The organism is Streptomyces sp. NPDC107559, assembly GCF_055657365.1.
The window spans coordinates 190,284-303,230 of the sequence record NZ_JBVKBD010000010.1; the positions used below are offsets into that span (position 1 = coordinate 190,284).

96 protein-coding genes (2 of these 96 running past the window's edge) are annotated in these 112,947 nt (G+C 72.8%); 45 read left to right on the plus strand and 51 right to left on the minus strand.

Annotation, left to right across the window (positions count from 1 at the left end; translation table 11 throughout):
- Positions 1 to 1,434, minus strand: the 5' portion of a protein-coding gene (locus ACZ7OY_RS27880; protein WP_471913903.1) for an MFS transporter. It extends 177 nt beyond the left edge of the window; the window shows 1,434 of its 1,611 coding nt (coding positions 1-1,434); it begins with the start codon at positions 1,432 to 1,434; the stop codon falls past the left edge of the window.
- Positions 1,435 to 1,516: 82 nt separating this feature from the next.
- Positions 1,517 to 4,570, minus strand: a complete 3,054-nt coding sequence (locus tag ACZ7OY_RS27885; protein ID WP_471913904.1) for a winged helix-turn-helix domain-containing protein — start codon at positions 4,568 to 4,570, stop codon at positions 1,517 to 1,519.
- Between the two features lie 538 nt (positions 4,571 to 5,108).
- On the opposite strand from ACZ7OY_RS27885, the gene ACZ7OY_RS27890 reads away from it, so the two are divergent.
- The 6 genes from ACZ7OY_RS27890 (at position 5,109) to ACZ7OY_RS27915 (ending at position 12,302) form a co-directional block, all read left to right on the plus strand.
- Entirely contained in the window at positions 5,109 to 6,161 is a 1,053-nt protein-coding gene (locus tag ACZ7OY_RS27890) for a beta-keto acid cleavage family enzyme (protein ID WP_471913905.1), read from the plus strand.
- A 129-nt stretch (positions 6,162 to 6,290) separates the two neighbouring features.
- The gene (locus tag ACZ7OY_RS27895) at positions 6,291 to 7,265 is read left to right on the plus strand and encodes a quinone oxidoreductase family protein (RefSeq protein ID WP_471913906.1); all 975 of its coding nucleotides are present in this window, start codon (positions 6,291 to 6,293) and stop codon (positions 7,263 to 7,265) included.
- A 44-nt stretch (positions 7,266 to 7,309) separates the two neighbouring features.
- Positions 7,310 to 8,224, plus strand: a complete 915-nt coding sequence (locus tag ACZ7OY_RS27900) for a TauD/TfdA dioxygenase family protein (RefSeq protein ID WP_471913907.1) — start codon at positions 7,310 to 7,312, stop codon at positions 8,222 to 8,224.
- 38 nt (positions 8,225 to 8,262) lie between these two features.
- A complete protein-coding gene (locus tag ACZ7OY_RS27905; RefSeq protein WP_471913908.1) occupies positions 8,263 to 9,654 on the plus strand; it encodes an MFS transporter in 1,392 nt (463 codons plus the stop codon).
- Positions 9,651 to 10,277, plus strand: a complete 627-nt coding sequence (locus tag ACZ7OY_RS27910) for an RBBP9/YdeN family alpha/beta hydrolase (protein WP_471913909.1) — start codon at positions 9,651 to 9,653, stop codon at positions 10,275 to 10,277. The genes ACZ7OY_RS27905 and ACZ7OY_RS27910 overlap by 4 nt, the downstream gene beginning before the upstream one ends.
- Before the next feature lie 36 nt (positions 10,278 to 10,313).
- The gene (locus ACZ7OY_RS27915) at positions 10,314 to 12,302 is read left to right on the plus strand and encodes an acetoacetate--CoA ligase (protein WP_471913910.1); all 1,989 of its coding nucleotides are present in this window, start codon (positions 10,314 to 10,316) and stop codon (positions 12,300 to 12,302) included.
- Positions 12,303 to 12,388: 86 nt separating this feature from the next.
- On the opposite strand, the gene ACZ7OY_RS27920 is transcribed toward ACZ7OY_RS27915, so the two are convergent.
- The 3 genes from ACZ7OY_RS27920 to ACZ7OY_RS27930 form a co-directional block, all read right to left on the minus strand.
- The gene (locus ACZ7OY_RS27920) at positions 12,389 to 13,375 is read right to left on the minus strand and encodes a YeiH family protein (protein WP_471913911.1); all 987 of its coding nucleotides are present in this window, start codon (positions 13,373 to 13,375) and stop codon (positions 12,389 to 12,391) included.
- Between the two features lie 349 nt (positions 13,376 to 13,724).
- On the minus strand, positions 13,725 to 14,663 hold the full coding sequence (locus tag ACZ7OY_RS27925; RefSeq protein WP_471913912.1) for a LysR family transcriptional regulator: 939 nt from the start codon (positions 14,661 to 14,663) through the stop codon (positions 13,725 to 13,727).
- A gap of 26 nt (positions 14,664 to 14,689) precedes the next feature.
- Positions 14,690 to 16,195, minus strand: a complete 1,506-nt coding sequence (locus tag ACZ7OY_RS27930) for a long-chain-fatty-acid--CoA ligase (protein WP_471913913.1) — start codon at positions 16,193 to 16,195, stop codon at positions 14,690 to 14,692.
- A gap of 154 nt (positions 16,196 to 16,349) precedes the next feature.
- On the opposite strand from ACZ7OY_RS27930, the gene ACZ7OY_RS27935 reads away from it, so the two are divergent.
- Positions 16,350 to 17,558, plus strand: a complete 1,209-nt coding sequence (locus ACZ7OY_RS27935; RefSeq protein ID WP_471913914.1) for an RNA-guided endonuclease InsQ/TnpB family protein — start codon at positions 16,350 to 16,352, stop codon at positions 17,556 to 17,558.
- Between the two features lie 13 nt (positions 17,559 to 17,571).
- Here ACZ7OY_RS27935 and ACZ7OY_RS27940 read toward each other — a convergent pair whose 3' ends face one another.
- Positions 17,572 to 18,717: a TauD/TfdA family dioxygenase gene (locus ACZ7OY_RS27940; RefSeq protein WP_471913915.1), complete on the minus strand. Its 1,146-nt coding sequence runs from the start codon at positions 18,715 to 18,717 to the stop codon at positions 17,572 to 17,574.
- A 391-nt stretch (positions 18,718 to 19,108) separates the two neighbouring features.
- Here ACZ7OY_RS27940 and ACZ7OY_RS27945 point away from each other — a divergent pair, with 391 nt between their 5' ends.
- A complete protein-coding gene (locus tag ACZ7OY_RS27945) occupies positions 19,109 to 20,167 on the plus strand; it encodes an AraC family transcriptional regulator (protein WP_471913916.1) in 1,059 nt (352 codons plus the stop codon).
- A 127-nt stretch (positions 20,168 to 20,294) separates the two neighbouring features.
- On the opposite strand, the gene ACZ7OY_RS27950 is transcribed toward ACZ7OY_RS27945, so the two are convergent.
- The gene (locus ACZ7OY_RS27950) at positions 20,295 to 21,278 is read right to left on the minus strand and encodes a pirin family protein (protein ID WP_471913917.1); all 984 of its coding nucleotides are present in this window, start codon (positions 21,276 to 21,278) and stop codon (positions 20,295 to 20,297) included.
- A 195-nt stretch (positions 21,279 to 21,473) separates the two neighbouring features.
- Here ACZ7OY_RS27950 and ACZ7OY_RS27955 point away from each other — a divergent pair, with 195 nt between their 5' ends.
- Positions 21,474 to 21,944, plus strand: coding sequence for a carboxymuconolactone decarboxylase family protein (locus ACZ7OY_RS27955; protein WP_471914004.1), 471 nt, complete (start codon positions 21,474 to 21,476; stop codon positions 21,942 to 21,944).
- A gap of 198 nt (positions 21,945 to 22,142) precedes the next feature.
- Positions 22,143 to 24,233 carry a SpoIIE family protein phosphatase gene (locus ACZ7OY_RS27960; protein WP_471913918.1) on the plus strand — a complete coding sequence of 697 codons (2,091 nt, stop codon included), beginning with the start codon at positions 22,143 to 22,145 and terminating at the stop codon, positions 24,231 to 24,233.
- A 21-nt stretch (positions 24,234 to 24,254) separates the two neighbouring features.
- Here the strand turns inward: ACZ7OY_RS27960 and ACZ7OY_RS27965 are convergent, their stop codons facing one another.
- Both ACZ7OY_RS27965 and ACZ7OY_RS27970 read right to left on the minus strand, forming a co-directional pair.
- Positions 24,255 to 26,228, minus strand: coding sequence for an N-acetylmuramoyl-L-alanine amidase (locus ACZ7OY_RS27965; RefSeq protein ID WP_471914005.1), 1,974 nt, complete (start codon positions 26,226 to 26,228; stop codon positions 24,255 to 24,257).
- Positions 26,229 to 26,399: 171 nt separating this feature from the next.
- Entirely contained in the window at positions 26,400 to 27,977 is a 1,578-nt protein-coding gene (locus ACZ7OY_RS27970; RefSeq protein WP_471913919.1) for a M1 family metallopeptidase, read from the minus strand.
- 257 nt (positions 27,978 to 28,234) lie between these two features.
- Here ACZ7OY_RS27970 and ACZ7OY_RS27975 point away from each other — a divergent pair, with 257 nt between their 5' ends.
- Positions 28,235 to 28,591: a cytochrome P450 gene (locus tag ACZ7OY_RS27975; RefSeq protein WP_471914006.1), complete on the plus strand. Its 357-nt coding sequence runs from the start codon at positions 28,235 to 28,237 to the stop codon at positions 28,589 to 28,591.
- On the opposite strand, the gene ACZ7OY_RS27980 is transcribed toward ACZ7OY_RS27975, so the two are convergent.
- Positions 28,524 to 29,657, minus strand: coding sequence for a hypothetical protein (locus ACZ7OY_RS27980; protein ID WP_471913920.1), 1,134 nt, complete (start codon positions 29,655 to 29,657; stop codon positions 28,524 to 28,526). The genes ACZ7OY_RS27975 and ACZ7OY_RS27980 overlap by 68 nt on opposite strands.
- 192 nt (positions 29,658 to 29,849) lie before the next feature.
- Entirely contained in the window at positions 29,850 to 30,323 is a 474-nt protein-coding gene (locus ACZ7OY_RS27985; protein ID WP_471913921.1) for a winged helix-turn-helix transcriptional regulator, read from the minus strand.
- A gap of 114 nt (positions 30,324 to 30,437) precedes the next feature.
- Here ACZ7OY_RS27985 and ACZ7OY_RS27990 point away from each other — a divergent pair, with 114 nt between their 5' ends.
- The gene (locus tag ACZ7OY_RS27990) at positions 30,438 to 31,607 is read left to right on the plus strand and encodes a thiolase family protein (RefSeq protein ID WP_471913922.1); all 1,170 of its coding nucleotides are present in this window, start codon (positions 30,438 to 30,440) and stop codon (positions 31,605 to 31,607) included.
- Positions 31,608 to 31,813: 206 nt separating this feature from the next.
- On the opposite strand, the gene ACZ7OY_RS27995 is transcribed toward ACZ7OY_RS27990, so the two are convergent.
- Positions 31,814 to 32,779 carry a pirin family protein gene (locus ACZ7OY_RS27995; RefSeq protein WP_471913923.1) on the minus strand — a complete coding sequence of 322 codons (966 nt, stop codon included), beginning with the start codon at positions 32,777 to 32,779 and terminating at the stop codon, positions 31,814 to 31,816.
- A 201-nt stretch (positions 32,780 to 32,980) separates the two neighbouring features.
- Here ACZ7OY_RS27995 and ACZ7OY_RS28000 point away from each other — a divergent pair, with 201 nt between their 5' ends.
- Positions 32,981 to 33,328: a tetratricopeptide repeat protein gene (locus tag ACZ7OY_RS28000; protein WP_471913924.1), complete on the plus strand. Its 348-nt coding sequence runs from the start codon at positions 32,981 to 32,983 to the stop codon at positions 33,326 to 33,328.
- Between the two features lie 102 nt (positions 33,329 to 33,430).
- Here the strand turns inward: ACZ7OY_RS28000 and ACZ7OY_RS28005 are convergent, their stop codons facing one another.
- Complete coding sequence (locus tag ACZ7OY_RS28005) at positions 33,431 to 34,840, minus strand: PepSY-associated TM helix domain-containing protein (protein WP_471913925.1); 1,410 nt, start codon at positions 34,838 to 34,840, stop codon at positions 33,431 to 33,433.
- 157 nt (positions 34,841 to 34,997) lie between these two features.
- Between ACZ7OY_RS28005 and ACZ7OY_RS28010 the strand changes: the two genes are divergently transcribed.
- The gene (locus tag ACZ7OY_RS28010) at positions 34,998 to 35,645 is read left to right on the plus strand and encodes a peptide deformylase (RefSeq protein WP_471913926.1); all 648 of its coding nucleotides are present in this window, start codon (positions 34,998 to 35,000) and stop codon (positions 35,643 to 35,645) included.
- A gap of 61 nt (positions 35,646 to 35,706) precedes the next feature.
- Here ACZ7OY_RS28010 and ACZ7OY_RS28015 read toward each other — a convergent pair whose 3' ends face one another.
- Complete coding sequence (locus ACZ7OY_RS28015; RefSeq protein ID WP_471913927.1) at positions 35,707 to 37,134, minus strand: dihydrolipoyl dehydrogenase family protein; 1,428 nt, start codon at positions 37,132 to 37,134, stop codon at positions 35,707 to 35,709.
- A gap of 131 nt (positions 37,135 to 37,265) precedes the next feature.
- Between ACZ7OY_RS28015 and trxA the strand changes: the two genes are divergently transcribed.
- Positions 37,266 to 37,670 (plus strand): thioredoxin, encoded by a 405-nt coding sequence (trxA, locus tag ACZ7OY_RS28020; RefSeq protein ID WP_471913928.1) that lies wholly within the window; start codon positions 37,266 to 37,268, stop codon positions 37,668 to 37,670.
- Between the two features lie 86 nt (positions 37,671 to 37,756).
- Here trxA and ACZ7OY_RS28025 read toward each other — a convergent pair whose 3' ends face one another.
- The 3 genes from ACZ7OY_RS28025 to ACZ7OY_RS28035 all read right to left on the minus strand — a co-directional run bounded on the left by ACZ7OY_RS28025 (position 37,757) and on the right by ACZ7OY_RS28035 (position 41,295).
- On the minus strand, positions 37,757 to 39,193 hold the full coding sequence (locus tag ACZ7OY_RS28025; protein ID WP_471913929.1) for an aldehyde dehydrogenase family protein: 1,437 nt from the start codon (positions 39,191 to 39,193) through the stop codon (positions 37,757 to 37,759).
- Positions 39,194 to 39,494: 301 nt separating this feature from the next.
- Positions 39,495 to 40,541 carry a LacI family DNA-binding transcriptional regulator gene (locus ACZ7OY_RS28030; protein ID WP_471914007.1) on the minus strand — a complete coding sequence of 349 codons (1,047 nt, stop codon included), beginning with the start codon at positions 40,539 to 40,541 and terminating at the stop codon, positions 39,495 to 39,497.
- A gap of 91 nt (positions 40,542 to 40,632) precedes the next feature.
- Positions 40,633 to 41,295 (minus strand): TetR/AcrR family transcriptional regulator, encoded by a 663-nt coding sequence (locus ACZ7OY_RS28035; RefSeq protein WP_471913930.1) that lies wholly within the window; start codon positions 41,293 to 41,295, stop codon positions 40,633 to 40,635.
- Between the two features lie 115 nt (positions 41,296 to 41,410).
- On the opposite strand from ACZ7OY_RS28035, the gene ACZ7OY_RS28040 reads away from it, so the two are divergent.
- Together ACZ7OY_RS28040 and ACZ7OY_RS28045 are read left to right on the plus strand one after the other, a co-directional pair.
- Positions 41,411 to 41,974, plus strand: coding sequence for an NAD(P)H-dependent oxidoreductase (locus ACZ7OY_RS28040; RefSeq protein WP_471913931.1), 564 nt, complete (start codon positions 41,411 to 41,413; stop codon positions 41,972 to 41,974).
- Between the two features lie 305 nt (positions 41,975 to 42,279).
- The gene (locus ACZ7OY_RS28045; protein ID WP_471913932.1) at positions 42,280 to 43,290 is read left to right on the plus strand and encodes an FkbM family methyltransferase; all 1,011 of its coding nucleotides are present in this window, start codon (positions 42,280 to 42,282) and stop codon (positions 43,288 to 43,290) included.
- 72 nt (positions 43,291 to 43,362) lie between these two features.
- Here ACZ7OY_RS28045 and ACZ7OY_RS28050 read toward each other — a convergent pair whose 3' ends face one another.
- Both ACZ7OY_RS28050 and ACZ7OY_RS28055 read right to left on the minus strand, forming a co-directional pair.
- A complete protein-coding gene (locus tag ACZ7OY_RS28050; RefSeq protein ID WP_471913933.1) occupies positions 43,363 to 43,953 on the minus strand; it encodes a PadR family transcriptional regulator in 591 nt (196 codons plus the stop codon).
- A 106-nt stretch (positions 43,954 to 44,059) separates the two neighbouring features.
- Positions 44,060 to 44,713 (minus strand): FMN-dependent NADH-azoreductase, encoded by a 654-nt coding sequence (locus ACZ7OY_RS28055; RefSeq protein ID WP_471913934.1) that lies wholly within the window; start codon positions 44,711 to 44,713, stop codon positions 44,060 to 44,062.
- 122 nt (positions 44,714 to 44,835) lie between these two features.
- Between ACZ7OY_RS28055 and ACZ7OY_RS28060 the strand changes: the two genes are divergently transcribed.
- The 5 genes from ACZ7OY_RS28060 to ACZ7OY_RS28080 all read left to right on the plus strand — a co-directional run bounded on the left by ACZ7OY_RS28060 (position 44,836) and on the right by ACZ7OY_RS28080 (position 49,483).
- Positions 44,836 to 45,234 (plus strand): winged helix-turn-helix transcriptional regulator, encoded by a 399-nt coding sequence (locus ACZ7OY_RS28060; RefSeq protein WP_471913935.1) that lies wholly within the window; start codon positions 44,836 to 44,838, stop codon positions 45,232 to 45,234.
- A gap of 401 nt (positions 45,235 to 45,635) precedes the next feature.
- Entirely contained in the window at positions 45,636 to 47,057 is a 1,422-nt protein-coding gene (locus tag ACZ7OY_RS28065; RefSeq protein ID WP_471913936.1) for an amidase, read from the plus strand.
- A gap of 88 nt (positions 47,058 to 47,145) precedes the next feature.
- Positions 47,146 to 47,364 carry a hypothetical protein gene (locus ACZ7OY_RS28070; protein WP_471913937.1) on the plus strand — a complete coding sequence of 73 codons (219 nt, stop codon included), beginning with the start codon at positions 47,146 to 47,148 and terminating at the stop codon, positions 47,362 to 47,364.
- A gap of 133 nt (positions 47,365 to 47,497) precedes the next feature.
- A complete protein-coding gene (locus ACZ7OY_RS28075; protein ID WP_471913938.1) occupies positions 47,498 to 48,979 on the plus strand; it encodes an SPFH domain-containing protein in 1,482 nt (493 codons plus the stop codon).
- Between the two features lie 57 nt (positions 48,980 to 49,036).
- Positions 49,037 to 49,483, plus strand: coding sequence for a type II toxin-antitoxin system PemK/MazF family toxin (locus ACZ7OY_RS28080; RefSeq protein ID WP_471913939.1), 447 nt, complete (start codon positions 49,037 to 49,039; stop codon positions 49,481 to 49,483).
- Between the two features lie 14 nt (positions 49,484 to 49,497).
- Here ACZ7OY_RS28080 and ACZ7OY_RS28085 read toward each other — a convergent pair whose 3' ends face one another.
- Complete coding sequence (locus ACZ7OY_RS28085; RefSeq protein WP_471913940.1) at positions 49,498 to 50,322, minus strand: TIGR02452 family protein; 825 nt, start codon at positions 50,320 to 50,322, stop codon at positions 49,498 to 49,500.
- A gap of 278 nt (positions 50,323 to 50,600) precedes the next feature.
- Here ACZ7OY_RS28085 and egtA point away from each other — a divergent pair, with 278 nt between their 5' ends.
- The 5 genes from egtA (at position 50,601) to ACZ7OY_RS28110 (ending at position 55,378) form a co-directional block, all read left to right on the plus strand.
- Positions 50,601 to 51,920, plus strand: coding sequence for an ergothioneine biosynthesis glutamate--cysteine ligase EgtA (gene egtA, locus ACZ7OY_RS28090; RefSeq protein WP_471913941.1), 1,320 nt, complete (start codon positions 50,601 to 50,603; stop codon positions 51,918 to 51,920).
- Positions 51,917 to 53,263: an ergothioneine biosynthesis protein EgtB gene (egtB, locus tag ACZ7OY_RS28095; protein WP_471913942.1), complete on the plus strand. Its 1,347-nt coding sequence runs from the start codon at positions 51,917 to 51,919 to the stop codon at positions 53,261 to 53,263. The genes egtA and egtB overlap by 4 nt, the downstream gene beginning before the upstream one ends.
- Complete coding sequence (egtC, locus tag ACZ7OY_RS28100; RefSeq protein WP_471913943.1) at positions 53,263 to 54,051, plus strand: ergothioneine biosynthesis protein EgtC; 789 nt, start codon at positions 53,263 to 53,265, stop codon at positions 54,049 to 54,051. The genes egtB and egtC overlap by 1 nt, the downstream gene beginning before the upstream one ends.
- The gene (egtD, locus tag ACZ7OY_RS28105) at positions 54,048 to 55,010 is read left to right on the plus strand and encodes an L-histidine N(alpha)-methyltransferase (protein ID WP_471913944.1); all 963 of its coding nucleotides are present in this window, start codon (positions 54,048 to 54,050) and stop codon (positions 55,008 to 55,010) included. Before egtC ends, egtD begins: the two co-directional genes overlap by 4 nt.
- A gap of 152 nt (positions 55,011 to 55,162) precedes the next feature.
- Entirely contained in the window at positions 55,163 to 55,378 is a 216-nt protein-coding gene (locus ACZ7OY_RS28110; RefSeq protein WP_351610388.1) for a dodecin, read from the plus strand.
- A 48-nt stretch (positions 55,379 to 55,426) separates the two neighbouring features.
- On the opposite strand, the gene ACZ7OY_RS28115 is transcribed toward ACZ7OY_RS28110, so the two are convergent.
- Positions 55,427 to 55,918, minus strand: a complete 492-nt coding sequence (locus tag ACZ7OY_RS28115) for a phosphatase domain-containing protein (RefSeq protein ID WP_471913945.1) — start codon at positions 55,916 to 55,918, stop codon at positions 55,427 to 55,429.
- A gap of 85 nt (positions 55,919 to 56,003) precedes the next feature.
- On the opposite strand from ACZ7OY_RS28115, the gene ACZ7OY_RS28120 reads away from it, so the two are divergent.
- Positions 56,004 to 57,005 (plus strand): LLM class flavin-dependent oxidoreductase, encoded by a 1,002-nt coding sequence (locus ACZ7OY_RS28120; RefSeq protein WP_471913946.1) that lies wholly within the window; start codon positions 56,004 to 56,006, stop codon positions 57,003 to 57,005.
- Between the two features lie 37 nt (positions 57,006 to 57,042).
- Here ACZ7OY_RS28120 and ACZ7OY_RS28125 read toward each other — a convergent pair whose 3' ends face one another.
- The 7 genes from ACZ7OY_RS28125 to ACZ7OY_RS28155 form a co-directional block, all read right to left on the minus strand.
- Positions 57,043 to 59,517: an ATP-dependent Clp protease ATP-binding subunit gene (locus ACZ7OY_RS28125; protein WP_471913947.1), complete on the minus strand. Its 2,475-nt coding sequence runs from the start codon at positions 59,515 to 59,517 to the stop codon at positions 57,043 to 57,045.
- 340 nt (positions 59,518 to 59,857) lie between these two features.
- A complete protein-coding gene (locus tag ACZ7OY_RS28130) occupies positions 59,858 to 60,652 on the minus strand; it encodes a lysophospholipid acyltransferase family protein (RefSeq protein ID WP_471913948.1) in 795 nt (264 codons plus the stop codon).
- Entirely contained in the window at positions 60,652 to 61,428 is a 777-nt protein-coding gene (locus ACZ7OY_RS28135; protein WP_471913949.1) for a GNAT family N-acetyltransferase, read from the minus strand. The genes ACZ7OY_RS28130 and ACZ7OY_RS28135 overlap by 1 nt, the downstream gene beginning before the upstream one ends.
- Positions 61,429 to 61,572: 144 nt before the next feature.
- A complete protein-coding gene (locus ACZ7OY_RS28140) occupies positions 61,573 to 63,072 on the minus strand; it encodes a glycosyltransferase family 39 protein (protein WP_471913950.1) in 1,500 nt (499 codons plus the stop codon).
- Between the two features lie 195 nt (positions 63,073 to 63,267).
- Positions 63,268 to 64,017 carry a succinate dehydrogenase/fumarate reductase iron-sulfur subunit gene (locus tag ACZ7OY_RS28145; RefSeq protein WP_471913951.1) on the minus strand — a complete coding sequence of 250 codons (750 nt, stop codon included), beginning with the start codon at positions 64,015 to 64,017 and terminating at the stop codon, positions 63,268 to 63,270.
- Entirely contained in the window at positions 64,014 to 65,963 is a 1,950-nt protein-coding gene (locus ACZ7OY_RS28150; protein ID WP_471913952.1) for a fumarate reductase/succinate dehydrogenase flavoprotein subunit, read from the minus strand. The genes ACZ7OY_RS28145 and ACZ7OY_RS28150 overlap by 4 nt, the downstream gene beginning before the upstream one ends.
- A 3-nt stretch (positions 65,964 to 65,966) precedes the next feature.
- Complete coding sequence (locus tag ACZ7OY_RS28155; protein WP_471914008.1) at positions 65,967 to 66,638, minus strand: succinate dehydrogenase; 672 nt, start codon at positions 66,636 to 66,638, stop codon at positions 65,967 to 65,969.
- 131 nt (positions 66,639 to 66,769) lie between these two features.
- Between ACZ7OY_RS28155 and ACZ7OY_RS28160 the strand changes: the two genes are divergently transcribed.
- Positions 66,770 to 67,654, plus strand: a complete 885-nt coding sequence (locus tag ACZ7OY_RS28160) for a LysR family transcriptional regulator (protein ID WP_471913953.1) — start codon at positions 66,770 to 66,772, stop codon at positions 67,652 to 67,654.
- A 30-nt stretch (positions 67,655 to 67,684) separates the two neighbouring features.
- Here ACZ7OY_RS28160 and ACZ7OY_RS28165 read toward each other — a convergent pair whose 3' ends face one another.
- The 4 genes from ACZ7OY_RS28165 to ACZ7OY_RS28180 form a co-directional block, all read right to left on the minus strand.
- Positions 67,685 to 68,101, minus strand: a complete 417-nt coding sequence (locus ACZ7OY_RS28165) for a nuclear transport factor 2 family protein (protein ID WP_471913954.1) — start codon at positions 68,099 to 68,101, stop codon at positions 67,685 to 67,687.
- 51 nt (positions 68,102 to 68,152) lie between these two features.
- Complete coding sequence (locus tag ACZ7OY_RS28170; RefSeq protein ID WP_471913955.1) at positions 68,153 to 70,288, minus strand: putative bifunctional diguanylate cyclase/phosphodiesterase; 2,136 nt, start codon at positions 70,286 to 70,288, stop codon at positions 68,153 to 68,155.
- Positions 70,285 to 71,097 carry an SAM-dependent methyltransferase gene (locus ACZ7OY_RS28175; RefSeq protein WP_471913956.1) on the minus strand — a complete coding sequence of 271 codons (813 nt, stop codon included), beginning with the start codon at positions 71,095 to 71,097 and terminating at the stop codon, positions 70,285 to 70,287. The genes ACZ7OY_RS28170 and ACZ7OY_RS28175 overlap by 4 nt, the downstream gene beginning before the upstream one ends.
- 345 nt (positions 71,098 to 71,442) lie before the next feature.
- Positions 71,443 to 72,375, minus strand: coding sequence for an SCO0930 family lipoprotein (locus tag ACZ7OY_RS28180; protein WP_471913957.1), 933 nt, complete (start codon positions 72,373 to 72,375; stop codon positions 71,443 to 71,445).
- Between the two features lie 757 nt (positions 72,376 to 73,132).
- Between ACZ7OY_RS28180 and ACZ7OY_RS28185 the strand changes: the two genes are divergently transcribed.
- From ACZ7OY_RS28185 to ACZ7OY_RS28195, 3 genes are all read left to right on the plus strand, one after another.
- Positions 73,133 to 73,261: a hypothetical protein gene (locus tag ACZ7OY_RS28185; RefSeq protein ID WP_375976498.1), complete on the plus strand. Its 129-nt coding sequence runs from the start codon at positions 73,133 to 73,135 to the stop codon at positions 73,259 to 73,261.
- Positions 73,262 to 73,278: 17 nt separating this feature from the next.
- Positions 73,279 to 74,043 (plus strand): bestrophin-like domain, encoded by a 765-nt coding sequence (locus ACZ7OY_RS28190; protein WP_471913958.1) that lies wholly within the window; start codon positions 73,279 to 73,281, stop codon positions 74,041 to 74,043.
- A gap of 250 nt (positions 74,044 to 74,293) precedes the next feature.
- A complete protein-coding gene (locus ACZ7OY_RS28195; protein ID WP_471913959.1) occupies positions 74,294 to 74,851 on the plus strand; it encodes a hypothetical protein in 558 nt (185 codons plus the stop codon).
- 3 nt (positions 74,852 to 74,854) lie between these two features.
- Here the strand turns inward: ACZ7OY_RS28195 and ACZ7OY_RS28200 are convergent, their stop codons facing one another.
- Positions 74,855 to 75,280 carry a hypothetical protein gene (locus tag ACZ7OY_RS28200; protein ID WP_471914009.1) on the minus strand — a complete coding sequence of 142 codons (426 nt, stop codon included), beginning with the start codon at positions 75,278 to 75,280 and terminating at the stop codon, positions 74,855 to 74,857.
- A gap of 1,002 nt (positions 75,281 to 76,282) precedes the next feature.
- Between ACZ7OY_RS28200 and ACZ7OY_RS28205 the strand changes: the two genes are divergently transcribed.
- Positions 76,283 to 76,957 (plus strand): class F sortase, encoded by a 675-nt coding sequence (locus ACZ7OY_RS28205; protein WP_471913960.1) that lies wholly within the window; start codon positions 76,283 to 76,285, stop codon positions 76,955 to 76,957.
- A 30-nt stretch (positions 76,958 to 76,987) separates the two neighbouring features.
- On the opposite strand, the gene ACZ7OY_RS28210 is transcribed toward ACZ7OY_RS28205, so the two are convergent.
- Positions 76,988 to 77,461 carry a hypothetical protein gene (locus ACZ7OY_RS28210; RefSeq protein ID WP_471913961.1) on the minus strand — a complete coding sequence of 158 codons (474 nt, stop codon included), beginning with the start codon at positions 77,459 to 77,461 and terminating at the stop codon, positions 76,988 to 76,990.
- Between the two features lie 89 nt (positions 77,462 to 77,550).
- Positions 77,551 to 80,829, minus strand: coding sequence for a bifunctional lysylphosphatidylglycerol synthetase/lysine--tRNA ligase LysX (gene lysX / locus ACZ7OY_RS28215; protein ID WP_471913962.1), 3,279 nt, complete (start codon positions 80,827 to 80,829; stop codon positions 77,551 to 77,553).
- 550 nt (positions 80,830 to 81,379) lie between these two features.
- Between lysX and ACZ7OY_RS28220 the strand changes: the two genes are divergently transcribed.
- Positions 81,380 to 81,841 (plus strand): universal stress protein, encoded by a 462-nt coding sequence (locus ACZ7OY_RS28220; RefSeq protein WP_162469938.1) that lies wholly within the window; start codon positions 81,380 to 81,382, stop codon positions 81,839 to 81,841.
- 539 nt (positions 81,842 to 82,380) lie between these two features.
- Here ACZ7OY_RS28220 and ACZ7OY_RS28225 read toward each other — a convergent pair.
- Entirely contained in the window at positions 82,381 to 83,577 is a 1,197-nt protein-coding gene (locus tag ACZ7OY_RS28225) for a CapA family protein (protein ID WP_471913963.1), read from the minus strand.
- 211 nt (positions 83,578 to 83,788) lie between these two features.
- On the opposite strand from ACZ7OY_RS28225, the gene ACZ7OY_RS28230 reads away from it, so the two are divergent.
- The 3 genes from ACZ7OY_RS28230 to ACZ7OY_RS28240 all read left to right on the plus strand — a co-directional run bounded on the left by ACZ7OY_RS28230 (position 83,789) and on the right by ACZ7OY_RS28240 (position 85,781).
- Complete coding sequence (locus ACZ7OY_RS28230; protein ID WP_471913964.1) at positions 83,789 to 84,334, plus strand: sigma-70 family RNA polymerase sigma factor; 546 nt, start codon at positions 83,789 to 83,791, stop codon at positions 84,332 to 84,334.
- Positions 84,335 to 84,470: 136 nt separating this feature from the next.
- Positions 84,471 to 84,986, plus strand: coding sequence for a hypothetical protein (locus ACZ7OY_RS28235; protein ID WP_471913965.1), 516 nt, complete (start codon positions 84,471 to 84,473; stop codon positions 84,984 to 84,986).
- A 141-nt stretch (positions 84,987 to 85,127) separates the two neighbouring features.
- The gene (locus ACZ7OY_RS28240) at positions 85,128 to 85,781 is read left to right on the plus strand and encodes a zf-HC2 domain-containing protein (protein WP_471913966.1); all 654 of its coding nucleotides are present in this window, start codon (positions 85,128 to 85,130) and stop codon (positions 85,779 to 85,781) included.
- Between the two features lie 60 nt (positions 85,782 to 85,841).
- On the opposite strand, the gene ACZ7OY_RS28245 is transcribed toward ACZ7OY_RS28240, so the two are convergent.
- The 3 genes from ACZ7OY_RS28245 to ACZ7OY_RS28255 all read right to left on the minus strand — a co-directional run bounded on the left by ACZ7OY_RS28245 (position 85,842) and on the right by ACZ7OY_RS28255 (position 89,421).
- Entirely contained in the window at positions 85,842 to 86,705 is an 864-nt protein-coding gene (locus ACZ7OY_RS28245; protein WP_471913967.1) for an Fpg/Nei family DNA glycosylase, read from the minus strand.
- Positions 86,706 to 86,808: 103 nt separating this feature from the next.
- The gene (locus tag ACZ7OY_RS28250; RefSeq protein WP_471913968.1) at positions 86,809 to 88,911 is read right to left on the minus strand and encodes a SpoIIE family protein phosphatase; all 2,103 of its coding nucleotides are present in this window, start codon (positions 88,909 to 88,911) and stop codon (positions 86,809 to 86,811) included.
- Positions 88,912 to 88,992: 81 nt separating this feature from the next.
- Entirely contained in the window at positions 88,993 to 89,421 is a 429-nt protein-coding gene (locus ACZ7OY_RS28255; protein WP_471913969.1) for a hypothetical protein, read from the minus strand.
- Positions 89,422 to 89,563: 142 nt separating this feature from the next.
- Between ACZ7OY_RS28255 and ACZ7OY_RS28260 the strand changes: the two genes are divergently transcribed.
- Positions 89,564 to 90,988 (plus strand): lipase maturation factor family protein, encoded by a 1,425-nt coding sequence (locus ACZ7OY_RS28260; RefSeq protein WP_471913970.1) that lies wholly within the window; start codon positions 89,564 to 89,566, stop codon positions 90,986 to 90,988.
- Between the two features lie 38 nt (positions 90,989 to 91,026).
- On the opposite strand, the gene ACZ7OY_RS28265 is transcribed toward ACZ7OY_RS28260, so the two are convergent.
- From ACZ7OY_RS28265 to ACZ7OY_RS28280, 4 genes are read right to left on the minus strand one after another with little or no spacing between them, the layout of a single operon-like run.
- Positions 91,027 to 91,893, minus strand: coding sequence for an amidohydrolase family protein (locus ACZ7OY_RS28265; RefSeq protein ID WP_471913971.1), 867 nt, complete (start codon positions 91,891 to 91,893; stop codon positions 91,027 to 91,029).
- Between the two features lie 34 nt (positions 91,894 to 91,927).
- Complete coding sequence (locus ACZ7OY_RS28270) at positions 91,928 to 92,914, minus strand: aldo/keto reductase (protein WP_471914010.1); 987 nt, start codon at positions 92,912 to 92,914, stop codon at positions 91,928 to 91,930.
- 20 nt (positions 92,915 to 92,934) lie between these two features.
- Positions 92,935 to 93,693 (minus strand): SDR family NAD(P)-dependent oxidoreductase, encoded by a 759-nt coding sequence (locus tag ACZ7OY_RS28275; protein ID WP_471913972.1) that lies wholly within the window; start codon positions 93,691 to 93,693, stop codon positions 92,935 to 92,937.
- Positions 93,690 to 95,078 carry an enolase C-terminal domain-like protein gene (locus ACZ7OY_RS28280; RefSeq protein ID WP_471913973.1) on the minus strand — a complete coding sequence of 463 codons (1,389 nt, stop codon included), beginning with the start codon at positions 95,076 to 95,078 and terminating at the stop codon, positions 93,690 to 93,692. The genes ACZ7OY_RS28275 and ACZ7OY_RS28280 overlap by 4 nt, the downstream gene beginning before the upstream one ends.
- 318 nt (positions 95,079 to 95,396) lie before the next feature.
- Here ACZ7OY_RS28280 and ACZ7OY_RS28285 point away from each other — a divergent pair, with 318 nt between their 5' ends.
- Both ACZ7OY_RS28285 and ACZ7OY_RS28290 read left to right on the plus strand, forming a co-directional pair.
- Positions 95,397 to 96,110 carry a FadR/GntR family transcriptional regulator gene (locus ACZ7OY_RS28285; protein ID WP_471914011.1) on the plus strand — a complete coding sequence of 238 codons (714 nt, stop codon included), beginning with the start codon at positions 95,397 to 95,399 and terminating at the stop codon, positions 96,108 to 96,110.
- Positions 96,111 to 96,267: 157 nt separating this feature from the next.
- Positions 96,268 to 97,611: an amidase gene (locus ACZ7OY_RS28290; RefSeq protein ID WP_471913974.1), complete on the plus strand. Its 1,344-nt coding sequence runs from the start codon at positions 96,268 to 96,270 to the stop codon at positions 97,609 to 97,611.
- Positions 97,612 to 97,745: 134 nt separating this feature from the next.
- On the opposite strand, the gene ACZ7OY_RS28295 is transcribed toward ACZ7OY_RS28290, so the two are convergent.
- Positions 97,746 to 97,919, minus strand: coding sequence for a hypothetical protein (locus ACZ7OY_RS28295; protein ID WP_338017790.1), 174 nt, complete (start codon positions 97,917 to 97,919; stop codon positions 97,746 to 97,748).
- 461 nt (positions 97,920 to 98,380) lie between these two features.
- On the opposite strand from ACZ7OY_RS28295, the gene ACZ7OY_RS28300 reads away from it, so the two are divergent.
- Together ACZ7OY_RS28300 and ACZ7OY_RS28305 are read left to right on the plus strand one after the other, a co-directional pair.
- Positions 98,381 to 98,830 carry a hypothetical protein gene (locus tag ACZ7OY_RS28300; protein ID WP_385526620.1) on the plus strand — a complete coding sequence of 150 codons (450 nt, stop codon included), beginning with the start codon at positions 98,381 to 98,383 and terminating at the stop codon, positions 98,828 to 98,830.
- A gap of 72 nt (positions 98,831 to 98,902) precedes the next feature.
- Complete coding sequence (locus tag ACZ7OY_RS28305; protein ID WP_471913975.1) at positions 98,903 to 99,712, plus strand: SDR family oxidoreductase; 810 nt, start codon at positions 98,903 to 98,905, stop codon at positions 99,710 to 99,712.
- Here the strand turns inward: ACZ7OY_RS28305 and ACZ7OY_RS28310 are convergent.
- The 5 genes from ACZ7OY_RS28310 to ACZ7OY_RS28330 all read right to left on the minus strand — a co-directional run bounded on the left by ACZ7OY_RS28310 (position 99,691) and on the right by ACZ7OY_RS28330 (position 106,245).
- Positions 99,691 to 101,184, minus strand: a complete 1,494-nt coding sequence (locus tag ACZ7OY_RS28310) for an SDR family NAD(P)-dependent oxidoreductase (RefSeq protein WP_471913976.1) — start codon at positions 101,182 to 101,184, stop codon at positions 99,691 to 99,693. The genes ACZ7OY_RS28305 and ACZ7OY_RS28310 overlap by 22 nt on opposite strands.
- 104 nt (positions 101,185 to 101,288) lie before the next feature.
- Positions 101,289 to 102,629 carry a wax ester/triacylglycerol synthase family O-acyltransferase gene (locus ACZ7OY_RS28315; RefSeq protein ID WP_471913977.1) on the minus strand — a complete coding sequence of 447 codons (1,341 nt, stop codon included), beginning with the start codon at positions 102,627 to 102,629 and terminating at the stop codon, positions 101,289 to 101,291.
- A gap of 215 nt (positions 102,630 to 102,844) precedes the next feature.
- Complete coding sequence (gene glgC, locus ACZ7OY_RS28320) at positions 102,845 to 104,065, minus strand: glucose-1-phosphate adenylyltransferase (protein ID WP_471913978.1); 1,221 nt, start codon at positions 104,063 to 104,065, stop codon at positions 102,845 to 102,847.
- A gap of 109 nt (positions 104,066 to 104,174) precedes the next feature.
- A complete protein-coding gene (gene glgA / locus ACZ7OY_RS28325) occupies positions 104,175 to 105,335 on the minus strand; it encodes a glycogen synthase (protein ID WP_471913979.1) in 1,161 nt (386 codons plus the stop codon).
- Positions 105,336 to 105,375: 40 nt separating this feature from the next.
- Positions 105,376 to 106,245 (minus strand): (2Fe-2S)-binding protein, encoded by an 870-nt coding sequence (locus ACZ7OY_RS28330; protein ID WP_471914012.1) that lies wholly within the window; start codon positions 106,243 to 106,245, stop codon positions 105,376 to 105,378.
- Positions 106,246 to 106,491: 246 nt separating this feature from the next.
- Between ACZ7OY_RS28330 and ACZ7OY_RS28335 the strand changes: the two genes are divergently transcribed.
- A complete protein-coding gene (locus ACZ7OY_RS28335) occupies positions 106,492 to 107,865 on the plus strand; it encodes a DMT family transporter (protein WP_471913980.1) in 1,374 nt (457 codons plus the stop codon).
- On the opposite strand, the gene ACZ7OY_RS28340 is transcribed toward ACZ7OY_RS28335, so the two are convergent.
- The gene (locus ACZ7OY_RS28340) at positions 107,855 to 109,123 is read right to left on the minus strand and encodes a transglycosylase family protein (RefSeq protein WP_471913981.1); all 1,269 of its coding nucleotides are present in this window, start codon (positions 109,121 to 109,123) and stop codon (positions 107,855 to 107,857) included. The two genes, ACZ7OY_RS28335 and ACZ7OY_RS28340, sit on opposite strands and share 11 nt — an antisense overlap.
- 299 nt (positions 109,124 to 109,422) lie before the next feature.
- Here ACZ7OY_RS28340 and gndA point away from each other — a divergent pair, with 299 nt between their 5' ends.
- Positions 109,423 to 110,862 carry an NADP-dependent phosphogluconate dehydrogenase gene (gene gndA / locus ACZ7OY_RS28345; RefSeq protein WP_351602193.1) on the plus strand — a complete coding sequence of 480 codons (1,440 nt, stop codon included), beginning with the start codon at positions 109,423 to 109,425 and terminating at the stop codon, positions 110,860 to 110,862.
- A 151-nt stretch (positions 110,863 to 111,013) separates the two neighbouring features.
- Here gndA and ACZ7OY_RS28350 read toward each other — a convergent pair whose 3' ends face one another.
- Positions 111,014 to 111,490, minus strand: a complete 477-nt coding sequence (locus ACZ7OY_RS28350; protein ID WP_471913982.1) for a LysE family translocator — start codon at positions 111,488 to 111,490, stop codon at positions 111,014 to 111,016.
- Between ACZ7OY_RS28350 and ACZ7OY_RS28355 the strand changes: the two genes are divergently transcribed.
- Positions 111,411 to 112,947 carry the 5' portion of an IS200/IS605 family accessory protein TnpB-related protein gene (locus ACZ7OY_RS28355; RefSeq protein ID WP_471913983.1) on the plus strand. Its footprint extends 131 nt past the window's final position, so only the first 1,537 of its 1,668 coding nucleotides appear in the window; the start codon lies at positions 111,411 to 111,413; its stop codon lies off the right edge, out of view. The genes ACZ7OY_RS28350 and ACZ7OY_RS28355 overlap by 80 nt on opposite strands.

Genomic DNA, 112,947 nt, shown 5'->3' on the forward strand with positions numbered 1-112,947 from the left:
GGTCAGTCCGGCCTGCTCCGCGGCCGTGTGCACCTGCTGCGAACTGACGAATGCGATACCCGACTCCAGGGCGATACCGGTCTGCTTCCGGGCCTCGTCCGAGATCCGCGGGTCGTCGGCGACATGCACGGTGAACGCCTGGGCCAGAGCGCCTACGAGCAGGGAGCCGATGAGGGCGGTGCCGAGCGCGGAACCGAGGTTCTGGGCGGTGTACTGGAGGCCGCCGACCTCGCTGCGGCCCTCCTCGCCGACGCTGGACTGCACGACGTTGCCCAGCTGCGAGGCGAGCAGGCCCATCCCGATCCCGAGGACGGCCATCGCGGCCGCGAACTGGGTGTCGTCGATGACGGGCTCGATGGTGGCGAGCAGCCAGACGACGGCCAGCAGCAGGATCGTCAGCGCCAGCCGGACGACGGCCCGCGCGCCGATGCGCTGCCCGAGCCGGGAGGCGAGCACGGAGGCCACGAGCATGGTGACGGAGACCGGCAGCAGGCGCAGACCGGTCTGGAAGGCGTCGAAGCCCTGTACGACCTGGAGGTACAGGGGAATGGTGAAGAACAGTCCGAGCAGGATGAGGTTCTGGCTCAGCAGGACCATCAGCCCGGAACGCAGCACCGGTAGCCGCAGCAGGGCGGAGTGCACCAGGGGTTCCCCGCCCCGGGCCGCCAGGCGTCTCTCCCAGTGCTGGAACCCCACCAGGACGGCGCCCCCGACCGCGATGACGAAGAAGGTCGGCGCGAAGCCCAGGACGGTGAAGGGAGCGTCGCGCGGCTGGACCCAGCCCCAGGAGCCGCTCTGGAGGACACCGAGCACCACCAGCGCGAGTCCGCACGCGGAGAGCGCGGCGCCCACGCCGTCCAGCCCGTACCGGGGGGCGGTGCGGGGGGTCTTCGGGATCACCCGGTTGCAGCACAGGACGACCAGCACGATCACGACCTCACCGGCGAAGACCAGTCGCCAGGTCAGATAGGTGGTCACCCAGCCGCCCAGCAACGGTCCGACCGCGATGCCGGCCCCCGCGAGGCCGCCGATGACCCCGTAGGCGACCGCCCGCTCCGGTCCGCGGTAGTTCTCCGCGACGAGCGCGGCCATCGCGGGCAGCACCAGCGCGGCGCCGAGCCCCTCGATCACCGACCACCCCAGGGCGAGCAACCAGAGGCTGGGGGCCACGGCCGTCAGGGCCGAGCCGACGGCGTAGACGGTGAGACCGACGAAGAACAGCCGGCGACGTCCCAGGATGTCCCCGAGCCGGCCACCGACGATCATGAAAGCCGCCATGACCAGGGCGTAGAGCGTGATGACCGCCTGAATGGCGGTCACCTCGGTGTCGAAGTCCTCGACCAGCTGACTGATGGACACGTTCATGACGGACGTGTCCATCACCATCAGGAACTGGGCCGTGCCCAGAGCAGCCAGAGCGCGCCAGTTTGTCACGGTGTGCACCTCGCCGGATCAGCCGCGAAAAGGGCGGGTAACAGGGACGGAAGCAGGGTCAGGGGCGACGAAAGGGATGGGATCACAGCATCCCCAGCTCTCGCGCCCGGCGCAGGGCGTCGCCGCGCCGGTTCACCGAGAGTTTCCGGTAGACGTTCTTGAGATGGGTCTTGACGGTGTTGACCGACAGATACAGGTCGGCGGCGATCTCCTCGGTGGACATCACCTGCGCCAGCCGTTGCAGGACGTCGCGTTCACGGGCGCTCAGCCGCTCCACGACGGGCGCCCCCTGCTCGGCACCGGCGTGGACCCGGGCCGCGTGCCGGGCCGGCGCCGCGTGCGGGCCCTGCCGGACGGTGAGCCAGCCGCGGCCCAGCTCCCGGTTCGCGGGGGTGCCGAGCAGGGGGCGGATCCAGGGCCCGGCCTCGATGAACGGCCGGCGCAGGCATTCCCGCCTGGCCTCCCGCAGCGCCTCGCCGACCAGGCGCTGCGCGGCGGCGGCGTCCCCGGCCCGGTCGGCGGCCTGCGCCCGGACCAGGGTGGCCCGTACGGTCAGCGCGGGGCCGCCCGTACGCGTGGGCAGCCGGTCCAGGAAGTCCGGTGCCGGAGCATCACCCCCGGCGTCCTGCGCAGCCTCAGCGGCCGCCGAGTCCTCCGCAGCCCGCAGGTCTTCCGCGGCCCGCAGGTCTTCCGCGGCCCGCAGGTCTTCCGCGGCCGGCGAAGCCTCCGTGGTCCCCGCTGCTGCCGTGGCCCCGGTGGCTTCCGCGGTCCTGGTGGCCATGGTGGTCCTGGTAGACCCGGTAGACACGGTGGTCCCGGTGGTCCTGGGGACCACGGTGGTCCTGGTGGCCGCGGTGGCCGCAGAGGCCGCAGAGGTTCCCGTGGCCGCAGCCGCCCCCGCGTCCGCGGCGAGTTCGGCGCGGGCGGCCGCCACCGCGCAGGCCGGCCGGTGCTCCGCGGTGGGACTCAGCAGCTTGGCGGCCTCTTCGGCGCGCCCCACGGCGATCAGCGCCGCCGCCGTGACCAGAGCCGCCTCGGTCTCGGCCCACGGGGAGGAGACCTCTGCGGTGACGGCCGGTTCCCCGGCTTCCACGACCGTACGAGCCTGCCCGCGGGCCAGCCGCAGCCGCGCCCCGGTGATCGCCCCGAGCGCGGCCAGCACCGGGTCCTGCGGTCCGCCGTGGGCGTCGGCCACCTGGCCGAGCAACGCCTGGGCCTCGTCCAGTTCGTCGCGTTCGACGGCCACGGCCGCCAGCACCAGTCGTCCGATCCCGGACCGCGACGACGGCGGCAGGCCGTAGCGGTCCGCCTCCTGCGTCGCCGCCTGGGCCCGCTTCTCCGCCCCGCCGAACCGGCCCTCCAGGTAGTCGATCAGCGCGAGGTGCGCGAGGGACTCCTGCCGGGCCGACGCCGTGGCGACCCCGCCCGTGCAGGCAGCCGCCTCGGACAGCGCGGCCCGCGCCTCGTCGAAGCGTCCGGCCCACAGCCGGGTCACCCCGAGGTGGGTCAGCAGCTGCGCGGTCAGCTCGGGGTGCCGTTCCAGCAGGTCGGCAGGCAGCGCCCGGCGCAGTTCGCGGGCGGCCTCGGCGGCCCGTTCGGCCCTGGCCGGGGACCCCGTCAGGCGCCCGACGAGCGCCTCCAGCAGCGCCACGCTCATCCGTGCGGGGGCCAGCGCGGACCAGTCCTCGTCGGTGTCGGCCGCAGCCCGCGTGAGCGACATGCCCGGCGGCTCCGGCGGGTCGGCCGGGACCGGGCACAGGTCCCGCTCGGCGTGGCGCAGGTGGGTCAGTCCGCGGTCGAGGTCATGGCCGGCCAGGGCGCGGGCGGCGAGGACCAGGTGGACCGCCGGGCCGCCGGCACCGGTGCCGGCGGTCATCCGGGAGAACAGGTCGGCGAGATCATCGGCGTACAGACCGCTGAAGAGCTGTCCGACGGCCAGGTCGTCGACCAGGGCCCGGGAGGTGAACTCCCAGTCCCCCGCCGCGCTGCCATGGGCGAGGGTCTCGCCGAGCGAACCCCACCGGCTCAGCCAGCGCGCGGCCCGCCGGTGCAGCCGGGTCTCCAGACCGGGCTGGCGCTCACGCAGATGCGCGCGCAGGATCTCGGCGAACAGCGGGTGCAGCCGGTACCAGTCGTGGCCGAGGGGCTCCACGAAGGCGTTCTCCCGGCGCAGCCGGGCCAGCACGCTCTCGGCGTCGGTACGACCGGTGAGTGTGTCGGCCAGTCCGGCGCGGAAGCGTTCCACCACGCTGATCTTCAGCAGGAGGTCCTGGGTCGCGGGCGGCTGCCGCTTCAGCACCTCCGCCAGCAGGAAGTCGGCCACCGTGCTGCGGCCCGCCTCGAACTCCTTCAGATAGCGCTCGGGGTCGGGGCTCTGCTGTGCCGCCAGGGCGCACAACCGCAGCCCGGCGGCCCATCCCCCGGTGCGCCGGACCAGTCCGCGCACGGCGTCCTCGGTCAGCCGCAGTCCGTGGGTGTCCAGCACGGCGGCCGCTTCCTCGGGGGTGAACGCCAGCTCGGCACCGCGGATCTCGGTGATGCTGCCGGCGACCCGGTAGCGGTGCAGCGGGAGCAGCGGTTCACTGCGGGTGACCAGGACGAGGCGCAGTCCCGGGCCCGCGTGGTGCAGCACGAACTCCAGCTGCTCGGCTATCTCCAGCGAGGGCACGTGGTCGAACTCGTCGAGGACGAGGAGCGCGGGCGCCGTACGGTCGCTCAGGCCGGCCGCGAGCCGTGCCAGCAGGGCGCGGTCCACGCGGCTCGCGTGCGCCGGGCACCCGACGTCGGGCGGGAGCGGGACGCCGCCGGCCCGCAGTGCCTGCACCAGGTAGGCCCAGAAGACGCCGGGCGCCTGGTCGGCGGAGTCCGCGGTGAGCCAGGCCACCGGCCGTCCCAGCTGCGCGGCCCAGTCGGCGACCAGCAGGGTCTTGCCCGCTCCGGCCGGTCCGTCGACGAGGGTCAGCGGGGTGTCCGGCGCCCGGTCCAGCCGTGCCACCAGCCGGGCCCGGCGCAGGAACGTGGTGGGCCGCTCGGGCGGGACGAACCGGGTGCCGAGGAACGGGGCGCCCCGCGGATCGAACCGCGCGGCCTCCGCCCCGGCCTCTGCCCCGGCCTGCGCCCGGTGCCGATCGGCCACGACGCTCACCACCGTCCATCAGGTCGTGGGCGACCTCACCCTCACCCTCACCCCCAGTTTCGCAGTGCTTGCGCTCCCGCGCGCGGCGTCGGGCGCCCGCGCGCGCACCGCCGCGCGGACCGGGTCGGCGATCCGACCGGGTCCGATGCCCGTGCCGGTGTCCGCCGACGGCAACTGCCCTGCCGGTCACAGAAGCAGCACGGCCGGAACGGGGCGGGGACGGGTCGGCGCGGGCCCGCTCCGCACGGCCCGGAGGGTGTCCCCAAATGACAAGTCACCTGTCTCCGTGGGTCAAGCGTTCACCTTCCGTCGGCCCTACCTTTGCAGCACCGCAGCGACGCGGCCGACCTCCGGAAGGTCCCGTACCACTCCCCCGTGGCGCGTGTTCCCTCCGGCCCGGACGGCCGTCCGTCCAGGCAGCGATGTCCGCCGCACGCGGTGACTCAGTACCGATCCGCACGCCCTGTGCGTTGCCGCGCTCACTCCGCGCGGCTTCGCACAGGGCGTGCGATCCCAGATCCGACGAAGGAGACGGACCGTGCACTTCCACGACGACTCACTGCTCCCTGAGAACCAGGAGAAGCTGGTGATCCAGGTCGCCCCCTACGGGCCGGAGTGGCTGCCCGGTGACGCGGACGATCTTCCGCTCACGATGGACGAGCACGTACAGGCGGCCGTCGACTGCTACAACGCCGGTGCCACGGTGCTGCACATCCACGTGCGGGAACTCGACGGCAAGGGCTCCAAGCGCCTGTCCATGTTCAACGAGCTGATCGGCCGGCTGCGCGAGGCGGTGCCGGACATGGTGCTGCAGATCGGCGGCTCCATCTCCTTCGCCCCCGAGGGCGAGGGGTCGGACGCCAACTGGCTGTCCTACGACACCCGCCACATGCTGGCCGAGCTGGACCCGAAGCCGGACCAGGTCACCATCGCGATCAACACCAGCCAGATGAACATCGTCGAGATCATGACCGACGACGACCTGGACGGCACCTCGATCGCGAAGCCCGAGTACTACCGCGCCTACCGCGACATGTACCTGGAGGCCGGTCCCGAGTTCTACCTGGAGCACCTCGAGCGCCTGCAGGAGAAGGGCATCCAGGCCCACTTCCAGCTCGCCACCCTGGCCCAGCTGGAGACCGTCGAGCGTCTGATCCGCAAGGGCATCTACACCGGCCCGCTGACCCTCAACTACGTGGCCATCGGCGGCGGCTTCGCCGGCCGTCACCCCGCGGACCTGATCGAGTTCATCCGCCGCGTGCCGGACGGCGCCACCCTCACCATCGAGTCCTCGATGCGCGCGGTCGCCCCCATGAACGCCGTCGGTATCGCGCTCGGCGCGCACGTCCGCGTCGGCAACGAGGACAACCTGTGGGGCAGGAAGGGCGAGCGGATGTCGTCCGTCGCCCAGGTGGAGCAGATGGTGAAGATCTCCGAGGCGCTGGGCCGCGACATCGCCACCGGCGCCGAGGCGAAGAAGATCTACCACATCGGCGAGTACTACTCCAGCGCCGACGAGACCCTGGCCCGGCTGGGCATGGTGCCGAACCGTCGCCCCGGCCAGCGCGGCTTCATGCTCCGCGACGTCTGACCGTTCCGCCCGTCACACACCAGACGTGGCACCGCGCCGCTCCGTGTGCCACGTCCCTCGGGCCGCCGGGGCATACCCCCCGCTCCGGCGGCCCTTCCCCCCAACTCCCTTCATTTACGGAGCTCGACCGTGGCACATGCCGTTCGCTTCAAGGAGACCGGAGGTCCCGACGTCCTGCGCTGGGAGGAGGTCGTCGTCGGCGACCCCGGCCCGGGCGAGGTACGGATCCGGCACGAGGCCGTCGGTCTCAACTTCGCCGACACCTACTTCCGCACCGGCCTCTACCCGGCGCCGCTGCCCGCCGGAATGGGCGTCGAGGGCGCGGGGGTGATCGAGGCCGTGGGCGAAGGCGTCACGGACTTCGCCGAGGGCGACCGGGTCACCTACACCGGCAGCCCGCTGGGCGCGTACAGCACCGAGCGCGTGATGCCGGTGGGCTCCCTCATCAAGCTGCCCGACGCCATCCCGTTCGCGACCGCCGCGGCGATGACCATGCGCGGTCTCACCGCCTCCTACCTGCTGCGTCGCATCCACCCGCTGAAGTCCGGCGACACGGTGCTGCTGACCGCGGCGGCGGGCGGCGTCGGCCTGATCGTGTGCCAGTGGGCCAGGCTGCTGGGCATCGACGTGATCGGCACCGTCTCCACCGAGGAGAAGGCCGAACTCGCCCTCGCCCACGGTGCCGCGCACGTCGTCAACTACAGGACGGAGGACGTCGCGAAGCGGGTCCGTGAGATCACCGGCGGCGCCGGCGTGCCGCTCGTCCTCGACAGCATCGGCAGGACCACCTTCGAGTCGTCGATCGACTCCCTGGCCCGCCGCGGCCTGCTGGTCTGCTTCGGCACCGCCTCCGGCCCCACCCCGCCGATCCACGCCATGCAGCTGGCCGTCAAGGGCTCCCTCTTCGTGACCCGACCGGCCCTCGCCGACTACATCGCCGACCCCGCCGAGCGGGCGGAACTCTCGGGCGAGCTGTTCGGTCACGTCGCCGCCGGCGACATCGAGATCGAGATCAACCAGCGCTACTCCCTCGAGGACGCCGCCCAGGCGCACCGCGACCTCGAGTCCGGCACGACCACCGGATCGTCCGTCTTCGTCCTCTGATCCCGCGCATCCCGCGGATCAACCCCCCTCCAGGAGGAAGCACCATGGAGCAGACCCTCAGCCCGAAGACGGGCACCCCGGCGCTGGTGCGCTCCGAGGTCCGGGGCTCGATCACCGTCGAGCCGCTGACCTGCAACATCGGCGCGCAGCTCGCCGGCGTCAACCTCGGTGACGCCTCGCGTGACGACGACCTGTTCGCGGAGATCAAGGCCCTGCTGCTGAAGTACAAGGTCCTCTTCCTGCGCGACCAGGACATCACCCGCGCCGAGCACGTCGCCTTCGCCTCGCGCTTCGGCGCGTTGGAGGACCACCCGGTCGCGGGCAGCGACCCCGACCACCCCGGCCTGGTCCGCATCTACAAGGACCTGGACAGCAAGCCGGAGCACTACGAGAACGCGCTCCACACCGACGGCACCTGGCGGGAGAACCCCGCCATGGGTGCGGTGCTGCGCTGCATCGAGTCGCCGCCGGTCGGCGGCGACACCGTCTGGATCAACATGGCCGAGGCCTACCGCCGGCTGCCGGAGCACATCAAGACGCAGATCAAGGGTCTGCGGGCCCGGCACAGCATCGAGGCCAGCTTCGGCGCCGTCATGCCCGAGGAGCAGCGGCACGCGCTCAAGGCCCGCTTCCCCGACGCGGAGCACCCGGTGGTGCGCACCCACCCCGAGACCGGTGAGCAGATCCTCTTCGTCAACAGCTTCACCACCCACTTCGTCAACTTCCACACGCCCGAGAACGTGCGCTTCGGGCAGGACTACGCCCCGGGGGCGAGCCACCTGCTGAACTACCTGCTCAGCCAGGCGGCGGTCCCCGAGTTCCAGGTGCGCTGGCGCTGGCAGCCGAACAGCGTGGCGATCTGGGACAACCGCTCCACCCAGCACTACGCCGTCCAGGACTACTGGCCCGCCGTCCGCAAGATGGAGCGCGCCGGAATCGTGGGCGACAGACCGTTCTGATCCGACTCCCCTTCAAAGAAGTGCGTGAGGTGATGACAATGGGGCTCCAGACCACTGCGGTCGCCGTTCCCGGAACGAGTTCGTCCTCGTCCGGGTGGCCGGTCTCCCGAGGCTATGCCTGGATCGTTTTCGCCCTGAGTTTCGGGCTGTTGCTGTCCGACTACATGTCGCGGCAGGTACTGAACGCCGTCTTCCCGATGCTGAAGGACGAATGGCTGCTCACCGACGCCAAGCTGGGCTCGCTCAGCGGCGTCGTGGCACTCATGGTCGGCGTGCTCGCGTTCCCCCTGTCGCTCGTGGCGGACCGCTGGGGCCGGGTGAAGAGCCTGCTGTTCGCCGCCGTGACGTGGAGCCTGGCGACCCTGGGCTGCGCGCTGGCGGCGAACTACGACCAGATGTTCCTCGCCCGGCTCCTCGTCGGCGTCGGTGAGGCGGCGTACGGGAGTGTCGGCATCGCCGTGGTCCTGAGCGTCTTCCCGATCGTGCTGCGGGCCACCCTGTCCGGGGCCTTCATCGCGGGCGGCGCGTTCGGCTCGGTGCTCGGTGTGTCGATCGGCGGCGCCGTGGCCCAGCAGTTCGGCTGGCGCTGGGCGTTCGGCGCGATGGGTCTGTTCGGGCTGGTGCTGGCCGCCGTCTACGGGGTCGTCGTCACGGAGAAGCGACTGCGCCCCCGGGCGGAGGCGGACCCGGACGGAGACCCGGACGGGGACCCGGACGACGCCGGGACGCCGGCCGCCGCCGAGGCGAAGGCCCCGCGTGCGGCGCTGCGCGCCCTGCTGCCCCGGCTGTTCTCCTCGGTCTCCGTGATCAGCGCGTACGTCGGCAGCGGACTGCAACTGTTCATCGCCGGCTCCCTGATCTCCTGGCTGCCCAGCTTCTTCGACCGCTACTACGACCTGCCCACCGCGAAGGCCGGTTCCGCCGCGGGCGTCTTCATCCTCGTCATCGGCGTGGGGATGGTGCTCGGCGGGATGGCCTCGGACCGGATCAGCAAGCTGGTCCCGATCCGCAAGTGGGACGTCGCGCTGACGTGCAGCCTCGGCTCGCTCCTGCTGCTGATGACCGCCTTCCGGCTGCCCACCGGCCCGCTCCAGCTGATCACGCTGGCCGCGGGAGCGCTGCTGACGGCGGGCTCGGCGGGTCCGGCCGCCGCCATGGTCGCGAACCTGACCCCGGTGGCGATCTCCGCGACCGCGTTCGCCACCCTCACCCTGGCCAACAGCCTGCTCGGGCTGGCCCCCGGGCCCGCGATCACGGGTGCGATAGCGGACCGGACGGGTCTGCTGGGCGCCCTGCGGATCGTCCCGCTCGTCGCACTCGCCGCCGCCGTCGCCTTCCTGATCGGCCGCCGCTGGTACGACCGCGACCTGCTGCGCATCACCGGACTCGCCGAGGCCGCCGCGGCGAAGGAAGCGGAGACGTCCTCGTGAGCACCGACGCCCAGCCCTCCGCCGGCACCGACGCCCAGCCGTTCGCCGGCGCCGGCACCCAGCCCTCCGTCGTGATCGTCCCCGGTCTGCGGGACCACGTGGAGGAGCACTGGCAGACCCTGCTCACCGCCCGGCTCGCCGAAGCCGGCCGGACCGTGGTCACCGTGCCGCCGCTGACCGAGGACCGGCTCAGCCGCGAGGCCCAGGTCGCCTCCCTGGACAAGGTGGTGGCACAGCTCGCCGGGCCCGTCGTCCTGGTCGCCCACAGCGCCGGTGTGATCACCACCGTGCACTGGTCCCGGCGGCACGAGGCCGACGTACGGGGTGCGCTCCTGGTCACCCCGCCCGACTTCGAGACCCCGCTGCCGGAGGGCTATCCCACCCCGGAGGTACTGGCCGAGAACGGCTGGACGCCGGTTCCCCGTTCGGCACTGCCCTTCCCCAGCGTCGTCGCGGCCAGCTCCGACGACCCGCTGGGCTCCCTGGAGCGCGTGCGCGAACTGGCCGGGGACTGGGGCGCCCGGCTCGTGGAACTCGGCGCGGTCGGCCATCTCAACCCCGCCTCCGGCCACGGGCCCTGGCCCCGGTCGGAGGAACTCCTGCGCGAACTCGAACGCGGCTGACACCCAGCCCGACGTACAGCCCCCGGAAAGGCGACGATGAAGTCCGACACCGATCTGCTGTGGTCCCCCGGCCGCCGCGAGACACAGGAATCCAACGTCGCCCGCTTCATGCGGTGGCTCGGCACCGCCCGGGGGCTGCACTTCGCGGACTACGCCGAGCTGTGGCGCTGGAGCTCCACGGACCTGCCCGGCTTCTGGTCCGCCGTGTGGGAGTACTACGGCCTGGACGCCGTCAGCGGCTACGACGCCGTACTCGCGGACGCGTCCATGCCGGGCGCCGACTGGTTCCCCGGGGCCCGGCTGAACTTCGCCGAACGGTGCTTCGCCCACGCCTGCGACACCCGTCCGGCGCTGGTCGCCGTCACCGAGGGCGCCGAACCCGTGGACATCTCCTGGGAGGAGCTGCGCGGACAGGTCGCGGACGTCGCCGCGGCGCTGCGCCGGATGGGCGTGGCGCCCGGCGACCGCGTGGCCGGATATCTGCCCAATGTTCCGCAGAGCGTGGTCGCCCTGCTGGCCACGGCCGCCGTCGGCGCGGTCTGGACGGCGTGCTCCCCGGACTTCGGCACCCCCAGCGTGCTCGCCCGGCTGAGCCAGGCGCGGCCCGTCGTCCTGGTGGCGGCGGACGGCTACCGGCACGGCGGCAAGGAGTACGACAAGCGGGCGGCGGTCGCCGAACTCGTGGAGGGACTGCCCACCGTCCGGCACGTCCTCGCCGTCGACCTGCTCGCCGCCGCGCCGGACGAGCCGTGGTCGCGGCGTCCCGACGTCGAGGTGCACGCCTGGAACGGGCTGCCCGCCGCCGAAGGCCCCCTGGAATTCGCCGACGTGCCCTTCGACCACCCGCTGTGGATCCTGTGGTCGTCCGGGACCACCGGGGTGCCCAAGGGAATCGTGCAGGGGCACGGCGGCATCGTCGTGGAACTGCTCAAGGCCCTCGGTCTCGGCGCCGACCTGCGGGCCGAGGACCGCTATCTGTTCGTCACGTCCACGAGCTGGATGGTCTGGAACTTCCTGGTCGGCGGGCTGCTGCACGGCAGCACGATCGTCCTGTACGACGGCAGCCCCACCTTCCCCGACGTCGCCGGCGTCTGGCGGGTGGCCGAGCGGACCGGCGCGACGATGGTCGGCGTGGGCGCGGCCTATCTCGCCGCCGTGGAGAAGTCGGGCACCGACCCCGCGGCCGGGCTCGATCTCGGTGCGCTGCGCTCCATCATGCAGACCGGTTCCTCGCTGCCGGCCAGTACCTGGCGCTGGGTCCACGAGCGGCTCGCGCCGGACGTCTGGCTCCAGTCCATCTGCGGCGGGACCGACATCTGCTCGGTCCTCGCGGGCGGGTCCCCGCTGCTGCCCGTACGCGTGGGCCGTATCCAGTGCCCCTCCCTCGGGGTCGCGCTCGACGCCTGGGACCCCTCCGGGCGGCCCCTCACCGGCGAGCAGGGCGAACTCGTGGTGACCGCGCCGCTGCCGTCGATGCCCCTGTACTTCGTCGACGACCCCGACGGGGCCCGCTACCGGGCCAGTTACTTCGACACCTACCCGGGTGTCTGGCGGCACGGCGACTGGGTGACCGTCCACCCCGACCTGTCCGTCGTGGTGTCCGGGCGTTCGGACTCCACGCTCAACCGCATGGGCGTGCGCATGGGCTCCGCCGACATCTACGACGTCGTCGAGCAGCTTCCCGAGGTCGCCGACAGCCTGGTCGTCGGTGTGGAGCGCCCGGACGGCGGCTACTTCATGCCGCTGTTCGTGGTGGCCGCCGAGGGCGCCGCCGTCGACGAGGGGCTGCGCGAGCGGATCGCCGGGGCCATCCGGCGCCGGCTGTCGCCCCGTCATGTGCCCGACGTCATCGTGCCGATCACCGCGGTGCCGCGCACCCTGACCGGGAAGAAGCTGGAGGTGCCGGTCAAGCGCATCCTCCAGGGCGCCTCCGTCGGCGACGTCAGCAGCGCAGGCGCCGTCACCCATCCCGAGACCCTGGCCTGGTTCGCGCGGTACGCGCGGCAGTCGATGCCGGTCGAGTGAACGCACCACCGCCCGAGGGGCCCTTCCGGACATACCGGAGGGGCCCCTCGCCTGTGGGTCTGTGGGTCTGTCGGCTGCCAGGAAGGTCAGAGGGCTCCGACGGCGTACTGGAGCGAGAGGCTGGTGACGGACACGACCACCCACAGGCAGGCGCCCAGCAGCAGAGGGCGCGGGCCCGTCCGGCGCAGGGCGGCCACGTCGGTGGACAGGCCCACCGCGCAGAGCGCGACGGTGATGAGGAGGACGGAGAGCTCCTTGAGGCCGGGCTGGACACCGGCCGGGATGAGTCCGGCGCTGTTGGCCGCGGCGGCCAGCAGGAAGACCACGAGGAACCATGGCACCAGCCGGAGCGCGCTCACCTTGGGCGATGCGACGGCCGGGTCGGCGGCGCGGGCGCGCCGCCGGGCCAGGAGCGCCAGGCCCAGACAGATCGGAATGATCATCAGAGTGCGGGTGAGCTTGACGACGACCGCGTCGTCGATGGCCGAGGGCCCGTAGGCGGTGGCGACGGCGACCACGGACGACATGTCGTTGACCGCCGTGCCGGCGAAGAGGCCGAAGGCATGCGGGTCCATCCCGAGCAGATGGCCGACCACGGGGAAGACGAGCACCGCGGCGATGTTGAACAAGAAGATCGTCGAGACGGCGTAGGCGACTTCCGCGCTCGCGGCGCCGATGACCGGCGTGACCGCGGCGATCGCCGACGCCCCGCAGATCCCGGTGCCCGCGCCGACGAGCGTGCGCAGGTTGCCGTCGACACCGAGCCGGCGGCCCAGGAAGTGGGCGGCGGTCAGACAGGCGCCCAGCGAACCCACCATGATCGGCAGTGAGCTCCCGCCCACGTGGAAGACCTGGGTGAGCGACAGCTGGGCGCCGAGGAGGGCGACTCCGGCCTGGAGCGGGGGTTTGTTGGCGCCGGTGATGCCCCGGCGCAGACGCGGGCCCGGCTTGCGCACGGCGGCGACGAGCACGCCGAGGACCACGGCCGTCACCGGTCCGCCGAGCACGGGGAGCAGTCTGCCGACCACCGTGGCCAGTGCGGCGAGGGCCAGGGTGAGGGCGAGTCCGGGCAACCGGGATCCGGTGGAGCCAGTAGACCCGGTAGACCCGGTGGACCCGGTGGGCCCGGTAGACCCGGTGGACCCGGTGGACCCGGTGGGGCTCCGGTCGGTGGACGGGAGTTCCGTGGCGGACGGGGTCGCCGTGGTGGACGGGGGCTCCTGAACAGGTGCTTTCTTCACGGTGTCGACTCTCGTCCGTCTCCCGGGCCCCTTGTAGGCCCCGGATCGGGAGAAGGCCATAGGGCTGCCCTATGGCCGGTGACACCGTGCTGCCCCGGCCGCCGTCGGGCGGACCGGGGCAGTCAGGAGCCGGAAGGCCAGAGCCCAGAGGCCAGGAGCCGAGAGGTCAGGAGCCGCGAGGTCAGGAGCCCGAAGGGAGACGCCCCGAAGGCCGGCGGCCGGGTCGGCGGCAGGCGAGGGCGAGCAGTTGCGACGCCGCCGCCGGCAGTGACCGCCCGCGCGGCCAGACCGCCTGGAGCACCCTGTCCAAACGCAGTCCGGCCTCGGTAGGCACCGACACGAGCCGGCCCTCCGCCAGGTCGTCCTGCACGGCCATGGCCGACAGCACCGCGGGCCCCACCCCACTCACCGCGGCGCTGCGCAGCGGGGCGATGGCCCCGAGTTCCAGCAGCGGGGCGGCGAGACCGCCGTACGGCTCCAGCGCCGTCTCCAGCGTCTCCCGCGTCCCGGAGCCGGGTTCGCGCAACACCAGTGCGGTGGCCGCCAGTTCGCCGCCCGCGACGGGGTCGTGGCGGCGCGCCCACGGGTGGTCCGGGGTCACCACCACCAGCAGCCGGTCGCGTCCGACCACGGTGGACCGCAGGTCCCGCGGGATGCACGGGCCCTCGACGAAGCCGACGTCCAGCGCGTCGTGCCGCAGTCCCTCGATCACCTTGCGGCTGTTCGACACCTCCAGCCCCACATGGAGGTGCGGCGCCGACTCCCGCAGGGCCAGCAGCCAGCCGGGCACGAGGTGTTCGGCCACGGTCAGACTGGCCCCCACCCGCAGCCGGCCCTCCTGACGCGACCTCAGCGCCGCCGTGCCCTCGACGAAGGCGGCCGCGCTCTCCAGCACGCCCCGGGCCCAGTCCGTGACCACCAGGCCGGCCGGGGTCAGCCGGGATCCCCTGGTGGTCCGCAGCAGCAACTCGACTCCCAGGCGCCGCTCCAGCGTCATCATCCGCGCGCTGGCGGACGGCTGGCTGATCGCGAACCGGGCCGCCGCCTGGCTGAGGCTGCCGGTCTCCGCCACGGCGACGAGCAGTTCCAGGGCATGCAGATCCGGCAGGTCACTCGGCACCGGGGACAGCTCCTTCGGGGGTGGTCTCAGTCCGTGGCGGACTGTTCGACGACGATCTCGCGCTTGAGGATCTTGCCGGTCGCGCCCTTGGGAAGAGCGTCCGTGAAGGTCACGATCCGCGGGTACTTGTAGGCGGCCACCCGCTCCTTGACGAAGTCGCGCAGGTCCTCCGCGGAGGTGTCCGCGCGGTCCTGGCGCAGGGTCACGACGGCCGCGATCTCCTCCCCGTGGACCTGGTGCGGCACGCCGACCACGGCGGCCTCGGCGACGGCCGGGTGCTCGTAGAGGACCTCCTCGATCTCGCGCGGGTAGACGTTGTAGCCGCCGCGGATGATGAGGTCCTTCTTGCGGTCGACGATGAAGTAGTAGCCGTCCTCGTCGACGCGGGCGAGGTCGCCGCTGTGGAACCATCCGCCGCGGACGGCCTCGTCGGTCGCCTCGGGGCGGTTCCAGTAGCCCTTCATCACGTTCTCGCCGCGGATGGCGATCTCACCGACCTCGCCGGGACCGACCGTGCCGCCGCCGTCGGCGACGAGCCTGACCTCGACCCCGCGGATGGGCACGCCGATCGAGCCGGCCTTGCGCGGCCGGTCCGGGGGGTTGAACACGGCGACCGGGGAGGTCTCGGAGAGCCCGTAGCCCTCCAGCACCGTCACGTCGAAGTCCCGTTCGAAGCCGTGCAGGACCTCGACGGGCAGCGAGGCGCCGCCGGAGATCGCCAGACGCAGCGGCGAGAGGTCGTGGCCCTCGGGGATGCCCGTCTGCAACAGGGCCGTGTACATGGTGGGCACGCCGAGGAACACGGTGACCCGGTCCCGGTGCATGATCTCCAGCGCCCTGGCCGGCTCGAAGCGCGGCAGCAGGGTCAGGGTGGCACCCGCGGCGACGGCGGCGTTGAGGGCGCAGGTCTGCCCGAACGCGTGGAACAGCGGGAGCCCTCCGAACAGGACGTCGTCCGGCCGGAGCATGCTCAGCGTGTCCCTGGTGGTGACCGCGTTGGTGAGCAGGTTGCGGTGGGTCAGCTCGGCGCCCTTCGGGGTGCCCGTGGTGCCCGAGGTGTACAGGATCACGGCGGTGTCGTCCGCCGCCCGCGACACCACCTCGGCCATCGGCTCGGCCGCCCGCAGCAGGCCGTCGAACACCTCCGCGTCCGTCACCAGGAACTCCGCCCCCACCTCGGTGGCGGCCTTCGCCACCTCCTCGGCGAACAGGGGGTGGACGAGCACCGCGCGGGCCCCGGAGTCGCGCAGGGTGAAGGCCGCCTCGCGTGCCTTCAGCAGCGGGTTCATCGGTACGACGGCGGCCCCGGTCCGCAGGATGCCGTAGTAGACGACCGGGAAGAGACTCACGTTGGGCATGACCATGGCGACGCGATCGCCCGGTCGGACCCCGCCGTCCCGCAGCAGCGAGGCGAGCCGGGCACTGGCGTCGTCCAGTTGGGCGTAGGTGAGGGTGGTGTAGTCCTGACGGACGGCGATCCGGTCACCGCCGGTCCGGGCGGACTCCACCAGGACTGCAGCGAGGTTGTTCATCGGGATACCTCCGGGGATACCCCGGCCTTCAGGCCGGGAGGAATCGGACTCCTGCGGAGCAGGGCAGGGAAGGCCGAATCGCCTCCAGGGCGGTTCGGCGTGCACCCCGGCGAGCGCCCGGGAGTTCACGGGCTGTTGTGCTAATTTGTGAGGTATGGCCACTCGTGTGAAGCGGGCGTTCAAGTACCGCTTCTACCCGGACGATGCGCAGGCGGCCGAGCTGTCGCGCACGTTCGGGTGTGTGCGGAAGGTCTACAACATGGCGCTCGAAGCTCGTACGCGGGCGTGGGCGCGGCAGGAGCGGGTCAGCTACAACCAGACGTCGGCGATGCTGACCGTCTGGAAGAAGACGGAGGAACTGGCTTACCTCAACGAGGTGTCCAGTGTTCCGCTCCAGCAGGCTTTGCGGCACTTGCAGGTGGCGTTCACGAATTTCTTCGGTAAGCGGGCGAAGTATCCCCGCTTCGAGTCGCGCAAGAAGTCCCGCAGGTGCGCGGAGTACACGACCAGCGCGTTCCGCTTCCGGCACGGGCAGCTGACCCTGGCCAAGATGTCCGGGCCGCTGGACATCGTGTGGTCGCGTCCCCTGCCCGAGGGGGCGCAGCCGTCGACGGTGACCGTGTCTCAGGATGCGGCCGGCCGCTGGTTTGTGTCCCTCCTCGTGGAGGACCCGACCGTGAAGCCGCTGACCTCCCTCGGCGCTGCGGTTGGCATCGACGTCGGCCTGGCCCACCTGCTGACCCTGTTCACCGGTGAGAAGATCGCCAACCCGCGGCACGAGCGTCGTGACCGTGCCCGCCTCGCGCTCGCCCAGCGGCGCTTGGCGAGGAAGGCGAAGGGGGATGGTGTCAACCGGGCCAAGGCCCGGCGCACGGTCGCCAAGGTGTATGCCCGGATCACCGACCGGCGCCGTGACCACCTGCACAAGCTGACGACTCGACTCGTGCGTGAGAACCAAACGCTCGTGATCGAGGACCTGAGTGTCCGCAACATGGTCAAAAACCGGAGCCTCGCCCGCGCCGTCAGTGACTCGGCATGGGCCGATTTCCGGATGATGCTGGAGTACAAGGCCGCCTGGTACGGGCGGGAAGTGATCGCCGTGGACCGGTGGTTCCCCTCCTCCAGGCTGTGTTCGGCCTGCGGCACCCTCCAGGGGAGGATGCCGCTCGACGTCCGTACGTGGACGTGCGACTGCGGCACGGTCCATGACCGTGATGTGAACGCCGCGAAGAATCTGCTGGCCGCCGGACTGGCGGTGTCTGTCTGTGGAGCTGGTGTAAGACCTCAACGGAGTTCTCCGGGCGGGCAGTCGGCGATGAATCAGAAAACCCAGCGGGCGACCGCTAGAATCCCCTGCCTTTAGGCGGGGGAGGATGTCAAGCGTCTTCCGTTCGGTCGGCGGGTCGGACGGCCGTCGGTGACGGCCGTGGGCGCCGGGCGGCGGCCACGGGGCCGGCACCGGTCCGGCAGGCCCCGGGGGTCAGAATTTCGTCGCGGGGGCTGATCCCGCCACGGCCGAAGCCGCCCTCGGCACCACGGGTTTCGCCCCAGAAACCCGGCGGGAGGTCCCGGCCCCGGTGCGCGGTCAGCCACAGCCGCAGCACATGGCGCTCCGTCCCGGGCTCGGCGAAGTCCTCGTACGCCGTGCGGGAATGCAGCACCGCGTGGTTGTTGACCAGCAGCAGGTCGCCCGCCCCGAAGCCGACGTCCAGCCGGAACTCCGGTGCCGCGGTCACCTCGTCGACCAGGTCGAACAGTTCCAGGTCGGCCGGTTCCAGGCGGGGGACGTCGGGGAAGCGCTGCGCCGATTCGAGGTAGCAGCGGTTGTACCGGGTGCTGAGCTTCCCGTCGTGCCAGGCGACGAGCGGCACGGCGTCGTACGGGAGTTCGCCGGGGGCCTGCTCCTCCCTGCGGTCCAGGAAGTGCGTGCGGTACAGGCGCTCGACCAGGTCGGGACGGCGGGCCAGGACGGCGTTGTGGACGGCCGCGGAACTGACCAGACGGGTGTGCCCGCCGGAGCGGCCCGCCCGCAGGCACAGCAGGGCGAGGAGATCGGACCCGTCGGTGTGGAAGGGCAGTTCCGCCCGCGTCTGGTAGCCGCGCGTCGCGGGGTCGGCGAGGGTACGGCCGGTGTCCCGGGCGTGCCCGAGCATATGACCGGCGGCGTTCTGCGACACCGGGATCCCCAGGTGCTGCCCCAGCCCCCAGAACACCGTGCTCGCCACCGGCAGGCTGTACCGCTCGACCGGGAGCCCTCGGACCAGGACGAATCCACGGCCGTTCTCCAGCACGTCGGCGACCTGCTCCAGCGGGCCGGCCAGGGTGGGCAGCGGGCAGTCCCCGGCCGCGACCTTCAGCAGCGGAACGCCCCGCTCGTGGACCGCCCGCGCGGCCCTCTCCAGCTCGTCGGTCTGCGCCGTGGACAGCCGCAGGACCCACTCCTCGGAACCCGCGAGGTCCGCGGCCCGCCACACGGCCGCTCCGGTGCAGGGCCGTCGCAGCACGTCGCTCACGTTCTTCATCGGGGGCTCCCACCGGGTGTGTCCGCCGGACCGGAGCCGGGGTGGCTGCCGGTCGGCCGGAGAGCGTGGACCGCGGGCACGTTTCTCCTCGTCTCTGCGCGGGGAATCCCATGAATTTCAGCGCGACCAGGCCGCGGAAGGCGCTCGGCCTTCATTCTCCAGGAATTCTCTGTCACATTTTCAGGGCTGCTCGAACCTTGTTTTCAGGGCTGGTCAACGGCCGAACAATTTGCCATGGTGTTCTCCGTCGGATTTCCGATCGACGGGGTACCGAATTGCGGACGGCGAACCCCCTCGCGGGTGGTGCAACGTTAGGTCACGGTGTGACGGCACGCTTGACTTGACGGGACATCTGACTTATCAGTTAGGGACAGAGCCCTGGAGTGCGCCCATGAAGCCCCTCGTCCGCAACGCGACCCTGAGCGGCTACGTCGAGCTCAGTCAGTCGCTCGGCATCGACCCGCGGGGACTGATGCGGCAGGCGGGTCTCGACCCGGCCGGACTGGCGGTCCAGGACCGGTGGATCTCCGGCACGGCCGTCATCCAGCTGCTCGAACTCTCCTCGGCGGCCGCCCGCCGCGAGGACTTCGGCCTGTTGCTCGCCGAGCGGCGCCGCTTCTCCAACCTCGGCCCGATCAGCCTCGTCATCCGCGAGGAGCCCGACGTCCGCAGCGCCGTGGAGCTCCTGGTCCGGCACGAGTACATGTACAACGAGATGCTCCACAACCGGCTGTCCGAGTCGAGCGGCCTGGCCACCCTCAAGGTGGGCCTGGAGGTCGGCGAGGCGATGGCGACCCGGCAGGCGACCGAACTGGCCGTGGGCGCCTTCCACCAGGTGCTGCGCAACTTCCTCGGCACCCGCTGGCAGGCGCTGTCCGTGTGTTTCACCCACGCCGCCCCGGCGGACCTCGGGACACACCGGCGCATTTTCGGCACCGCGGTGGAATTCAACCGTGAATTCAACGGAATCATCTTCTACGGCAACGACCTGAACGTCCCCAACCCCATGTCGGACCCGTTGCTGCGGACCTATGCCCGGCAGTATTTCGAGTCGATCGCGGTGTCGCGGGACACGACCGTGCTGGACCGCGTGCGCGATCTGATCGAGGTCCTGCTGCCGACCGGACGCTGCTCCATCGAGCAGGTCGCGTGCAGTCTCGGGGTCGACCGGCGTACGGTGCACCGGCATCTGGCGGCGTCGGGCGAGACGTTCTCCTCCCTGCTCAACACCACGCGCGCGCAGCTCGCGGAGCATCTGGTGGCGAACCCGCGCCGCTCGCTGACGGAGATCTCCGGACTGCTCGGGTTCTCCGCGCCCAGCGCCTTCTCCCGCTGGTTCCGCGAGCGGTTCGGGTGCAGCGCGCGGGACTGGCGCGCCCAGCGGACCCGGCAGCGCCCGCCGGGCGAGGAGCAGCCGCTGTCCACCGCCCGTCGCAGCCCCCACCGCTGACCGGCGCGCACCGCCGGACCGGGGTGCGCCACCGGCGCGCACCGCAGGACCCGGGGTGCGCCACCGGCGCCCCACGCCTCCACGCCCCGCACCCCGCACCCGGCACCCGGCACCCGGTGCGATCAGTTCACCGCGCCCTCGCGCGCGGCTTCAGCGGCACCGACGGCAGTTCAGGGGCGGGCAGGGGCGCGCCGTCGTAGCCCGCCACCTCGCCGAAGCGGCGGCCGTCCGTCGGCTGCCCCGGCACCAGCTCCTTCATCCAGTCCTCGCGCGCCCGCGCGATGTCCTCGTGACTGCGGCCGACGAAGTTCCACCACATGACGATCTCCTCCTCGAACGGGGTTCCGCCGAGCAGGACCGTCCGGGCCGGTTCGTCCGAGTCGTTGCCGAGGGTCAGCGTGCCGGTCCCGGTGGGCACATAGCCCAGTTCCGCGGGCCGCAGCGAGGCGCCCGCCACCTGGACGTGCCCGTGGTCGACGAGGACGCCGTGCTCGAAGCCCGGGTCCACGGCGAGGGTGAGCGTGGCCCGGGGGCCGAGGACGATCTCGGCGCCGAGCAGGGGCGTGAAGGTCCGTACCGGCGAGGCGGCCCCGGCGAGGGTGCCCAGGAAGACGCTGATGCGCGCCCCGTCGACCACCACCGGCTCGGGCGCGAAGTGCTGGAAGTCCCGCCGGGTGTCGCGGTGCTCGTCGGGCAGGGCCACCCACAGCTGGACGCCGTGCAGGATCTCGGTGTCCGGGGTGGAGACCTCGGTGTGGCTGATGCCGTGCCCGCCGGTCATGAGGTTCAGCTCGCCGGGCCGCACGAGCGCGTGGCTGCCGAGGCTGTCGCGGTGTTCGATCTCGCCGCCGAACAGCCAGCTGACCGTCTGGAGGCCGGTGTGCGGGTGCGGGGCGACGTCCATGCCGCCCGTGCGGGCGACGTCGTCGGGGCCGTAGTGGTCGGCGAAGCACCAGGCCCCGATCAGGGACCGGCCGCGCTGCGGCAGGGTGCGCCGTACGGTCATCGACCGCGGGCCGCCCAGCGGTACGTCGCGGGGAGTGAGCACCTCGACGCGCCCCGTCCCGTCCGTCCCGTCCGTTGCGTCCAGGCGGTTCATGCCGTCGTTCATGCCGTCCTCCGCTTGCACCCGTTCACACCCCGCAGCGCCTGCCCCGGTCGTGATAGTTTCATATTCAACCATAATTGTCCCGATCATAGGACGATGACGGCACCACGTACGTACACGAGGGAGCGCGGGCGCCGGCAGCGGCCCCTGAAGGAGTGCAGGTTGAACAGCCCCGTACCGAGCGCCGTACCGAGCCCCATGCCGGAGTCCCCGGCCCAGCGGATCTATCTCGACAAGCAGAGCCCCAAGGCCTACCACGCGCTGGTGCAGACCTCGGACGCGGTGCGCGCGACGGCCGCCGACGCGGGTCTCGACCGCATCCTGGTGGAGCTGGTCAACCTGCGGGTGTCGCAGATCAACGGCTGCGCGTTCTGCCTCGACGTGCACACCAGGGCCGCCCTGCGCGCGGGCGAGACGACACGGCGGCTCGGCGTGCTGGCCGCCTGGCGGGAGACCGGGCTGTTCACCCCCGCCGAGCGGGCGGCCCTCGCGCTGGCGGAGGCGACGACGAACCCCGCCGACACCGCCGCCCAGGACTCCGCCTACGCCGCCGCCCGGAACGAACTCACCGACGACCAGATCTCCGCCGTGCTCTGGGTCGCGATCACCATCAACGCGTTCAACCGGGTCTCGATCCTGAGCCGGCACCCCGTACGGGCCGACCGCTGAGCCCGGCGGTCCGACGGATGTCCGGGAAGCGGGCGGCGAGCCGCGGAGCTGCGCACTGTCACGGACGGTGACCGGTCGCGCGGTGAGCCGTCGCGGGTCCGTCGCCGGTGTCCGCGCTCCCGAATGCGCCGCCTTCGATCGCCCTGCACGCTGGTAACACGGACGGCCCAGGGACACGGCAGACCGCAGGAGGTTCCGGTGGCGCACGGCGATGAGGACCCGCAGGCGGACGAGCGGGCTGTTTCGATGCTGGACGCGCTCTTCACCCGGTCACCCGTCGGGCTCCACCTGCTCGACACCGACCTGCGGGTGGTGCGGATCAACACCGCCACACCCAACATGCGGGGCGTCCCGATGGAGACCATGGTCGGTCAGCCGTTCCGGACCGCGTACGACATCGTCGTGGACGACGACATGGAACTGGCCGTCCAGGAGGTGCTGGACACCGGGGTCCCCGTGCGCCAGCGGATCGTGCGGTCCCGGTTCAAGCTGGACCCGTCCCGGGAGGGGCACTTCGAGGTGTCCGTGCTGCGCCTGGAGAATCCGGAGGGGAAGGTGCTCGGCGTGGCCGTCACCTCCGTGGACGTCACCGAACGGGAGCGGGCGCGTGGCCGGGCCCGGGTGCTGGACGCCGTCCGCAGGAGCGTGGGACGGACCCTGGACGCGGCCGTGTCCTGCGAGGAGCTCGTCAATACCGTGGTTCCCGTGTTCGCCGACGTGGCGATCGTGGAGGTGGTGGACGCGGTGATCCGCGGCGACGAGCCGCCGCTGGCCCCGCTGCCCGCGGGCACCCCACTGCTGCGGGCCGCCTTCCGCAGCACGGCGGAGGGGCCGCCCATCGCCCACCCGGTGGGCGATGTGCACCGGCTGCCGGGGTCCACCCCGTTCACCCGGTGCCTGGCCGATCTTCGCGCCCGGGTGGTCTCGCTGCGCAGCGACGCCCCCTGGCTGGCCTTCGACCCTCCGCGCGCCGAGGCCATCCTCTCCTCGAAGGCCCACACCCTTCTCGCGGCCCCCCTGACCCTGCGCGACACCGTCCTCGGACTCGTCAGTCTGTACCGCGCCGGGAACTCGCCACCCTTCGACGAGGGCGACCGCAGACTCGCGGTGGAGCTGGCCGCCCACACGACGCTGTGCATCGACAACGCGCGCCGTTACGCACGGGAGCACACCGTGGCCGCCACGGTCCAGCGCCATCTGCTGCCCCGCAGCCCGGAGAGCCAGGCCTCGCTGGAGACCGCGTACCTGTCCGTCACCGGTGCCGATCCCGGCGCCTGGTACGACACCATCGCGCTGTCCAGCGCCCGCACCGCACTCGTCGTCGGCAGCGTCTCCGGGCGGGGTCTCAACGCGGCGGCCACCATGGGCCAGCTGCGCACGGTCGTGCGTTCGCTGTCCACGTTCGACCTCTCCCCCGACGAGCTGCTGGCCCGGCTGTACGACACGGCCGCGCACCTGGCGTCCGAACGGGCGGCCCTGCCGCTGGGCGACCCCATGCGCCGCGAGGCGCTCACCGCCGACTGCGTCTACGCGGTCCACGACCCGCTCACCGGCACCTGCACGATGGCGGGCGCGGGCCGGCTGGCGCCGGTCCTGGTCGAACCCGACGGCACCGTCAGCATCCCCGACACACCGGCCGGCCCGGCCCTGGGCTCCGAGGAGGACTCGCCGTTCGCCGCCGGGGAGTTCGAGGTCCCGGACGGCAGCGTCCTGGTGTTCACCAGCGATCCCCTGCTGACCTCGTACCTCGCGGAGTCCTCACGTCCGCTGCGGCAGTCGCCGGACTACCGCAGCCGGCCGATCCAGGACCTCTGTGACGACATCGTGTACGGCCTGCCGGCCGGGATGGGGGCGGGGGACGCCGCGGTGATCGTCGCGCGCGTCCGCTCCTTCCCCCCCGAACAGGTCGCCATCTGGGAGTTCGAGTCGGATCCGGCCGCGGTGGCGCTGGCCCGGCGGAACATACGCTCGCAGCTCGCCCGGTGGCAGATCGACCAGGAGACGGCGTTCAACACCGAGCTCATCGTCAGCGAACTGGTCACCAATGCGATCCGGTACGGCAACCCGCCGATCGAGGTCCGCCTGGTCAGCGACCGCAGTCTGACGTGCGAGGTGCGCGACTCCGGCTCGGCCGCGCCCCATCTGCGCCACGCCCGTACGGTCGACGAGGGCGGCCGGGGTCTGTTCATCGCCTCGCAGCTGGCCCAGACCTGGGGCACCCGTTACACGGCCGAGGGCAAGACGATCTGGACCGAGCAGCCGTTCCCCACGCTCGGACGCCGGAACTGACCGGCAGGACCTGCGGCACCCTCACCTGCGCCGGGCCTGGCCGTCCTGTCCCGATTCCGGCTCCGGCCCCGCCGCGACCGGTACTTCCACCACGTCCACGTCGGAGGCCCGGACGTAGGCGAGCCGGTGGCCGAGCTGGATCTCGTAGTACTCCTCGCTGCCCTTCACCACGGGACTCGGCGTCTCGACGAAGTTCGACCGGTCGACGTAGGAGCCGTCCAGGCTGGACCCGGTCACATACCGCTGGCCGGCGAGGATCTCGTAGGGCAGCGGCGACTGGGTCGGCTCCTTCATCCCCTGCGGGTAGGCGCCCGACTCCGGCAGGGCGCGTCCGAACGCCTGGATCACGTCCAGGCCCTCCCTCGGTGTCACCATCCGGCCGCCCGCGCCGACGGCCGTCGGGTGGTCCTCCGGGTTCCTGAACCACGCCTCGCGGCCCTGGAACCAGATCGCCGTCCAGTCACCGCGGCGCGCGGCGACCGCGAAGGTCTGTCCGGCGGAGACCCGCGACCCCAGGTCGTTGACGTCCTCCGTGGAGTCCGCGCCGTCCGGGTGCCGGCCCGGGTCCTGGATCAGCGGTGCGCTCTCGGACGGCTCGGTGTACAGCCGGACGGCACTGGAGCCGTGCGGCGCGCACGGCAGGTGGGCGCCGGGGCAGCCGGTGAACGACGGCTTGTGGGTGGCGAAGTCGGGCAGGATCGTCACCATGGCGCCGAGCCGGGGGCCGGTGGCCCGCAGAGGTGCGCCGAGCAGGTCGAAGTAGTGCCGCCAGTCCCAGAACGGGCCGGGGTCGTCGTGCATGCTCGGGATGCTGCCGCCGGTCGGGGCGGGCACGTTGTCGTGGCCGAAGATGTGCTGCCGGTCGAGCGGGATGCCGTACTTCTTCGCCAGATAGCGCACCAGGCGGGCCGACGACCGGTACATCTGCTCCGTGTACCAGGTGTTGGGCTGGGTGAGGAAACCCTCGTGCTCGATACCGATCGAGCGGGCGTTGACCAGCTGGTTGCCGGAGTGCCAGGCCGTGTCCTTGGTCCTGATGTGCTGGGTGACGTGACCGTCCTTGGAGCGGATCGAGTAGTGCCAGGACGGCTCCGTCGGATTCTGCACGGTCTGGAACATGCTCGGCAGGTTCGCCTCGGTGTCGTGGATGACGATGTACTCGATCTTCTCGTCGCGGGGCCGGTCGGCCAGGTCGTGGTTGCCGTACCCGCCGTCGACCTGGACGTACGGTGCGGCCAGCCAGGAGCAGTCCAGCTCCGCCGGGCACTCGACCTCCTTCGGCCGCGGGGGCTTCACCACCGGCCGGTGGGGGCGCACGCCGGGCGAGGCGGGAAGGGTGACGCGCTGGCCGGTGTCGGTGGTGCGGTGCGCGCCCTTGCGGATCACCGCGAACACGTCGTCGGCGTACGTCGCCGCGGAGGTCTTGTCGCCGGTGCCCGGGAAGCGGGCCACCGCCTCCCACCAGTCGTCGGTGCCGGCGCTGAGCGATTTGCCGAGTCTTCGTTGTGTCTCCGCCAGGAGCGCCGCCCCGGCCCTTACATTGGCAGCGGTGTCGGTACGCAGCTTCTCCACCGGGACACCGGTCAGCCGGGCGGCCCGGTGCAGGTCCGCGGGCGGCGCGGCGCGGTCCTGCGCGGGGGTCGACGCCGCCGTGCCCGGTGGCCCGGCCGCGGCGGTGCCGGGCGCCGTGCCGGTCCGGCGCGCCGCCTCGGGGTCCGTCAGGTGCATCGGTCCGTAGCCGCCGACGACGCTCGGCGCGCCGGGATGGGAATCCCAGCGTGACTGGAGATAGGCCACGCCCATGAGCACGTTGCGCGGCACATGGAACTCGTGGGCGGCGTCGGTGAATTCGCCCTGGAGGCGGTGGTCGTCCGGGCCGCCCGACAGCCGGCCGGTCAGCAGGGGCACCACGAGCGCCGCCGACGCGGTCACGCAGATCAGCAGGCGATGCCTGCGCAGCGCACCGGGGACACGGGGGGCGGCAGGTCTTCTCATCATGCAAGGACTCCAACCATGCTCGTCGCAACCAGGACAAAGGAGTTGTCCTCCACGCCACCCCTTGTACGCTTCCGTGTCCGGCGTGCCACGTCGCGCCAACCGTCACCGACGTGGACCAGCGCTCCGGCACAGGCCACCCGGTCGGCGGCAGAGCGGACGGCGTGGCACTCACTCCTTGACCGGGTCCACGTGCCAGTCGGGGTGCCCCGGCATGGGCGGGGTGTGCGCCCCGTACAGCCACGGCGTCAGAAAGGGCTTCAGGTCCCGGCCCGCGACCGCGCCGGCCAGTGCGACGAAGTCCCCTGTCCCGGCGGCCCTGCCGCGGTACGTCTTCACCCAGGCCCGTTCGATCCGGCCGAAGGTGTCCTCGCCGACCTCCTGCCGCAGGGCGTAGAGCACCAGCGCCGAACCGTCGTAGCGGATCTGCCGGAACAGGGACGGTTCGGTGGGTTCGGCGGGTGCGCCGTCGTCGTGGCGCCACTGGTCGTGCCGCTCGTACGCCGTCCGCATCACGTCCTCCAGGTCGGCGCCGCCGTGCGTGTCGGCGTAGAGCCGTTCGTAGTAGCGGGCGTGTCCCTCGCTCAGCCACAGGTCGGACCAGCGCCGGATGGCGACGCTGTCGCCGGTCCAGTGGTGGGTCAGTTCGTGCACGAGGTTGCGTTCGGCGTCGACCTGTCCGCCCGTCAGGTCGGCCCGCGGCAGCACGGCCAGCGACTGCGACTCCAGCGCCACCGGAAGGTCGGTGTCGCCGACGAGTACGCCGTAGCGGCCGAACGGGTAGGGGCCGAGCCGCTCCTCCAGCCAGGCCAGGTGCTCGGGGGTGAGTGAGCGGTAGGCCTCCGTGCCGGCGACCAGGTCCCGGGGGACCGCGTCCCGCAGGGGCAGACCGCGCGGGCCGGTGCGGTCGACGAAGGTGAACTTCCCGATCGCCATCTGGACCAGCTGGGCGGCGACCGGCTGCTCGGAGTCGTACGTCCACCGGATCCGTCCGTCGGGCCGGCGGACGCGCTCGACGAGCCGGCCGTTGGCCACCGCGGTCAGCTCCGGCGGGGTGGTGATGTGGAAGGTGATGGGCGCCCGCAGGCTCGGGTGGTCGTCCGCCGGAAAGATCATCTTGGCGCCGTCGGGCTGCGCGTAGAGAACGGTGCCGTCGGGGGTGGGCACCCAGCCGTAGCGCGCGATGGCGTCGGAGCGGCGGCGCTGGAGGGTGGGATCGGCGGTGTAGGCGACCCGGACGGTGAACGCACGGCCCCGGGGGATCGGCCGCGCCGGGGTGACGACGAGTTCGTCGCCGTCGCGTACCGCGGCGGCGGGTGCGCCGTCGACGGTGACGGCGTGCAGCGTGTTGCCGGCGAAGTCCAGGTCGAAGCGGGACAGGGCCTGCGTGGCGGTGGCGCTGACGGTGGCGGCGGCCTCGAACGGGGTCAGCGGTGCCCGCCAGTCGAAGTCGAGCGTGTAACGGCGCACCGTGTAGCCGCCGTTGCCGTCGAGCGGCATGAGCGGGTCGCCGATGCCCGCGGCACCGGGGGACGGAGTCTCGCCCTTCGGAGCGTCCGGGGACGGCGCCACGGAGGGGCCGGGGCTGCCGGGGTGGCGGTGGGCTCCGGACGGGGCGGGGCCGGCCACGAGGACGACGACCCCGGCGATCCCCGCGGCACCGACGACCGTCAGGCCCCAGGCCGTACGACGACGGCGCCCACCCGGGCGTGGCGGACGATTGCGGGCGCTGGGGGCAGTGGTCTCCATGAGCGCACTATGCCAGCAAGAGGGTTTTTTGTATGAATATATGACTCTATATCACCCATGTGAGCGGAGTCGGCACAGCTCCTCGGTCGGCACGCGAGGGGTTCGGAAGGCCCCCGGTGTGGGTGGCACCGGGGGCCTTCCGGGGCGACGGCGAGGCCGCCGCCCCGACCGGACGACGCTACGCGGACAGTTCCACGGACGGTGCGGCGAGTGGTGACGTCCCGTCGTCGGCGGGCCGGCTCCCGCCGGCCGAGGCCGTGCTGCGGGAGACGCTCCGGCTCCCGCCGGCCGAGGCCGTGGCGCGGGAGACGCTCCGGCTGCATCCGCCCGCCTGGCCGATGACCCGCGCCGCGAGCACGGTCACCGCCCTGGGCGGCTGGTCGCTGGACCCCGGTGACGACGTGCTGCTCAATACCTACCTGATCCACCGGGATCCCCGGTGGTGGGAGCGGCCGGACGAGTTCGACCCCGCCCGCCGGCCGGACGGGCAGTCGGCACCCGGTCCGGCTTCGTGCCGGTCCGGCGCTGACCTCCGCCCCGCCCGGATCAGCCCGCCAGGTACGGGTTCCAGGCGTAGGCGGTGTCCGGAGTGGCGGGCTCTCCGGGCCAGTTGAAGTAGTCGGCGACCAACTCGGCCGGGTGCGTGGCCAGATAGCCGCCGCCGGGCAGATCGTCGTGGTCGTCCCAGGCCCACGGCGGGTTGGCGGCGTCGGTGTCGCAGGCGCCGTAGGCGGGGCCGAGCACTCCGCCCGCGCCGCAGGCCGCTCCGTACGGGTTGGAGCTGTCGTCGCCGGCGAAGCGGCCCGGGTCGGCGAAGAGGCTTGTGGTGTTGCGCCGGTCCCACATCCCGCCCGGGGTGAACACGTCGGTCAGGGTGTACTGGACGTCGCGGTCGTTGGCGCCGGAGGGAACCTCGGAGGTGTCGCCCGGGTAGTAGAGCACGCCGTCACCGCTGTTGTACTGGCTCGCCACCTGCGAGATCGCGGTCTCGGCCCACGCGGCGTGGGTGTTGGCCTGCTGGGCGGTGAACGGGCGGGCGTGGCCGTCGGTGTGCGGGTCGCTCTTCAGCGGCAGAGTGCCGTCGACGCTCTCCGCGCCGCTGGTGAAGTCGCCGCCGGAGGGGACGTACGAGTAGAAGTCGCTGTGGGCCACGGTGAGGGCCGCCTTCAGAGTCCCGTACGCGGTCCCGTCGTTGGCGACGACGAGCAGCACTCCCTCGGAGTCGTTCTCGTGCTCGGTGAGGTCCTCCTGGTAGTTGTCGAGGATGCCGTCGGACCAGTCCCGCGGGTGGAAGTAGACGTAGAGCAGGTAGGAGAAGGACTGCGTCTGCGTCACCGAGTAGTAGACATGCGCGGCGAGCGGTGAACGGCCGGTGTCCTCCCAGTTGTTGCGGCCGTTGAGGTCGCCGTCGAAGTCGTAGGCGGCCAGGTAGTCGGACTGGCCGGCGAGGGCGGTCTCACCCGTGGTGTCGACGTCCTGGAAGTGGACCGGGGCCCACCAGGCGGCGAGCGTGGGACGGTCGGTGGCGAGAGTGCCGGTGGCCGCGGCAGCGGGCCGGGCGAGGGCGGCGCACCAGGCCAGGGCCAGCACGACCAGAACGGAAAGCAGACGTAACGCGCCGCCGCGGCCGGCGGTGAACGGCGGGCGCGGAGCGGGCAGCGGGGGGTGGACGATCGGCAACGAGGCCTCCGGATCGTGGAGTCGGGCCGGTCCGGACATCGACCGGCTGCATGACATGCGCACGATAGGGGAGGGAGGGTTGCCGGTTCGGGGCGAGCTCGCGATGAGCAGAAGAACGCCGGGCGTCGCCCCGCCGGGCCACGTCCGCCACCGCCCGCCGCCACCAGCCCGACCCCGAGAGCCGGAGGGGCCCTACTGGGCTGCGGCCGGTCCTGACACCGTCCAGCCCGGCGCCTGGGGGTGCGGCGTCCGATCGCCGGGGCGGAGCTCGTCGCCGCAGGCGGAGCAGGTGACAACCGCGGCCAGCTCGTGACCGCAGTGGTGCTTGATCACCATGGGGCGATCACCTTCCGCCCGGAGATGACGGTCGCCCCATGCCATGAGAGCCATCAGGACCGGGTCCAGCTCCAGGCCGGCCGCCGTGGCCCGGTACTCGAAGCGCTGCGGGCGCTCGCTGTACTTGCTCTTCGTCAGGATCCCGCCCTCCACCAGTCGCTTCAGCCGCGCCGCGAGGACATCACGCGGGGCGCCGGTATTGCGCACGATCTGGTCGAAACGCCCGTTGCCGAGGAGGACCTCGCGCAGGACGAGCAGGGAGTACTTCTCGCCGACGAGGGCCAGAGTGTCGGCGATGGAGCAGGGGCGCGGATCTTTGGTGGCGGCCATGCCTCCCAGTCTAAAGGTGGGTTTGCTTTTCAAACTCACAGGGCTATGGTGAATCCAGATTCCAAACTCACCAGTAACGTCGCCTCGGTATCACCGGGCAAGGAGGCCGCTACCATGCGTGACGCCGTGATCGTGGAAGCCGTACGGACCCCGGTGGGCAAGGGCAAGCCCAACGGCGCCCTGGCCCATGTCCACCCCGTAGAGCTCCTCGCACACACCCTGCGCACCCTCGTCGAACGCTCCGGCATCGACCCGGCGCTCATCGACGACGTGATCGGCGGCACCGTCGACCAGGTCGGCGAGCAGGCCATGAACACCACCCGATACGCCGTGCTGTCCGCGGGCTTCCCGGAGACCGTGCCCGCGACCACCGTGGACCGGCAGTGCGGCTCCTCCCAGCAGGCCGTGCACTTCGCCGCGCAGGGTGTGCTGTCGGGTGCGTACGACATCGTCGTGGCCTGCGGCGTGGAGTCCATGAGCCGTGTGCCCATGTGGTCGAACGTGCCCCCCGGCAAGGACCCCTTCGGGCCCGGAGTCGCCGCGCGCTACCCGGACGGCCTCGTCCCCCAGGGCATCAGTGCCGAGCTGATCGCCGCGAAGTGGTCGCTCACCCGGGAGCAGATGGACGCCTTCGCCGTGTCCTCTCACCACAAGGCCGGGGCCGCTTGGGACGCCGGCCTGTTCAACGCCGAGACGGCCCCGCTGGAGGGCCTCACACGCGACGAGTCGATGCGGCCGTCCAGCACCCCCGAGATCCTCGCCGGTCTCAAGCCCGCCTACTACGACCCCGGCTTTGCGGAGCGGTTCCCGCAGATCGGCTGGAACATCACCGCCGCCAACGCAAGCCCGATCAATGACGGTGCCTCGGCGGTGCTCATCACCAGCAGCGAGACCGCGGAGCGCCTCGGCCTGCGTCCACTCGCCCGGCTGCACAGCTTCGCGGTCACGGGCTCCGACCCCCTCCTCATGCTCACCGGAGTCATTCCCGCCACCGAGAAGGTGCTTCACAAGGCGGGTCTGACGATCGACGAGATCGACCTCTTCGAGGTGAACGAAGCCTTCTCCAGCGTCGTCCTGGCCTGGCAGCAGGAGACAGGCGCCGACCTCGCCAAGGTCAACGTGCACGGAGGTGCAATCGCCATCGGCCACCCGCTGGGCGCGAGCGGGACCCGGCTGACGACCACCCTCGTGCACGCGCTCCGCGCGCGGGGAGCACGGTACGGCCTGCAGACGATGTGCGAGGCGGGCGGACTCGCCAACGCGATGATCCTCGAGGCCGTCTAGGCCCTGTCGTCCAATTCCCGTCGTCGCCCGGAGGGCGGCCCGCGGCGTCTGGTGCGTGCTCTCGGCGTGCCGGGCGGAAGTCCTCGTACTGGACGTACTCGGGCTTTCGCCCGGTGCGGCGGTGGGGGCACCGCCCGCGCGAGCGAAGCCGAGCGTGGGGGAGCGCGCCAGGCGTCTTGGGACAGACGGGAATTCGACGACAGGGCCTAGCGCACCCGTCCGCGCGGTTTCAAGGGCACCGGAGGCAGCTCGGGGGCCGGCAGCGGAGCGCCGTCGTAGCCCTTCACCTCGCCGAAGCGGTCCCCCTCCGTCCAGTCCCGGCGGGCCTGTGCGATCTCCTCCTGGGAGCGGCCGATCCAGTTCCAGAACATGATCAGCTCCTCCTCGAACGGCTCGCCGCCCAGCAGCATCAGCGCCGCGTCCGACTCGGCGCGCAGCGGCAGTTCGGTGCGGCCGCAGCCGAGGTAGAGCATGGAGCCGGGCAGCACCGGCACACCGTCGACATGTGCCTCGCCGGACATGGACAGCACCGCGTACTCGAAGTCCGGCTCCAGCGGCAGGCGCAGGTCCGCACCGGCGGCCAGGGCCAGGTCGGCACCGACGATCGGGGTGTACGCCGTCCCGGGCGAGGTCGCGCCGTCGAGGCCGCCGAGGATCAGCGTGGCCTTCAGGCCCGGGGCGGTGACCACCGGCAGCTCGGCGTGGTGTTCGAAGTGCGGGTCGACATGGCGATGGCTGTCGGGCAGCGCGACCCACAGCTGTGCCCCGTGCAGGAAGCGGGCGTGCGACCGGGGGCTCTCCTCGGAGTGGCTGATGGCCCGGCCGGAGGTCATCAGGCCCAGTTCGCGGGGGCGGATCGTCTGGAGGCTCCCGGTGGAGTCGCGGTGCAGGACCTCCCCCTCGTGCAGCCAGCTCACCGTCTGCAGGCCCATGTGCGGGTGCGGCGGCACCTGCATGCCGGGCTCGTCGGCGATGTCGTCGGGGCCGTAGTGGTCGACGAAGCACCAGGCGCCCACCATGCGCCGGCCCAGGTTGGGCAGCAGCCGGCGGACCTCGGTGGACTCGCCGAGCCGGACGCGGCGAGGGCTGAGGAGTTCGCGCACCGGCTCCGCCACGACGAACCCACGGCCACCGCAGACGGCGGGAACCGGCTCGCGGTCAAGATTGCTCATGGCGCCCAACCTAGCCCCGCCGGACCCGCTCCGTCAGTCCGTCGCCGGGGCTGTCGCCCGGTCAGGTTGCGGATCGCTTCCGGATACGGTTCCCGGCGCGCGGGCGCGCCGGGCCGGGAACGGCCGTCACCGCACCGGGAGCCCGGCGTAGTGGAATATTCAACAACCTTGGGTCGTTCTCGCCCTCGAAGGAGGTCACGAGTGGACACGACGTACTACGGCCACGGAACGACGGCGGAGCGCTGGGAGCGCGCGCGGATGTTCTTCGACGCCGAGGACTACGCGGCGGCGGCCCGGGTCCTGGGCGCCCTGGTCGAGGAGGTGCCCGAGCAGACGGCGGCCCGGCTGCTGCTGGCGCGCGCCTACTACCACTCGGCCCAGCTGCGCCGCGCGGAGAGCGAGCTGCGCGTCATCGTGGAAGGCGACCCGGTCGAGCACTACGCCCGGCTGATGCTGGGCCGCACGCTTCAGCGCCAGGGCCGGCACGAGGAGGCGGCCTCGCACCTGAGGATCGCCTCGGCGCTCGCGGGCGACTTCGACCAGGTCTGACAGCTCCGAGCGGTCGGCCCCGGGGAGGGTGACGGTCCGACCCGGGCGGCGGGGGCGCGCGGCAGCCGTGCCGCGCGCCCCCGCCGTCGTTCCGCTACGGCCTCACCCGGCCGCCGCTCCACTGCCTGAGGTCCGCCGCCCCCGCCGGTGGGCGATCTCGCCGAGCACGACGTCCACGGCGACGAAACAGGCCAGGGGGATGCCGAGCAGCGGCACGAACCAGCCGAGGACGGCGACCGCCGCCAGCCCGGGGACGAGGACGTACGGCGGCACCTGCTGCCAGGAGCCGCGCGGTACCGGACGGCCGAACGCCGAGCCGCGGCCGCGCTGCCACCACATGCGGTAACCCCACCAGATCAGCAGGATCAGCGAGAGCGCGAGCAGCATCAGGGCGATCTGGTTGACCAGCCCGAACAGGACCCCGCTGTGCAGGTCGATGCCCCAGCGGGTCAGCTTGGCGAGCACCGGGTAGTCCGCGAACCGCAGCACGTCGGTGACCTCGCCGGTCGCCGGATCGACCGCCACCGTGTCCTGCTTCGTGGGCCAGCCGCGCTGGATCTGCTTGACGACGTAGGCGGAGGAGGCGTCCGCGGGCGGGACGATCTCCACCGGGTCGCCGAGCCCCTCGGCCCGCGCGGCGGCCAGCACCTTGTCGAGGCCGACACCGTGCCCGGCGTCCCCGCCGCCGGCGGCGGCCGCGTCGTGCCCGGCGTGTTCGCCGCCGGCCGCCGTCGCGACGGACGGGGTGGACTGGCCGAGCGAGGTGCGCAGTTCGTCGATGTTCGCACCGGCGTACGTCGACCAGGTCAGACCGGTCGCCGAGAGGAACAGGAACCCGGCCGCGGCCCACACGCCCACGGTGCCGTGCAGGCCCAGGGTGCGGCGCCGCCCGCTGGTGCCGCGCACCTTGCGCAGCGCGCGACGGCGCGAGAACCAGAGCACCAGACCGCCCAGCGCGACCACCCACAGCCAGCTCGCGGCGAGTTCGCTGTAGAGGCGGCCGGTCTCGCCCAGATGGAGGTTGCGGTGGAGTTCGCTGATCCAGGTGCGCAGTGGCAACGCGCCGGACGAGCCGTACTGTTCGAGGGCGCCGCGCACCTTGCCGGTGTACGGGTCCACGAACACGGCGAGGGTGTGGTCGGCGCCGACGCCCTCGACGCCGGAGAGCAGCACCCGGGTGGTCGCGCCGGGCGCCGGCGAGGGCCGTACCGCCGTGACGGTGCCCTCGGGGTGTGCCGTGCGGGCCGCGGCGACCTGCGTGGACAGCGGCAGTTCGGCGTCGCCGACGGGCACCGTCATCTCGTGGGCGTACAGGAGCTTCTCGGCTTGGTACGAGCCGGCGTACAGCAGGCCGGTGACCGCGGCGACGAGCAGGAACGGCGCGACGAACAGGCCCGCGTAGAAGTGCAGTCGCAGGACCAGCGGGCGCAGTGTGGTCCACCCGCGCGGGGACGGCGCGGGCGGGGTGGTTTGCGGGGCCTCGTCCGTGGTGGTCGAGGGAGCGGTGGACATCGGCGGTTTCTCCGGCGGTCGGGGGCGTGGGCTGCCAGGGCGGTGAGCGTGGCGGTCCAGTAGTCGGCGGCGGGTCCGGCCGAGTTCCCGGGGCGTCAAGTAGCGTGTGTCACAGTCGAACGGCGGCGTCGTGGCGGAGCCGTGGCATGCTGGCGCGATGGCATCTCCGAGCGATCGCACACCCCTTGTCGAACTGGTGGAGGAACTCCTCGCCACCGACGGCCCGTTGCCCATCGTCGCGGCCGGCGACCCGGTGCTGCGGGTCGGCACCGGGCGCTACGAGGGCGAGCTGGGGCCCGCGCTGCTGGCGCGTTTCGTCGAGGCGCTGCGCGTGACCATGCGGGCGGCGCCGGGGGTCGGGCTGGCGGCACCGCAGGTGGGGGTGCCGCTGCGGATCGCGGTGATCGAGGACCCGGCACCGGTGTCCGAGGAGGTCAGGCTGGCCCGCGGCCGGGTGCCGCAGCCGTTCCGGGTGCTGGTCAACCCGTCGTACACGCCCGTCGGCACGGCCCGTGCCGGGTTCTTCGAGGGCTGTCTGAGCGTGCCCGGCTGGCAGGCGGTGGTGGCGCGGCCCGTCGAGGTGCGGCTGACCGGCGAGGACGAGCACGGCCGGGCGCTGGACGAGGTGTTCACGGGCTGGCCCGCCCGGATCGTGCAGCACGAGACGGACCATCTGGACGGGATGCTCTACCTCGACCGGGCGGAGCCGCGCTCGCTGTCGTCGCATCAGGCGATGCTGGAACGGTGGACGGGCGCCACTCCCGAGGAGGCGGCGAAAGCCCTGGGGTTCGAACTGCCGGGCTGAGCCGGGGCGGAGAGGATCCGCGGGCGCGTTCCGGGGCCCGGTGGGCCCCGGAACGGGCGGGTCAGCCGCGATAGGCCTCCAGCAGCCGCAGCCACACCTCGCTGATCGTCGGATACGACGGGACCGCGTGCCAGAGCCTGGCGACCGGCACCTCCGCGGCGACGGCGACCGTCGCCGAGTGGATCAGCTCGCCGACGCCGGGGCCGACGAGGGTGACACCGAGGAGGGTCTCGCGGTCGAGGTCGACGACCATGCGGGCGCGGCCGCGGTAGCCGTCGCCGTACAGGCCCGCGCCCGCCGCCGAGGAGATGTCCACGTCGACCGCGCGAACGCGCCGGCCGGTCGCCTCCGCCTCCGCCAGGGACAGGCCGACCGCCGCGGCCTCCGGGTCGGTGAAGACGACCTGGGGTACGGCGCCGTGGTCGGCCGTGGCGGAGTGGGCGCCCCAGGCGCTCGTGTCCAGGGGGGTGCCGGCGGCGCGGGCGGCGATCGCGGCGCCCGCGATCCGGGCCTGGTACTTGCCCTGATGGGTGAGCAGGGCACGGTGGTTGACGTCCCCGACCGCGTACAGCCAGTCGGTGCCGGTCACCCGGAGGCTGTCGTCGACCGGCAGCCAGGAGCCCGGCTCCAGGCCGATGGTGTCGAGGCCGATGTCCTCGGTGCGCGGGGCGCGGCCGGTGGCGAAGAGGATCTCGTCGGCCTCGATCCGGTCGCCGCCGTCGGTGACGACCACGACCGTGCCGCTCTCGCGGGTCACCGACTTCACGGAGGTGCCGGTGCGGACGTCGGCGCCCGCCTCGGTGAGCGCGGCGGCGACCAGTTCGCCCGCGAACGGCTCCATGCGGGCGAGCAGGCCCGCGCCGCGGACGAGGAGGGTCACCTGGGAGCCGAGGGCCTGCCAGGCGGTGGCCATCTCGGTGGCGACGACGCCTCCGCCCACCACCACGAGCCGTCCCGGGACCGCGTGCGCGCTCGTGGCCTCCCGGCTGGTCCAGGGCCGGACGTCGGCGAGGCCCGGCAGCCCGGGCAGCAGGGCGCGGGTGCCGGTGCACACGGCGACGGCGTGCCGGGCGGTGAGCACGTGCTGCTCGCCCTGCGGGCCGGTCACGGTGACCGTGCGGGGTCCGGCCAGGCGGCCGTGGCCGCGGTACAGGACGGCGCCGATCCCCTCCAGCCAGCCGACCTGGCCGTCGTCCTTCCAGTCGGCGGTGAAGTAGTCGCGGTGGGCGAGGACCGCGGCCGCGTCGAGGGGGCCCTGCACCGCCTGGCGCAGTCCGGGCACGCGGCGGGCGTCGGCGCGGGCGATGACCGGGCGCAGCAGGGCCTTGCTGGGCATGCAGGCCCAGTACGAGCACTCGCCGCCGACCAGTTCGCTCTCCACGACCGCGGTGGACAGGCCGGCCGCACGGGCGCGGTCGGCGACGTTCTCCCCCACGGGCCCGGCCCCGAGCACCACTACGTCGTACGCGATGGATTCCGTTTCCGTCATGGGCACAGTCTGCTGGGTGGGGTGCGGGGCGGCCACACGGATGGGTCTGCCCGGAGGGGCCGGAATACCGTTCGGTGCGGCCGTGTTGTGCCGACGGTCTGGCCCCCGCACCGGAAAGTAGGGATACGAGCATGAGCAGCACCGTGGAGCTCACCAAGGAGAACTTCGACCAGACGGTCACGGAGAACGGGTTCGTCCTCCTCGACTTCTGGGCTGCCTGGTGCGGACCGTGCCGTCAGTTCGCACCGGTGTACGAGAAGGCGGCCGAGGCCAATCCGGACCTGGTCTTCGGCAAGATCGACACCGAGGCGCAGCCGGAGCTGGCCGCGGCCTTCGGCATCCAGTCCATTCCGACCCTGATGATCGTCCGCGATCAGGTCGCCGTCTTCGCCCAGCCGGGCGCGCTGCCGGAGGCCGCTCTCGCGGACCTCATCGGGCAGGCCCGGAAGCTGGACATGGACGAGGTGCGCAAGAGCATCGCCGAGCAGCAGGCGGGGGCCGACCTCAAGGACGGGCAGCCCGGGTCCGGAGACTGACCTCCCGGCCGCACCGCGCGCCGTACCGGCCCCGGGACCGCTCGCCCCGGGGCCGGAGGCATCCCTGCCCCGGGCCGGAGGCGTCCCTAGAAGGGGTACGGCGCCACGTCGCCGCGGACCGTCGTCCAGCGCACGTCGGTGAACGCCTCCAGGTTGGCCTCGCCGCCGAAGCGGGCGCCGGTGCCGGACGCGGCGATGCCGCCGAAGGGCGCCACGGCCTCGTCGTTCACCGTCTGGTCGTTGATGTGGACGATGCCGGTCGGGATGCGCTCGGCCAGGTCGAGGCCGCGGGCGGCGTCGCGGGTGACGATGCCCAGGGACAGGCCGTACGGGCTCGCGGCGGCGAGCGCGGCAGCCTCGTCCGCGGTGGCGAAGGACCGTACGGGTGCGACCGGGCCGAAGACCTCCTGCGCGTAGGCGGGGGTGTGGTCGTCGACGTCCGCGAGGACGGTCGGCCGGTAGAAGAGGTCCTCGTGCGTGCCGCCTGCGGCGAGCCTGGCGCCCCCGGTGGTGCTCGACTCCACCAGGGCGTGCACCTTGGCGAGCTGGGTGCCGTCGATGAGCGGGCCGAGGTGGACCTGCGCGCGGTGCGGGTCGCCGACCGCGAGGGAGTCGGCCCGGTCGGCGAGCCGCTCGACGTACTCCTCGTACAGGGAGTGGTGCACGAGGTGGCGGCCGGTCGTCATGCAGATCTGGCCCTGGTGGAAGAACGAGCCCCAGGCCGCCGTGGAGATCACCGCGTCCAGGTCGGCGTCCTCCAGCACGACCAGGGCGGAGTTGCCGCCGAGTTCCAGGTGGGCCCGCTTCAGATGCCGGCCGGCCGCCTCGCCGACGGCGCGGCCGGCCGCGGTGGAGCCGGTGAAGGAGATCACCGGCACCTGCGGGTCGGCGACCAGCGCCTGGCCGGCCTCGGGGCCGCCGGGCAGCACCGCCAGCAGGTGCTCGGGCAGGCCGGCCGCCGCGAAGACCGCGGCCAGGGCGAGTCCGCCGCAGACCGCGGTACGCGGGTCGGGCTTCAGGACGACCCCGTTGCCGAGCGCCAGGGCCGGGGCGACGGAGCGGATGGAGAGGATCAGCGGGGCGTTGAACGGGGCGATCACGCCCACCACGCCGACCGGGACGCGGCGCGTGTACGACAGCCGGGGTGCCTCGCTGGGCAGCACCTGGCCGGCCGGGCGGGAGGCCAGGGCTGCGGCCTCGTAGCACTCCTGGGCGGCGACGTGCAGCTCGAAGTCGGCCTTGCCGGGGACGGACCCCGATTCACGGACGAGCCATTCCCGCAGCTCGTCCGCGTGCGCCGTGAACAGGTCTCCGGCCCTGCGGAGCACCCCGGCGCGTACGAAGTGCGGCACCCGCGCCCACTCCCGCTGGGCGGTGCGGGCGTCGGCGGCGGCGGTGCGGACGTCCTCGGCGGTGGCCAGGGCGACCGTGCCGAGCGGATCTCCGGTGGCGGGCTCGGTGACGGTGTGCTCGGATCCCTTCAGGGTCCGGGCCTGCCAGGTTCCGGGGTCGAGCAACGGCATGGCGGCTCTCCGTTCGTGACCGGCGGGACTCGGGGCGGGAGTCCCGTGCAGTGCGCGGCCGGTGCGGCGGCCGCGGGGCGGGACGCGGTGATCCGGCGCAGCCGCGCGAGCCGCATCCGGTGGTCGAACGCATCCCCATCTGGTTGAGCGTGCAACATCTTAGCCACGCGGCAGGGAAACCGCTGCGGGGAAGACGCCACGGGAATCGAACGGCCCGCCGCGCCCGGTCGGGCGCAAGCCCCGCCAAGCGTCGCCCCGTTGGCCCGGCCTCGCGCGCCGCCGCGCGGGGAGCCCCCTCGTGTCAGCTGGATTCGCGGTGCACCACCGAGGAGCCGAGGACCCGGTGCGTCTCGGGCGCCGCGCCGGGGTCGCGCACGGCGCGGTCGACCAGTTCGGCGAGGTCCCGGCCGGACGGCAGCTCGATGTGGACCGTGCTCAGCCGGGGCCGCAGCAGCCGGCCGAGCATCAGATCGTCGGCGCCGATGACGGCCGTCTCCGCCGGGATGCGCACCCCCTCGTCCTGGAGGGCGCGCATCAGCAGCATCCCGTACTCGTCGTTGTACGTGAACACGGCGTCCAGGCCCAGCTCCCGCCAGCGGGCGGCGAGGCGGGCGGCGGACTCCTCCTCGTAGGCGAGGGGCAGTTCGGTGACGACGGCGTCGGTGCCCGCCAGCGCGTCGCGCACCCCGGCGAGGCGGGGCCGGGAGAACGAGTCCAGGCCGGGCTCCTCGGGGACGACGACGCCGATGCGACGGCGGCCCCGGGCATGGAGATGCGCACCGGCGGCCCGGCCGGCCCCCTCGTGGTCCATGAGCAGGGCGTGGGCGCCCTCGACGGACTCGGACCCGAGGGTGACCACGGCACGGGCGCCGGAGCGCTTGAGCACCGCCACGCCTTCCGGACCGAGATCGGCGCCGGGCACCAGGACGGCGACCGGCCGCAGCTCGGCCCAGGCGCGGGCGGCCTCGTCGCCGTGCAGCCCGACACTGCCGTACTGCACGACCGTGTAGTCGAGCCGGCCGAGCGCCCACTGGAGGTCGTTCAGGAACTGGCTGTAGAGCGGGCCGGCCTGGACGGCCGGCGCGGGCATGAGCACCATGCGGCTGTGCCCGGCGCGCAGACTGCGGGCGGCCGCGTGCGGGACGTACCCCAGTTCCTTCGCGGCCTGGTGGACGCGGCGGCGGGTGGGCTCGCTGATCCGCACGGCACTGGTGTTGTTCAGGACGTAGGAGACGGTCGCGCGCGAGACGCCGGCCAGCCTGGCCACGTCGGCGCTCGTGGGCACGGAGCGCGGTGCGGGCAGCGCGGGCGTGGGCGATTTCGGTATCTGCACCATGACGTATCGCATCTTGGCAGAGGCGTGGGCGCGGGGCCCGAGCGGGGGACGGCCGTTCACTGTGCAACAACGTATGCGAGCCCGGACGGTTCCGCTCGGGGGCTCAGCGGGGCGGCTCCTGGCATGTGACGCGTGTCACCAGGTCCGACCAGTTCGCCTCGATGCGCTCCAGGGACATGCCGCACTGCCGGGTCAGATGATGGATCAGCGCCGGGCTGAGCTGGGCCATCAGGGCGTGGGCGAGCAGTTCGGTGTCCGCGTCCGGCACGGCCAGCCGCAGCAGCACGACGACGTGGGCGTGCTGGACCTGGCGGGCCGGCACGGAGTACCGGCGCTCGGCGCTCGGCTCGGCCGCCAGTTGCAGATCCAGTTCGTCCACCGCGCGGCGCAGCAGCGCGCAGCCGAAGGCCCGCAGCCGCTCCGCCGGCGGCGCTCCGGGACCCAGCGGCGGCGGTCCGCACAGGAACGCGGCCTGCAACTTCTTCTCGGAGTGGTCGAGCAGTGCCGTGAGCAGACCGGTGCGGTCGCCGAAGCGGCGGAAGACCGTCCCCTTGCCGACCGAGGCCTCCGCGGCCACCGCCTCCATCGTGACGCCCGCCGCCCCGTGCTCCGCGATCAGGCGCGCGGCCGCGTCCAGCAGCCGGGCCCGGTTGCGCGCGGCGTCGGCGCGCAGGCACGGCTCGTCCTGCGCGGTACCGAGCTGGAGCAACTCGGGCTCTGCGACCGGGTATTCCGATTTCGCGAGGGGAGGCAGGGGTCCGGACATGAACTCAGCGTAAAGCATCCGGAATGAAGTGGACCCCGGTCCGGTTACAGTGGTACCCATAAACGGACCTCGGTCCGGATTGTTTCGTCAGTGTTTCAGCACCCTGGGAGTTCGCATGTCTGTCCGTATTCTCGCGCTTGTCGGTAGCCTCCGCGCCGGTTCGCACAACCGTCAGCTCGCCGAGGCGGCCGTCAAGCTGGCTCCCGAGGGCGCCGAGGTCGAGCTGTACGAAGGCCTGGCCGACATCCCGTTCTACAACGAGGACATCGACGTCGAGGGCGACGTCCCGGCCGCCGCCGCCAAGCTGCGTGCCGCCGCCCAGGGCGCCGACGCGCTGCTGCTGTTCTCGCCCGAGTACAACGGCACCATCCCGGCCGTCCTGAAGAACGCCATCGACTGGCTGTCCCGCCCGTACGGCGCCGGCGCCCTCACCGGCAAGCCCGTCGCCGTGGTCGGCACCGCCTACGGCCAGTTCGGCGGCGTGTGGGCGCAGGACGAGACCCGCAAGGCCGCGGGCATCGCGGGCGCCAAGGTGCTCGAGGACGTCAAGCTGTCCATCCCGGGCTCCGTCGTCCGCTTCGCCGAGACCCACCCGGCCGACGACGCCGAGGTCGCCGCCCAGCTGACCGACGTCATCGCCCGTCTGCGCGGCCACGCCGACACGTCCGTCGCCGCCTGACGGCGGTCGGCACTCCCGCGAGGGGGCCGGAGCCTTCGGGCCCGGCCCCCTCGTGTGTCACCCCGCGGGCGCGTTCCCGGCACCCCGCGTGTCCGGCCGCACCTGAAACCGCGGCCGGACGGGGCCGTGCGCCCACCGGGATCTGCGCCGACCCCGACGACGCCAGGCCTTCGAGCGCTCTCCAGGGCAAGCGGCACCGGGCGCGGCGGCGGGACCGGACGGGGCCGGTCAGGTGTCGTTCATCGGAGAGACAAATCTTATTCATAGGGGTGATGGCCGACCGCCTCGTCTGCCAGGGTGAAGCGATGCAGACCGCTTACCGAAGACTGCTGAAACTGATGCCCCGGCTGGGCCTTCAGGTGACCGATCTCGGCCCCGGCACCGCTGTGGTCTCCCGGCGCGGAGGGCGGATCCGGATCCCCCTGGGACCGGGCGCGGACGTGCTGGCCAGAGACAACGGCCGCTATACGGTGGCCGGTGCCGGCACGGACGCCTGGGTCGTCCGGCGCCGTGCGTCGCGCGTCCAGCAGGAGGAGAGCGGACCGGAGTCGACCACCGTCCGCCTCGGCGACAGCGGGGCGAGCCTGCTTCTGGACCCGGCGGCCGGGTCCGACGAACGCAAGCTGCAGCTCGCGGCGGCCGAATACCTCTGCCACCAGCACGTGGCCGGGATGCTGGAGCTCTACGACGTCAACTGCGTGTTCGACGTGGGGGCCAACCGGGGCCAGTACGCCCGGCGGCTGCGCCGCTTCGGCTACACCGGCCGCATCGTCTCCTTCGAGCCCACCGCCGAGCACTTCGCCACGCTGGAGAAGGCCTCCGCGGACGACCCGGACTGGTGGGTGTACCCCTACGGCCTCGGCCGCGAGGACACCACGAGCACCATCCACACGGGCTGGAACACGATGAACTCCCTGCTCCCGCCCAGCGACTACGGCAAGGGCCGGTACGTCCGGTTCGCCACGAGCGCGACCGAGGAGATCCAGATCCGGCGCCTGGACTCGATGATGGAGAAGGCGCTCGACGGCATCGACACGCCCCGCCCGTTCCTGAAGATGGACACCCAGGGGTACGACCTGGAGGTGTTCGCCGGCGGCGGCGACCGCGTCGCGGAGTTCGTGGGACTCCAGTCGGAGGTCGCGTTGCTGCGCCTGTACGAGGGCAGCCCGCCGATGAACGAGGCGATCGGCGTCTACGAGGCCGCCGGCTTCGGGGTCACCGGCATGTACCCGGTGACCCGCGAGGCCGACACCGGCCGCGTGATCGAGTTCGACTGCGTGATGATGCGCGCGGACGCCGCTCCCGGCAAGAGCTGACCGGGGCGGCGGCGCCGCCCCCGACGCGCGGGCGCGCCACGGCGAACACCCCGGCAGGCGGACCTGCCGGGGTCAGCCGCCCACCGGCGCGCCGCTCCGCGCGGTGCGCCGGGCGAGCAGCCGCAGGGCCAGCTCGCCCCACTGGAGGTTGGCGCGCTCCAGCGCCAGGCCCGCCTGAAGGGTGAGGTACGGGCCGATGCGCTCGCCCGTGCCGCAGTACTCCTCCTCGGTCCGTCCGGCCAGCAGCCGTTCCCGGGCGCGCTCGTAGCGGGCGAGTTTGGCGGCGGACCGTTCCGTCCGTCGTACGATCTCGGCGCGGACGGCGTCCGCGTCGCCCGGGTCGCCGAGATCGACGCACTGGACCTTGACCAGCAGTTCGTCCCGGATCGCCAGCGGCTTGGCGGAGCCCTCCGCGAGGAAGGCGCGGACGGCGCCGTACCCGGCCTCGGTGAGCGAGAAGAGCCGCTTGTTGGGCCGGTGCTCCTGCTCGACGACCCGTGCGGCGACGAGCCCCTCGCCCGCCATGCGGTCCAGTTCCCGGTAGATCTGCTGCGGGGTGGCCATCCAGAAGTTGGCGACCGAGGCCTCGAAGCCCTTCGCGAGGTCGTATCCGGACGCCTCACCCTCCAGGAGCGCGGCCATCACCGCGTTGCGCAGAGCCATGCGGTCGAACGTAACACCCGCCGATCGGTGGACGGGACGGCCGGGGCGAGGGCGCCGGGATGGACCCGGGCGAGCGCGGGCGCCCCCGCCGCGGGCCGGGCCGGGGTCAGGCCGCGAGACGCTCCACCACGCCCTTGGCCTTCACGACCGCGTCCTGGTGGGCGCGCTCGCGGGAGGCCTCGAACAGCGGGACCAGCTCGGCCATCGCCGGGTTCTGCGGGGCCATGGTGAGCTCGGGGACGATGAAGTCGACGTCCATGGCGAGCATGTCGCCCAGCAGGGCCTGCAGGTAGTTCTGCACGTACTCGTAGCCCTCGCGCGGGGTGCCGGGACCGTAGGCGCCGCCGCGGCTGGCGACCACGGTCACGGGGATGCCCTTGATCTTCGACTCCTCGGTCATGGCGGTGCGGCCGACCATGGCCACGTTGTCCAGCCACGCCTTGAGGGTCGAGGGGATCGAGAAGTTGTACATCGGGGCGCCGATCACCACCGCGTCGGCCTGCTCCAGCTCCTCCACCAGCCGGACGCGCTCGGCGAAGGCTGCCACCTGGGCGGGCGTGTGCGTGGCGGGGTCGGCGAAGGCGGCCGTGTGGGCGTCGGCGGTGATGTGCGCGACGGGGTGCGCGGCCAGGTCGCGGTAGATCACCTTGCCCTGCGGGTGCTGCTCCTCCCAGGTCCTGCGGAAGGCGTCCGTGACGGAACGGGAGGCGGACGCCTCGTTCGGGAACACGGACGAGTCGATGTGCAGCAACGTGGCCATGAGGGTCTCCAAAGGGGGTGGCGCCCACCCCGAAGGTGGGCTGAAGTTTCGTGCCTACCTATGAATAACACAGTCACTTACTATTTTTCATCCCCGCACGGAGGGGCGGGTATCCTGAGCCCATGGCGATCGACGGGGTACAGCGCGAGGTGGCCCGCGGCCAGGTCCACAGCCCGGCGGCCTGCTCGCAGGTGGACGACGGCATCACGCGCGTCTTCGGCCTGCTGGGCAAGAGGTGGACGGGACCGATCGTGTCCGTCCTGCTGAACGGCCCGACGTACTTCGCCGACCTGCGCCGTGCCATCCCCGGCATCAGCGAACGCATGCTGTCGGACCGGCTGACCGAGCTCGGCATCGCCGGGCTCGTCGTCCGCGAGGTCGACGAGGGCCCGCCGCTGCGGGTCTCCTACCGGCTCACCTCGGCCGGGGCGGCCCTGGAGCCCGCCCTGGAGGAACTGCGCCAGTGGGCCGAGGCGCATCTGCCGGACAAGGGGCCGTGCACGGGCCCGCCACCGAACTGACGGACCGCGGCCCACGGGCGCACCGGCGGGCACGGACACGCCGACGCCGACGGGCGCGACGGCCCGGACCACGACGAAGAGGGCACCTTCCTGATGTGCGACGCACCGGGAAGGCGCCCTCGCCGCGTCCGCGCGGGGCGCCGGTCGCGCCTCGGCCCCGGGCGGCCGGCCCGGCACGGCGCCGCCCGCCGTCGTCGAGCCGCACGGGGCCCGGTCCGCGCGGTCGACGACCGCTCACCGTCCGCTCCCGCGTGGGACGTTCCGCCGGTGGGCCGCCAGACGTTACCGTGCGGTAGACATCGCAGCCCCGAAGGAACACCCGAGGAATCCCGCAGCCGTCGTCGGCCGCCGTACCGACGCCGCCCCCGCGCAGTTCCCAAGCCGTCCCGGAGGAGTCCCGAATGACGCTCGACCGTTCCGCCGGCCTGGCGGCGACCGCACGTGCGCTGGCCTGCGGGGAGGTGACCTCCCAGGCTCTCGTCGAGGAGGCGCTCGCCCGGATCGGGGCCACCCGGAACACCCTCAACGCCTTCCGGATCGTCCGCACCCGAGCCGCGCTCGCCGAGGCCGCGGCCGCCGACGCGGAACTGGCCGCGGGCGTGCGCCGTCCGCTGCTCGGGGTTCCGGTCGCCGTGAAGGACGACATGGACGTGGCGGGCGAGCCCACCGCGTTCGGCTGCCCGGGGGAGTTCCCGCCGGTCGCCGAGGACGGAGAGGCGGTACGACGGCTGCGCGCGGCCGGAGCCGTCGTCGTCGGCAAGACCAACACCTGCGAACTGGGACAGTGGCCGTTCACCGAGGGCCCCGCCTTCGGCGCGACCCGCAACCCGTGGAACCCGCAGCACACACCGGGCGGTTCGTCCGGGGGCTCCGCGGCCGCGGTCGCCGCCGGTCTGGTTCCGGCGGCGCTCGGCTCGGACGGCGCCGGCTCGGTGCGGATCCCGGCCTCCTGGACCCACCTCGTCGGCATCAAGCCGCAGCGCGGCCGCATCTCGACCTGGCCGCTCGGCGAGTCCTTCCAGGGCATCACGGTCAACGGCACCCTGGCCCGTACCGTCGCCGACGCCGCCCTGCTGCTGGACGCGGCGGCCGGGAACCATCCGCTCGACCCGCACCGACCGCCCGGCCTCGACATCTCGGCGGCGGTGGGCCGCGACCCCGGCCGGCTGCGCATCGCGCTGTCCCTGAAGCCGCCGTTCACCGCGGTGCCCGCCCGACTCCAGCCCCAGGTGCGCGCCCGGGTCCTCGAACTCGCCGAGCGGCTCGCCGTGTTGGGGCACACGGTCGAGGAGGCCGACCCGCCGTACGGCCGGATCGGGCTGGCCTTCCTGCCGCGCGCGACCGCCGGGATCGCCGAACGGGTCGCCACCGTGCCCTTCCCCGAACTGCTCGACCCGCGCACCCACGGCTCCGCCCGGCTCGGCCGGCTGCTCGGCGGGGCACCACTGCGGGCGGCCCGACGCGCGGAAACGGTCCTGCACCACCGTATCGGCGCGTTCTTCGAGACGTACGACGTGGTGCTGGCGCCGACCACCGCCACTCCCCCGCCCCGGGTCGGCGCCATGAGCGACCTGGGCGGACTGGCCACCGACCGCGCCGTCATCGCCGCCTGCCCCTACGCCTGGCCGTGGAACGTCCTGGGCTGGCCCGGGGTCAACGTCCCCGCCGGGTTCGTCGACGAGGGCCTGCCGGTGGGGGCGCAGTTGCTCGGCCCGGCCCACAGCGAGCCGCTGCTGGTGTCGCTGGCGGCGCAGTTGGAGGCCGACCTGCGCTGGCACGAGCGGTGGCCGGAACTCGCGGCCCTGGATTCCCCGGCGGCGTAAGGGCGTTGCGGCCGTCGAGCCTTCGGTGCGGAGCTCCGAGGGCGTTGCGGCCGTAGAGCCTTCGGTCCGGAACTCTTAGGCTTTGAGCATGGACGACGCGTCGATGGTGGGGCTGATGGGGCGGGTCACCGGGACGGTCGGACCCGGACTGGTCGGCGAGGTGATCGTCCGGGTGCGCGGCGGGGCCGAGCACTTCCTGGCGTACTCCGCCTCGGGTACCGAGCGGCTGGAGCGCGGCACCGTGGTCATGGTGGTGGAGCACCTGCCGCCGCGCACGGTCTACGTCACTGCCGCGTACGACAGTTGAGCCCGCACCGGCGCAGGTGAGAGCCCTGTGTGTCAAGGTTGCGACAAGGTTCCGTCAGCGTCTTCTCCCCATGTCCGCGCAGGAGCACACTCCCTTCGTTCGGTGCCGAAAGGGCACCATTCAAAGGGGGCGTATGCCGATGTTCGTCGGCGTCGTTGCGGGGGCGGCGGTAGCCGCTGTCCTCGTGCTGGTCGGTATTTTCAAGATGATGTGGCGAGTGGCCGAGCCGAACGAGGCACTCGTCATCTCCGGTTCCACGCACCGGACCGAGGGGCTCGAAGCGGGGATGGGGTTCCGCATCGTCACGGGGCGCGGCACGCTGGTGCTGCCCGGCGTGCAGGCGGTGCGCAAGCTCTCGCTCGACCTGAACGAGACCGAGCTGCACGTGGACTGCGTGACCCACCAGGGCATTCCGCTCAAGGTGCGGGGCGTGGTCATCTTCAAGGTGGGCGACGACTTCGTGTCGATCGCCAACGCGGCACGCCGCTTCCTCGACCAGCAGAAGCTGATGTCGGAGCGGGTGCACAACGTCTTCGCCGGTCATCTGCGGTCCATCGTGGGCGGGTTGACGGTCGAGGACATGATCCGGGACCGGGAGAAGCTCACCGGGCAGACCCGGGCCGCCTGCGGCACGGAGATGGAGAAGCTCGGACTCATCGTCGACTCGTTGCAGATCCACGAGATCGAGGACCCGACCGGGTACATCCAGAATCTGGCGATGCCGCACGCCGCCGCCGTCCAGCGGGACGCGCGCATCGCGCAGGCGGAGGCGAACCGTCTCGCCACCGAGGCCGAGCAGCAGTCGTACGCGCGGATGGCGGAGGCCACCCGGGACAGCGAGATCCTCCAGGCCGGTTACCAGGCCGAACGCGACCACGCGGGGGCGAAGTCGCGGCAGGCCGGCCCGCTCGCCGATGCCGCCGCCCGGCAGGAGGTCGTCGTCCAGGAGACCCGGGTCGCGGAACTGGAGGCCCACCGCCGCGAGCAGCAGCTCCAGGCGGACATCCGCAAGCCCGCGGACGCCAAGGCGTACGAGAAGCGCACGCTGGCCGAGGCCGAGCGGGACGCGCGGATCTCGGCGGCCCAGGCCAAGGCGAAGGAGACGGAGCTCGCGGCCGCGGCCGAGGCTACCCGGGTGAAGACGGCCGCGGGTGCCGAGGCCCAGGCGACGGAGGCGCGGGGTGCCGCGGCCGCCACCGCCACCCGGGTCACCGGTGAGGCCGAGGCCGCCTCGGCGCGCGCCAGGGGTCTGGCGGAGGCCGAGGCGGTCAAGGCCAAGGGCCTGGCCGAGGCGGAGGCCATCAAGGCGCGGGCCGCCGCGCTCGCCGAGAACCAGGAGGCGGTCGTCGCACAGCAACTCGCCGAGAACTGGCCGGAGATCGTCAGGGCCGGGGCGTCCGCCTTCGGCAGCGTCGACAACATGGTGCTGCTCAACGGCGCCGACGGCATGGCCGAGTTGTTCGCCAAGGCGCTCACGATGGGCGGCACCGGGCTGGGTCTCGCGCGTCAGCTGCTGGCCTCCATGAACCAGAACGGGCCGTCCGCGAACGGGACTTCGCCGCTGAACGGGATCGCGGGTGCGCCGTCGCAAAAGGTGCCGGTGGAGGAGGGCTGACCGTCGGGGCGCACGGCGGTCGTCCGCCGTGCGCCCCCGTCCCGTACGGTACGGACCGTGACTGCGTCTACCGATGAGAACGTCCCGGGCCGCTACGGCCCCACCGCGACCACCGAGGCCGAACCCCGCGAGGTCGGCAGGGTACGGACCGAGTACGCGCCCGCGCACGACGGCGATCCGGACCCCGGTGAGATCGTGTGGACCTGGGTGCCCTTCGAGGAGAACGACGGCCGGGGCAAGGACCGTCCGGTGCTGGTCGTCGCCCGCGAGGCCGCGGGCACGCTGCTCGCCGTGCAGCTCTCCAGCAAGCGGCACGACGGCGACCGCGAGTGGGTGCCGATCGGCAGCGGGCCGTGGGACCGTACCGGGCGCGACTCGTGGGTGGACGTCGACCGGGTCCTGCGCCTGCACGAGGAGGGGATGCGCCGCGAGGCCTGCGCGCTGGACCGGATGCGCTTCAACCTCGTCCGGCACCGGCTGGGGGAACGCTACGGCTGGAGCTGAGCCGGCCCGGAACGCTAGGCCGGGAACCGCGGCGCAGGGAATGCCTGTTCGAAGGCGGCCCTGACCACCGTTCCCGGTGTGCGGTCCAGTACGGCGAACACCACGTGCTCGAAGGTTCCGGCGAATCTTCCGCCGGGACCGAGCGCGGCGCGGAAGGCTGCCGCCACCCGGACCGGGTCGTTGCGGAACACCCCGCACCCCCAGGCGCCCAGCACCAGCCCGCGGTAGCCGTGCGCCGCGGCGGTCTCCAGGACCCGTTCGGCCCGCATGATCAGTGCGTACACCAGTTCGGGCGAGTGGTACGGCGAAACGCGCATCACCACACCGGCGTTGGGCGCGGCCGCGGCCAGGAATCCGGCCGTGAACGGCTCGTCCAGCAGCCGTCCGCGGTGGTCGCGGAAGACGGGGACGGCCGGCGCGTGGATGACCCGGTTCGTATAGAAGGGATCCACCCGGCTGCGGTGGTACGCGTAGAACTCCGGGGCCCGCAGCAGACAGGTGTACAGCGCGGAGGACCGGCACAGGTCCTCCTCCTGGGCCTTGGCGCCGTTGAGGTAGCCGCCGCCGGGGTTGCGGGCGGAGGCGAAGTCCAGCACCGCGACCGGGCCGGCCGTCCGCCGGGCGGCCGTCAGGCTGTCCTCGCCGGTGACCTCGAAGAGGGTGTCCACCGGCGGGAGGGGCGGCACCGCCACCGCTTCCGGCCCGAACATGCGCGTACCGGCGCGTGCGGCCTCGACCGCCGCGGCGATGGACACCCGGCGGCCGTCGGACGCGCCGTACTCCCCCTCCGAGACGATCCGCTCCGTCTCCCGGGCCACGGCGCGCAGGCGCGCGCTCATGGCGCGACCCCCGTGCGTGCCATGCCCGCGGCCTGCGCGTTCCCCCGTGGTGACTCCCCCGTCGTGCTCATGAACGCATCGTGAGCGATGCTGGTCCTGCGGTGCAACAGAGTTTCTCCGCCCCAGGAACATCCCTGGGCACACGCAGGGTGTGCCCCATAAGCGATGATGTGCACCCTTGTGCGATTCGACTCGACAGTCTTGGGTAGGACGAGCGCGTGCGCCGTCCCTGGGTACCCGGGACCGGCTGAACGGTGGAATCTCAGGAGGATCCTGACATGCCCGATTCAATAAGCGCCCGTACGGAGGGCGACTGTACGCACCCCCGCACCGCCCTCACCGAAGCCGAGGTGGAGGCCCTGGTACGGGGAATCTGCTTCAAGACGGGACCGCCCCGCACCGTCGGGGTGGAAGTGGAATGGCTCGTCCACGAGCTGCGCAGGCCGCAACTCCCGGTCACACCCGAACGACTGCACGCCGCCTACGCCGCACTGCGGACCGTGCCCCTGAGGTCGGCGCTCACCACCGAGCCCGGCGGCCAGCTGGAACTGAGCTCGCCGCCCGCCGCCTCCCTGATGGAGTGCATCGGCATCGTCTCCGCCGATCTCGACGCCGTCCGCGCGGTGCTCCGCGAGGCCGGACTCCGCCTCCGCGGCATCGGCACCGATCCCTGGCACACACCCCGCCGTTTCCTGCGCGAGCCGCGCTACGACGCCATGGAGACCTGTCTGGACCGCTCGGGTCCGGCCGGCCGAGCCATGATGTGCACCTCCGCCTCCGTCCAGGTGTGTCTGGACGCCGGGTACGAGGAGCCCGGCACCCTCGGACTCGGGCGGCGCTGGTGGCTGGCGCACACCCTGGGCCCGGTCCTGGTGGCCGCGTTCGCGAACTCTCCGGTGATCGCGGGCAGGCCCACCGGCTGGGTGTCCACCCGTCAGCTGATCTGGACGGACATCGGCGCGGGCCGGGCGGGCGCGCCGCCGCTGGAGGCCGAGCCGCGCGACGCCTGGGCCCGGCACGTCCTGGACGCGCCGGTGATGTGCGTACGCGAGGACACCGGCCCCTGGCATGTCCCGGACGGGCTGACCTTCCGGCAGTGGATCAGGTCCGGGACGCCGAGGCCGCCCACCCGCGCGGACCTCGACTACCACGTCACGACCCTGTTCCCGCCGGTCAGGCCGCGCGGGCATCTGGAGCTGCGCATGATCGACGCGCAGCCCGGCGACGACGGGTGGATCGTGCCGCTCGCCGTGACCACGGCCCTCTTCGAAGACCGGGAGGCCACCGAGACCGCCTACCGCTGTGTGAAACCGCTGGCCGAACGCGCCGTCGGCATGCCCGCGCCGCACAACCCGCTGTGGATGGACGCCGCCCGGTACGGGCTCGGCGATCCCGAACTGCACGAGGCGGCCATCGCCTGCTTCGCGGCGGCGCTGGACGCCCTGCCCCGGCTCGGTGCCACGACCGAGGTCACGAACGCCGTGGCGGCGTTCGTGAAGCGCTACGTCATCCCGGGCCGCTGTCCGGCCGACGACCTGCTCGACCGACTGCGCGGCACGATGGACCACCGCGCGCACGGGAAGGACATCCGCACATGACCGAGCCCGCCCTCGACACCGAGACCCTCCGCGAGCCCGCCCTCGACGCCGAGTCCCTCCGCGAGCGCGCGCTGACGTCGCTGATCACCGCCCGCGAGCGCACGAGCCTGCTGACCGACTGCGTCGACGGGCCGGATCTCACCGCCCAGCACTCCCCGTTGATGTCGCCCCTGGTCTGGGACCTCGCGCACATCGGCAACCAGGAGGAGCTCTGGCTGCTGCGCACGGTCGCCGGCCGGGAGGCCATGCGCCCCGAGATCGACAGCCTCTACGACGCCTTCGAGCATCCGCGCTCCGAACGGCCCTCGCTGCCGCTGCTGCCGCCCGCCGAGGCCCGCGCCTACGCGGCCGAGGTGCGCGGCCGCGCCCTGGACGTGCTGGAGGGCACCGCCTTCCACGGGACCCGGCTGACCGAGGCGGGCTTCGCCTTCGGGATGATCGCGCAGCACGAACAGCAGCACGACGAGACCATGCTGATCACCCATCAGCTGCGCACCGGACCACAGGTCCTGACCGCACCGGACCCCGAGCCCGCCCCGCTGTTCGCGGGCCCGGCCGAAGTCCTGGTCCCCGGCGGCCCGTTCACCATGGGCACCTCGTCCGAGCCCTGGGCACTGGACAACGAACGGCCCGCGCACCGGCGGGAGGTGGCCGCGTTCCACATCGACACGGCACCGGTGTCCAACGCCGCGTACCGGGCGTTCATCGAGGACGGCGGCTACGACACCGAGCGCTGGTGGGCGCCGCAGGGCTGGGCGCACATCCGCAAGCACTCCATCACCGCCCCGCTGTTCTGGCACAGCGACGGCCGGCAGTGGCTGCGGCGCCGCTTCGGCGTCACCGAGGTGGTACCGCCCGACGAGCCGGTGCTGCACGTGAGCTGGTACGAGGCCGACGCCTACGCACGCTGGGCCGGGCGGCGGCTGCCCACCGAGGCCGAGTGGGAGAAGGCCGCCCGCCACGACCCCGCGGGCGACCGCTCGACGCGCTATCCCTGGGGCGACGCCGACCCGACGCCGGAACACGCCAACCTGGGCCAGCGGCATCTGCGGCCGGCCCCCGTCGGCAGCTATCCGGCAGGCGAGTCGCCGCTCGGCGTACGGCAGTTGATCGGTGACGTGTGGGAGTGGACGGCGAGCGACTTCCAGCCGTACCCGGGGTTCAAGGCGTTCCCGTACAAGGAGTACTCGGAGGTGTTCTTCGGCCCCGAGCACAAGGTGCTGCGCGGCGGTTCGTTCGCCGTGGACCCGGTCGCCTGCCGGGGCACGTTCCGCAACTGGGACTACCCGATCCGGCGGCAGATCTTCTCCGGGTTCCGCACCGCCCGCTCGGAGGCCGTCTGATGTGCCGTCACCTGGCCTATCTGGGGCCCGCGCAGCCGCTGGGGCGGCTGCTGACGGAGCCCGCGCACGGCCTGTACCGCCAGTCCTGGGCACCCCGGCAGCAGCGCTACGGGACGGTCAACGCCGACGGCTTCGGCGTGGGCTGGTACGCGGCCGGGGACCCGGCACCGGCCCGCTACCGGCGGGCCGGGCCGATCTGGGCCGACCTGTCCTTCGCCGACCTGGCCCGGGTGGTGCGCACCACCGCCCTGCTCGCCGCGGTCCGGGACGCGACCCTGGCGGGCGCCGACGCGGAGGCCGCCGCGGCTCCGTTCGCGGCGGGCCCCTGGCTGTTCAGCCACAACGGCGCCGTGGCCGGCTGGCCGCACACCATGGCCGCGGCCGCCCGGACGCTGCCGCCCGAGGAACTGCTGTCGCTGGAGGCGCGCAACGACTCCGCGCTGGTCTGGGCCCTGGCCCTGCACCGGCTGCGCCACGGCGACGAGCCGGGCCGCGCCCTGGCCGACACGGTCGTCGACGTGGCCGCCGCGGCACCGCAGTCCCGTCTCAACCTGCTGCTGACCGACGGCGAGACCATCGCCGCGACCGCCTGGGGGGACACCCTCTGGTACCTGGCCGAACCCGGCCGCGCCGTCGTGGCCTCCGAGCCCTACGACGACGATCCGCACTGGCTTCAGGTCCCCGACCGCACGCTGCTCGTGGCGAGCCGTACCGAGGTGCTGCTCACCCCGATCGGGGAACCGAGCACCGAGGCGGTACCCGCACCCTTGAAGGAGCCCTGTACGTGAGCCCGTTCCTTGTCACCCGCACCCTTCCCGAGGACGCCACGGACGCCGCGCTGCGCGCGGACGTCCTGCTCGGCCTCACCTCAGACCCCAAGACGCTGCCGCCGAAGTGGTTCTACGACGCGCACGGCAGCGATCTGTTCGAGCAGATCACCGAACTCGACGAGTACTACCCCACCCGCGCCGAGCGCGAGATCCTGGCCGGCCGGGCCGACGCGATCGCGGTGGCGACCGGGGCCCGCACCCTGGTCGAACTCGGCTCCGGTTCCTCCGAGAAGACCCGCTATCTGCTCGAAGCCCTCACCGGTCTGAGCTGCTACGTCCCGGTGGACGTCAGCGAGAGCGCCCTCACCCAGGCCGGCCGGGCGCTGGCCGCCGAGCGGCCGGGACTCGACGTGCACGCGCTGATCGCCGACTTCACCGACACGATGAAGCTGCCGGACACCCCCGGACCCCGGCTGGTGGCCTTCCTCGGCGGCACGATCGGCAATCTGCTGCCCGCCGAGCGAGCCACGTTCCTGGCGTCCGTACGGGCCCTGCTCGCGCCCGGGGACTCGCTGCTGCTAGGCACGGACCTGGTCAAGGACGAAGAGGTGCTGGTCCGGGCCTACGACGACGCGGCCGGGGTGACGGCCGCGTTCGACAAGAACGTGCTGACCGTCGTCAACCGTGAGCTGGGCGCCGACTTCGACCTCGACGCCTTCGACCACGTGGCCCTGTGGGACGCGGAGCACGAGTGGATCGAGATGCGGCTGCGGGCACGCACCGACCAGACCGTGAAGATCCCCGTGCTCGATCTCGCCGTGGACTTCAAGGCCGGCGAGGAGCTGCGCACCGAGGTGTCGGCGAAGTTCCGCAAGGACGGGGTGCGCACCGAACTGGCCGCCGCCGGAATGGAGTTGACGCACTGGTGGACGGACACGCAGGGCCGCTTCGCGCTGTCGCTCAGCACGGTGCGCTGAGCGCGGACGCCGCCTGAGAGGGTCCGCCGGCGCCCCTGGGCCCGGCGGACCCGCGGCGCGCGTGCGGCGCCCGACGCCTCGCGCTCCGGCGTGGCCTGGGGCACCGTGGAGGCATACGTGACATACCGGTCACGGCGGAGAGGAGCCCCCGCATGTCGAACCACACCTACCGGGTCACGGAGATCGTCGGCACCTCGCACGAGGGCATCGACCAGGCCGTCCGCAACGGCATCTCCCGCGCCTCGCAGACCCTGCGCAACCTGGACTGGTTCGAGGTGACCCAGGTTCGCGGCCAGATCGAGAACGGTGTGATCGAGCACTGGCAGGCCTGCCTGAAGGTCGGCTTCCGGATCGAGGACACCGACTGACCGCTCCGCCGGCGTACGACCGGGGCGCGTCGCCCGCACCGACGCGCCTCAGGTCCGCCCGTCCTGCTCCTGGGCCGCCGTCAGCGCGTCCGAGGGAGCGCGCCAGCGCGCCCGGACCACGGTGAATCCCGCCCGCTCGGCGTCGTCGCACACGAGTTCGTCGTCGTCCACCAGGAACCTGACCTCCCGGGTACGGGCGAGGCGCCGCAGGGTCTCCAGTTTGGTGCGCCGGGCGGGCCGCCGGTCGTCGTTGCGCCGCATGTACACACGCCCCTGCGGCAGCCCGTGCGCCGCGAGCCAGTCGAGCGTGTCGGGGCGGCACCGCTCGGGCCGCCCGGTCAGATAGACGACCTCGCTCTCCCGCGCGCTCGTCACCGCCAGCGCCACGCCCTCGGCGATCGGCGGGTCCTGCGGCGCGGCGCCGAAGAAGGCGTCCCAGTCCCGCGGACTGCGCTCCAGGAACCGCTGCCGGTGCGCGGTGTCGGCGAGGGTGTTGTCCAGATCGAACACCGCGAGCGGCGGTCTGCTGCTGTCTGCCACGGCGCCCACCCTAGACGCCGCCCGCCATGGGGATCCCGCCGCCGTCGGTGGGGAATCCCCCGGCCCGCCCGGTGTTGAACCACATATGAGCTCCGTGATCGCCTCGGCCCGCTTCTCCGTCCTCGACCGCTCCCGGATCCGGCAGGGCCGTCCGGCCGCCGAGGCGCTGCGCGACACCGTGGCGCTGGCGCGGGAGGCGGAGCGGCTCGGCTACCACCGCTTCTGGGTGTCCGAGCACCACGGGGTGCCCGGGGTGGCCGGTTCCGCGCCGACCGTGCTGGCCGCGGCGGTGGCCAGCGCGACGAGCACCATCAGGGTCGGCACCGGCGGGGTGATGCTGCCCAACCACCGGCCGCTGATCGTGGCCGAACAGTTCGGGGTGCTGGAGTCGCTCTTCCCGGGGCGCGTCGACATGGGCCTGGGCCGTTCGGTGGGGTTCACCGACGGGGTGCGCAGGGCGCTCGGGCGCGGCAAGGACGACGCCGAGGACTTCGCGGCCCAGCTCGACGAACTGCTCGGCTGGTTCCGCGGCACGTCCCCGACGGGGGTGCACGCGCGCCCCTCCGAGGGCCTCGACGTGCCGCCGTTCGTGCTGGCCATGGGCGAGGGCGCGGACATCGCGGCCCGCGCGGGCCTGCCGATGGTGATCGGTGACCTGCGCGACCGCGAGCGGATGCGGCGGGGCGTCGACCGCTACCGCGCCGGCTTCCGGCCGTCCGGCTGGGCGCCGGAGCCGTACGTCGTGATCTCCGGCTCGGTCGCGGTGGCCGCGACCCCGGAGGCGGCCCGGCGGCTGCTGGTGCCGGAGGCCTGGTCCATGGCGTACGCCCGTACGCACGGCAGCTTCCCGCCGCTGCCCCCGGCCGAGGCCGTCGAGGCGCGCACGATGACGGCGAAGGAGCGCGGCTTCTACGAGTCCGGGCTCGCCGGACACATCGCCGGCACCGAGGAGCAGGTCGCGCACGAGCTGGAGACGGTGCTGAAGGAGACGGGCGCGCAGGAGGTGCTCGTCACCACGAGCACCTACGACCGCGCGGCCCTGCTCGACTCCTATCGGCGGCTCGCCGCCGTCGTGATGGCCTCCTGAGTCGTGACGGCGTCCCGAGGGGGCCGCCTCGGACGCGTCAGACCTCGGCCGGTTTGTCCGCCCGGATGACGATCGCGCCTTCGTGCGCGTCCACCCGGGCCCGGTCGCCCGCGTTCAGCTCGCCCGACAGCAGCATGTCGGCCAGCCGGTCGTCGACCTCGCGCTGGATGGTGCGGCGCAGCGGACGGGCGCCGAAGTCGGGCTGGTAGCCGAGGTTCGCCAGCAGGTCGGCGGCCGCGTCGGTGACCTCCAGACCGACGTCCTGGGCGGCCAGCCGGCGCCGGGTGTGTTCCAGCAGCAGGTCCACGATCTCGCGCAGCTGGCTGCGGACCAGACCGCGGAAGACGATGATCTCGTCGATGCGGTTGAGGAACTCCGGCCGGAAGTACTGGTGGAGCACCGGCATGACCGTCTCGCGGACCTTGGCGTAGTCCTCCACGCCGGCGGCCAGGATGCGGTCGGCGCCGATGTTGGACGTCATGATCACGACGGTGTTCTTGAAGTCGACCGTGCGGCCCTGGGAGTCGGTCAGCCGCCCGTCGTCGAGCAGTTGCAGCAGCGTGTTGAAGACGTCGGGGTGCGCCTTCTCCACCTCGTCCAGCAGCAGCACGGTGTACGGCTGCCTGCGCACCGCCTCGGTGAGCTGCCCGGCCTCGTCGTGGCCGACGTATCCGGGCGGGGCGCCGACCAGCCGGGAGACGGTGTGCCGCTCCTGGAACTCGCTCATGTCCAGGCGGATCATGCGGTGCTCGTCGCCGAAGAGCGCGGCGGCCAGGGCGCGGGCGAGCTCGGTCTTGCCGACTCCGGTCGGGCCGAGGAAGAGGAAGCTGCCGACGGGGCGGTTGGGGTCGCTCATCCCGGCCCGTGCGCGGCGCACGGCACGGGAGATGGCCGTGATGGCCTCGTCCTGGCCGACGACCCGCTCGTGGAGGTGCTCCTCCAGCTTCATCAGCCGCTCGCGCTCCTCCTCGGTGAGCTGGGCGACCGGGATGCCGGTGGTGCGGGACACGACCTCGGCGATGTCCTCGGCGGTGACCTTGGGCGTCTGCTCCTCGGTCTGGCCCACCTCGGCGAGCCGGCCCTCCGCCTCCTTGATCCGGTCGCGGAGCTCCTTGGCCCGCTCGTACTCCTCGTCGGCGACGGCCTGGTCCTTCTCCCGGTTCAGGGCGGCGATGTCGTCCTCGATCTCGCGGGTGTCGGCGAGCGGGGTCTTCGCGCGCAGCCGCACCCGGGCGGCGGCCTGGTCCATCAGGTCGATGGCCTTGTCGGGCAGGAACCGGGAGGTGATGTAGCGGTCGGACAGCTCGGCCGCGGCGACCACCGCCTCGTCGGTGATACGGACCTGGTGGTGGGCCTCGTAGCGGTCGCGCAGTCCGCGCAGGATCTCGATGGTGTCGTCGACGGACGGTTCGCCCACCAGGATCGGGGCGAAGCGCCGCTCCAGCGCGGCGTCCTTCTCGATGTGCTTGCGGTACTCGTCGACCGTGGTGGCGCCGATCAGGTGCAGCTCGCCGCGGGCCAGGGCGGGCTTGAGCATGTTGCCCGCGTCCATGGCGCCCTCACCGCCGCCGCCCGCGCCGACGACGGTGTGCATCTCGTCGAGGAACAGCACCAGGCCGTCGCCGTGCTCGCTCACCTCGTCGAGCAGCTTCTTCAGCCGCTCCTCGAACTCGCCGCGGTACTTGGTGCCGGCGACCATCCCGGCGAGGTCGAGGGAGACGAGCCGCTTGCCCGCGAGGGTCTTCGGCACGTCGTCGGCCACGATGCGCTGGGCGATGCCCTCGACGATGGCGGTCTTGCCCACGCCGGGGTCGCCGATGAGGACGGGGTTGTTCTTGCTGCGCCGGGAGAGGACCTCGATGGTCTGTTCGACCTCGTCGTCGCGTCCGATCACCGGGTCGAGGCGCCCGGCCCGCGCGTCCTCGGTGAGGTCGCGGCCGAACTCGTCGATCGTCGGTGTGCTGCTGGGCCCCTTGGCCCGCTCGCCCACGGTCTCGGTGGGCATCCGGGTCGGCTCCCAGCCGGTGTCGGCGAGGGCCCGTCCGGCCGTCGACTCGGGGTTGGCGGCGAGGGCGCGCAGCAGGTGTTCGGGACCGATGTAGGAGGAGTCCTCGGCACGGGAGATCTGGTAGGCGTCCAGCAGGGCCCGCTTGGCCGAGGGGGTGAGCGTGGTGGGCGCCGCCTTCTCGGCGGCATCCTCGCCGATGCCGAGCCGCTCCCTGATCCGGTCGGGGTCCGCGCCCGCCTCCGCGATCAGCCGGCGGGTCGAGTGGTGCGTGGTGGCCGCGGCCAGCAGATGCCGGGCGTCGAGCTCCTCGCTGCCCTCGGCGGCGGCCAGGTCCCTGGCCTCGGCGACGAGTTCACGGGCGCGCTCCGACAGCAGACTGCCGATGTCGAGCGCCTGCACCCGGCGCGCCTGCGCGGGCTGTCCCTGGCCGCCGAAGAACCGGGACATCAGCTCGTCGAACTCCTCGAAGGGGCTGCGTCCGAATCCGAAACCTGGAGTACTCATCCTTGCGGGCCTTCCCTGCGCAGCCGACAGCCGTCCAATGGCCCCAAACTGCCACAATTCAGACATCCCTGCATATGCACCGGTCAGGGAGCCGGCCCAGCACCCTCGCGCGGGGCCGCGAGCGCGAGGCTCACCCCGGCGGGTCGCGCGGCGCCCGTCCGGCACGTCGGCGGAGCACAGGCCCCCACCGTGGCGCGGGTGCGTGGCAGCAGCGTCACGGCACCAGGTCCGGCGCGGGAGGGTGGCGGGACCACGCCCGGTCCCGCCACCCTCCGGCCGTCAGGGACGCACGGCGACCGTCACGCGTGGCCGCCGCCGCCAGAAGTGCCGCCCGCCCCCGTCAGGGGTGCGCTCCGGCCCGCACGCCCAGGCTGTGCTGCGCCGCGCGGGCGAGGGCGCGGCGGTCGGCGTGGGCTCCCGCGGGCAGGGCGGGCCGGACCTCCACCTCGGCGATCAGCCCGCGCGCCGACACCACCCGCCACACCGAGGCGAGCAGCGAGTCGTCGCCGACGTAGGCGGGCGCCGTGCTGGCCGCTCCCCCGGCGAACCGGTAGCGGATGTGCACGGGCTGGACCGCCGCCCCCGCGTCGAGCGCGGCCTGGAAGGCCGCCCGCCGGAAGTCGCCCTGGGCCCGGCCGCACCAGGTGCTGCCCTCGGGGAAGACCGCGACCGCCCCGCCGGCCCGCAAGGCCTCCGCCATGCGGGCCACGGTGTCGGGCAGGGCGCGCAGCCGGTCGCGGTCGATGAACAGCACGCCGCCGCCCGCGGCCAGCGGGCCCGCCACCGGCCACTGCCGGATCTCGGCCTTGGCCAGCATCCGGGCCGGCCGCACGGCGGCGAGCAGCGGGATGTCGAGCCACGAGATGTGGTTGGCGACCAGGAGCAGCCCGCCGGTGGGCGCGGCCGGGCCGGTGACCCGGATCCGCACCCCGGCGGCCCGTACGATCCACCGGCTCCACCGGCGTATCGCCTCCGCGGGGATCCACCGGCCCAGCGGCACCAGCGTGATCCCCGCGAGAAGCAGCACGATCAACGCCGTCATCCGCAGCACGGCCCGCGGTACGGCGGCGGCGGAGCCCGTCGGCTCCACACACGCCCCGGGGGTGCAGGGCGCGCTGGGCAGCCAGACGCTCATCAGGCCGGGACGAGCGAGAGGAAGTGCCGCAGGTAGCGCTCGTTGACCCGGCGCATCGACAGCAGCACGTACAGGTCGGCGACTCCGAAGTCGGGGTCGTGGGCGGGCTCGGCGCACACCCAGGCGCCCAGCCTGATGTAGCCGCGCAGCAGGGCGGGCAGTTCGGTGCGGGCGGGCGTGGTCAGGCCCGCGGGCGGGGTCCAGGGCCGCAGCGGCCGTACCCGGAACTCCTCGGGCGCCAGGTGCTTCTCGCGCACCCGGTCCCAGGTCGCGGCGGCCAGCGTGCCGCCGTCGGCCAGCGGGACGGAGCAGCAGCCCGCCAGCCACTCGTGGCCGCGCTCGACCATGTAGCGGGCGATCCCGGCCCAGATCAGGCCGATGACCGCGCCGTCCCGGTGGTCGGGGTGCACGCAGGAGCGGCCGACCTCGACCAGTCCGGGCCGGATCGGGGCGAGCGGGCTGAGGTCGAACTCGCCCTCGGAGTAAAGGCGTCCGGCGACCGCGGCCCGCTCCGGCGGCAGCAGCCGGTAGGTGCCGACCACCTCGCCGGTGGCGCCGTCCCGTATGAGAAGGTGATCGCAGTAGGCGTCGAAGGCGTCCACGTCCAGGCCCGGCTCGGGACCGTCCAGGCGGGCGCCCATTTCACCGGCGAACACCTGGTGCCGCAGCCGCTGCGCGGCGCGGACGTCGTCCTGGTCGCGGGCGAGCGAGACCAGATAGCCGGATCCTCCGGCCGGGGCTGCCAGTGCGGGGGGCGAGGCGGGCAGGGCGGTCATGACGGTCTCCTGTGCCGAGCGGAAGCGTGAGGACATCTGCACCTCACTTTTTCCGCCCCCGGCTGGCCTGGACGTGTCCTGTGCGGGGCCCATGGATGTGCGGCTGCTGAATGACCGGTTCTTTGCGTCCTGAATGCCGCGGTGTCACTTCGTCCGCAGCAGCAGGGCCACCGTCAGTCCACCCGGACGGTCCGCCCCGTACGCGGTGTAATGGGCGCGCAGGGCCGCGGCCTGGAGCGGCGGCAGGCCGTCGAGCGGATCGCTCTGGTCACCCATCACCACCAGCCAGATCCGCTTCTCGCCGTGCAGGCACCGGACCGGCTGCGGACAGTCGGTCGACAGCAGGTCGTCGCGGCGGACGGCCGGCTCGTCGAGGAAGACGTCGCGCAGTACGAGGTCGCGGGGCAGGTAGTAGCGGACGCCGAGCGGGAACATGCCGGCCTCCTCGTCCCGGTCGTAGACGATCGCGTCGCCCGGTACGTAGTACTTGCCGATGGTCCGGGCGGCCGCCGCGTAGTCGGGGCCGCCGGTCCAGTAGTGCGCGAGCGGCTCGCCCAGGGCGAGCTGTTCGGGCAGCGTGAGCAGCGTGAGGGCGGCGAGCACCGCGGCGATCACCGGCCGGGTCCTGGCGGCCGCCACGAGCCCCGCTCCGGCCAGGACCGCGAGGGCCGGCAGGGTGAACAGCATGTAGCGGAAGTAGAAGTACGACATCCCGCCCTGGGAGACCGTCCAGATCACCAGCGGGGGCACCAGCGCCGAGACCGCGCAGAAGGCGACGGCGTCCCGGCGCTGCCCGCAGGCCAGCGCGACGAGCAGCATCAGCGCCCCGGCGCACAGACCGGAGTAGAACAGCTGCGACCAGATGTCGACCAGGCCCCAGCCGTCCGGCCGGGTGATCCAGGAGCTCTGCCGGCCGGTCTGCGACTGGCCCAGCGCGACCAGCGGGAACAGCGCGGCGACCGCGGCCGTGACGGCCAGACAGAAACCCCACCAGCGGCGGCGCTCCGGCCGGCCCCGCAGGGCCACCAGGACCGGATGCGCCAGCAGGCAGGTCAGCGCGATCAGGTGGAACAGTCCGACGGCCACCACCGCCAGCGCGTAGAGCGCCCAGCGGCCCGGGCTGCGCGGCCGGTCCAGGGCGCGCAGCAGCAGCAGCGCGGCCAGGGTCACGGCCAGCATCACCAGGGCGTACGGGCGGGCTTCGTGGGCGAACCGGCTCACCCCCGGGATCAGGGCGAACAGCAGACCGCCGGCCAGTCCGGCGCGGCGGCCGAACAGGCGCTGCCCGATCAGCGCCACGCAGGCCGCGGTGGCGGCCATGGCCAGGGCCGAGGGCAGCCGCAGGGCCAAGGGCGAGTCCCCGAACAGACGGGTCCAGCCGTGCAGGAGGAGGTAGTACGTGCCCACCACGGCGTCCACCCGGCGCACGGTGGCGAGCACCTGTCCGACGCTGCGTGCGGACATGTCCCAGCTCGTCAGTTCGTCGCGACCCAGCAGGGGTTCACCGATCCGGTACAGGGCGGCGGCGAGGGTGGCCAGCGTGGGCCACAGCCATGGACCGCGGGGGACGGACCGGCGGTCGTGCCGCTCTGCGGACGCCGCGGTGTCCCCCGCGGCCGGGGCGGGAGGAGAGAGGAGTGCCATGCCGACAGCCATAGCCGCGGGCCGGGCCCGGCCGCCTGCGCGACCCGCCCGACCCGGCGGCTTTCCCCTGTTCGGCCTCGGTCCCGGCGGGGCCGGGTGCCGTTGTCGTGACCGGCGGGTGCCTGGCGGGACCGGGGATGAGCACCACTCCCGGTCCCGCCCGTCCGCACCTTGTCGGCGAACGTCTCTCGGCCGTCAGCGGCCCGCGGCCTTGCGGGTCGCCCGCAGCCACTCCCGGTTCATGCCCGTGATGGACATCAGCGGGATGCCCTTGGGGCAGGCGGTGGCGCACTCCCCGGTGAGGGTGCAGCCGCCGAAGCCCTCCGCGTCCATCTGGGCCACCATGTCCAGGACCCGGGTCTCGCGCTCGGGTGCACCCTGCGGCAGCACGTTGAGGTGGTTGACCTTGGCCGAGGTGAACAGCATGGCCGCGCCGTTGGGGCACGCGGCCACGCAGGCGCCGCAGCCGATGCACTCGGCGTGCTCGAAGGCGAGGTCGGCGTCCGGCTTCGGCACGGGGGTGGCGTGGGCCTCGGGCGCGGCGCCGGTGGGGGCGGTGATGTAGCCGCCGGCCTGGATGATCCGGTCGAAGGCCGAGCGGTCCACGACCAGGTCCTTGACGACCGGGAAGGCCGAGGCCCGCCAGGGCTCGACGTCGATGGTGTCGCCGTCCCGGAAGGACCGCATGTGCAGCTGGCAGGTGGTGGTGCGCTCGGGTCCGTGCGCGTCGCCGTTGATCACCAGGCTGCACGCGCCGCAGATACCCTCGCGGCAGTCGTGGTCGAAGGCGACGGGGTCCTCGCCCTTGAGGATGAGCTCCTCGTTGAGGGTGTCGAGCATCTCCAGGAAGGACATGTCGGAGGAGATCCCGTCCACTTCGTAGGTGGACATGGCGCCTTCGGCGTCGGCGTTGCGCTGCCGCCAGACGCGCAGGGTGAGCTTCATGCGTAGCTCCGCTGGGTGGGGTGGACGTACTCGAAAACCAGGTCTTCCTTGTGCAGGGTCGGGGGCTCGCCGGTCGCGGTGAACTCCCAGGCGGCCGCGTAGGCGAACTCCTCGTCCCTGCGGGCCGCTTCGCCGTCGGGGGTCTGGGACTCCTCGCGGAAGTGGCCGCCGCAGGACTCGGCGCGGTGCAGTGCGTCGAGGCACATGAGTTCGGCGAGTTCCAGGTAGTCGACGACCCGGTTGGCCTTCTCCAGCGACTGGTTGAACTCCTCGCCGGTGCCGGGGACCTTGATGCGCCGCCAGAACTCCTCGCGGATCTGCGGGATGCGCTCCAGGGCCTTGCGCAGCCCCGCGTCCGTACGGGCCATGCCGCAGAACTCCCACATCAGCTCGCCGAGTTCGCGGTGGAAGGAGTCCGGGGTGCGGTCGCCGTCGACGGCCAGGAGCAGGTTGAGCCGGTCCTCGGTCTCCGCCAGCACCTCCTGGACGACGGGGTGTTCCGCGGTCACCGGCTCCTGGTGCGGAGCGCGGGCCAGGTAGTCGTTGATGGTGGACGGCAGCACGAAGTAGCCGTCCGCCAGTCCCTGCATCAGCGCGGAGGCGCCGAGGCGGTTGGCGCCGTGGTCGGAGAAGTTGGCCTCGCCGATCGCGAACAGGCCGGGAACGGTGGTCTGGAGGTCGTAGTCGACCCACAGTCCGCCCATCGTGTAGTGCACGGCCGGGTAGATCCGCATCGGCACCTCGTACGGGTTCTCCGCGGTGATCCGCTCGTACATGTCGAAGAGGTTGCCGTACTTCTCCTCGACCTTCGCCCGGCCCATCCGGGCGATGGCGTCGGCGAAGTCGAGGTAGACGCCCTGGCCGCCGGGGCCCACGCCCCGGCCCTCGTCGCAGACGTTCTTGGCCGCGCGGGAGGCGATGTCGCGCGGGACGAGGTTGCCGAAGGAGGGGTAGATGCGCTCCAGGTAGTAGTCGCGCTCGTCCTCGGGGATGCGGTTGGGCGGGCGGTCGTCGCCCTTGGCCTTCGGCACCCAGATACGGCCGTCGTTGCGCAGCGACTCGCTCATCAGGGTCAGCTTGGACTGGTGGTCGCCGGTGCGCGGGATGCAGGTGGGGTGGATCTGGGTGAAGCAGGGGTTGGCGAACAGGGCGCCGCGCCGGTGCGCCCGCCAGACGGCGGTGGCGTTGGAGTTCATGGCGTTGGTCGACAGGTAGAAGACGTTGCCGTAGCCGCCGGAGGCGAGGACGACGGCGTCCGCGAAGTACGTGTCGACGCGGCCCGTGATCAGGTCCCGGGCGACGATGCCGCGGGCCCGTCCGTCGACGACGATCAGGTCGAGCATCTCGGTGCGCGGGTGCATCTCCACGTTCCCGGCCGCGATCTGCCGGGACAGCGCCTGGTAGGCGCCGAGCAGGAGTTGCTGGCCCGTCTGGCCGCGCGCGTAGAAGGTGCGGGAGACCTGGACGCCGCCGAAGGAGCGGGTGTCGAGCAGGCCGCCGTACTCGCGGGCGAAGGGCACGCCCTGGGCCACGCACTGGTCGATGATCTCGACGGAGATCTGGGCGAGACGGTGGACGTTGGACTCGCGGGCGCGGAAGTCGCCGCCCTTGACGGTGTCGTAGAACAGCCGGTGGACCGAGTCGCCGTCGTTGCGGTAGTTCTTCGCGGCGTTGATGCCGCCCTGGGCGGCGATGGAGTGGGCCCGGCGCGGGGAGTCCTGGTAGCAGAACTGGACGACGTGGTAGCCCTGTTCGGCGAGGGTGGCGCCGGCCGAGCCGCCGGCCAGCCCGGTGCCCACGACGATGACCGTGTGCTTGCGGCGGTTGGCGGGGTTGACCAGCTTGGCCTCGAAGCGGCGCTTGTCCCAGCGTTCGGCGACGGGGCCGGACGGGGCCTTGGCGTCCACGATCGGTTCACCCGTGCGGTATTCGGCGTAGTCGGTCATGTGTCAGCTCACCACTCCGGTCATGACGCCCACGGGTACGGCGACGAAGCCGGCCGTGAGCAGCAGTGCGAGGACGTCGGCGAAGATCTTCAGGGCCCGGTCCCGGGTGCGGCTGCCGGCGCCGAGGGTCTGGGCGGCGCTCCAGAAGCCGTGCCGGACGTGCAGGCCCAGGGCGAGCATCGCGACGATGTAGATGACGTCGCCGTACCAGGTGGAGAAGGTGTCGACGACGTTCTGGTAGGGGTGGCCCTCCTGGAAGCCGCCGGGGTGCACGGTGCCGGTGGTCAGGTCGAGGATGTGCCACACGATGAACAGGCCGAGGATGATGCCGCCCCAGCGCATGGTGCGCGTCGCATAGCTCGCCCGGGGCTTCTTGTGCACGTACTTGCCGGGGCGTGCCTTGATGTCGCGGCGGCTGAGCTGGTAGGCGGAGGTGGCGTGGGCGACCACCGCGAGCACCAGCACGACACGGACGAGCCAGAGGGTCCACTCGTAGTGCATGAAGGGCTCGCCGACGGTGCGCAGCCAGTGGGCGTAGTGGTTGAACTCGCCCGCCCCGAAGAAGATCTTCAGGTTGCCGATCACATGGGCGACCAGGTACAGCAGCATGATCAGGCCGCTGACGGCCATCACTGCCTTCTTGCCGATGGAGGAGTCCCACACGGTGCGTGCCAGTGACGCCCGTCGGTCCGTCCGCGTTGCCAGAGCCATGGGTCCTGACGTTAGGGCCGAAGGTCCCAATCGGTCCAAGACATGGTCCAGCTCGAATCCATAGCTTGTGACTATCAGCGGGTTACCGTGGAGGTATGCAGTTCCAGCAGCTTCAGTACTTCGTGGCGGTCGCCGAGACCCGGCACTTCACCCGGGCCGCGGAGGCCGTCCATGTGGCGCAGCCGTCGTTGTCGCAGCAGATCAAGGCGCTGGAGCGGGAGCTCGGGGCGGATCTGTTCCTGCGCGCCCGGGGCAACATCACGCTCACCGACGCGGGCGAGGCGCTGCTGCCGCTGGCCCGGCGCATCCTGGCCGACGCGGAGACCGCTCGGCACGAGGTGCTGGAGCTGTTGCAGCTGCGCAGCGGCCGGGTGCGGCTGGGCGCGCCCCCGAGCCTGTGCACCGGTCTGCTGCCGGACGTGCTGCGCGCTTTCCACGACCGCTATCCCGGCGTCCACCTGATCATCGAGGAGAGCGGCTCGCACGATCTCGTACGGGAGCTGGCCCGCGGCGCCCTGGACCTGGCGCTGGTCGTGCTGCCCCTGCCCACCCCGTCGCCCGCGCTGACCACGGTGGAGCTGCTGCGCGAGGACCTGGTGGTGGTGTCGTCACCGGAGGCGGACCCGCCCGGCGGCGGCCGGCAGACGGTGCGCGTGGCCGATCTGGAGAGCGAGCGGCTGGTGATGTTCCGGCACGGCTACGACCTCAGGGAACTGACCGTGGCCGCATGCCGCGTCGAGGGGTTCGAGCCGGACTTCGCGGTGGAGGGCGGCGAGATGGACGCGGTACTGGGCTTCGTACGGGCCGGGCTGGGCGTCGCCGTCGTACCGCGCATGGTGGCCGCGCGCGCCGGGCACGGGCTGCGGGTGACCCCGCTGGCCCAGCCCGGCCTGCAACGCACGATCGCCCTGGCCCACCGCAGCGACGTGGCTCCGCCGCGGGCGGCCCGGGAACTCCAGCGGATGCTGCTGGAACGCTGAACGCAAGCGCGTCCCAGGGCAGCCTGGGCCCTAGTCGATCTCCGGCGGCACCGGAGTGCCCTGGTGGTAGTACATCCGCCAGCCCGTCTCCTCGTCGCGCCGGCGCCACAGGGAGGTGCGCCGGGCCCGTACCCCGTCGAAGTCGGTCTCGAAGGTGAGGTGCACCAGGCCGGGCGCCAGGACCACTCCGGTGAACGCCGACGCCCGGTAGCGCGGACCGTCGGCCGCGCTGCCCGGCTTGTCGGGCAGCCCGGCCACGGTCTCCTCGTACGTGTAGCGCCGCCCGGAGGCGCCGACCTCGACGAACTCCGGGTCGAACAGGCGGAGGGCCTCGGCGCGGGAGGAGCGCACGGCCGGGTCCATGAGGCGCAGTTCGGCGGCGATCGCCTCGTTCACGGCGTCCGAGCCGGCGATCGCCTCGTTCACGGCGTCTGATTCAGGGGTCACGCGCCGATGCTCACACGGGGACCCGGTGCCCGCGCAACCGGATTACGGCGCTCACCCCGTCGCGTCCACCAGCGCCAGCTCGTGCAGCCGCTCCGGCGGGCCGGGGCGGGCGTAGTACCAGCCCTGGGCCGTGTCGCAGCCCAGGATCCGCAACTGCTCGGCCTGGGCGCCGGTTTCGACGCCCTCGACGGTCACCGCGAGGTCCAGGCTGTGGGCGAGCGAGACGATCCCCTCGACGATCTTCAGATCGACGGGGTCGGCCGGGAACTGCTGCATGCTCTGTGTGAAGGAGCGGTCCAGCTTGAGGATGCTCACCGGCAGCCGTCGCAGGTTGGCCAGGTTGGAGTAGCCGGTGCCGAAGTCGTCCAGCGCGATGTCGACGCCCATCTCGGCCAGCCGGCGCAATGGCTTGAGCAGGTCGTCGTCCGCGCCGATCAGCGCCGACTCGGTCACCTCCAGGCAGAGCGCCTCGGGGGCGACACCGGTGCGCTCCAGGATCTCGACGGTGTCCTGCACCAGGCCGGGGTGGGTGAGCTGGCAGGGCGAGAGGTTGACGTTGATGCGCAACGGACCGCTGTCGGCGTGGCGTTCGTGCCACCGGCCGGCCTGACGGACCGACTGCTCCAGCACCCAGCGGCCCAACGGGACGATCAGGCCGGTGTGTTCGGCGAGCGGGATGAACCGGTCGGGGCCGAGGACGCCGTGCTGCGGATGCAGCCAGCGCACCAGCGCCTCGGCGCCGTGCACGCTGCCGTCGCCGAGGTGGACCAGTGGCTGGTACTCGATGAAGAACTCGCCCCGCTCCAGGGCGGCCGGCAGTGCCGTGGTGAGCCCGTGCCGGGTGATGGCGCGGGCGTCGGCCTCCGGGTCGGCGAGCTCGAAGCGGTTGCCGCCGGCGGACTTGGCCCGGTACATCGTGATGTCGGCGCTGCGCAGCACCTCCGCCGCGCTGCGTTCCTGGGCCGCGCCCTCGACCACGCCGATGCTGCCGCGCACGGTCAGCTCCCGGCCGTCGACGCTGATCGGGGCGACCAGGGCGTTCATGATGCGGGCGGCGAGCTCGTCGACCTCCCGCTGGGTGTCGGGCCCGGTGGTCAGCGCCACGAACTCGTCGCCGCCCAGCCGCGCGACCATCTCGCCGGGCGCGGTCGCGCAGGACTGGAGACGGTCGGCGACCTCGACGAGCAGCCGGTCGCCGGCCGCGTGGCCGAGGCTGTCGTTGATGGTCTTGAAGCCGTCCAGGTCGAGGTAGCACAGCCCGAACCGCTGGCCCGTGCCGGAACTCAGCACCTTCTCCAGCCGTTCGAAGAACAGGGTGCGGTTGGGCAGCCCGGTGAGCGCGTCGTGCGTGGCCTCGTAGCGCAGTCGGAGGTTGAGCAGGCGGCGCTCGGTGGTGTCCTCCATCAGCGCCAGCTGGTACTGCGGCGCGCCGTCGGCGTCGCGCAGCAGGGAGACCGTGAGGTTGGTCCACAGCACCGTCCCGTCGGGGCGGTAGTAGGCCTTCTCCACGTGGTAGTGCTCGCGGTCGCCGCGCACCAGTTCCTCGTACAGCCGCCAGACCTGGGGCGCGTCCTCGGCGTGTGTCCAGTCCCGGACGTTGCGGCCGCGCAGCGTCTGCTCGGAGCCGCCGAACATGCGCAGCATCGCCCCGTTGACCTCCAGGACGTTGCCGTCCAGGTCGGCGATGCTGATACCTATGGCCGCGCCTTCGAACACGGCCCGGAAGCGCGCCTCGCTCGCGTGCAGCGCCTGGGCGACCACGCCCTGTGCCTGGAGCGCGGCTCGGGCGATCGCCTCCTGCTCGGCGAGGGTGCGGTCGCGCAGCGCCTGCGCGTACCCGGCGGCCATGGCGTGCTGGAGTCGGGAGGAACGGGTCCGTAGGTCCTCCTGGGAGCCGTTGCCGCCGCAGTAGAGCACCAGGTAGGCGTCGACGCAGTCCAGCGCGGGGCCGAGCGCGTCGGGGTCCGTGCAGTGCGCCGCGACGAGGGCGGCGCCGACCGCCTTGCCCTCGGCGGCGTCGAAGCTGCGGGCCCGCAGCGCCTTGCTCAGCCGCCTGGCCAGCGGCAGCAGCAGTTCCTCGAACTCCGGCCGGGTCAGGGACGTCGAGGTGACCGGGTACACCGCCCGGCTCCAGATCGTGGCGAACCGCCGCAGTCTGTCCTCCGGGCCGTCCGGTTCCGCGGTCACGCCGTACGCCCCACGCCCGCGAAACCGGAGTAGGCGTAGGGGTCGTCGTCCTCCGGCGCCGCGTCCGGCCGCCACCGCGGCATCGGCACCAGTCCCGGTTCCACCATGTCGTACCCTTCGAAGAACCGCTCGATCTCGTTCCGCGAGCGCATGATGAGCGGGTTGCGAATGTCCTTGTATACGTCCACCGCACCCTCGGCCCGCTCCGGCGGCAGCGGGATTCCCTCGTACGAGGCATGCGTGAGGATCAGCAGGCTGCCGGGCGCGAGGGCCTCGCGCAGCTCCGCCACCGCACCGTACGGGTCGTCCGCGTCTTCCACGAAGTGCAGTATGGCAACGAGAAGCAGCGCCACTGGACGATTCAGGTCGATCAGCTGCCGAACCTGAGGACTCGACAGGATCTCCCGGGGCTTGCGCAGATCGGCGGCGACCACGTCCGCGTCGTCGTTGCCCGCCAGCACCGCCTCGCTGTGCGCGACGGCCACCGGGTCGTGGTCCACGTACATCACCCGCGCACCGGGGGCCGCGGCCTGCGCCACCTCGTGGACGTTGCCGTGGGTGGGAATGCCGGAGCCGATGTCGAGGAACTGGGTGACGCCCTCGGCGACCGCGAAGCGCACCGCGCGGCGCAGGAACGCCCGGTTCGCCTGCATGATCCTGGGAAGTCCCGGCATGAACTCCATGGCCCTGCGGGCCGCTTCCCGGTCGACCTCGAAGTTGTGCGAACCGCCCAGGTAGTAGTCGTAGATGCGCGAAACGCTCGGCACCGAGATGTCGATGCTCCGTGGGGCCCAAGCGGGACGCTCCATCCAACCCTCCAAGGCGTGGACGATCCGGTGTTCGAGCTGAGGCTACTGATCGCCCGCCAAAGGAGCGAGCGGAAACGGAAATTGACCGTCCGTTCCCGGTCACTGCCTGCGGCACGTGCCGGAAGGAGGTCCGGCCCGCGCCGCAAAAGGTGCCCGAGGCACTGATGCGTTCGGGCAGCTCCGAAGACTCCCCGAGAATCATGAAGATTGATCAACCGCCAGGAAAACTCGGCGTTAAGCACCCTCACCACGCACAACGATCCGCCCCCTCCGTGCGGCCGGAGGGGGCGGATCTGGGTCGCGCGCGTCATCGGGCAGCAGCGATCAGCCCTGGGGAGGTGATCCCTACTGCTTCGGCGCGCCGACCGGCTTTCCGTCGGGGGAGACCGCGTACCACGTACCGCCGACGCCCTGACCGTTGATGTCCCCGGCCGCCTTGTCACCGGAGAAGGTGTAGATCGGCCAGCAGTTGACGGTCTGCTGCTTGACCCCGTCGGGCCGGGTGAAGCTCATCAGGCCCTTCTTCACGACACCCTCGGTGTCGTTCGTGGCGACGGGCGCGACCGCCGGCCACTTCTCCAGGCAGGCCCCGGTGCAGTTCGACACCGACTTCGGCCACGCCTTGTCCTTCAGGAACCGGTAGACCGTCATGCCGTTCTTGTCGACGACGATGTCACCCAGGGTGGGGTCCTTGCGGACCGAAAGTCCGGCCAGGCTGGCCGACTTGGCCTTCTTGCCGTCGGGGGCCAGCGCGAACCACTTGTTGCCCACGCCCTGACCGGAGGTGTCACCGGCCTTGGTGTCCTTGGCGTAGCGGTACGCGGGCCAGCCGTTGACGGTCAGCTGCTTCGTGCCGTCGGAGCGGGTGACCTCGCCCAGCAGCGCCTGGTCGATGCCGGCGCCGGCCGTGGCGTCGTCCGCGGGGACGGGCGGCCAGGTCGTGGCACAGTCGCCGTCGCAGTTCGACTTCGGCGGCTCCGCGGTGTCCTGGTCGAAGCGGTACAGGGTCAGCCCGGTGCTGTCGGTGAGCACCTTGCCGAGCTGCGCGTTGTCGGACACGGTCAGTTCACCGGCGGTGGTGGTCTGCGCCCCCGGGTCGTTGTTGGAGGTGTCCGCGCCGAGACCGGTGCCCGCGCTGCCGTAGCTGCCGGCCGCGGCCGTGGCCCCGACGTTCTGGCTAGCGGCCGGCGCGCCGTTTTCCTGGCCGCACGCCGTCGTCAGCGCCAGCACGGACACAGCGCTCGCCACGAGAGAGGCGCTCCGCCAGGAGGTCTTCATCGTCAACTCCCCGATCATCCACTTGGTGTTGCGACTCCCTGTGAGCCGCCGCACGACACTGGGTACGCACGGGTACGGGGGTTGTGTTCAGCCACAGCACGAAATTCTTTTCGGAACCTGTGCCCGGCCCCTCCCACCTCGTACGCGCGTGCGTGCCGGCCGCCCCGCCGCGGCGAGCCGATCAAACCGCCGTACGGCACCTGTCCCTCCTTCGGGGCAATCCTCGACCGGTCCTGCGTGTGCAGCCCCGACGGAGCGAATGATCTCCGTCGTGCAAGGACCCGAACCGACCCGATCCGCCTTCGGCACAAGGGTGTTGGCCGTTGTCACGCTGGTCTGGACGCTGGTGGGCGCACCGGCCGGCACCGCGGCGGCCGACGCCTGCGCATGGACCTCGACCGGCCCGGACGGCATGGCCGCGGTGGCGGTCGCGGGAGGCGGCGCCGCGGCGTCGGTCGTGGGAGGCGGCGCCTGGCCCACTCCCCCGTCGTGCCCGGTGCCGTCGCCGACCCGGACGCCACCTCCGCCACCACCGCCACCGCCGCCGCCGCCCCCGCCACCACCGAAGCCGAAGCCCACCCCCACGTCCGTCCCGGCCCCGGCACCGCCGAAGCCCCGCCCCGCACCACCGCCCCCTCCGCCGCCCGCGCCCCGGTCGCGGCCCGCTCCCGTCCCGCCGCCCCCGCCACCGGCCCCCGCGCCGACCAGGACCCCCGAGCCGCCGCCGAAGCCCACCCCGCGTCCCTCCGTGACGCCGGTGAGCTATCCGCGCCACCACTCCGCCCCGCCCCCGCGACCCGCACGCGACACCACGCCGCCCGTCGTCTACGTCCTGCTCATCACCGTGCCCGCGCTCGTCGCCGTCGCCGCGCTGCGCCCCCGCTGATCCTCTGGAGGCTCCTCTTGCCGGAATGGCTTGTTCTCACCCTCGCGATGGTGGCCGCCTGCGCCGTGGTGGTCGTGATCACCCTGGTACGGGCCCGCAGAGCCCCCGAGGACGAGGACCCCGCCGAGACACCGGACGTCATCGAGTACATGACGATGTGGATCGGCGTGGTCTACGCGATCGTCCTGGGCCTGGCCATCGCCGGTGTCTGGGAGGCCCGCAGCGTCGCCCAGGACCATGTCCAGGCGGAGGCCCAGGCGCTGCACGAGATCTCGGAGCGGGTCCGGGCGTATCCCCCCGATGTACGGGATCGGATCCGGGCGGACGTCAACACCTATGTCGGACACGTCGTGACCACCGAGTGGACGGCGATGGCCGACCACGGGGACGTCACGGACCGCGGGACCGAACTGCTGGGACGCGTCCGCGCCGACGTCACGGACTACCAGCCGAAGAACGACTTCGAGGCCCAGTCCTACCAGCCCCTGCTCGACCAGGTCGCCGCGGCGGACCAGGCGCGCAACGCCCGCGCCGACTCCACCGGGGCCACCATGCCCGGCGTGGTGTGGTTCGGGCTGCTCATCGGGGCCGTCATCACCATCGGCATGGTCTTCGCGCTCCAGATCCGGCGTACCGCGCGGGAACTCGTCCTGGCCGGGATGTTCTCGGCGCTCATCGCCTTCCTGCTCTTCCTGATCTGGGACTTCGACTCGCCCTACAGCCGCGGCGTCGCCGCGACCGCGGAGCCGTTCCTGCACCTGTTCCCGCACGCGGGCGGCTGACGGGCCGGTACCGAGGAGGGGCGCCCGCGGCCCGCCGCCGGCGCCCCGCGGGCGCGCGTGTGCCACGGGCGCCGGCGTCTCTCCCGGTTCCGCGCGGGGATTCGCCCGCACGGCCCACACGGTTACCCCGTTCGCACTACTGAGATCGCGGGGGCACCCGCCCGTTCCTAGCGTTTCGGTCATCGAGGCGCATTTTCGGCTCAGGCGGAACAAGGTCCGCGGCTGCTCCTCGGAGACCGGAGGATCCACCATGCGCGCGATACGCGTCGCTTCGGCGGCCCTGCTGGGCGTCACCGCACTGGCCCTCTCCGCGTCGGCCGTCGTCGCGGGCGACGGCGACAGCGACCACGACGTCACGCCGTTCGGTTTCGGCGTGCTGCCCCGCAGCATCGCGCCGGGCGGACAGCTCACCCTCCAGATCGACCGCGACGGGGGCGGCTGCCGGGGTACCGCCACCGTCGCCTCGGGCGCCTTCGACACGGTACGGATCCCCGCCGGGCGTCCGTCGGCCACGACGACGGTCGCCCGGGACGCGCGGGCCGGGGCCGTGCACCGGGTGACGTTCACCTGCGACGGGGTGAGCGGGTCCACGGACCTGACCATCGCCGAGGGCCGGCCGGACGGCACCGGCTCGGACTCCGCGCCCCTTCCGGTGCAGCAGGTCCCGCGGGCCGTCCAGGCCGGCGAGGGCGGCAGCGCCGCCGGCTTCGACCTGAAGGAGATCGCTCTGGGCGTCGCGCTCATCGCGGGCTCCGTCGGCACGGCGTACCGCCTCGGGCGCCGCCGTGAGAGCGAGGACGGCGGCTGACGGTCAGACGCGCCTCTCGGCGCGGCGGCGCATCCAGAACACCGCTCCGCCGAGGCCGGCCGCGCCCACGAGTCCGCCGCCGATGGCCATGTCGGCCGTGGTCGCGCCGATCGGGACGCTGCCGCCGACGCCGCCGCGGACACCGCCGATCACGGTGAAGGCCGCCGGGCGGGTCAGGGTCCGGCCGCTGCAGTCGACCGTGATGTCGTACCGGCCGGGCCGGGCGTTGTTTTCGACGACCGCGACGCCCCTGGCGGTGTCGTTGGTGCCGTTGAGGGGGCGCAGCGGGCTGGTGCGGAAGGCGCGGGAGGCCATCGCACCGCCGTTGCGGCAGCCGTCCACGGTGACGGTGAGCCGGCCGCCGGCGGCGACCACGCCGGGCTGGGCGATGATGTTCCGCGGCCCGAAGCCGTTGTTGTTGAAGCCGATGTTGTTGCCGAGCCCGTTGTTGAGCCCGTTGTTGAGGCCCCCGTTGTTCCCCAGGCCGTTGTCCGGGCCGAAGAAGCCGTCGGGGCCGCGGCCGTTCCCGTTGTTGCCGAAGAAACCGTCGTTGCGCCCCCGGCCGAAGTTGTTGTTCTCGAAGAAACCTTCGTTGCGGCCCCGGCCGAAGTTGTTGTTCCCGAAGAAACCGTCGTTGCGCCCCCGGCCGAAGCCGTTGTTCCCGAAGCCGTTGTTGGGGCCGAAACCGTTGTTGGGACCGAAACCGTTGTTGGGACCGAAAGCGTTGTTCGGGCCGAAGACGTTGTTCGGCCCGAAGACGTTGTTGCCCCCGAAGAAGTTCCGGCCGAAGCCGTTGTTCCCGAAGCCGTTGTTGGGGCCGAAGACGTTGTTGGGCCCGAAGACGTTGTTCGGGCCGAAGAAGTTGCCCCGCCCCGGCCCGAATCCGTTGTTGGGGAAACCGCCGCCCCAGTTGTTGCCCGGCCCGATGCCGCCGAAGCCCGGTCCGATCCCCGGTCCGATGCCGGTGACACCACCCACCCCGTTCGGCGGGATGCCGGTACCCCCGTTGCCGATACCGTCCGCGAAGGCCGCGGGGGCCGCGAACCCGAGGACGGCGAGCACAGTGGCCGCGGCCGCCAGGGCACGTGCGTTTCGCATGAGATCCTCCGCGGAAAGCGCCCCGGGTCCCGTCCCCGGTCAATCGGCGAGAAAGCGCCTCCTGGTAAGACCCTCGGACGCGCCGCACGCGGCCGCATTTCGACAATGGTCCGTCCTGGTGAGACGACACGCCGACGGAAAACCTCATAATCTGATGTTGCCGCAGGTCATCGACTGTCGGAAATTTCCTGTACGGTGCCGCCCCGGATGGCGCACCCCCGCCCGTCGCGCCACCCGTTCGCGTGTGACTCGTCGCCGCTTCCGCGCAACGGGACTTAGCGTTTACGCAGGCGCGAACGACCCGGCGACGGCCGGGCCGAGAGGGGATGGCGAATGTCTGCGTACGAGCTGTCCGAGGTGGCGGAAGAGGAGGAGCGGCCCAGGAAGCGCGCGCCGTGGGGCGTGATGGCGCTGGTGCTGCTGACCGGGCTCGCGCTGATCCGCAACGGGTCGGGCGAGTTCGACGTGGGCCCTCCGCAACCGGCCGCCGCGGCCGCCGGCGACGGCAGCGGCGTCGCCCCGGGCACGTTCGGCCGGGCCCCGGACGCCCTGCCGTACTCGGTGCCCGACCGGGTCAGGATCCCCACGATCCAGGTGAACGCGCCCGTCACCTCGGTGGGCCTGGACAAGGACGGCTGGATCGACGCGCCGACGCCGGACAACCCGAATCTGGCCGGCTGGTTCACCGGCGCCGTCTCGCCCGGCGAGAAGGGGACCGCGGTGATCGTCGGCCATGTCGACAACGAGCAGGGTCCCGCCGTGTTCTACGGGCTCGGGGCGCTGAAGAAGGGGAACCGGGTCGAGGTGGGACGCCGGGACGGCAGGACGGCCGTCTTCGAGATCTACGGCATCGAGGTGTTCGAGAAGAGCAACTTCCCCAGCGACCGCGTCTACGGCTCCAAGGGCACCCCCGAGCTGCGGGTCATCACCTGCGGCGGCGGCTTCACCCAGCAGAACGGCTACGCCGGGAACGTCGTCGTCTTCGCCCGCCTGGCCGATGTCCGCTGAGCGCTCCCCGGCCGGGCGGGCGATCGCCGCTCACGCGTACTGCCGGTGCGGGACCGTGATGCGGTAGCCCGAGTCCAGCAGTTGCGGCAGATAGTCGCGCAGCGCCTGGACGGTGTGCGAGCGGTCCCCCCCGGCGTCGTGCGAGAGGACCACCACGCCGGGTGCGGCACCACCCTCCACCCGGTCGACGATGGCACGGGTGCCGGGGACGGGGGTGGTCCGGCCGCGTCCGGACATCCTCAGCAGGGGCTCGTGGCGCACCAGGGTCCGGCGGGGCGCCGCGCGCGGGACGCCGTAGCCGGTCAGGGGTTCGAGGCGGTAGGCGGAAGGCTTCGACGCCAGTCGGTGGGCCGGGGCGCCCGCGGCTCCGGCCACCGGTCCGGCCGGCTCTTCGACCGTGTCCGGCGCGAGCAGACCGGCCACTCCGGCCACTCCGGCCGCGCTCAGGGCGACGGCACCGGCGAGCAACGCGCGGCGCCGCGTGATCATCTGATCCTCTTTCATGATTTATCAGTCGCCCGGGTGGCACCCGGCGCAGCACGACGACACTTCAGCGGCGGCAGGATGCACCCGTACGGCCGAGCGGGCCGGATTCAGCGGTGGCGCACCAGGGGGAACGGCAGGGTCTCCCGGATGGTCAGGCCGGTGAGGAACATGACCATCCGGTCGACGCCGATGCCGAGTCCGCCGGTCGGCGGCATCGCGTACTCCAGGGCGTCGAGGAAGTCCTCGTCCAGTTCCATCGCCTCCGGGTCTCCCCCGGCGGCGCGCAGCGACTGCTCGGTGAGACGGCGGCGCTGCTCGACGGGGTCGGTCAGTTCGGAGTAGGCGGTGCCGAGTTCGGTGCCGAAGGCGACGAGGTCCCAGCGCTCGGCGAGGCGCGGGTCGGTGCGGTGCTGCCGGGTCAGCGGGGAGACGTCGGTCGGGAAGTCCTTGTAGAAGGTGGGCAGCCGGGTCTTCTCCTCGACCAGCCGCTCGTACATCTCCAGGACGATGTCGCCGGGACCGTCGTCGGCGGTGTACGGGACGCCGGCCCGGTCGCACAGTCGGCGCAGTCGCGGCGGCTCCGTGCCGGCGTCGACCTCCTCGCCCAGCGCCTCGGAGATCGCGGCGTGCACGGTCCTGACCGGCCACGGGCCGGAGATGTCGTACTCCGTGCCGTCGTGATGGGCGACGGGCCGGCCGAAAGCGGCCGTGGCGGCGCCCTGGATCAGCTCGCGGGTGAGGTCGAGCATCACGTCGTAGTCGGCGAAGGCCTGGTAGGCCTCCAGCATGGTGAACTCGGGATTGTGCTTGTGGGAGACGCCTTCGTTGCGGAAGGTGCGGCCCAGCTCGAAGACCTTCTCCAGGCCGCCGACGCACAGCCGCTTCAGATACAGCTCGGGGGCGATGCGCAGATACAGATCGAGGTCGTAGGCGTTGATGTGGGTGGTGAACGGGCGGGCGTTGGCGCCGCCGTGGATCTGCTGGAGCATCGGGGTCTCGACCTCCAGGTAGCCGCGGTCCAGCAGGCCCTGGCGCAGCGCCTGTACGGCGGTGGAGCGGACCCGCACGACGTCGCGGGCGGCGGGGCTGGTCACCAGATCGAGGTAGCGCATCCGGACCTTGGCCTCGGGGTCGGCGAGGCCGTGGCGCTTGTCGGGCAGCGGGCGCAGGCACTTGCCGGTGAGCTGCCAGGAGGTGACGAAGACGGTCGGCTCGCCGCTGTCGCTGCGGCCCGCGCGGCCGGTGACGGTGATGTGGTCGCCGATGTCGGTGCCGGCGGTGAACCGGTCGAGGGCGGGACCGGACTGTGTGCGGGTGAACGCCACCTGGTGGTCCGCGGACCAGTCCCGCAGCACGGCGAAGACGATGCCGCCGAAGTCCCGCACCAGCATGACCCGGCCCGCGACGGTGACCTGCCCGTCCGGGGGTACGGCGGCGAGGGTGTGGGTGCGCGGCGGGACGCCGACCGGGTAGGGGTCGGTGCCGACGGCACGCAGCCGGTCCAGCTTCTGGTGCCGGACGCGAACCTGCTCGGGCAGGCCCGCGTCCGGGCCGGCCGGCCCGGCCTCGTCCCCTCCGTCGAGACCGAGCGCCGACAGCGACGGCAGCCCGTACGTGGTAGCGGGCCGCCGCGCGCCTTTCGAGTGCCCCTTTCCCCAGAGTTTGCGCAGCGAGGGTACGGAGACGAAACCCTCGGCGATGCCGGAGGCAAGGCCGATCCGGGCCAGGGAGGCGGCGTCCCCGTAGCAGAGGAAGCGCGGGTACCACTCGGGGCGGTACTTGGCGTTGGAGCGGTAGAGGGCCTCCAGCTGCCACCAGCGGGAGAAGAACAGCAGCAGCCGACGCCACGCGCGCAGCACCGGTCCGGCACCGATGCGGGCGCCCTCCTCGAAGGCGGAGCGGAACACCGCGAAGTTGAGGGAGATCCGGCGTACGCCCAGCTTGGGGGCGGCGGCGCACAGCTCGGCGACCATGAACTCCATCACGCCGTTGGGGGCGGTGCGGTCACGGCGCATCAGGTCCAGGGAGATGCCGTCGTCGCCCCAGGGCACGAAGGACAGCAGCGCGAGCAGCCGCCCGTCCTCACCGATCGCCTCCACCAGCAGGCAGTCGCCGTCGGCGGGGTCGCCGAGGCGGTCCAGGGCCATCGAGAAGCCGCGTTCGGTCTCGGTGTCGCGCCAGGTGTCGGCCTTGTCGACGACCTCCTCCATCTCCGACTCGTCGAGGTCGGCGTGGCGGCGGATCCGGCAGGTGGCACCGGTGCGCCGCACCCGGTGGGCGGCCTGCCGGGTGACCCGCATCTCGCGGCCGTCGAGGTCGAAGGACGCGGGGTGCACGATCGCCTCGTCGCCCAGCTGGAGGGCGCCGAGACCGGCGCGCACGTAGGCCCTGGCGCCGTCCTCGGAGGCGCCCATGACGGCGGGCGCCCAGCCGTGGCGGCGGGCGACGTCGAGCCAGGCTGCGATGGCGTGCGGCCAGGCCTCGCGGTCGCCCACGGGGTCGCCGCTGGCCAGGCAGACACCGGCCTCGACGCGGTAGGTGACCGCGGCCTTGCCGCTGGGCGAGAAGACGACGGCCTTGTCGCGGCGGGTGGCGAAGTAGCCGAGGGAGTCGTGGCCGCCGTAGCGGCGCAGCAGGGCGCGGATGCGCGGCTCCTCGTCGTCGTGCAGGGCGGCTTCCAGGCGCTGGGAGCGGAACAGGGTGGCGGCGGCGTTCAGCAGGGCGAGGGCACCGAACAGGCCTTGCAGGAAGGACACGACGTGGGGCGGCCGGCCGTCGAAGGAGCGGGCCGAGACCAGGCCGCCGAGGACGCGGGTGGCGGACCAGGCCAGGTGCTGGCCCTCGGGCAGGGTGCCGGGGAAGAGGGACACCAGGCCCCAGCCGGCCAGGATCGCCACGGCGAGCCCGGCGACCAGCACGGCGAGCGCGCGGCGTACGGCGCCGCGGCGGGAGGCGGCGTAGAACTCCCTGCGGGCGAGGACCAGGAGGATCAGCGCCAGGCCGCACACGACGAGGGACGGCAGGGACGCGGCGTAGAGGCCGACGGCCACGCCCAGGGCGTCGGTCAGGACCACCAGGCCCAGATAGACCACGACCAGCCACCAGGCGATCCGTTTGCGGGCGCCGGTGGCGGCGGCCAGCAGGAACAGGAAGACGGCGTAGGCGAGGTTGGCGCTGACCGGGACGGTGAGCAGGTCGAGGAAGCGTACGACCGGGCGCAGCAGCAGGCGCAGCGGCGGGATCAGGGCGAGCAGGGCGCAGAGCAGGCCCAGGGTGCCGAAGAAGGTCGCGAAGGCCTCGGGCACCCTGCCGAGGAAGCCGCCGACGGGCGGCCGTATCGGGCCCGGGGCGTCCTCGGCCGCGGCGGCCTCCACGGGGGCACTCATGTACCGACTGTAGGAACAGCACGCCCGCTCCGCCCGTCGAGAGCCCGCCCCCACCCACGAGAAGACCCCGGCCCGCCCGCCGGGAGGGGCCCGTCCCCCGCCTGCCCACCGGGAACGCCCCGGCCTGCCTGCCGGGAGGGGGCCTCGTCCCCCCGCCTGCCCACCGGGAACGCCCCCGCCCGCCGGGAAGCCTGTGGCTCGCCCGTCGGGCAGGTCTCCGGCTCGCCCGCCGGAAGACCCGGCACCCGACCGCCACAGGCCCACGGCTCGCCCGCCGAAAGGCCTGGCGCTCGCCCACCGGGATAGCCCGGGTCCGTCCACGGGAAGGGCCCCGGCCGGCTGCGGGAAGGGCTGCCCTGACGGGCGGCGCACCGCCTGCCGGAAGGCCTGCGACCGCCCGGCAGGGCCCCGAGGCGCCCCCGCCCGGACGGCCGACCGGTCGCCTGGTGGACGGGGCTGTGTGCGGCCTCCGGTGGGCGTGGGCGCCGGGCGTCGGCCGGGCCCCGGGCCGGTCGGGGACCGGACCGGGTGCCTCCGATAGCCTCGGTGCGTGATGGAACAGCACTCTTCCCGGTTCGAGCGGGGTACCGACGGGCCCAAGGTCATCGTCGTCGGGGTGGACGGCTCCGACTCCTCGCTCCGTGCCGCGGCCTACGCGGGCGGTCTGGCCAGGCGCCAGCACGCGCTGCTCGCGGTGGTGTACGTGCAGCCGGTGATGGCGGCGGGCGCCGCCCTGGGAGTGCCGGTGGCGGAGACGACCGACGAGATCGCCGAGGACCTGGTCGGCCAGATCCGGGAGGCCGCCGAGCGGGTCAAGGGGATATTCGACGTGCGCTGGGAGTTCCACACGTTCCGCGGCGACCCCTACGGCGGCCTGGTCAAGGCGGCGGACGAGCTCAAGGCGGACGCCGTGGTCGTCGGTGCCTCGGAGCAGGCCGGCCACCGGATCGTCGGCTCCGTGGCGGTCCGGCTGGTGAAGGCGGGACGCTGGCCGGTGACGGTGGTGCCGTAGCCGGTCCGGCAGTGCCCCGACGCGGGCCGGCACTCGGCACGGGCCGAGCAGTCGGCAAGGGCCGGGGGCTCAGCGCAGGCCAGGGGACTCGGCACGGGCCAGGGACTCGGCACGGGCCAGGCACGCAGGGCAGGCCAGGGGCTCGGCGCGGGCCGGGGGCTCAGCGCGGGCCGGGGGCTCAGCGCGGGCCGGGGGCCGGGCCCGACGGCAGCGTGCGTCGCACCGGGCGTGCGTGCCGGACCGGGCGCGGGCCCGACCGGGCGTGCGCCGCAGCGGGCGTGCAGCCGACCGGATGTGCGCCGGGCCAGACGCCGCTCACTCCCCCATCGCCAGGCCATCCTTCGCCGCGCCCCGGCACGGGCCGGGCACTCGGCGCAGGCCGGGGAACCGGGCGCGACGGCAGCGTGCGTCGTACCGGGCGTGCGTGCCGGACCAGGCGCGGGCCCGACCGGGCGCGGACCCGACCGAGCGCACGCCGCACCGGACGCGGGCCCGACCAGGCGTGGAGCCGACCGGACACGGGCCCGACCAGGCGCCGCTCACTCCCCCATCACCAGGCCGTCCTTCGCCGCGCCGCGGCTGAGGACCGTCTCCCGGATGCGGTCGCGCACCCCCTCGACGTCGGCCCCCTGGGCGAGTGCCTGGTTGAGGTCCACCACGCGCCCGGCGTCGACGTCGAACAGCTGCGGGACGAACTCGGCCCTGCTCACCTCCCAGCGCCCGCCGGGCCGGGACGGCGGGGTGAAGGTGAAGCGGCCGAGCGTGGACCGGCCCGCGCGCGGGTCCCGCAGGCCGCCCTTGCGGTCGAGCGCCTCACCGGCGACCTGGTCGCCGGTCCCGTACACCACCCAGGTGCCGTTGACCTTCTCGTACGCCTGTGGGACATGGGTGCGGGTGCCGATGACGAGGTCGATGTCGGGGCGCCCGTCGGTGCGCGAGGCGGTGAGCCGCCGCGCGAGGCTCTGCTGCCGTCCGTCGGGCGCGTCCTGCCACTCGGTGCCCCAGTCCAGGGAGACGACGACCACGTCGGCGCCCGCCTTCCGGGCGGTCCGGGCGTCGGTGACGATGCGGTTCTCGTCGACCGGGTTGACGGCCCACGGCCGGCCGTCGGGCAGCGGGCGGCCGTCGGTGCCGGAGGTGTAGGCGAGGTGGGCGACCGCCGCGGGTCCGGCGCGCAGCATCGTGACGGTACGCGCCTCGGCCTCGGTGCGGGCAGTTCCGGCGTGCGCCATGCCCACCGCGTCGAATGCGTCGAGGGTGCGCTGGATCCCGGACGCGCCGTCGTCGAGGCTGTGGCCGGACGCGGTGGCGCAGCCGTCGTAGCCGGCGGCGGCGAGCGCCAGGGCGATCTCGGGCGGCGACTTGCGCGGAGTGCCGGCGCCCGAGTCGTCGTCGGCGCCGTACACGGTTCCCAGGTGACACAGCGCCAGATCGGCGCCGGACACGGCCGGTTCGGCACCGGCGAGCATCGGCCGGAAGTCGTAGCCCGTGCCGCCCGCGTCGAAGCGTGCCCGCTCGACGATCGAGGCGTCCGGGACCAGGTCCCCGGAGGCGACCAGGGTGAAACCCCGGCCGGCGGTCCCGGACGACGGGCCCGGCAGGCCGTGTTCGCCGAACCGGCTGGACCCGTCGGACCGGTCGGGCCGGTCGTCCTGCTGCCGGTGAGCCTGACAGGCGGCGGCCGCGGTGAGAATGGCCGTCAAGGCCAGGGCCACCTGCCGTCTGCGTGCGATCATCACTCACCCCATCGCGATCGTATTTACCCATAAATAAGTACGGGATTGACAGTCGTCGCAAACAGTCACGGCACCCCCATTAACCCAATGGATGCGCACGAGTGGGGCAGACGGACCGTTCGTCGCACCGTTCGCCGACGCGATCGACCGTCCGTCGCAGATCCGTGCGCGCGCCCTGTCCTCACGCCGCGCCCTGCGCTCCCATACGGCCATGACGGCCGGAACCATCCTCATGAAGTCGACGACCGCCGAACACGAGCTCGCCGCGCTCCAGCGCGAGCACGGACGGCCGCTCTTCGCCCTGCTGCTGAGGCTCTGCGACGGCGACCGGCAGCGCGCCGAGGACCTCGTCCAGGAGACGCTGGTACGCGCCTGGCAGCATCCCGAGGCGCTGCGCGCCGACGACTTCGCCTCCGTACGGCCGTGGCTGCTGACCGTGGGGCGGCGCCTGGCGATCGACGCGCGACGGGCCCGGCAGGCCCGTCCGGCGGAAGTCGGGGACGCCGTGCTGGAACACGCGCCGGTGTGCGCCGACCACGCCGAGCGGTCCGCCGCCATGCTCGATGTGCGCGAGGCTGTGAAGACTCTCACTCCCGAGCACCGCGAGGTCCTGGTGCTGGTGTATTTCCTCGGGGCCAGTGTGGCGGAGACCGCCCAGGCCCTCGGCATCCCGCCGGGTACGGTGAAGTCCCGGGCATACTACGCGCTGCGCGCCCTGCGCCGGGTTCTTCCGGGATACGCGGCCGACCTGCGCTGAAACCAGTGGGAAAGTCAAACCTCCGTAAAGCGCCTTGCTGAGGCACCCGGTTGAGTAATCCGCTGTCCTCATCCGTGTTCCGGACCGGGGGCCCGGGTTCGGGCGACGCGCACGCACCGGAGGAAGGCAGGAAGGGATGCTGCACAGAGGTGAGCAGGAAACGGACGGCACCGACGGCGGTGAACTGACCGTCCCCATGGCCTGGTTGTACGCCGAGTACATCGCCGACGAACTGCTGCGGACCGGCGACCTGATGCCGCCGACGTCCTTCGAGTTCCGCGCCGGGCGGGACGCCCTGGCCCTCACGATCTTCCTGTCCGACACGGACGGCGAGCTGTCCGGCATCCGGGTCATCACCCAGCTGGAGACCTGGCTCTCGCTGACGGCGTACGACCAGCCGTGGCAGGAGTGGGTGCGTGAGCGAATGGCCCGGCTCACCGCCGACGCGGCCGAGTCGGCGGGGCCGACGGCGGACCTGGAGCTGGCGGCGGCGGCCTGGCGCTGGCTCCGCGAGACGGAGCTGCTCGCGCCCGACCTGAACGCCGTGCCGGGCGGAGGTTCGCAGGTCGGCGAGGACGACGGACCGAAGGTGTGGACGCCCGCGTGGCAGCTCGGACTGCCCCTCGGACATCTCGCGATCCATCTTTTCTAGAATCCGACCAATCCGCGAAGCCGACGGCTACGAACTCGTTGGTTACGATTCGGTGCGGACCCTGAGTGATTCGGCAGCCTGGTGCGTACCAGTGGGAGCAAGCAGTAACCCCACCGACACCCAAAGGCACAAGGATTCCGCATGAGGTCCCTGGAAAGGCATCGAGACGTCGGCGCGTACGCGCTCGGCCTCCTGGACGAGGCGGAGGCCTTCCGCTTCGAGGACCACCTCATGGAGTGCCCTCAGTGCGCCGCGCAGGTCACCGAATTCGGCCCCACGGCACGGCAGTTGCTGCTGTACCGGAAGGCGACGCCGCGCACCGTGCACCCGATGGCCGGTCCCGGCCCCCAACTGCTGGACAAGCTCCTCGGCGAGGTCGCCTCCCGGCACCGGGCCCAGCGCCGTCGGCTGCTGTTCGCCCTGGCCGCCTCCGTGGTGGTCGCGCTGGCGGGAGGCGTGCTCTCGACGACGCTGGGCGGCGGCGACGGGACGGCGCAGGTCACGGCGACCGACGAGCGGTCCGGCGTCTGGGCGCAGCTCACGACCCAGGACGAGGAGTACGGCAGCGAGGTCGAACTCCAGGTCAAGGACGGGGCGGGCCCGCGCTCCTGCCGCCTGATCGCCGTCGCCGGCGACGGCTCGGAGCAGACCCTGGCCAGCTGGATGGTCCCCACCCACGACGCCCGCCCCCTCACCATGCACGGCGGCTCGACCCTGCACTCCGACCAGATCACCCGGTACGAGGTCCGCACGGCCGAGGGCGAGCGCCTGGTCACCCTCCCCGCACCGCAGTGAACCCGGCCGGAACGGGCCGCCTCGCACAGCCGCTGCCCGGGCGGTCGCGACCTGCGCCGGTCACTTCAGCAGTCGCGACATCCGCCGGTCCGCCAGCGGCCTGCCGCCCGTCTGGCACGTGGGGCAGTACTGGAGCGAGGAGTCGCTGAAGGAGACCTCGCGAACGGTGTCGCCGCAGACCGGGCACGGTTCGCCGGTGCGGCCGTGGACCCGAAGGCCCGACTTCTTCTCCGACTTCAGCCGGCCGGCCGCCAGGCCCCGGGAACGCTCCACGGCCCCGGCCAGCGTGCCGCGCAGGGCCGTGTACAGACCGTGGACCTCCTCCGGCGCGAGGGAGGCGGCCACCTTGTACGGGGACATCCGCGCCGCGTGCAGGATCTCGTCGCTGTAGGCGTTGCCCACCCCGGCGATCAGGCTCTGGTCGCGCAGCGCGCCCTTGATCCGGCGTCGCTCCCCGGCCAGCAGCGCCGCGAGGCGGGCCTCGTCGAAGTCGTCGGCGAGCGGGTCCGGGCCGAGCCGGGCCACCCCCGCGATCTCCTGCGGATCCCGGACGACGTACACCGCGAGGCGCTTCTGGGTGCCCGCCTCGGTCAGGTCGAAGCCCGCGCCGGTCTCCAGGGCCACCCGTAGCGCCAGCGGCCCTTTGCCGGGGCGGGGCAGGCCGTCCGGCAGCGGGTCCCGCCACTGGAGCCAGCCCGCGCGGGCCAGATGGATCACCAGGTGCGGCCCGCCGTCCGTGCCGATGTCGAGGAACTTGCCGTACCGGCGCACGGTCGTGGCCCGGCGGCCCTCGACGGCGGTGACCGCAGGGTCGTACGTCTTCAGGACACTGATCGCGACGGGCAGCACCCGGACGAGTTCGCGCCCGGCCAGGTGCGCGGTGAGGAAGTCCTTGAGCGCTTCCACCTCGGGGAGTTCCGGCATAGGTCCAGAGTGCCATCAGGGGGCGACTGCAGGCCCGTCCCGAGCCGGACGGCGGCCCAGGCCGTCTGAACACCAGCCACCGCAAGCCGGGCGAAAGCCGTCGTCACGATCCGGGCCGGTCCGGCACCACGAACTCGCACCACACGCACTTCCCGCCGCCCCGCGCCTCCACGCCCCACATGTCGGTGAGCCGGTCCACCAGCAGCAGACCCCGGCCGGCCACCCCGGCGACCCCCGCCTCCCCGGCCTCGCGGCGGCGCGGCAGGGCACTGGAGGAGTCCTCGACCTCGACCCGCAGCCTGCGGCCGGCGCCGACGAGGACCCGCAGGGTGAGGATCGCGGCGCCCTCGGTGTGCATCAGCGCGTTGGTAATCAGTTCGTCGGCCACCAGTTCGACCTCGTCGGTGCGGTCGCGCGCGCCCCAGGAGCGGACCGCGGTCCGCAGCGTGCGGCGGGCCTGGGTGAGCGCCTGCGGGTCGCCGGGGGCCACGTGCTGGCGGATACGGCCGCCGGACTGCCGGCTGTCCGGGGGACGGCGGTGCAGCAGGAGCAGCGCCACGTCGTCGTCGCCGCCGCGTTCGTCGGCCACCTCGATGAGCCGCTCGGCGAGCTCGCGGACGCCTTCGGGGGCCTCGGTGACGAGCGCGGTGAGCGTCTTCATCCCGTCGTCGAGGTCGGCACCGGGCTGTTCGACCAGGCCGTCGGTGCACAGCAGCAGGGTGTGGCCGGGGTCGAGTTCGATGGTGCCGACCGGGTAGGCGAGGCTGCCGAACTCCGCGGACAGGCCGAGCGGCAGCCCGCCCGGGACGGCGACCCGGCGGCAGCTGCCGTCGGGCGCCCGCAGCAGCGGGTCGAGGTGGCCGGCCCGGACCACCTGGACCACCCCGGTGGACAGGTCGACCTCCGCGTACAGGCAGGTGGCGAAGCGCTCGGTGTCCAGTTCGCGCAGGAAGAGGGAGGCGCGGGCCATCACGGCGGCCGGGGTGTGTCCCTCGGCGGCGTAGGCGCGCAGCACGATGCGCAGCTGGCCCATCACCGCGGCGGCGTGCGTGTCGTGGCCCTGGACGTCACCGATGACGGCGCCGACCCGTCCGCCGGGCAACGGGATCAGGTCGTACCAGTCGCCGCCGATGTCCCGGCCGTGGGCGCCGCCGACGCTGGCCGCCCGGTAGCGGACCGCCACGTCGGCGCCGGGCACGCTGGGGATGGTGCGCGGCAGCATGGCCCGTTGCAGGCCCTGGGCGATGTCCTTCTCCTGTTCGTAGAACATGGCCCGTTGCAGGCTCTGGGCGATGCTGCTGCCGAGGGCGACGAGGATGTTGCGTTCCTCCGGGGTGAAGCCGCGGCGGTCGCCGTAGAGCAGGCCCATGGCGCCGATCGGGCGGGCCTGCACGATGAGCGGCAGATAGGCGGCCGAGGTGATGTTCAGATCGGCGAGGCCGGGCCACAGGACCGGGTACCCGGCGGCGAACTCCTCCGCCGACTCGATGAACCGGGGGCTGAGAGTGCGTACGACCTCGCTCATCGGGTACGGGTCGTCGATGCGGGTGACCAGGGTGCCGGGCACGAAGCTGCCCTCGGGGCCCTCGGCGACCAGCCGGATGCGGCCCGCCTCGACGAGACCCATGACCAGACTGGTCGCCCCGAGATGGGTCAGACCGTTGATGTCCTTGAGCACGTCGATGACGTCCCGGACGGTACGGGCGTGGGCGAGGGCTGCCGTGGTGAGTTGTACGACGTCGGCCTGATCCCGGCGGGTGTCGTCCAGGTCGGCCGCCTCCTGACGCTCGGCGAGGTCGCCGAGTTCCTGGGTGGCGTCGCGGACGATGCCCACGATCCGGCGCGGGCGGCCCGTCTCGTCGCGTCTGATGTAGCCCTGGGTGTGGGTCCAGCGCAGGGTGTCGTCGCGGCAGCGGAGCCGGAAGTAGGCGCCGTAGTTCTCGCTGCCGTCCTTGATCGCCTGCGTGACCAGGGTGTCCAGCCGCAGGCCCTCGACCTGGGGGACCCGCATGGAAAGGGTCTCCGGGTGTCCGTCGTATTCGTCGGGGCGCACGTCGAAGATCTCGTGGGCGAGGGCGTCCATGTGGAGCAGGCCCGTGTCCAGGTCCCAGTCGAAACTGCCCATGCGGTTGAGCGCCAGAATGGGATCCGGATGGGCGGGCCAGCCGTCCGGGAGTGACACGGCGCTCGCTCCCCGATCAGCCATGGGCCCACTTTGCCAGCATTTGTCCGATTCTTCGACCGGTACGCACGATCCGCCGCCCCCGATGCGCCACCCGGGACCGGATCAGTGGACGAAGAGATCGGTCGGGCTGTCGAAGATGCTTCCGGCGGCGCCGTCCGCCAGGCCGCCCGTCACGCCGCCCACGAGGCTGGAGTCGTCCGTACCGGTCATGCCGTCCGTGCCGACCGGGGCGCCGAAGTCGTCACCGGTGTCCGGGTCGTCGGGGATGAGTCCGCCGCCGTCGGGCAGGTCCGGTATCTCCGGCACGCGCGCGGGGCCTATCTCGTCGGACAGCGACTCGGGGGCGCTCGTCGCGGCGGCGATGCCGGACTCGCCCGGCAGGGCCGCGTGGCGCGGGTCCACGTCGGTGGCCGGCCGGGGCGACCCCGTGGTCCGCCCCGGCCGCTCGGGCGCACCCTTGCCGCAGCCGGCCACCAGGAGCGCCGTCGAGAGCGCGCAGACCAGGACGAAAACTCTGATGATTGTCCGCACCGCGCACTCCTGGATCATCTTGGTGATTAGCACCATTTCGGGTGATTCAGGACTATTGTTTGCGTCGTTCGTACGGGTTACGCAACTGGAGGCATCGGACACGGAGCGTGAGGGGCGGCAGAATGGAGGAGAGGGAGCGGCCGTGAACTGGTTCAGCGCAACCGAGTACGGGCTGACCCGGCTGGTCTTCCAGCGGGGACTGGCCGCCGTGTACCTGGTGGCGTTCCTGGCGGCCGCCCGCCAGTTCCGGGCGCTGACAGGCGAGCACGGGATGCTGCCGGTGCCCCGCTTCCTCGCCCGGACGCCGTTCCGGCTGGCGCCCAGCGTGTTCCATCTGCACTACTCCGACCGCTTCTTCGCGGGCTGGGCCTGGACGGGCTGCGCGGTCTCGGCGGCCCTGCTCGCGGGCGCGGACTCCCTGCTGCCCCTGTGGGGCGGGATGCTGCTGTGGCTGGTGCCCTGGGCGCTGTACCTGTCGATCGTCAACGTCGGCCAGACCTGGTACTCGTTCGGCTGGGAGTCCCTGCTGCTGGAGGTGGGCTTCCTCGCCGTCTTCCTGGGCAACGACAAGGTGGCCCCGCCGGTGGTGGTGCTGTTCCTGCTGCGCTGGATCCTGTTCCGGGTGGAGTTCGGGGCGGGCCTGATCAAGATGCGCGGCGACGCCTGCTGGCGAAAGCTCACCTGTCTCTACCACCACCACGAGACCCAGCCCATGCCGGGACCGCTGAGCTGGTTCTTCCACCATCTGCCCAAGCCGCTGCACCGGGCGGAGGTGGCGGCCAACCACTTCACCCAGCTGATCGTCCCCTTCCTGCTGTTCACCCCGCAGCCCGTCGCGGGAGCCGCCGCGGCGCTGATGATCGTCACCCAGCTGTGGCTGGTGCTGTCGGGCAACTTCGCCTGGCTGAACTGGATCACCATCGTGCTGGCCGTGCCCGCGCTGCGGCTGCCCGGCTCCCCGCCGCCGCCGTCCGCGCCACCGCTCTGGTACGAGGTGCTGGTCCTCGCCGTCGCCGCGCTGCTGCTGTTCCTCAGCCACCACCCGGTGGTGAACATGATCTCCCGTCGGCAGGTCATGAACCGGTCCTTCGACCCGCTGCACCTGGTGAACACCTACGGCGCGTTCGGCAGCGTCAGCCGGGTCCGCTACGAGGTGGTGGTCGAGGGCACGCTCGACACCGCGCCGCACGAGGACGCGGACTGGCGGGAGTACGAGTTCCGGGGCAAGCCGGGCGACCTGCGGCACTGGCCGCGCCAGTTCGCGCCGTACCATCTGCGGCTGGACTGGCTGATGTGGTTCGCCGCGCTGTCGCCCGGCTACGCCGGGACCTGGTTCGGCGCGCTGGTGGAGCGGCTCCTGGAGAACGACCGCGACACGCTGAAGCTGCTGCGGCGCTCGCCGTTCCCGCCGGACGAGCCGCCGCACTTCGTCCGGGCCCGCCTCTTCCGCTACCGCTACACCACCTGGCGCGAACTGCGGGAGACCGGGGCGTGCTGGGAGCGGGTGTACGTACGGGAGTACCTGCCGCCGACCCGGCTCGCGGGCGTGGCCCAGCGGTCGCCCTGAACGCCAGCGGCCGAGGCAGCCGGTGCGCCGGACCGGCCCTAACGGTGTCCGGTCCCGGGCGCCGGTCCGAGGCCGTAGACGGCGGTGGCGGTGCCCTCGAAGAGCAGGGCGCGCTCGGCCGGGCCGAGCCCCGCGGTCAGCCGTCGCGCGGTCGCGTGGACCTCGGCGTAGGTCGCGGCGAGCGTGCACACCGGCCAGTCCGAGCCGAACATCAGCCGATGCGGGCCGAAGGCGTCCAGCACGGTGTCCGCCCAGGGGCGCAGATCGGCCGCCCGCCAGGTCTCCCGGTCGGCCTCCGTGACCAGGCCCGACAGCTTGCAGACCGTGTTGGGGCGGGCGGCGAGGGCGCGCACGGCACCCGCCCACGGCTCCGGCCCGCCCGAGGCGACGGGCGGCTTGCCCAGATGGTCGAGGACGAAGGTGAGCCCCTCGTGCCCGGCGGCCGCCGCCGCGCAGGCGGGGAGCTGGTGCGGCAGCACCACGAGGTCGTAGACCAGGCCCGCGTCCGCCACCGCGTCCAGGCCCCGGTGGACGTCCGGGCGCAGCAGCCACCGCGGGTCCGCCTCGCCCTGGACCTGGTGGCGGATGCCCTTGAGGCGGTCGCCGCCGGGAAGTTCACGCAGCCGGGCGAGTTCGTCGGCGACGTCCGGGCGGGTGAGGTCGGTCCAGCCCACCACCCCGGCGATCAGCTCGTGCCCGGCGGCCAGGGCCAGCAGTTCCGGGGTCTCCTCGGCCACGGTGACCGTCTGGACGAGGACCGTGCGGTCGACCCCGGCCGCGCGGGCCTCGGGTTCGAGGTCGCCGACCGTGAAGTCCCGGCGCAGCGGCCCGAGTCCGGGGGCGTGCAGCCAGTCCTGGTCCCGGACGGACAGGTCCCACACGTGGTGGTGGGCGTCGACGGTCACGACGGCTTCCGGGCGCCGGTGCGCGGGGCGCGCTTCATGCCGGCTCCTCCCCCGGGACGGGCGCCTCGGCGGGCAGCAGGCCGGTGTCCCGCAGTTCCCGCCAGAAGGAGGCGGGTACGGGAGTCGCGAACCGGGCCGCGCAGTCGTCGACTTCGGCCGCCGAGCGGGCGCCGACCAGGACGCTCGCGACGGCCGGGTGCGCGGCGCAGAAGGCGAGCGCGGCGGCCCGCAGGGTGGTGCCGTGCCGCTCCGCGACGGACCTCAGCCGGCGGGCACGGGTCAGCAACTCGTCAGGTGCCGTCGTGTAGTTGTAGGTCGCGCCCGGCTTCGGGTCGGCCAGCAGGCCGGAGTTGAAGGCGCCGCCGACGACGACCGAGGTGCCGCGGGCGAGGGCCGCGGGCAGCAGCCCGGTGAGCGCGCTCTGGTCGAGCAGGGTGTAGCGGCCCGCGCACAGCACCACGTCGACGTCGGTCTCCTGGACGAAACGGGTGAGCATCTCCGTCTGGTTCATGCCCGCGCCGATCGCGCCGACCACGCCCTGCGCGCGCAGCTCCGCCAGCGCCGGGTAGCCCTCGCGGAAGGCCTGTACGGCGTGGTCGTCCGGGTCGTGGAGGTAGACCACGTCCACCCGGTCGAGGCCGAGCCGGGCCAGGCTGGCGTCCAGGGTGCGCCGTACGCCGTCCGCGCTGAAGTCCCACACGCGCCGGTGGGTCGCGGGCACGGCGAACCCGTCCGCGAGGTCGTCGCCCGTGCCGTCCGAGGGCTCCAGGCGGCGGCCCACCTTGGTGGAGACGGTGTACGCCGGCCGCGGACGGGTGCGCAGGGCGGCGCCGAGGCGGCGCTCGGACAGGCCGAGGCCGTAGTGCGGTGCGGTGTCGAAGGAGCGGATGCCGTGCCGCCAGGCGGCGGTGACGGCCGCGCGGGCCTGTTCCTCGCCGACCTCGGTGAACAGGTTGCCGATCCCGGCGCCGCCGAAGGCCAGGGCGGTGACCTCGACGCCGCTGCGGCCGAGGGTGCGCACCGCCGTGGCGCGGGGCGTGTTCATCGCCCTGCCGCGGGGCGCGGGCGCAGGCCCTGCATCCCGCCGTCGACCGCGAGCGCGGTGCCGGTGGTCGCGCCGGACAGCGGGCTCGCCAGGTAGGCGATGGCGCCGGCGACCTCGGCCGCGGTGACCAGCCGGCCGCTGGGCTGGCGGGCCTCCAGCGCGGCCCGTTCGGCGGCCGGGTCGTCGGCGGCGTCCAGCAGCCGGCCGATCCAGGGGGTGTCCACCGTACCGGGGTTGACGCAGTTGACGCGGATGCCCTCGTGGAGGTGGTCGGCGGCCATGGCGAGGGTGAGGGCGAGCACGGCGCCCTTGGTCGCGCTGTACAGCGCCCGCCGCGGCAGACCGGCGGTGGCCGCGATCGAGCAGGTCTGGACGACGGCCGCGTGGGCCGAGTCGCGCAGGTACGGCAGGGCGGCGCGGGCGGTGCGGACCATCCCGAGGACGTTGACGTCCAGCACGTGGTGCCACTCGGCGTCGTCGTTGTCCTCGACGGTGCCCTGGGCGCCGATGCCCGCGTTGTTCACCAGGACGTCGAGTCCGCCGAGGCCGGCGACGGCGGCGGCCACCGCCTGCCGTACGGAGGCGTCGTCGCCGACGTCGGCGCGGTGGGCGAGCAGGGGCTCGGCCACGGCGGAGGGGTCCAGGTCGAGGACGGCGACCCGGGCGCCCCGGGCGGCGAGCAGTTCCGCGGTGGCCCGGCCGATGCCGGAGGCGCCGCCCGTCACCAGCGCCTTGAGCCCGTCGAAGTCGTTCATACGGCCTGTCCCTCGCGCGCGCCGAGGTCGGCGGCCCAGAAGGTGCCGCCGGGGTAGGTGTACCGCTCGATCGAGCCGGGCCGCAGGGCGGCCGAGAACCCCGGCGCGGTGGGTGCCGTGTAGTGGCCCTCGCGGACATCCACCGGGTCGACGAAGTGCTCGTGCAGATGGTCGACGTACTCGATGACCCGGTCGTCGGTGGTGCCGCAGAGCGCGACGTAGTCGAACATCGACAGGTGCTGGACGAGTTCGCACAGCCCGACCCCGCCGGCGTGCGGGCACACCGGCACCCCGAACTTGGCGGCGAGCAGCAGCACGGCGAGGTTCTCGTTGACACCGCCGACCCGGGCCGCGTCGAGCTGCACGATGTCGACGGCGCCGGCCTGGAGCAGCTGTTTGAAGACGATCCTGTTCTGGACGTGCTCGCCGGTGGCCACCTTCACCGGGGCGACGGCCCGGCGGATCGCCGAGTGGCCGAGGATGTCGTCGGGGCTGGTGGGCTCCTCGATCCAGTAGGGGTCGAACTCGGCCAGCGCCTCGGTCCAGGCGATCGCCTCGCCGACGTCCCAGCGCTGGTTGGCGTCGATCGCGATCCGGATGCCGGGGCCCACCGTCGCGCGGGCGACCCGGCAGCGGCGTACGTCGTCCGCCAGGTCCGCGCCCACCTTCAGCTTGATCTGCCGGAACCCGTCGGCCACGGCCCGCGCGGCGAGCCGGGCGAGCTTGTCGTCGTCGTAGCCGAGCCAGCCCGGGGAGGTGGTGTAGGCGGGGAAGCCGCGCTCCAGCAGGCGGGCCCGGCGCTCGTCCGCGCCCCGCCTGCCCCGGCGCAGCAGGTCCAGGGCCTCCGCAGGGGTCAGCGCGTCCGAGAGGTAGCGGAAGTCGACCTGGTCCACGAGCCAGGCCGGGTCCGCGTCGGCGAGGAGTCGCCACAGCGGCTTGCCCGCGCGCTTGGCCGCGAGGTCCCACGCGGCGTTGACGACGGCCCCGATCGCCATGTGCATCACGCCCTTCTCGGGCCCGAGCCAGCGCAGCTGGCTGTCGCCGGTCAGGTCGCGGGCGAGCGTGCCGGGGTCGGCGCACAGATCGGCGACGTCCCGTCCGACCACCTGGGCGCGCAGCGCCTCGATGGCGGCGACCTGGACCTCGTTGCCCCGCCCGATGGTGAAGGCGAATCCGTGGCCCGCGTCGCCGTCGGCCGCGTCGGTGCGCAGGACGACGTACGCCGCCGAGTAGTCGGGGTCCGGGTTCATCGCGTCGGAGCCGTCGAGCTCGCGCGAGGTGGGGAAGCGGATGTCGTAGGTGTCGACCGCGGTGACACGGGCGCGGAACGGGGGCGCGGGGGACGATGGGGACGCCGGGGACGCCGGGGACGACGCAGAGGACACGGCGGGCCTTTCGGTCGGCTGCGGGACGGGGAACGCGAGGGACGCGGTTCGGCTCCTGGCGGTGTGCGGTCGAGCGGCTGCCCGCATAATTATCGGACCACTCCGGGAAAAAAGACCCCCTGTGGTGCCGGATGTCCCCGTTTTCGAGCCACAGTGGTCGGACCACCTCCGTGGTCGGATCGCGGCGCGTACGACAGGAGGAGCGGCGTGGACGAGACCGGGGAGCGGACCGGCGCACAGGAGGCAGGGGCCGAAGCACAGGAGACGGCGGCCGGGGTGCGGGAGACGGGGACCGGAGCGCAGGAGGCGGCGGCCGGGGTGCGCGAGACGGGGGCCGGGGCCGGGCGGTCCCGGGGGACGGTGACCCAGCGCGCCATCGAGCGGATCAAGGCGATGATCGGCCAGGGCCTGCTGGAGCCGGGCCAGCGGCTGCCGACGGAACGCGACCTCGCCGCCGAGCTGGGCATCTCGCGCAGCTCGATGCGGGAGGCGATCCGCGCGCTCACGGTCATGGGCGTGCTGGAGGCCCGGCACGGCTCCGGCATCTACGTCACCCGGCTGGAGGCCGGCGACCTGCTGGAGACCTTCGGTGTCGTCGCCGGTCTCTCCCGCGGTCCGCGGCTGGTGGAGCTGCTGGAGGTGCGCCGGGTGCTGGAGTCCACGGCGGCCGCGCTGGCCGCCGCGCGGATCACCCCGGACCGGCTCGCCGAGGTGGAGCGGCATCTGACCGCCATGGACGCCACCGACGACCCGGAGGAGATCCTCGCCCACGACCTGGCCTTCCATCGCGAGATCGCGGCTGCCGCGGGCAACGACACCATGGCCGCGATCCTGGAGGGCCTGTCCTCGCGCACGTTCCGCGCCCGGGTCCGGCGCGGCTGCCAGGAGGAGGGAGCCTTCGCGCGCACCCGCCGTGAGCACGCGGCGATCCACCGCGCGCTGGCCGCCCGGGACCCCGAAGCGGCCCGCGCGGCGGCGGCCGCGCACGTGGCCGAGGTCGAGGAGTGGCTGCGCGGACGGACCGGGAACTGAGCTCCCGGCGGGAACTCGATCACCACCTCTCGACGCGGGGCCCACGCAGGTGCATTGTTCTCCCAGAGTTCTCACTCGGTACTCGAAGTTCCCCCTCGGTACTCAAGGTTCTCCCTCAGTTCTCGCAAGCAGCACCACTCCGCACCAAGGAGCGCCCGTGACCAGCTGGGTCGGCCGGACCGCCACAGAGATCGCCGCCGCCGTACGCGAGAAGCGGGCCGTGCCCCGCGAGGTGGTGGCCGAACATCTCGCCCGGATCGAGCGGCTCGACGCCGGTGTCGGGGCCTTCCGCACGGTACGGGCCGAGGCGGCGCTGGCCGAGGCCGACGAGGTGGCCGGCCGGGCCGATCTGGCCGAACTGCCGCTCGCGGGCGTGCCGGTGGCCGTCAAGGACAACCTCGCGGTGCGCGGCGAGTCCACCCGGATCGGCTCGGCCGCCACCCCGGACACGCCGGCCGCCGAGGACCATGTCACCGTGGCCCGGCTGCGGGCGGCGGGCGCGGTGGTCGTGGGTCTGACGAACGTGCCGGAACTGTGCATCTTCGGTACCACGGAGGGTGTCCACGGCACGGCCCGCAATCCGTGGGACCCCTCGCGCACGGCCGGCGGTTCGTCGGGCGGCAGCGCGGCCGCGGTCGCCGCCGGGATGGTGCCGATCGCCCTCGGCAACGACGGCATGGGCTCGTTGCGGATCCCGGCGGCCAACTGCGGCCTGGTCACCATCAAGCCGGGCCACGGGGTGGTGCCCGCGGGGATCAGTGACGGCGACTGGTTCGGCATGTCCGAGAACGGTCCGCTGGCCACCACGGTCGAGGACGCCCGGCTGATGTTCTCGGTGCTCGCGGACACGGAGATCACCCGCGAGGAGGAGCCCGGCAGGCGCCGGATCGCGGTGTCGGTGCGCAGCCCGCTGGCCGGGGTCACGATCAGCGCGCCGTACGCGACCGCCGTACGGGAGGCCGCCCGGCTGCTGGCCGGTGCGGGTCACGAGGTGCGCCGGGCCGAGCCGCCGTATCCGCTCTCGCTCGGTGTCACCTCGCTCGCGCACTGGACGGCGGGCTCCGCGGTCGACGCCCGGGGGCTCGACCGGCGGCTGCTGGCCCGGCGCACCCGGGTGCACGCCACGGTCGGGCAGCGGTTCCTGGACGGGGTGCGCACGGGTGAGGGCCGCGAACGGCTGCGGCGGAGGCTGGAGCCGTTCTTCGCCGAGCACGACATACTGCTGACCCCGGCGCTCGCCCGGCGCTCGCCCAGGTCGGCGCCCTGGCACGAGCGCGGCTGGCTGCACAATGTGCTGGTCAACACGAACTACTCGCCGCTGACCCCGCCGTGGAACCTGACCGGCTGGCCGGCGATGGCGGTGCCGCTCGGCACGCTGCCCTCGGGCGCCCCCACCGCCGTACAGCTGGTGGGACCGCCCGGGTCGGAGGGGCAACTGTTGCGGCTGGCGGAGCAGTTGGAGGAGCTGCGCCCTTGGCGGCGGACAGCGCCGCTGGACTAGGGCCTGTCCGGCGGATCAAGTCGCAGGAAAGCTGCGGCGCCGTAGAGGAAGTCCCCCGCTTCGCTGATCTGCATGGGCGTGAGTCGGACACGCCCATGCGTGCGGCGATCGCGACGGTCCCGCTCCGGGTGGTGTCAGTCCACGCTGGGCAGGATGTGGGGCTCGGCGAGGTCGTCCTCGTAACCCGCCAGGCGGATCGGGGCGGACCGGGCCCACACGTCGAGGCTGCCGATCTCCCCCGGCCGGCGGCCCGTGCGCTCCGGGCGTTCCTTGGGGCGCTCCTCGCGATTCGTCTTCTCTGGTGTCACCGCGCACTCCTTATGTGTCGGTCACCCTCGGGACGTACCGGCCGGTTCTCCGGCCCTTTCTCGACGCCCGCTCGGGTCATTGCCGGAAGCGGTTCGGACGCGGTGGCGCCGACTGACTCGCAGTGAGAGCAGGCCGCTGTGGACCGGCTTGTCCCATGACGGACTTCGGGTGTGGGTGGGACCCCTTACTGCTGTCCGTCGGCTACAGATTAACCAAATGAGCGGGGCAGTGCTCACTAGGTGGTTAAAACTTGGGGTAACTCTCGCAAGTCACCCCGGCACATCACCCTTTGATTTAAACCTATTTGCGTCCTTCTGCGCCTTTTATCTATCACCCGTTCGGCCTACCGCGGGGAAAGTGACGTCGAGGGGCCGGGCAGTTCAAGTGCCGTTGGCCCAGTGGCAAGCAGGCCATGATCTGCTGATGTACCGCAACGGCTGTCTCGCGGGAGGACCGACGCATGGAGCTGCACAGCGTCGAGGAGCTGATGGACCTGCTGTACGCCTGCCGGGGCGTCCGCGACACCCGGGGGCCCGCCCGGACCCCGGTCGACCTGCACGAACACGCGCTGCGCACGGCGGCCCTGCTGCGCCGAAGCCGCCCCGCCGACAAGGAACTCCAGGTGACCGGCCTGGTGCACCCCATCGGGCAGCTGCTGAGGCCCGGCGACCCGGCCGGGCAGGCCGCCCACGCCGCCGACGCCGTGCGTCCGCTCCTGGGGCAGCGGGTGTCCCGGCTGATACGCCGGCACCCCTGGCTCGGCGGCTCCGCCGAGGACGATCTGGCGAGCCTGCGCCAGGCGGCCGAGGAGAGCCGCGGCGCCGGGTTCGACGCCGGAGTCCTGGAGGACTGGCGGACCGTGCTGGAGCTGGTGGCCGAGCGGCACTCGACCCTGCGGACGGTGGACTGACTGCCACCGGTCCCCGGACCGACTCCCCTCCTCGCACTGGTAACTGACGGACCGTCATGAGACGGTACGCGGATGACCTCGTCCTCCGCACTGACGGGCCGGACCGCCGTCGTCACCGGGGCCACCCGTGGGATCGGGCGCGCGGTCGCCCGGGAGCTCGCCGCCGCCGGTGCGCGGGTGTGCGTCACCGGGCGGGACGCCGACGCGGTACGGCGGACCGCCGCGGAGCTGGACGGCATCGGCCTCGCGGGCAGCGTGGCCGACCCCGCGCATCCGCGTGAGCTGACCGAGCTGGTACTGCGCGAGTACGGGCGCATCGACGTCGTGGTCAACAACGCGGCGACGAACCAGCCGTACGGGCCGCTGATGGGCGTCGACCCGGAGGCCTGGCGCGCGGCGTTCGCCGTGAACGTCGAGGCGCCGCTGCGGCTGGTGCAGTGCGCCTGGCACGCGTGGCTGCGCGAGCACGGGGGCGCGGTGGTCAACATCTGCACCGAGGGCGCGGAGCACGTCGGCCCGAACGTCGGCGCCTACGGGACCAGCAAGGCGGCCCTGCTGCACCTGACCCGCCAGCTCGCGGGCGAGCTGGCGCCGGGGGTGCGGGTCAACTCCGTCTCCCCCGGCCTCGTGCGCACCGACCTGGCGCGGTTCGTGTGGGAGCCGGGCGAGGCGGAGGTGGCCGCGGGGCTGCCGGCCGGCCGGATCGGGGAGCCGGCGGACGTCGCGCGGGCCGTGGTCTGGCTGGTGTCCGACGCGGCGGCCTGGATCACCGGCGCCGACCTGCTGGTGGACGGCGGCACCCGGGTGCGGGCCGCGTACTCCTCAGCGGGGTACGCGGTCCACGACCGGCTGCGCGGGGCTCACCACTTGCCCGGCGCGTAGTCCTTCATGAAGACGCCGTACAGGTCCTCGCCCGCCTCGCCGCGCACGATCGGGTCGTAGACGCGGGCCGCGCCGTCGACCAGGTCGAGGGGGGCGTGGAAGCCCTCGTCGGCCAGCCGCAGCTTGTCGTAGTGCGGGCGCTCGTCGGTGATCCAGCCGGTGTCGACCGAGGTCATCAGGATGCCGTCGGTGTCGAACATCTCCTGGGCGCTGGTCCGCGTCACCATGTTCATGGCGGCCTTGGCGGCGTTGGTGTTCGGGTGGCCCGCACCCTTGTAGCCGCGGCCGAAGACCCCCTCCATCGCGGAGACGTTGACCACGTACGCGCGCTTCGCGGACGCCCTGCGCGCGGCCTCGGCCATCTGCGGCCGCAACTTGCTGATCAGGATGAACGGCGCCGTGTAGTTGCACAGCTGGGTCTCCAGCAGCTCCACGGGCGAGATCTGCTCGATGGTCTGCACCCAGGTGTTGGTGTCGACCACGTCGGGCACCAGACCGCCCGCGTCGATGGCCGTGCCCTCGCGGTGGCGGACCACACTGGCGTTGCCGGCGACCAGGGCGAGGTCGGCCACCTTCTGCGCGTCCAGGCCGCTGACCCCGACCGGCAGCGCGGTCAGTCCGTCGACCGCTCCGGAGTTGAAGGCGCCGATGATCTGGCGGGCGGGCAGCTCACCGGCCGGCAGCGGGGCGCTCTCGCCCTCGACGAGCGCGGCGTACGCCGAGGGCAGCCGCCGTACGGTCTGGGTCGCGTTGTTGATCAGGATGTCGAGCGGGCCCTGCGCGGCGATCCGGTCCGCGAGCTCCACGGCCTGGGCCGGGTCGCGCAGGTCGATGCCGACGACCTCCAGGCGGTGGATCCAGTCCGCCGAGTCGTCCATGGCCTTGAACCGGCGGACCGCGTCGTTCGGGAAGCGCGTGGTGATGGTGGTGTGGGCACCGTCACGCAGCAGCCGCAGCGCGATGTACATACCGATCTTGGCGCGGCCGCCGGTGAGCAGCGCGCGCTTGCCGGTGAGGTCGGTGCGGGCGTCGCGGCGGGCGCGGTTCTCGGCGGCGCACGCCGGGCAGAGCTGGTGGTAGAAGTAGTCGACCTCGACGTAGCGGGTCTTGCAGGTGTAGCAGGAGCGCGGGCGCTGGAGTATCCCCGCGATCTGGTCCTGCGCCGTCACCGACGACGGCAGGATGCCCTCGGTCTCGTCGTCGATGCGCTGGGCGGAGCCGGTCGCGGTGGCCTCGGTGACCGCCTTGTCGTGCGCGGTCTTGGCGGCCCGGCGCTCCTGGCGGCGGCGCTGCTTGACCGTGCGGTAGATGGCCGCGGTGGCCCGGCGCACGGTGATCGCGTCGGGGTGGTCGACGTCCAGTTCGTCGAGCTCCTCGAGCACGCCGAGGCAGACGGCCAGTCGCTCCGGGTCGATACCGGGCCCGTACACCACGTCGTCCGTGGTCGTCGTGCCGTGCTCTGTCACCGTCATCGCGCTGCCGTTCCCTGGGGTCCCGTCGCGGCGCTCCGACCGCGCTCGCTTTCGAACGGGGAATTCTACGGAGCGCCCGACGCCGGGACAAAACCGCTGGGCGGTCAAGGGCCGCAGGCCGTGATGAGCGTCTCCACCTCCTCGGCCAGCGCGTGGGCGAAGCGGTCCAGGTCCGGTACGGCCTTGGCGTCGGCGACGAGCCCGTAGTGGACCCGGCCGCGGTAGGTCGACACGGCGACCGCCAGGGACTGGCCGCGGGCGAGCGGGGCCAGCGGGTAGACCTCGGTGACCGGGTTGCCGCCGAGCTTCAGGCCGAGGCTGGGCAGCGGCACGCTGGTGACCAGGATGTCGAACCAGAGCCGGGCAGCCTGGCTCACCAGCGGCCCGCCGAGCCGGTGGCCGAGCGCGGGCACGTGGTCGGCGAGCAGGGCGACCGCGCCCGCGCCGCGGTGCGGGCCCGCGTCCTTGTTGCGGTCCATCTGGGCGCGGACCGCGCCGAGCCGCCCGAGCGGGTCCGGATCGTCGACGGGGAGCCGTATCAAGTAGCCCGAGAGCCGGTTGCCCTGCGGGTGCGCGGTGCGCGGGCGGCGCCGGGAGACGGGGATCAGCGCGCGGGGCGCCACGCCGGCGCTGCCGTCGCCGCGTTCGTCGAGCCAGCGGCGCAGCGCCCCGGCGACGAGCGCGATCAGTACGTCGTTGACGGTGCCGCCCACCGTCTTGCGCACCCGGTGCACGTCGTCGAGGTCGATCACCACTCCCGCGATGCGCCGGGTGCCGGTGGGTTCGGCGGTCAGCGCCGGAACGGTTCGCCCGTTGAGGGTGGACACGGCGACGGAGGCGCCGATGTCCAGGGCCCGGCCCGCGTCGGACAGCGCGCCGCGCAGCAGCCCCGGCAGTCTGCGCACGTCGGGCAGCAGGCCGCGCTCGGGCGGCTGCGCCGGGCGCGCGCGGGGCGCGGGCAGGTCCAGGGGGTCGAGCACGGCGGCGGCGAGCGTCAGCGCGCGCAGCCCGTCGGCGAGGGCGTGGTGGAACTTGAAGAGCACGGCGAAGCTGTCGCCGTCCTCGCCCGGCAGCACGTGCGCCTCCCAGGGCGGGCGGCCGCGCTCCAGCGGACGCTCCATCAGCCGGCCCGCCTCCGCGTGGAAGTCGGCCGTCGGGGCGTGCAGCAGGACGTGGTGGAGGGGGTCGAACTCCGGGTCGGTCTCCCGGGCCGCACCGCCGAAGGCCAGTGGCCGGCGCAGGTCGAGCGGCTGCCACACGTCGCGGATCCGCATCCGCAGCCCCGGTACGACGGCCGCGCGGGCGGCGAGCAGATCGGCCGCGTGCGCGCCCGCGGTGGGCGAGCGGGCCGAGAAGACGCCGAGCGCGCCGAGGTGCATCGGATGCTCGGCGGACTCGATGTTCCAGAACGCCAGGTCGAGAGGGGCGAGCAGGTCGGAAGTCAATGGCTTGCCTCGCGTCGACGTGGGGACGGTTGAGCAAGCAGTCAAGCGCCATGGACGATTACGGTCAAGCGTGATCAGGCTACGCTCAGTAAATAGCGGATTAAGTCCCGGTGTCAGCGCCTCAGCAACCCCGCTGGTCACAGGCGTTCCGAGGCGCCACCGAAGACGACTCGCGCGGTCCACACACCAAAGATCGGTATCGTGTCCGATTTCTGCTACGGGACCTGCTGCCCCTTGCCCAGGGCGATCACGCCGTTCCTCGAGACGGTGTACAGCTCCGCGTCCCGCTCCGGGTTCACGCCGATCGTCGCGCCCGGCGGGACCTCGACGTTCTTGTCCAGGACGGCCCCGCGCACCACCGCGCCCCGGCCGATGTGGACGTTGTCGTGCAGGACCGAGCCCTGGACGACCGCGCCCGGATCGACCACCACGCCCGGCGACAGCACGGACCGCGTCACCTGCCCGCGGATCAGACAGCCGGCGCTGATGATCGACTCGCCCGCGATGCCCCCGGCGTTGAAACGGGCCGGCGACAGCTGGTTCGAGTGGGTGTAGATCGGCCAGCTGCGGTTGTAGAGGTTGAAGGCCGGACGCTCGGCGATCAGGTCCATGTGGGCGTCGTAGTACGCGTCGAGGGTGCCCACGTCCCGCCAGTAGCCCTGGTCGCGGCTGGTCTCGCCGGGCACGTGGTTGGCGCTGAAGTCGTACAGCTGCGCCTCGCCCCGGCTGGTGAGCTGGGGCAGGATCGAGCCACCCATGTCGTGCGGCGAACTCTCGTCCTCGGCGTCCCGCTGGAGCGCCTCGATCAGCGTCTTGGTGGTGAAGAGGTAGTTGCCCATCGAGGCGAACACGCACTCCGGGTCGCCGGGCAGGCCCGGCGGGTCGGCGGGCTTCTCCAGGAAGCGCTGGACGCTCTGGCCGTCCGAGCCCGGGGTGATCACGCCGAACGACGCGGACTCGGCGCGCGGTACCCGGATGCCCGCCACCGTCACGCCCGCCCCGCTGTCGACGTGCTGGGCGAGCATCTGCCGCGGGTCCATGCGGTAGACGTGGTCGGCGCCGAACACCGCGACGTACTCCGGCTGTTCGTCGTAGACCAGGTTCAGCGACTGGAGGATCGCGTCGGCGCTGCCCAGGTACCAGCGCGGGCCGAGCCGCTGCTGCGCCGGGACGGGCGTGACGTAGTTGCCCAGCAGGCTGGACATCCGCCAGGTCGTGGTGATGTGCCGGTCCAGCGAGTGCGACTTGTACTGCGTCAGGACGCAGATGCGCAGGATGTCGGCGTTGACGAGGTTGGACAGGACGAAGTCGACGAGGCGGTAGGTGCCGCCGAAGGTGACCGCGGGTTTCGCCCGGTCCGCGGTCAGCGGCATCAGGCGCTTGCCCTCACCGCCCGCCAGCACGATCCCGAGCACCGAAGGTCCTCCACGACGCATGGCCGCTCCCCTCACCCTGGTTGCCACAGATCTGCCCCGCAACGCTCCCGCTAAGCCTGTCCGGGGATGTCCGCATCGGCCCGCCGGGCCCCACTTCTGTCCGGGGCTCTCAAGCCCCGTCGAGGATCTCCTCGTACAGCCGGACCGTGCGCCGGGCCACCGCGTCCCAGCCGAACTCGCCCACCGCGCGCTCCCGTCCGGCCTCGCCCATCCGGCGAGCCGTCGCCGGGTCGCCGAGGACCGAGTCCAGGGCCCGCGCCAGGCCCGCCTCGAAGACCTCGTCGGCAGGGTCCACGGGCACCAGTACGCCCGTCTTCCCGTCCGCCACCACCTCCGGGATGCCGCCGACCCGCGAGGCCACCACGGGCGTACCGCAGGCCATCGCCTCCAGGTTGACGATGCCCAGCGGCTCGTACACCGAGGGGCAGACGAACACGGAGGCATGGGTGAGGAGCTGGATCACCTCGGGACGCGGCAGCATCCGCGGGATCCAGTGCACGCCGTCGCGGGCCCGGCTCAGCTCCTCGAAGAGGTCGCGGAACTCCCGGTCGATCTCCGGGGTGTCGGGCGCGCCCGCGCACAGCACCACCTGCGCCGCCGGGTCGATGTCCCGCACCGCGCGCAGCAGATGGGGCACGCCCTTCTGACGGGTGATCCGGCCGACGAACAGCACGTACGGACGGCTCGGGTCGATCCCGGCGCGGACCAGGGCGTCGGTTGCGTGATCGGGCCGGTAGAGGGCGGTGTCGATGCCGTTGTGCACCACGTGCACCCGCTTCGGGTCCAGCGCCGGATAGCAGGAGAGGATGTCGTCGCGCATCGCGCCGGACACCGCGATCACCGCGTCGGCCGCCTCCACGGCGGTGCGCTCCGCCCAGCCCGACAGCGCGTACCCGCCGCCGAGCTGTTCGGCCTTCCAGGGCCGCAGCGGCTCCAGCGAGTGGGCCGTCAGCACGTGCGGGATGCCGTACAGGAGCTTGGCGAAGTGGCCGGCGAGGTTGGCGTACCAGGTGTGCGAGTGGACGAGTTCGCGCCCCTCGGCGGCCGCGGCGATCGACAGATCGGTGGAGAAGGTGCGCAGCGCGTCGTTGGCGCCGTCCAGCGCGGACCAGGAGCGGTGCCGGGTGACCCCGTCCGTGCGGCCCTCGCCCCAGCAGTGGACGTCGAGGTCCACGAGGGTGCGCAGCTCTCTGGCGAGGAACTCGACATGGACGCCCGCGCCGCCGTACACGTCCGGGGGGTACTCCCGGGTCAGCAGTCCCACTCGCACCCGGATCCCCCTGGCTCGATGGCTGGTTCCCTCCTCATGGTCACCCAGATGTGTGCCGCGCGGAAGACCGCGGTGGCCGCGCGAAGCAGCAGTCGCCGCAGACGCCCCCGCCCGGCACCCGGTAGTACAGACAGCAGCTGCGGCGCCGGAACGCGGTGCCGGTGAGGGTGCCGGTACCGGCGAGAAGGGGGTGGCGCAGGAGTGCGGCGGTCAGGGAGTGTGCGGTGGCCGCGACGTCGGTACGTCCGTTCGCCCGCGCCCAGCGGTCCAGCTCCCGGGCCGCCCCGGCGAGCGCGGATCCGGCGTTGCCCCACAGCAGTCCCTCGGCGACCCGGTAGCGGGTGTGCACGAGCGCCGTCAGCGGCCGGAGGTGGCCCTCCAGCACGGCGTCGGCGACGGTCGCCGCGTCCCCCGGCAGCGGGCGCACCTCGGACAGCCACAGGTCGTCGGGGGCACCGGCGTCGGCGTCCCAGAGGAGCAGCCGCGGGTCGAGGTCGGGGATCCGCCCGTACAGCGCGGCGCACCCCAGCGCGGCCGACCACAGCCGGGCCGCGAGCCCCTGGTGCGCCACGGACGCCCCGACACGCACCTCGGCGGTCCGCAGACTCCGGGTGACCTTCCGGACACGGAAGGCCAGCGGGTCGAGGTGCCTGTCCGCGTCCGGTGCCGGGCTTCCGGGCGGGCTTTCGGCCGGGCTCGCGGTCCGGCTTTCGGCCGGGCTCGCGGCCGGGCTCGCGATCGGGCTCGCGGTCCGGCTTTCGTAGACGTCGTGCAGCGCGGGCGGCGGTCCGGCGGGCGTTCCGGCGGGTGCCCCGGACGGAGCCGGGAGGGTGCGCAGGACGAAGAAGCCGCCGAGCGGGCGGAGCGCGGCGAGGCCGGGGTCGAGGTGCTGGTCGTGGTCCACGACCAGCAGTAGTACCAAGTCCGGCGACCACCGGTGGCACCAAGTCCGGCAGGAGCCGTGATCAGCCGGTTCCCCTCCGTGTCACCCACCCTGGGGAGGAGCGTCCGCCTTCCGTACTCCATCGGCAGTAGGACCCATTGCCTGCTCAGGGACGACGACGGGAAGAGATCGACCGGGCAGGGTGTTCGCTATGAACGCCGACCGTTCGCCGCGCCGCGCCTCGTGCGCGCGCCTCACGCAGAGGAGCCGCCCATGAGTGCCCTCGCGTTGTCCGTGTTGCTGTCGCTGGTCTCCGCCGTGGCGTACGCGGGCGGTGCGATCGTGCAGGAGCAGGTCGCGTTCTCCTCCCCCGACGAACAGTTCGCACCGCTGCGCCGGGCGAGCTGGTGGGCTGCCGTGGCCCTGAACGGCCTCGGCGGCCTGCTGCACGTGGTGGCGCTCGCCTACGGCCCGCTGAGCCTGGTCCAGCCGCTGGGCGCGCTGACGATCGTGTTCGCGCTGCCGATGGCGGCTCTGTTCGTCGGCCGCAGGGCCGGTGCCACGGCCTGGCGCGGCGCGATCATGGCGACGGTGGGACTGGCCGGCCTGCTCGCGCTGGTCGGCACGGCCGACGCACAGTCGCTCGGCACGGCCCAGCGGGTCGGCGCCGCCGTGGTCACCGGCGGCGCGGTGGTGGCGCTGATGACGGCCGCGCGGGCCGCGCAGCGGCACCCGGCGGTGCGCAGCGTGCTGCTCGCCACCGCCTCCGGCATCGCGTTCGGCATGTCCTCGGTGTTCACCAAGACGGTGGCGGTCGACTGGACGGATGGCGTGGTGGCGGGCGACCTGCCGTCGCTGGCCGTCATCGCGGTCCTGGCGACGGCCGGCATGCTGCTGTCGCAAGCCTCCTACCGGGGTGCGGGACTCGCGGCCCCGCTGGCGACGCTGACGGTCGTCAACCCGGTGGTCGCGGCCGCGGTGGGCATCACGATGTTCGGCGAAACCTTCCGTCACGGCACCACCGGCACCGTGCTCGCACTGAGCTGCGCCGTGGTGGCGGCGGGCGGCCTGATCCTGCTCACCACCGAGCGTCTCGCGCACGCGCCGGAGGCGCCGGCACCGGCGGAGCTCCGCGAGACCCCGCGGCTCCGGATCCCCGGACAGGCGGTCGGCGGACACACGGTCCCCGGGCAAGCGGTCGGCAGGCCGACGGTCCCCGAGCAGACGCTCGCCGGGCAGGTGGTCGGCGGACAGGCGCTCGCCGCCGTACCGGAGGACGCCGCCCCGGTGCTCTCCGGGACCCCCGCCCTCGCCCCGCCCCGGGCCGCGCCGGACGGCGCACCGAGCGGTGCCCCGGACCTCGCCGCGGAGCTCACTGCGGACCTGCCCAAGGACCTTGCCGAGGACCTGGCCGTGGACCTGCCGCCCAATGACCTGGCCGTGGACCTCGCGCCGGACCGGAACACGAGCGGCAGCCGCGACACGAGCGACCGGGATCCGAACGACGACGAGCCCGGCGCCCTGCCGCGCCCCGAGCTCTGGAGCGAGCCCCAGGACGAGGAGCCGCGCTACTACAGCTCCTTCTACGGCGGCCCGTTCGTGGTGATGCCGGTGGTGGACCGGCATCACACCCGCGTCAGATCCTGACGCCACCGGCCCGCAGATACGCCACCGGATCGACGTCCGTACCGAACCCGGGCCCCGTCCGCACCTCGAAGTGCAGATGCGGGCCCGTGGTGTTGCCCGTGGCACCCGACCGGCCGATGCGCTGGCCGCCGCCCACCGACTGCCCCGCCTTCACCGAGATCGCCGACAGATGCGCGTACTGGGTGTAGCGGCCGTCGGCGTGCCGGATCACCACCTGGTAGCCGAAGGAACCGCCCCACCCGGCGTCGACCACCTGCCCCGGCGCGACCGCCTTGACCGCCGTGCCGGTGGGCACGGGGAAGTCCACGCCGGTGTGGTAGCCCTTCGACCAGTGCGAGCCCTCCGCGTGGTAGGCCGTGCCCATGGCCGCGTGGACCGGGGCGACGAGGTCGTGGGCGCCGGACGTGGGCGCCTTGGCGGCGTCCGGCGCGGACCTGTGCGGGGTCTTGCGCGCGGGGGTGTGGGCCGGGGCGGCCGACTTGCCGGCCGACTTGCCGACCGACTTACCGGCGACCTTGGCTTCGGCCTTGGCTTCGGCGCGCAGGTTCAGCCGCTGGCCCGGCAGGATCAGGTCGGGGTCCGCGCCGACGGTGGCGCGGTTGGCGCTGTACAGCCGCTGCCAGCCGCCCCGTACCTGCTGTTCCTCGGCGATCCCGGAGAGCGTGTCCCCGCGCACCACCGTGTACATCTCGGCCGTCCCGGCCCGCGACTGGGGCGTGGTCTGCGGCTGTACATCCGGTGCGGAGGTACGCGCGGCGGTGTGGGCGGAGTCCCGGACGGCGGCCGGTCTGGCGCCGGTGGAGGTCTTGGCACCCTGTGCCGCGTGCGCGGCGGTCCGGGTGGAGGTGGCGCCGGTCGGGTGGATGCCGGGCGTGTCCCCGCCCCGGGTCAGCCCCGCCCGGACGGAGCACACCGGCCAGGCGCCGGGACCCTGCCCTTTCAGCACCTGCTCCGCGACCGCTATCTGCTGGTCCCGGGTGGCCAGATCGGCTCGTCGCGCGTACGCCGTACCGCCGTACGCCTCCCAGGTGGACCGGGTGAACTGGAGACCGCCGTAGTAGCCGTTGCCGGTGTTGATGCCCCAGTTCCCGCTGGACTCGCAGGCGGCGACCTTGTTCCAGGTGTCCACGTCGGCCGCCTGGGCGCTGCCCGCGCCGATGAGCGGGATCGCGATTCCGGCACTGCCCGCCGTGACCGTGAGCGAGGCGCGGTTGATCCTGTTCGGCTGGTACCGGCGGTGCCGGCCGCGTACGGCCATGGAGAGCCCCCTCGACGCACGTCAGGAGGGGCAAAAGTAAGCGCCCCGAACTGGCCATGACAAGACGGCAATCAGCCGCCCTGGCACACAAGTGGCGAGGAATCCGACCGACTTCCCGGACGGCTGAGGCGGGAGGGGGTTCCGGCGCGTATCTGCGTACGCGACATGGAACAGCCCGGACGTGCGGTCGGCGAACCGGAACGTCAGGATGGTCGATGCGGCGATACTGAGCGCGACAGCGGCAATACTGACGGACACGACCGGCACGACCGATATCAGGATGCTTAGGAGCCAACCGTATGAGCACTACAGCCCAGATCGGCGTCACGGGTCTCGCGGTCATGGGCCGCAACCTCGCCCGCAACTTCGCGCGCAACGGGTACGCGGTCGCGGTCCACAACCGGACCTCGGCTCGCACCCACGCGCTGGTCGAGGAGTTCGGGCACGAGGGTGAGTTCGTCGCGGCCGAGACCGCGAAGGACTTCGTGGCGGCGCTGGAGCGGCCGCGCCGGCTGGTCATCATGGTCAAGGCCGGTGAGCCGACGGACGCGGTGATCGAGGAGTTCGCCCCGCTGCTGGAGCCCGGCGACATGATCATCGACGGCGGCAACGCGCACTTCGCGGACACCCGGCGCCGCGAGCGCGCCCTGCGCGAACAGGGCATCCACTTCGTCGGCACGGGCGTCTCCGGCGGCGAGGAGGGCGCGCTGAACGGCCCGAGCATCATGCCCGGCGGCTCGAAGGAGTCGTACGAATCCCTCGGCCCCATGCTGGAGAAGATCTCCGCGAAGGCGGCGGACGGGGCCCCCTGTGTGACGCACGTGGGTCCCGACGGCGCCGGGCACTTCGTGAAGATGGTCCACAACGGCATCGAGTACGCCGACATGCAGCTGATCGGCGAGGCGTACCAGCTGCTGCGCGACGTCGCCGGGTACTCCCCCGCGCAGATCGCGGAGATCTTCCGCACCTGGAACACGGGCCGACTCGACTCGTACCTGATCGAGATCACCGCGGAGGTCCTGTCGCACGTGGACGCGGCGACGGGGAAGCCGTTCGTGGACGTCGTCCAGGACCAGGCGGAGCAGAAGGGCACCGGCCGCTGGACCGTACAGATCGCCCTGGACCTGGGCGTTCCGGTGTCCGGTATCGCGGAGGCCGTCTTCGCCCGTTCCCTGTCCGGGCACAGCGCGCTGCGCGAGGCCTCGCGGGGCCTGGCCGGACCGAAGGCCACCGCGCTGTCGGAGTCCGAGGCCGCGGCCTTCGCGGACCGGGTGGAGCAGGCGCTGTACGCCTCGAAGATCGTGTCGTACACGCAGGGCTTCCACGAGATCGCGGCGGGCAGCGAGGAGTACGACTGGGACATCGACCTCGGCGCGGTCTCCTCGATCTGGCGGGGCGGCTGCATCATCCGCGCGGCCTTCCTGGACCGCATCCGGGCCGCCTACGACGCCCGGCCCGACCTGCCGAGCCTGCTGTCCGACGAGACGTTCGCGCAGGAGATCGCGGCCGCGCAGGACGACTGGCGCGAGGTCCTGATCGCCGCGACCCGCGAGGGTGTCCCCACCCCCGGCTTCGCCGCGGCGCTCGCCTACTACGACGCCCTGCGCGCCGAGCGGCTGCCGGCCGCGCTCACGCAGGGGCAGCGCGACTTCTTCGGTGCGCACACCTATCGGCGGGTCGACCGGGAGGGCTCGTTCCACACCATGTGGGGCGGCGACCGGTCCGAGGTCGAGGCGTGACCGCCTGACGGCGGACCGTACGACCGCTGCCCGCCGCACCGGCGGGTGACCACGGCGGGCGACCACACCGGTCGCCCGCCGTCGGCATGCCCTGCGTCGGCGCACATGGTCATGGTCAGGGCAGGCAGCGCCTCGGCAGGTGGGCCCGGGCTCAGTCGCCGAATGCGAGCCGGATGCCGAACGCGCCGACGACCGTGCCGGTCACCCGGTCGAGCAGGCGCCGGGTGGAGTGGCGGCGCAGCCGGTCGCGCAGCAGGTGGGCGCAGCCGACGAGGACGGACGACCAGAGCGTCCCCAGCACGACATGGGTTCCGGCGAGCAGGACACCCATCGCGAGATGCGAGCTGCCCGCCGGTACGAACTGCGGGAGCACGGCCACGTAGAACGCGCCGACCTTGGGGTTCGGAACTTCTGCCGCTTGACCATGAGCGAGTGAGCTTTCGTGAGCATGGGTGAGCGGCTGGTGGCGTGTGGCGGGTGTCGTTGGTGGGAACGGGGGTTTGCTGGTCGAATGCGTGACCTTTTCGGGAGGATGTTCGTTGGGTGGGGTGACCGGGCTGGTGCGGTGCTGGGTGGGGGTGGGTGGGTTGCGGGAGGTGGCGGCGTCGTTCGTGGTGCCCGGTCCCACGGGGGTTGCGGTTCGGGCCCGGCTGCGGGTGTCGCAGGCGGACGTGGCGGTGCTGGCCGAGGTGGGTGTGTTCCTCGGCTCGCTGGCCGTGGGTGATCTCGCGACGCGTGTCCGGCAGGGTCTGGAGCATGATGCGGCCACATGGGCGGTGCGCAAACGGGAGCTGACCGGTCTCTCGTCCGCCCGGTGGGCGGGCAGTATCACGAAGGCCACGCATGACCAGTGGGCGTTGTCCCGGCGGGGGCAGGCGGCCGAGGCATCCTGGCTGCGGGGGCAGATCGCGTCGATCGAGGCGCGGCTGGCCCGGCCGCTGGGCACGAAGGCGGACCGGCGGGCGGGGCTGGCCCGCGGCTACGGCTCGCGGGCGGAGTGGCATGCCAAGTCCCGCCGCCTGCACGCCCTGAAAGACCGGCTGACGCGGGTGGAGGCGGACCGGGCGGCCGGCCGGGTGCATGTGGTGCGCGGCGGTAAGCGCCTGGCTCATCTGCGCCACCACCTCGACCAGGCCGGTCTGGATGTGGAGGCGTGGCGGGAGCGGTGGCGGGCGGCGCGGATGTTCCTGACCGCGGACGGGGAGTCCGGCAAACGCTTCGGCAACGAGACGATCCGTGTCACCGACACCGGACAACTCACTCTCAAGCTCCCGGCGGCACTGGCCCATCTGGCCAACGCCCCGCACGGCCGCTACCTCCTGGATGCGACCGTCACAATCCGGCACCGGGAACAGGAATGGCTCGACCGGATCACCGACAACCGGGCCGTCGTCTACCGCATCCACCACGATGTGGTACGCAGCCGCTGGTACGTGACCGCTTCCTGCCAGCGCACCCCGGTCCCGGTGGTGCCGCTTGAGGCGGCGCTGGCGCGGGGCGTGGTCGGTGTCGACATGAACGACGACCACCTCGCAGCGTGGCGCCTGGACGTGCACGGCAACCCGGTCGGTGCGCCCCGGCGCTTCTTCTACGACCTGTCCGGCACCACCGCTCACCGGGACGTGCAGATCCGGCACGCGCTGACCCGCCTGCTGCACCACACGGCCGCTACCGGCGCGGCCGCGATCGCGATCGAGGACCTGGACTTCACCGACGGCACCAGCCGGGAGAAGCACGGCCGCAACAAACGCTTCCGCCGCCTCATCGCCCGCTTCCCCACCGCGAAACTCGGAGCCCGGCTGGTTGCGATGGCCGCCGAGCAGGACATTGCGGTGGTCGCGGTCGATCCGGCCTACACCTCCCGGTGGGGCGCCCAGCACTGGCAACAGCCCCTGACCGGCAGTACCCGCAAGGTTTCCCGGCACGATGCCGCGAGCATCGCGATCGGGCGACGCGCCCTCGGACACCCGATCCGGCGACGGACGGCACCGCCCCCACACGACCAGAGTGATCGTGTACGGCATCGGACCGCCCAGGCCGGACCCGACACCCGAAGGCGTGAGGGACCCCGCCCCCGCATCCCCG

Bases quoted from the DNA above. Each gene is read 5' to 3' on its own strand.
- ACZ7OY_RS28245 (WP_471913967.1), bottom strand. From the start codon at position 86,705: ATGCCGGAACTCCCCGAGGTGGAAGCGCTCAAGGACTTCCTCACCGCG.
- ACZ7OY_RS28025 (WP_471913929.1), bottom strand. From the start codon at position 39,193: ATGCCGTTGCTCGACCCCGGAACCTGGCAGGCCCGGACCCTGAAGGGA.
- ACZ7OY_RS28050 (WP_471913933.1), bottom strand. From the start codon at position 43,953: ATGGCTCTGCGCAACGCGGTGATGGCCGCGCTCCTGGAGGGTGAGGCG.
- ACZ7OY_RS28275 (WP_471913972.1), bottom strand. From the start codon at position 93,693: ATGAACGACTTCGACGGGCTCAAGGCGCTGGTGACGGGCGGCGCCTCC.
- egtB (WP_471913942.1), top strand. From the start codon at position 51,917: ATGACCGAGCCCGCCCTCGACACCGAGACCCTCCGCGAGCCCGCCCTC.
- ACZ7OY_RS28075 (WP_471913938.1), top strand. From the start codon at position 47,498: ATGCCGATGTTCGTCGGCGTCGTTGCGGGGGCGGCGGTAGCCGCTGTC.
- ACZ7OY_RS28045 (WP_471913932.1), top strand. From the start codon at position 42,280: ATGCAGACCGCTTACCGAAGACTGCTGAAACTGATGCCCCGGCTGGGC.
- ACZ7OY_RS28120 (WP_471913946.1), top strand. From the start codon at position 56,004: ATGAGCTCCGTGATCGCCTCGGCCCGCTTCTCCGTCCTCGACCGCTCC.
- ACZ7OY_RS27935 (WP_471913914.1), top strand. From the start codon at position 16,350: ATGGCCACTCGTGTGAAGCGGGCGTTCAAGTACCGCTTCTACCCGGAC.
- ACZ7OY_RS28145 (WP_471913951.1), bottom strand. From the start codon at position 64,017: ATGAAGCTCACCCTGCGCGTCTGGCGGCAGCGCAACGCCGACGCCGAA.
- ACZ7OY_RS27940 (WP_471913915.1), bottom strand. From the start codon at position 18,717: ATGAAGAACGTGAGCGACGTGCTGCGACGGCCCTGCACCGGAGCGGCC.
- ACZ7OY_RS28010 (WP_471913926.1), top strand. From the start codon at position 34,998: ATGGCATCTCCGAGCGATCGCACACCCCTTGTCGAACTGGTGGAGGAA.
- glgC (WP_471913978.1), bottom strand. From the start codon at position 104,065: ATGCGTCGTGGAGGACCTTCGGTGCTCGGGATCGTGCTGGCGGGCGGT.
- ACZ7OY_RS28065 (WP_471913936.1), top strand. From the start codon at position 45,636: ATGACGCTCGACCGTTCCGCCGGCCTGGCGGCGACCGCACGTGCGCTG.
- ACZ7OY_RS28060 (WP_471913935.1), top strand. From the start codon at position 44,836: ATGGCGATCGACGGGGTACAGCGCGAGGTGGCCCGCGGCCAGGTCCAC.
- ACZ7OY_RS27905 (WP_471913908.1), top strand. From the start codon at position 8,263: ATGGGGCTCCAGACCACTGCGGTCGCCGTTCCCGGAACGAGTTCGTCC.
- egtC (WP_471913943.1), top strand. From the start codon at position 53,263: ATGTGCCGTCACCTGGCCTATCTGGGGCCCGCGCAGCCGCTGGGGCGG.
- ACZ7OY_RS28225 (WP_471913963.1), bottom strand. From the start codon at position 83,577: ATGATCGCACGCAGACGGCAGGTGGCCCTGGCCTTGACGGCCATTCTC.
- ACZ7OY_RS27970 (WP_471913919.1), bottom strand. From the start codon at position 27,977: ATGGAGACCACTGCCCCCAGCGCCCGCAATCGTCCGCCACGCCCGGGT.
- ACZ7OY_RS28195 (WP_471913959.1), top strand. From the start codon at position 74,294: ATGCGCGCGATACGCGTCGCTTCGGCGGCCCTGCTGGGCGTCACCGCA.
- ACZ7OY_RS28035 (WP_471913930.1), bottom strand. From the start codon at position 41,295: ATGTCCGGACCCCTGCCTCCCCTCGCGAAATCGGAATACCCGGTCGCA.
- ACZ7OY_RS27990 (WP_471913922.1), top strand. From the start codon at position 30,438: ATGCGTGACGCCGTGATCGTGGAAGCCGTACGGACCCCGGTGGGCAAG.
- ACZ7OY_RS27995 (WP_471913923.1), bottom strand. From the start codon at position 32,779: ATGAGCAATCTTGACCGCGAGCCGGTTCCCGCCGTCTGCGGTGGCCGT.
- ACZ7OY_RS27945 (WP_471913916.1), top strand. From the start codon at position 19,109: ATGAAGCCCCTCGTCCGCAACGCGACCCTGAGCGGCTACGTCGAGCTC.
- ACZ7OY_RS27955 (WP_471914004.1), top strand. From the start codon at position 21,474: ATGCCGGAGTCCCCGGCCCAGCGGATCTATCTCGACAAGCAGAGCCCC.
- ACZ7OY_RS27985 (WP_471913921.1), bottom strand. From the start codon at position 30,323: ATGGCCGCCACCAAAGATCCGCGCCCCTGCTCCATCGCCGACACTCTG.
- lysX (WP_471913962.1), bottom strand. From the start codon at position 80,829: ATGAGTGCCCCCGTGGAGGCCGCCGCGGCCGAGGACGCCCCGGGCCCG.
- ACZ7OY_RS27915 (WP_471913910.1), top strand. From the start codon at position 10,314: ATGAAGTCCGACACCGATCTGCTGTGGTCCCCCGGCCGCCGCGAGACA.
- ACZ7OY_RS28130 (WP_471913948.1), bottom strand. From the start codon at position 60,652: ATGAGCGTCTGGCTGCCCAGCGCGCCCTGCACCCCCGGGGCGTGTGTG.
- ACZ7OY_RS28300 (WP_385526620.1), top strand. From the start codon at position 98,381: ATGGAGCTGCACAGCGTCGAGGAGCTGATGGACCTGCTGTACGCCTGC.
- ACZ7OY_RS28335 (WP_471913980.1), top strand. From the start codon at position 106,492: ATGAGTGCCCTCGCGTTGTCCGTGTTGCTGTCGCTGGTCTCCGCCGTG.
- gndA (WP_351602193.1), top strand. From the start codon at position 109,423: ATGAGCACTACAGCCCAGATCGGCGTCACGGGTCTCGCGGTCATGGGC.
- ACZ7OY_RS28210 (WP_471913961.1), bottom strand. From the start codon at position 77,461: ATGAAAGAGGATCAGATGATCACGCGGCGCCGCGCGTTGCTCGCCGGT.
- ACZ7OY_RS28055 (WP_471913934.1), bottom strand. From the start codon at position 44,713: ATGGCCACGTTGCTGCACATCGACTCGTCCGTGTTCCCGAACGAGGCG.
- ACZ7OY_RS28240 (WP_471913966.1), top strand. From the start codon at position 85,128: ATGAGGTCCCTGGAAAGGCATCGAGACGTCGGCGCGTACGCGCTCGGC.
- ACZ7OY_RS28150 (WP_471913952.1), bottom strand. From the start codon at position 65,963: ATGACCGACTACGCCGAATACCGCACGGGTGAACCGATCGTGGACGCC.
- ACZ7OY_RS28310 (WP_471913976.1), bottom strand. From the start codon at position 101,184: ATGACGGTGACAGAGCACGGCACGACGACCACGGACGACGTGGTGTAC.
- ACZ7OY_RS28085 (WP_471913940.1), bottom strand. From the start codon at position 50,322: ATGAGCGCGCGCCTGCGCGCCGTGGCCCGGGAGACGGAGCGGATCGTC.
- ACZ7OY_RS27950 (WP_471913917.1), bottom strand. From the start codon at position 21,278: ATGAACGACGGCATGAACCGCCTGGACGCAACGGACGGGACGGACGGG.
- ACZ7OY_RS28205 (WP_471913960.1), top strand. From the start codon at position 76,283: ATGTCTGCGTACGAGCTGTCCGAGGTGGCGGAAGAGGAGGAGCGGCCC.
- ACZ7OY_RS28305 (WP_471913975.1), top strand. From the start codon at position 98,903: ATGACCTCGTCCTCCGCACTGACGGGCCGGACCGCCGTCGTCACCGGG.
- ACZ7OY_RS28180 (WP_471913957.1), bottom strand. From the start codon at position 72,375: ATGAAGACCTCCTGGCGGAGCGCCTCTCTCGTGGCGAGCGCTGTGTCC.
- ACZ7OY_RS28230 (WP_471913964.1), top strand. From the start codon at position 83,789: ATGACGGCCGGAACCATCCTCATGAAGTCGACGACCGCCGAACACGAG.
- ACZ7OY_RS28030 (WP_471914007.1), bottom strand. From the start codon at position 40,541: ATGCGATACGTCATGGTGCAGATACCGAAATCGCCCACGCCCGCGCTG.
- egtA (WP_471913941.1), top strand. From the start codon at position 50,601: ATGCCCGATTCAATAAGCGCCCGTACGGAGGGCGACTGTACGCACCCC.
- ACZ7OY_RS28040 (WP_471913931.1), top strand. From the start codon at position 41,411: ATGTCTGTCCGTATTCTCGCGCTTGTCGGTAGCCTCCGCGCCGGTTCG.
- trxA (WP_471913928.1), top strand. From the start codon at position 37,266: ATGAGCAGCACCGTGGAGCTCACCAAGGAGAACTTCGACCAGACGGTC.
- ACZ7OY_RS28140 (WP_471913950.1), bottom strand. From the start codon at position 63,072: ATGGCACTCCTCTCTCCTCCCGCCCCGGCCGCGGGGGACACCGCGGCG.
- ACZ7OY_RS28235 (WP_471913965.1), top strand. From the start codon at position 84,471: ATGCTGCACAGAGGTGAGCAGGAAACGGACGGCACCGACGGCGGTGAA.
- ACZ7OY_RS28250 (WP_471913968.1), bottom strand. From the start codon at position 88,911: ATGGCTGATCGGGGAGCGAGCGCCGTGTCACTCCCGGACGGCTGGCCC.
- ACZ7OY_RS28070 (WP_471913937.1), top strand. From the start codon at position 47,146: ATGGACGACGCGTCGATGGTGGGGCTGATGGGGCGGGTCACCGGGACG.
- ACZ7OY_RS28015 (WP_471913927.1), bottom strand. From the start codon at position 37,134: ATGACGGAAACGGAATCCATCGCGTACGACGTAGTGGTGCTCGGGGCC.
- ACZ7OY_RS28005 (WP_471913925.1), bottom strand. From the start codon at position 34,840: ATGTCCACCGCTCCCTCGACCACCACGGACGAGGCCCCGCAAACCACC.
- ACZ7OY_RS28110 (WP_351610388.1), top strand. From the start codon at position 55,163: ATGTCGAACCACACCTACCGGGTCACGGAGATCGTCGGCACCTCGCAC.
- ACZ7OY_RS27965 (WP_471914005.1), bottom strand. From the start codon at position 26,228: ATGAGAAGACCTGCCGCCCCCCGTGTCCCCGGTGCGCTGCGCAGGCAT.
- ACZ7OY_RS27900 (WP_471913907.1), top strand. From the start codon at position 7,310: ATGGAGCAGACCCTCAGCCCGAAGACGGGCACCCCGGCGCTGGTGCGC.
- ACZ7OY_RS28125 (WP_471913947.1), bottom strand. From the start codon at position 59,517: ATGAGTACTCCAGGTTTCGGATTCGGACGCAGCCCCTTCGAGGAGTTC.
- ACZ7OY_RS28135 (WP_471913949.1), bottom strand. From the start codon at position 61,428: ATGACCGCCCTGCCCGCCTCGCCCCCCGCACTGGCAGCCCCGGCCGGA.
- ACZ7OY_RS28175 (WP_471913956.1), bottom strand. From the start codon at position 71,097: ATGGAGCGTCCCGCTTGGGCCCCACGGAGCATCGACATCTCGGTGCCG.
- ACZ7OY_RS28160 (WP_471913953.1), top strand. From the start codon at position 66,770: ATGCAGTTCCAGCAGCTTCAGTACTTCGTGGCGGTCGCCGAGACCCGG.
- ACZ7OY_RS27930 (WP_471913913.1), bottom strand. From the start codon at position 16,195: ATGAACAACCTCGCTGCAGTCCTGGTGGAGTCCGCCCGGACCGGCGGT.
- ACZ7OY_RS28340 (WP_471913981.1), bottom strand. From the start codon at position 109,123: ATGGCCGTACGCGGCCGGCACCGCCGGTACCAGCCGAACAGGATCAAC.